101 protein-coding genes, 1 tRNA gene, 1 pseudogene and 1 riboswitch (2 of these 104 running past the window's edge) are annotated in these 115,041 nt (G+C 67.8%); of the genes and pseudogenes, 53 read left to right on the forward strand and 50 right to left on the reverse strand.

Features of this window, described 5'->3' with window-relative positions:
• The 3 genes from EP7_RS11545 to EP7_RS11555 all read right to left on the reverse strand — a co-directional run.
• Nucleotides 1-102: the 5' end (the start) of a mandelate racemase/muconate lactonizing enzyme family protein gene (locus tag EP7_RS11545; RefSeq protein ID WP_463528000.1), read on the reverse strand. Its footprint begins 1,155 nt before the window's first position; the window shows 102 of its 1,257 coding nt (coding positions 1-102); the start codon lies at nt 100-102; the stop codon falls past the left edge of the window.
• 121 nt (nt 103-223) lie between these two features.
• Nucleotides 224-1,576, reverse strand: coding sequence for a sigma-54-dependent transcriptional regulator (locus EP7_RS11550; RefSeq protein WP_463528001.1), 1,353 nt, complete (start codon nt 1,574-1,576; stop codon nt 224-226).
• The gene (locus EP7_RS11555) at nt 1,573-2,949 is read right to left on the reverse strand and encodes a two-component system sensor histidine kinase NtrB (protein ID WP_463528002.1); all 1,377 of its coding nucleotides are present in this window, start codon (nt 2,947-2,949) and stop codon (nt 1,573-1,575) included. Before EP7_RS11555 ends, EP7_RS11550 begins: the two co-directional genes overlap by 4 nt.
• A 494-nt stretch (nt 2,950-3,443) precedes the next feature.
• On the opposite strand from EP7_RS11555, the gene EP7_RS11560 reads away from it, so the two are divergent.
• A complete protein-coding gene (locus EP7_RS11560) occupies nt 3,444-5,621 on the forward strand; it encodes a SulP family inorganic anion transporter (RefSeq protein ID WP_463528003.1) in 2,178 nt (725 codons plus the stop codon).
• Between the two features lie 74 nt (nt 5,622-5,695).
• Here the strand turns inward: EP7_RS11560 and EP7_RS11565 are convergent, their stop codons facing one another.
• The 6 genes from EP7_RS11565 to EP7_RS11590 form a co-directional block, all read right to left on the reverse strand.
• Nucleotides 5,696-9,862 (reverse strand): serine/threonine-protein kinase, encoded by a 4,167-nt coding sequence (locus EP7_RS11565; protein WP_463528004.1) that lies wholly within the window; start codon nt 9,860-9,862, stop codon nt 5,696-5,698.
• 151 nt (nt 9,863-10,013) lie between these two features.
• Complete coding sequence (locus tag EP7_RS11570) at nt 10,014-10,508, reverse strand: hypothetical protein (protein WP_463528005.1); 495 nt, start codon at nt 10,506-10,508, stop codon at nt 10,014-10,016.
• A gap of 158 nt (nt 10,509-10,666) precedes the next feature.
• Nucleotides 10,667-11,662 (reverse strand): bifunctional heptose 7-phosphate kinase/heptose 1-phosphate adenyltransferase, encoded by a 996-nt coding sequence (locus tag EP7_RS11575; RefSeq protein ID WP_463528006.1) that lies wholly within the window; start codon nt 11,660-11,662, stop codon nt 10,667-10,669.
• 20 nt (nt 11,663-11,682) lie between these two features.
• The gene (locus tag EP7_RS11580) at nt 11,683-12,882 is read right to left on the reverse strand and encodes a GSU2086 family protein (protein ID WP_463528007.1); all 1,200 of its coding nucleotides are present in this window, start codon (nt 12,880-12,882) and stop codon (nt 11,683-11,685) included.
• A 310-nt stretch (nt 12,883-13,192) separates the two neighbouring features.
• A complete protein-coding gene (locus EP7_RS11585; protein ID WP_463528008.1) occupies nt 13,193-14,029 on the reverse strand; it encodes an HAD family hydrolase in 837 nt (278 codons plus the stop codon).
• Nucleotides 14,026-14,613: a D-sedoheptulose-7-phosphate isomerase gene (locus tag EP7_RS11590; protein WP_463528009.1), complete on the reverse strand. Its 588-nt coding sequence runs from the start codon at nt 14,611-14,613 to the stop codon at nt 14,026-14,028. The genes EP7_RS11585 and EP7_RS11590 overlap by 4 nt, the downstream gene beginning before the upstream one ends.
• A 238-nt stretch (nt 14,614-14,851) precedes the next feature.
• On the opposite strand from EP7_RS11590, the gene EP7_RS11595 reads away from it, so the two are divergent.
• Nucleotides 14,852-15,601, forward strand: coding sequence for an SDR family NAD(P)-dependent oxidoreductase (locus EP7_RS11595; RefSeq protein WP_463528010.1), 750 nt, complete (start codon nt 14,852-14,854; stop codon nt 15,599-15,601).
• A 24-nt stretch (nt 15,602-15,625) separates the two neighbouring features.
• Here the strand turns inward: EP7_RS11595 and EP7_RS11600 are convergent, their stop codons facing one another.
• Together EP7_RS11600 and EP7_RS11605 are read right to left on the reverse strand one after the other, a co-directional pair.
• On the reverse strand, nt 15,626-16,780 hold the full coding sequence (locus tag EP7_RS11600) for a cystathionine gamma-synthase (RefSeq protein WP_463528011.1): 1,155 nt from the start codon (nt 16,778-16,780) through the stop codon (nt 15,626-15,628).
• A gap of 32 nt (nt 16,781-16,812) precedes the next feature.
• Entirely contained in the window at nt 16,813-18,234 is a 1,422-nt protein-coding gene (locus tag EP7_RS11605; protein WP_463528012.1) for a pyridoxal-phosphate dependent enzyme, read from the reverse strand.
• A gap of 482 nt (nt 18,235-18,716) precedes the next feature.
• On the opposite strand from EP7_RS11605, the gene EP7_RS11610 reads away from it, so the two are divergent.
• The 9 genes from EP7_RS11610 to EP7_RS11650 all read left to right on the forward strand — a co-directional run bounded on the left by EP7_RS11610 (nt 18,717) and on the right by EP7_RS11650 (nt 25,678).
• Nucleotides 18,717-18,893, forward strand: a complete 177-nt coding sequence (locus tag EP7_RS11610) for a Flp family type IVb pilin (protein WP_463528013.1) — start codon at nt 18,717-18,719, stop codon at nt 18,891-18,893.
• A 146-nt stretch (nt 18,894-19,039) separates the two neighbouring features.
• Nucleotides 19,040-19,216, forward strand: coding sequence for a Flp family type IVb pilin (locus EP7_RS11615; protein WP_463528014.1), 177 nt, complete (start codon nt 19,040-19,042; stop codon nt 19,214-19,216).
• A gap of 149 nt (nt 19,217-19,365) precedes the next feature.
• Entirely contained in the window at nt 19,366-19,557 is a 192-nt protein-coding gene (locus EP7_RS11620; protein ID WP_463528015.1) for a Flp family type IVb pilin, read from the forward strand.
• Between the two features lie 85 nt (nt 19,558-19,642).
• Nucleotides 19,643-20,260 carry an A24 family peptidase gene (locus EP7_RS11625; protein ID WP_463528016.1) on the forward strand — a complete coding sequence of 206 codons (618 nt, stop codon included), beginning with the start codon at nt 19,643-19,645 and terminating at the stop codon, nt 20,258-20,260.
• Nucleotides 20,257-21,183, forward strand: a complete 927-nt coding sequence (gene cpaB / locus EP7_RS11630) for a Flp pilus assembly protein CpaB (RefSeq protein WP_463528017.1) — start codon at nt 20,257-20,259, stop codon at nt 21,181-21,183. Before EP7_RS11625 ends, cpaB begins: the two co-directional genes overlap by 4 nt.
• A gap of 64 nt (nt 21,184-21,247) precedes the next feature.
• Entirely contained in the window at nt 21,248-22,363 is a 1,116-nt protein-coding gene (locus tag EP7_RS11635; RefSeq protein ID WP_463528018.1) for an AAA family ATPase, read from the forward strand.
• A 60-nt stretch (nt 22,364-22,423) separates the two neighbouring features.
• Nucleotides 22,424-23,770, forward strand: coding sequence for a CpaF family protein (locus EP7_RS11640; protein ID WP_463528409.1), 1,347 nt, complete (start codon nt 22,424-22,426; stop codon nt 23,768-23,770).
• Complete coding sequence (locus EP7_RS11645) at nt 23,767-24,729, forward strand: type II secretion system F family protein (protein ID WP_463528019.1); 963 nt, start codon at nt 23,767-23,769, stop codon at nt 24,727-24,729. The genes EP7_RS11640 and EP7_RS11645 overlap by 4 nt, the downstream gene beginning before the upstream one ends.
• Nucleotides 24,730-24,745: 16 nt before the next feature.
• Nucleotides 24,746-25,678 (forward strand): type II secretion system F family protein, encoded by a 933-nt coding sequence (locus EP7_RS11650; protein WP_463528020.1) that lies wholly within the window; start codon nt 24,746-24,748, stop codon nt 25,676-25,678.
• A gap of 12 nt (nt 25,679-25,690) precedes the next feature.
• Here EP7_RS11650 and EP7_RS11655 read toward each other — a convergent pair whose 3' ends face one another.
• The 7 genes from EP7_RS11655 to EP7_RS11685 form a co-directional block, all read right to left on the reverse strand.
• On the reverse strand, nt 25,691-26,929 hold the full coding sequence (locus EP7_RS11655; RefSeq protein ID WP_463528021.1) for a pilus assembly protein TadG-related protein: 1,239 nt from the start codon (nt 26,927-26,929) through the stop codon (nt 25,691-25,693).
• A gap of 14 nt (nt 26,930-26,943) precedes the next feature.
• Nucleotides 26,944-27,363, reverse strand: a complete 420-nt coding sequence (locus EP7_RS11660) for a TadE/TadG family type IV pilus assembly protein (RefSeq protein ID WP_463528022.1) — start codon at nt 27,361-27,363, stop codon at nt 26,944-26,946.
• A gap of 21 nt (nt 27,364-27,384) precedes the next feature.
• Nucleotides 27,385-27,789 (reverse strand): TadE/TadG family type IV pilus assembly protein, encoded by a 405-nt coding sequence (locus EP7_RS11665; protein WP_463528023.1) that lies wholly within the window; start codon nt 27,787-27,789, stop codon nt 27,385-27,387.
• Nucleotides 27,790-27,888: 99 nt separating this feature from the next.
• Complete coding sequence (locus tag EP7_RS11670) at nt 27,889-28,692, reverse strand: tetratricopeptide repeat protein (protein ID WP_463528024.1); 804 nt, start codon at nt 28,690-28,692, stop codon at nt 27,889-27,891.
• 22 nt (nt 28,693-28,714) lie between these two features.
• Entirely contained in the window at nt 28,715-29,470 is a 756-nt protein-coding gene (locus EP7_RS11675) for a hypothetical protein (protein ID WP_463528025.1), read from the reverse strand.
• A gap of 38 nt (nt 29,471-29,508) precedes the next feature.
• Complete coding sequence (locus tag EP7_RS11680; protein ID WP_463528026.1) at nt 29,509-31,371, reverse strand: type II and III secretion system protein family protein; 1,863 nt, start codon at nt 31,369-31,371, stop codon at nt 29,509-29,511.
• 149 nt (nt 31,372-31,520) lie between these two features.
• Nucleotides 31,521-32,615: a sialidase family protein gene (locus EP7_RS11685; RefSeq protein ID WP_463528027.1), complete on the reverse strand. Its 1,095-nt coding sequence runs from the start codon at nt 32,613-32,615 to the stop codon at nt 31,521-31,523.
• 196 nt (nt 32,616-32,811) lie between these two features.
• Between EP7_RS11685 and EP7_RS11690 the strand changes: the two genes are divergently transcribed.
• Nucleotides 32,812-33,183, forward strand: a complete 372-nt coding sequence (locus EP7_RS11690; RefSeq protein WP_463528028.1) for an Hpt domain-containing protein — start codon at nt 32,812-32,814, stop codon at nt 33,181-33,183.
• 33 nt (nt 33,184-33,216) lie between these two features.
• On the opposite strand, the gene EP7_RS11695 is transcribed toward EP7_RS11690, so the two are convergent.
• The 7 genes from EP7_RS11695 to metG form a co-directional block, all read right to left on the reverse strand.
• Nucleotides 33,217-37,194 carry an FtsK/SpoIIIE domain-containing protein gene (locus tag EP7_RS11695; RefSeq protein ID WP_463528029.1) on the reverse strand — a complete coding sequence of 1,326 codons (3,978 nt, stop codon included), beginning with the start codon at nt 37,192-37,194 and terminating at the stop codon, nt 33,217-33,219.
• A 199-nt stretch (nt 37,195-37,393) separates the two neighbouring features.
• Nucleotides 37,394-37,621 (reverse strand): hypothetical protein, encoded by a 228-nt coding sequence (locus EP7_RS11700; RefSeq protein WP_463528030.1) that lies wholly within the window; start codon nt 37,619-37,621, stop codon nt 37,394-37,396.
• Nucleotides 37,618-38,157, reverse strand: a complete 540-nt coding sequence (locus tag EP7_RS11705; protein WP_463528031.1) for a hypothetical protein — start codon at nt 38,155-38,157, stop codon at nt 37,618-37,620. The genes EP7_RS11700 and EP7_RS11705 overlap by 4 nt, the downstream gene beginning before the upstream one ends.
• Before the next feature lie 49 nt (nt 38,158-38,206).
• Nucleotides 38,207-38,479 carry a WXG100 family type VII secretion target gene (locus EP7_RS11710; RefSeq protein WP_463528032.1) on the reverse strand — a complete coding sequence of 91 codons (273 nt, stop codon included), beginning with the start codon at nt 38,477-38,479 and terminating at the stop codon, nt 38,207-38,209.
• 117 nt (nt 38,480-38,596) lie between these two features.
• Nucleotides 38,597-40,744 carry a glycogen debranching protein gene (locus EP7_RS11715; protein ID WP_463528033.1) on the reverse strand — a complete coding sequence of 716 codons (2,148 nt, stop codon included), beginning with the start codon at nt 40,742-40,744 and terminating at the stop codon, nt 38,597-38,599.
• A 456-nt stretch (nt 40,745-41,200) separates the two neighbouring features.
• Nucleotides 41,201-41,380: a hypothetical protein gene (locus EP7_RS11720; protein ID WP_463528034.1), complete on the reverse strand. Its 180-nt coding sequence runs from the start codon at nt 41,378-41,380 to the stop codon at nt 41,201-41,203.
• A 253-nt stretch (nt 41,381-41,633) separates the two neighbouring features.
• A complete protein-coding gene (gene metG, locus EP7_RS11725) occupies nt 41,634-43,214 on the reverse strand; it encodes a methionine--tRNA ligase (RefSeq protein ID WP_463528035.1) in 1,581 nt (526 codons plus the stop codon).
• A 253-nt stretch (nt 43,215-43,467) separates the two neighbouring features.
• On the opposite strand from metG, the gene EP7_RS11730 reads away from it, so the two are divergent.
• Entirely contained in the window at nt 43,468-44,727 is a 1,260-nt protein-coding gene (locus tag EP7_RS11730) for a hypothetical protein (protein ID WP_463528036.1), read from the forward strand.
• A gap of 140 nt (nt 44,728-44,867) precedes the next feature.
• Nucleotides 44,868-45,281: a hypothetical protein gene (locus EP7_RS11735; protein WP_463528037.1), complete on the forward strand. Its 414-nt coding sequence runs from the start codon at nt 44,868-44,870 to the stop codon at nt 45,279-45,281.
• Between the two features lie 310 nt (nt 45,282-45,591).
• On the opposite strand, the gene EP7_RS11740 is transcribed toward EP7_RS11735, so the two are convergent.
• Both EP7_RS11740 and EP7_RS11745 read right to left on the reverse strand, forming a co-directional pair.
• Complete coding sequence (locus EP7_RS11740) at nt 45,592-45,936, reverse strand: DUF6572 domain-containing protein (RefSeq protein ID WP_463528038.1); 345 nt, start codon at nt 45,934-45,936, stop codon at nt 45,592-45,594.
• 114 nt (nt 45,937-46,050) lie between these two features.
• Nucleotides 46,051-46,980: a hydroxypyruvate isomerase family protein gene (locus EP7_RS11745; RefSeq protein ID WP_463528039.1), complete on the reverse strand. Its 930-nt coding sequence runs from the start codon at nt 46,978-46,980 to the stop codon at nt 46,051-46,053.
• Nucleotides 46,981-47,241: 261 nt separating this feature from the next.
• On the opposite strand from EP7_RS11745, the gene EP7_RS11750 reads away from it, so the two are divergent.
• On the forward strand, nt 47,242-48,708 hold the full coding sequence (locus EP7_RS11750; protein WP_463528040.1) for an NAD-dependent succinate-semialdehyde dehydrogenase: 1,467 nt from the start codon (nt 47,242-47,244) through the stop codon (nt 48,706-48,708).
• 137 nt (nt 48,709-48,845) lie between these two features.
• Here EP7_RS11750 and EP7_RS11755 read toward each other — a convergent pair whose 3' ends face one another.
• Nucleotides 48,846-49,769 (reverse strand): sulfurtransferase, encoded by a 924-nt coding sequence (locus EP7_RS11755; protein WP_463528041.1) that lies wholly within the window; start codon nt 49,767-49,769, stop codon nt 48,846-48,848.
• Between the two features lie 726 nt (nt 49,770-50,495).
• On the opposite strand from EP7_RS11755, the gene EP7_RS11760 reads away from it, so the two are divergent.
• On the forward strand, nt 50,496-50,900 hold the full coding sequence (locus EP7_RS11760; protein ID WP_463528042.1) for a hypothetical protein: 405 nt from the start codon (nt 50,496-50,498) through the stop codon (nt 50,898-50,900).
• Nucleotides 50,901-50,910: 10 nt separating this feature from the next.
• Nucleotides 50,911-53,463, forward strand: a complete 2,553-nt coding sequence (locus tag EP7_RS11765) for a DUF4132 domain-containing protein (protein ID WP_463528043.1) — start codon at nt 50,911-50,913, stop codon at nt 53,461-53,463.
• Nucleotides 53,464-53,484: 21 nt separating this feature from the next.
• On the opposite strand, the gene EP7_RS11770 is transcribed toward EP7_RS11765, so the two are convergent.
• Nucleotides 53,485-53,967 carry a type VI secretion system amidase effector protein Tae4 gene (locus EP7_RS11770; protein ID WP_463528044.1) on the reverse strand — a complete coding sequence of 161 codons (483 nt, stop codon included), beginning with the start codon at nt 53,965-53,967 and terminating at the stop codon, nt 53,485-53,487.
• Between the two features lie 148 nt (nt 53,968-54,115).
• A riboswitch (cobalamin riboswitch) is annotated at nt 54,116-54,314 on the forward strand.
• A gap of 341 nt (nt 54,315-54,655) precedes the next feature.
• On the opposite strand from EP7_RS11770, the gene EP7_RS11775 reads away from it, so the two are divergent.
• Nucleotides 54,656-55,501 carry a DUF4465 domain-containing protein gene (locus EP7_RS11775; RefSeq protein WP_463528045.1) on the forward strand — a complete coding sequence of 282 codons (846 nt, stop codon included), beginning with the start codon at nt 54,656-54,658 and terminating at the stop codon, nt 55,499-55,501.
• A 156-nt stretch (nt 55,502-55,657) separates the two neighbouring features.
• Entirely contained in the window at nt 55,658-56,578 is a 921-nt protein-coding gene (locus tag EP7_RS11780; RefSeq protein WP_463528046.1) for a DUF4465 domain-containing protein, read from the forward strand.
• 71 nt (nt 56,579-56,649) lie between these two features.
• Here EP7_RS11780 and ispG read toward each other — a convergent pair whose 3' ends face one another.
• Nucleotides 56,650-57,816 (reverse strand): flavodoxin-dependent (E)-4-hydroxy-3-methylbut-2-enyl-diphosphate synthase, encoded by a 1,167-nt coding sequence (gene ispG, locus EP7_RS11785; RefSeq protein WP_463528047.1) that lies wholly within the window; start codon nt 57,814-57,816, stop codon nt 56,650-56,652.
• A gap of 162 nt (nt 57,817-57,978) precedes the next feature.
• Between ispG and EP7_RS11790 the strand changes: the two genes are divergently transcribed.
• From EP7_RS11790 to EP7_RS11815, 6 genes are all read left to right on the forward strand, one after another.
• Entirely contained in the window at nt 57,979-58,908 is a 930-nt protein-coding gene (locus EP7_RS11790) for a class I SAM-dependent methyltransferase (protein ID WP_463528048.1), read from the forward strand.
• A 300-nt stretch (nt 58,909-59,208) separates the two neighbouring features.
• A complete protein-coding gene (locus tag EP7_RS11795) occupies nt 59,209-59,844 on the forward strand; it encodes a PEP-CTERM sorting domain-containing protein (RefSeq protein WP_463528049.1) in 636 nt (211 codons plus the stop codon).
• Nucleotides 59,845-60,599: 755 nt separating this feature from the next.
• Nucleotides 60,600-61,241, forward strand: a complete 642-nt coding sequence (locus EP7_RS11800; protein WP_463528050.1) for a PEP-CTERM sorting domain-containing protein — start codon at nt 60,600-60,602, stop codon at nt 61,239-61,241.
• A gap of 889 nt (nt 61,242-62,130) precedes the next feature.
• Nucleotides 62,131-63,006: an HD domain-containing protein gene (locus tag EP7_RS11805; protein WP_463528051.1), complete on the forward strand. Its 876-nt coding sequence runs from the start codon at nt 62,131-62,133 to the stop codon at nt 63,004-63,006.
• A 22-nt stretch (nt 63,007-63,028) separates the two neighbouring features.
• On the forward strand, nt 63,029-63,649 hold the full coding sequence (locus EP7_RS11810; protein ID WP_463528052.1) for an HAD family hydrolase: 621 nt from the start codon (nt 63,029-63,031) through the stop codon (nt 63,647-63,649).
• 67 nt (nt 63,650-63,716) lie between these two features.
• Nucleotides 63,717-64,205, forward strand: coding sequence for a hypothetical protein (locus EP7_RS11815; RefSeq protein ID WP_463528053.1), 489 nt, complete (start codon nt 63,717-63,719; stop codon nt 64,203-64,205).
• Between the two features lie 13 nt (nt 64,206-64,218).
• Here the strand turns inward: EP7_RS11815 and EP7_RS11820 are convergent, their stop codons facing one another.
• Together EP7_RS11820 and EP7_RS11825 are read right to left on the reverse strand one after the other, a co-directional pair.
• A complete protein-coding gene (locus tag EP7_RS11820) occupies nt 64,219-65,610 on the reverse strand; it encodes a BNR-4 repeat-containing protein (RefSeq protein WP_463528054.1) in 1,392 nt (463 codons plus the stop codon).
• A gap of 83 nt (nt 65,611-65,693) precedes the next feature.
• Nucleotides 65,694-66,296: a DUF4177 domain-containing protein gene (locus EP7_RS11825; RefSeq protein ID WP_463528055.1), complete on the reverse strand. Its 603-nt coding sequence runs from the start codon at nt 66,294-66,296 to the stop codon at nt 65,694-65,696.
• A 490-nt stretch (nt 66,297-66,786) separates the two neighbouring features.
• On the opposite strand from EP7_RS11825, the gene EP7_RS11830 reads away from it, so the two are divergent.
• From EP7_RS11830 to EP7_RS11840, 3 genes are all read left to right on the forward strand, one after another.
• A complete protein-coding gene (locus EP7_RS11830) occupies nt 66,787-67,302 on the forward strand; it encodes a BON domain-containing protein (RefSeq protein ID WP_463528056.1) in 516 nt (171 codons plus the stop codon).
• Between the two features lie 268 nt (nt 67,303-67,570).
• The gene (locus tag EP7_RS11835; protein ID WP_463528057.1) at nt 67,571-67,834 is read left to right on the forward strand and encodes a type II toxin-antitoxin system RelB/DinJ family antitoxin; all 264 of its coding nucleotides are present in this window, start codon (nt 67,571-67,573) and stop codon (nt 67,832-67,834) included.
• Nucleotides 67,794-68,147 carry a type II toxin-antitoxin system YafQ family toxin gene (locus EP7_RS11840; protein WP_463528058.1) on the forward strand — a complete coding sequence of 118 codons (354 nt, stop codon included), beginning with the start codon at nt 67,794-67,796 and terminating at the stop codon, nt 68,145-68,147. The genes EP7_RS11835 and EP7_RS11840 overlap by 41 nt, the downstream gene beginning before the upstream one ends.
• Nucleotides 68,148-68,249: 102 nt before the next feature.
• On the opposite strand, the gene EP7_RS11845 is transcribed toward EP7_RS11840, so the two are convergent.
• Nucleotides 68,250-68,909: a DUF6928 family protein gene (locus EP7_RS11845; RefSeq protein ID WP_463528059.1), complete on the reverse strand. Its 660-nt coding sequence runs from the start codon at nt 68,907-68,909 to the stop codon at nt 68,250-68,252.
• A 544-nt stretch (nt 68,910-69,453) separates the two neighbouring features.
• Nucleotides 69,454-69,966, reverse strand: a complete 513-nt coding sequence (locus EP7_RS11850; RefSeq protein WP_463528060.1) for a DUF3592 domain-containing protein — start codon at nt 69,964-69,966, stop codon at nt 69,454-69,456.
• Between the two features lie 356 nt (nt 69,967-70,322).
• Here EP7_RS11850 and EP7_RS11855 point away from each other — a divergent pair, with 356 nt between their 5' ends.
• The 16 genes from EP7_RS11855 (at nt 70,323) to EP7_RS11930 (ending at nt 89,409) form a co-directional block, all read left to right on the forward strand.
• A complete protein-coding gene (locus tag EP7_RS11855) occupies nt 70,323-70,571 on the forward strand; it encodes a nucleoside triphosphate pyrophosphohydrolase family protein (RefSeq protein WP_463528061.1) in 249 nt (82 codons plus the stop codon).
• A 2-nt stretch (nt 70,572-70,573) separates the two neighbouring features.
• Nucleotides 70,574-71,143 (forward strand): 3'-5' exoribonuclease domain-containing protein, encoded by a 570-nt coding sequence (locus EP7_RS11860; protein ID WP_463528062.1) that lies wholly within the window; start codon nt 70,574-70,576, stop codon nt 71,141-71,143.
• A 147-nt stretch (nt 71,144-71,290) separates the two neighbouring features.
• Nucleotides 71,291-71,875, forward strand: coding sequence for a YdeI/OmpD-associated family protein (locus EP7_RS11865; RefSeq protein WP_463528063.1), 585 nt, complete (start codon nt 71,291-71,293; stop codon nt 71,873-71,875).
• A gap of 342 nt (nt 71,876-72,217) precedes the next feature.
• A complete protein-coding gene (locus EP7_RS11870) occupies nt 72,218-72,670 on the forward strand; it encodes a hypothetical protein (RefSeq protein WP_463528064.1) in 453 nt (150 codons plus the stop codon).
• Nucleotides 72,667-74,232 carry a DNA polymerase III subunit gamma/tau domain-containing protein gene (locus tag EP7_RS11875; RefSeq protein WP_463528065.1) on the forward strand — a complete coding sequence of 522 codons (1,566 nt, stop codon included), beginning with the start codon at nt 72,667-72,669 and terminating at the stop codon, nt 74,230-74,232. Before EP7_RS11870 ends, EP7_RS11875 begins: the two co-directional genes overlap by 4 nt.
• Before the next feature lie 89 nt (nt 74,233-74,321).
• Complete coding sequence (gene larC, locus EP7_RS11880) at nt 74,322-75,626, forward strand: nickel pincer cofactor biosynthesis protein LarC (RefSeq protein ID WP_463528066.1); 1,305 nt, start codon at nt 74,322-74,324, stop codon at nt 75,624-75,626.
• A 118-nt stretch (nt 75,627-75,744) separates the two neighbouring features.
• Entirely contained in the window at nt 75,745-76,254 is a 510-nt protein-coding gene (locus EP7_RS11885; protein WP_463528067.1) for a hypothetical protein, read from the forward strand.
• Nucleotides 76,242-77,474 (forward strand): glycosyltransferase family 2 protein, encoded by a 1,233-nt coding sequence (locus EP7_RS11890; protein ID WP_463528068.1) that lies wholly within the window; start codon nt 76,242-76,244, stop codon nt 77,472-77,474. The genes EP7_RS11885 and EP7_RS11890 overlap by 13 nt, the downstream gene beginning before the upstream one ends.
• Nucleotides 77,475-77,503: 29 nt before the next feature.
• A complete protein-coding gene (locus EP7_RS11895; protein WP_463528069.1) occupies nt 77,504-79,039 on the forward strand; it encodes an aldehyde dehydrogenase family protein in 1,536 nt (511 codons plus the stop codon).
• A gap of 124 nt (nt 79,040-79,163) precedes the next feature.
• Entirely contained in the window at nt 79,164-79,601 is a 438-nt protein-coding gene (locus EP7_RS11900) for a chemotaxis protein CheW (protein WP_463528070.1), read from the forward strand.
• 46 nt (nt 79,602-79,647) lie between these two features.
• A complete protein-coding gene (locus tag EP7_RS11905) occupies nt 79,648-81,132 on the forward strand; it encodes a CheR family methyltransferase (protein WP_463528071.1) in 1,485 nt (494 codons plus the stop codon).
• Nucleotides 81,132-81,704, forward strand: a complete 573-nt coding sequence (locus EP7_RS11910; RefSeq protein WP_463528072.1) for a chemotaxis protein CheW — start codon at nt 81,132-81,134, stop codon at nt 81,702-81,704. Before EP7_RS11905 ends, EP7_RS11910 begins: the two co-directional genes overlap by 1 nt.
• Before the next feature lie 91 nt (nt 81,705-81,795).
• Nucleotides 81,796-83,448, forward strand: a complete 1,653-nt coding sequence (locus EP7_RS11915; RefSeq protein ID WP_463528073.1) for a methyl-accepting chemotaxis protein — start codon at nt 81,796-81,798, stop codon at nt 83,446-83,448.
• Between the two features lie 78 nt (nt 83,449-83,526).
• Nucleotides 83,527-86,643, forward strand: a complete 3,117-nt coding sequence (locus tag EP7_RS11920; protein WP_463528074.1) for a hybrid sensor histidine kinase/response regulator — start codon at nt 83,527-83,529, stop codon at nt 86,641-86,643.
• A 79-nt stretch (nt 86,644-86,722) separates the two neighbouring features.
• Nucleotides 86,723-87,796 (forward strand): chemotaxis-specific protein-glutamate methyltransferase CheB, encoded by a 1,074-nt coding sequence (gene cheB, locus EP7_RS11925; RefSeq protein ID WP_463528075.1) that lies wholly within the window; start codon nt 86,723-86,725, stop codon nt 87,794-87,796.
• Nucleotides 87,793-89,409 (forward strand): response regulator, encoded by a 1,617-nt coding sequence (locus tag EP7_RS11930; RefSeq protein ID WP_463528076.1) that lies wholly within the window; start codon nt 87,793-87,795, stop codon nt 89,407-89,409. Before cheB ends, EP7_RS11930 begins: the two co-directional genes overlap by 4 nt.
• Nucleotides 89,410-89,446: 37 nt before the next feature.
• Here EP7_RS11930 and EP7_RS11935 read toward each other — a convergent pair whose 3' ends face one another.
• Nucleotides 89,447-90,934 (reverse strand): serine hydrolase domain-containing protein, encoded by a 1,488-nt coding sequence (locus EP7_RS11935; protein WP_463528077.1) that lies wholly within the window; start codon nt 90,932-90,934, stop codon nt 89,447-89,449.
• Between EP7_RS11935 and EP7_RS11940 the strand changes: the two genes are divergently transcribed.
• Entirely contained in the window at nt 90,933-91,112 is a 180-nt protein-coding gene (locus EP7_RS11940) for a hypothetical protein (RefSeq protein WP_463528078.1), read from the forward strand. The two genes, EP7_RS11935 and EP7_RS11940, sit on opposite strands and share 2 nt — an antisense overlap.
• Before the next feature lie 42 nt (nt 91,113-91,154).
• Here EP7_RS11940 and EP7_RS11945 read toward each other — a convergent pair whose 3' ends face one another.
• Nucleotides 91,155-91,544, reverse strand: a complete 390-nt coding sequence (locus tag EP7_RS11945) for an ammonium transporter (protein WP_463528079.1) — start codon at nt 91,542-91,544, stop codon at nt 91,155-91,157.
• A complete protein-coding gene (locus EP7_RS11950; RefSeq protein WP_463528080.1) occupies nt 91,541-91,837 on the reverse strand; it encodes an autorepressor SdpR family transcription factor in 297 nt (98 codons plus the stop codon). Before EP7_RS11950 ends, EP7_RS11945 begins: the two co-directional genes overlap by 4 nt.
• Nucleotides 91,838-92,152: 315 nt before the next feature.
• On the opposite strand from EP7_RS11950, the gene EP7_RS11955 reads away from it, so the two are divergent.
• The 6 genes from EP7_RS11955 to EP7_RS11980 all read left to right on the forward strand — a co-directional run bounded on the left by EP7_RS11955 (nt 92,153) and on the right by EP7_RS11980 (nt 103,971).
• Nucleotides 92,153-93,757 (forward strand): TolC family protein, encoded by a 1,605-nt coding sequence (locus EP7_RS11955; RefSeq protein WP_463528081.1) that lies wholly within the window; start codon nt 92,153-92,155, stop codon nt 93,755-93,757.
• Nucleotides 93,758-93,829: 72 nt separating this feature from the next.
• Nucleotides 93,830-94,453, forward strand: coding sequence for a hypothetical protein (locus EP7_RS11960; RefSeq protein ID WP_463528082.1), 624 nt, complete (start codon nt 93,830-93,832; stop codon nt 94,451-94,453).
• A gap of 113 nt (nt 94,454-94,566) precedes the next feature.
• On the forward strand, nt 94,567-95,223 hold the full coding sequence (locus EP7_RS11965; RefSeq protein WP_463528083.1) for a TetR/AcrR family transcriptional regulator: 657 nt from the start codon (nt 94,567-94,569) through the stop codon (nt 95,221-95,223).
• A 178-nt stretch (nt 95,224-95,401) separates the two neighbouring features.
• On the forward strand, nt 95,402-96,778 hold the full coding sequence (locus EP7_RS11970; protein ID WP_463528084.1) for an efflux RND transporter periplasmic adaptor subunit: 1,377 nt from the start codon (nt 95,402-95,404) through the stop codon (nt 96,776-96,778).
• A 44-nt stretch (nt 96,779-96,822) separates the two neighbouring features.
• Nucleotides 96,823-100,539 carry an efflux RND transporter permease subunit gene (locus EP7_RS11975; protein ID WP_463528085.1) on the forward strand — a complete coding sequence of 1,239 codons (3,717 nt, stop codon included), beginning with the start codon at nt 96,823-96,825 and terminating at the stop codon, nt 100,537-100,539.
• Between the two features lie 9 nt (nt 100,540-100,548).
• Nucleotides 100,549-103,971, forward strand: coding sequence for an efflux RND transporter permease subunit (locus EP7_RS11980; protein WP_463528086.1), 3,423 nt, complete (start codon nt 100,549-100,551; stop codon nt 103,969-103,971).
• 21 nt (nt 103,972-103,992) lie between these two features.
• Here the strand turns inward: EP7_RS11980 and EP7_RS11985 are convergent, their stop codons facing one another.
• Nucleotides 103,993-104,757: a tyrosine-protein phosphatase gene (locus tag EP7_RS11985; protein WP_463528087.1), complete on the reverse strand. Its 765-nt coding sequence runs from the start codon at nt 104,755-104,757 to the stop codon at nt 103,993-103,995.
• Nucleotides 104,758-104,991: 234 nt separating this feature from the next.
• Between EP7_RS11985 and EP7_RS11990 the strand changes: the two genes are divergently transcribed.
• Nucleotides 104,992-105,080: transfer RNA gene (locus EP7_RS11990), tRNA-Ser, on the forward strand.
• 343 nt (nt 105,081-105,423) lie between these two features.
• Here the strand turns inward: EP7_RS11990 and EP7_RS11995 are convergent.
• The 10 genes and pseudogenes from EP7_RS11995 to EP7_RS12040 form a co-directional block, all read right to left on the reverse strand.
• A pseudogene (locus EP7_RS11995) lies at nt 105,424-105,549 on the reverse strand (hypothetical protein); the annotation flags it as partial.
• A complete protein-coding gene (locus tag EP7_RS12000) occupies nt 105,546-105,929 on the reverse strand; it encodes a tyrosine-type recombinase/integrase (protein WP_463528088.1) in 384 nt (127 codons plus the stop codon). The pseudogene EP7_RS11995 and the gene EP7_RS12000, both read right to left, overlap by 4 nt.
• 135 nt (nt 105,930-106,064) lie before the next feature.
• Nucleotides 106,065-106,400 (reverse strand): hypothetical protein, encoded by a 336-nt coding sequence (locus EP7_RS12005; protein ID WP_463528089.1) that lies wholly within the window; start codon nt 106,398-106,400, stop codon nt 106,065-106,067.
• A 3-nt stretch (nt 106,401-106,403) separates the two neighbouring features.
• Nucleotides 106,404-106,628 carry a helix-turn-helix domain-containing protein gene (locus EP7_RS12010; protein ID WP_463528090.1) on the reverse strand — a complete coding sequence of 75 codons (225 nt, stop codon included), beginning with the start codon at nt 106,626-106,628 and terminating at the stop codon, nt 106,404-106,406.
• Nucleotides 106,629-106,835: 207 nt separating this feature from the next.
• The gene (locus EP7_RS12015) at nt 106,836-107,468 is read right to left on the reverse strand and encodes a hypothetical protein (RefSeq protein WP_463528091.1); all 633 of its coding nucleotides are present in this window, start codon (nt 107,466-107,468) and stop codon (nt 106,836-106,838) included.
• A 19-nt stretch (nt 107,469-107,487) separates the two neighbouring features.
• A protein-coding gene (locus tag EP7_RS12020) for an IS5 family transposase (RefSeq protein WP_463528092.1) occupies nt 107,488-108,281 on the reverse strand; the annotation gives its coding sequence in 2 pieces (ribosomal slippage) (nt 107,488-107,933 and nt 107,933-108,281; 795 coding nt in all).
• Between the two features lie 387 nt (nt 108,282-108,668).
• Nucleotides 108,669-110,303 carry an exosortase E/protease, VPEID-CTERM system gene (xrtE, locus tag EP7_RS12025; RefSeq protein WP_463528093.1) on the reverse strand — a complete coding sequence of 545 codons (1,635 nt, stop codon included), beginning with the start codon at nt 110,301-110,303 and terminating at the stop codon, nt 108,669-108,671.
• Nucleotides 110,300-110,512, reverse strand: a complete 213-nt coding sequence (locus EP7_RS12030) for a hypothetical protein (protein WP_463528094.1) — start codon at nt 110,510-110,512, stop codon at nt 110,300-110,302. Before EP7_RS12030 ends, xrtE begins: the two co-directional genes overlap by 4 nt.
• Nucleotides 110,513-110,869: 357 nt before the next feature.
• Nucleotides 110,870-111,382 carry a transposase gene (locus EP7_RS12035; protein ID WP_463527636.1) on the reverse strand — a complete coding sequence of 171 codons (513 nt, stop codon included), beginning with the start codon at nt 111,380-111,382 and terminating at the stop codon, nt 110,870-110,872.
• 32 nt (nt 111,383-111,414) lie between these two features.
• A complete protein-coding gene (locus EP7_RS12040; RefSeq protein ID WP_463528095.1) occupies nt 111,415-111,912 on the reverse strand; it encodes a helix-turn-helix domain-containing protein in 498 nt (165 codons plus the stop codon).
• A gap of 76 nt (nt 111,913-111,988) precedes the next feature.
• Between EP7_RS12040 and EP7_RS12045 the strand changes: the two genes are divergently transcribed.
• Nucleotides 111,989-113,992 carry a DNA methyltransferase gene (locus tag EP7_RS12045; RefSeq protein ID WP_463528410.1) on the forward strand — a complete coding sequence of 668 codons (2,004 nt, stop codon included), beginning with the start codon at nt 111,989-111,991 and terminating at the stop codon, nt 113,990-113,992.
• Between the two features lie 244 nt (nt 113,993-114,236).
• On the opposite strand, the gene EP7_RS12050 is transcribed toward EP7_RS12045, so the two are convergent.
• Nucleotides 114,237-114,866, reverse strand: coding sequence for a PDZ domain-containing protein (locus tag EP7_RS12050; protein WP_463528096.1), 630 nt, complete (start codon nt 114,864-114,866; stop codon nt 114,237-114,239).
• 121 nt (nt 114,867-114,987) lie between these two features.
• Nucleotides 114,988-115,041, reverse strand: partial view of a DUF1559 family PulG-like putative transporter gene (locus tag EP7_RS12055; protein ID WP_463528097.1) — the 3' portion only. Its footprint extends 963 nt past the window's final position; only the last 54 of its 1,017 coding nucleotides appear in the window; its start codon lies beyond the right edge, outside the window — the gene reads right to left on this strand; its stop codon occupies nt 114,988-114,990.

Below are 115,041 nucleotides of genomic sequence, written 5' to 3' on the forward strand. Positions count from 1 at the left end.
GTTGTCGAGGCGAGGTTCGTCGGCCTTGCCGGTCAGCGGAGAACACGCGAGCATTCCGGCGGCGAGGCCTGTGCCGAGGAACCGGCGTCGGGGGAGGTCCATGGTGGAATCCCTTTGGTCGGGTTGGTCGCGGGACGTGGTGGTGTCGATCCTTGTGATGGTCGTGGGGGAGGCGGCTGTGTGCAAGGCCTTGCCCCTCCGATGGCCGACCGCCCAGGGGGGCTTACTGGAGGGAGTAGCGATTCATCTTGTAGCGCAGGGTGCGGACACTGACTCCGAGGAGTTGCGCCGTGCGCTCGCGGTGGTTGTCGCACTGGGCCAGGGCGGCGAGGATGGCGACCTTCTCGGCCTCCTGGGCCACGGCGTCGAGGGTGAGCAGGCCGGGCGCCGGCCTCGCGTGCATCTCCTTGGGCAGGTCTCCGGCGTGGATCACGGGGCCTTCGACGGTGACGACGAGGCGCTCGATGCAGTTGCGGAGCTGGCGGATGTTGCCGGGCCATGAGTAGTCGCAGAGCACGCGCATGGCGGCGCCTGCGACCTGCTTGGGCTCGCGGCGATACCTGGCGCAGGCCCGTTGCATGAAGTGATCGAAGAGCAGGGGGATGTCGTCGGACCGCTCGCGGAGGGGGGGAAGGCGGAGGGGGATCACGTCGAGGCGATAGTAGAGGTCCTCGCGGAGCTTGCCCTCGGCGACCAGCTCGTGGACGTCGCGGTGGGTCGCCGCGACGAGCCGGACGTCGAGCGCGATCAACTCCTCGCCGCCGAGCCGTCGGAGCTCTCGTTGCTCCAGGACGCGGAGGAGGTCGACCTGGGTCTTGGGGGCCATCTCGCCGATTTCGTCGAGGAAGAGGGTGCCGCGCTGGGCCATCTCGAACCAGCCGGCCTTCTGGCGTAGGGCGCCGCTGAAGGCCCCTTTCTCGTAACCGAAGAGCTCGCTCTCGATGAGCGACTCGGGCATGGCGCCGACGTTGACGGCGACGTAGGGGCCGTCGCGCCGGGGGCTCAGGCCATGGATCGCGCGGGCGATCAGCTCCTTGCCGGTGCCGCTTTCTCCCTGGATGAGGACCATCAGGTCGGTGTCGGCCACCTGGCGAATGCAGGAGAAGACCTCGCGGATGGCGGCGCTCTGGCCGATCATCTCGGGGAACTCGCTGGCGGCGGCGAGCTGCACCCTGAGTTGTCGGTTCTCCTCGCGCAGTCGGTGGTGCTCGAAGGCGTTCCGGACGAGATGGCCGAGCATTTCCAGGTCGACGGGCTTGGCGAGGTAGTCGTGGGCCCCAAGGCGCATCGCCTCGACGGCGGTCTCGACCGTCCCGTGCGCGGTGATGACGAGGATGAGTGTCTCGGGCCAGCCGTGCTTGATGTCGCGGACCAGGCCCAGGCCCGAGAGGGGGCCGGGCATCTTCAGGTCGGTGATGACGAGCTGATGGGGCTGGCGCTTGAAGAGGGCCCAGGCCTCGGACGCATCGGCGGCCGTCGAGACCTCGTACGACTGCTCCTCGAGCGCGAGCCTGAGCCCGGAGCGGATGTTCGGCTCGTCGTCGACGACCAGGATGCGGAAGGGCGAGTTGCTCATGAATCGGCTTCGGTCCCGGAGGCCGGGTCGAGGGGGACTGCGATGCAGAAGGTGGTGCCGTGCGGGCCGGTCCGATATTCGATCCGGCCGCCGTGCTGGCTGACGACCTTCTCGGAGAGGGGCAGGCCCATGCCGGTGCCCCTGTCCTTGGTCGAAGCATAAGGCTTGAACAAGTCTTGCTGGATCTCGGGCGCGATGCCGGGGCCGGTGTCGGAGACCTCGACGCGGAGTTCTCGGCCGTATGCCGATGCGTCAAGTCGCAATTTCCCGCCGTCGGGCATGGCCTCCAGGGCGTTGAGCACCAGGTTCAGGACGGCCTGCTTGAACTTGTCGGCGTCCATGCTCACCGGCCCGATCGCGGGATCGGGGAGGCTCGACGCGACATCGACATTCTGCTGGAGGGCCTGCGGGCCGATCAGCCGCAGGGTGTCCCGCAGGAGGCATGAGATGTCGGTCGGCCGGAGGGTCAGGCGGTGGAGGCTGGCGAAGTCTCGGAAGCCGTCGAGGACGCCGTTGAGCCGTTGGATCTCGGACTTGACCACGCCCAGCAGCTCGTCGACGGGCTTCGCCGGGCCGGGGCCTCCGAGCCGCTTCTCCATGAGCTGGACGTGGATGCTCAGCGCCGTCAGGGGGTTCTTGATCTCGTGGTGCAGGCCGGCGGCCAGGGTGCCCAGGCTGACGAACTTCTCAAGGAGCTGGACCCGTTCTTCCATCAGGACCCGGTCGCTCACGTCGCGCAGGAGGATGATGCAGCCGACGGACTTGCCCGCGGAGTCCTTCAACACGTGGGCGTCCGCCCTGATGCGTCGGACGCGCCCGTTGCGGTCGACGGCGAAGTCCTGGTCCCAGACCGCCGCGTTGCGGTCGGCGACCCGGCCTGCCAGCTCGGCCAGCGGCGCGCCTCCCGTGGAGATGCTGGGCAGGAGGCCGCCGATGCAGTCGGACTTGACCCCCAGGAGGCCGACCGCGGCCGAGTTGATGCCCGTGATGACGTGGTGGCGGTCGGTGGTAATGACCCCTTGATCCATGCTGGCCAGGATCTCGAGCGAGAGGAGCTTCACCTGGAACAGGACGCGCAGGAGAGCAAGCTGGCGGCGCTGCGTCCAGACCAGGGCCAGCGTGCAGAGGACCAGGAGCGAGGAGGCGACCGCGCGGACGATGATCCGCGAGCCGATATCACGGCGCAAGGATCCGATCACGGCCGGCGTGACCGCCACCGCACCCGACTCCCAGCGGTCGAGCAGGCGATATTCGCTGTAGACCTGGATCACGGCGGCGAAGTTCAGCGCGAAGGAGAACACGAGCATGGCGAGGACGAGCGTCGCCGACCTGGGGATCCGGATCTGAATTTCGGACGACCTGATGCGGAACATCGCGGCGAAATGCCCCCTCGTACTTTCAGTCTACCCGTGACCTGCCCCCGGGGCACGGAGCGAATGCCCATCGAGGTCAACCGGTGCGACGGGCGGGTACCGCTCAGACGAAGTCTCTCGGGCGTCGGACCGGCAAGAACCTGCCAACCCTGCAAGTTCTTGCCGGTCCGACGGGCGATCCGCACCGGGCATGGGTCGGGCGATCTCAACGAACCCAGATCCCTAAGTCTCGATTTCACTAAGGGTTGCAGACCCTTTGCGCGGCGGCTTTTCGTCGCGGTACGGGACGTGCTTTGCCTGAAATTCGAACGTCGTGGCCTCGCGTCCCATCGGGGACCGCGACGAACCGCGGCGGTCATTCCAGTCCGACAGTTCCCGACCTCAGATCCAGACCCGGCCCCGGCCGGGGTCGGGGTCGGTTGTGGCCCGTCCCCCCCGGGCTTCGATCCGGCGATCGGTCGTTTCATTCGCTCCGCGACGGAGGGGGTAGTTACGTGCAAGACGATTCGAAAGAAATCGAGAAGCCGGAGAATGGGATCGCCGGGCTGAAGCACTGGCGGCATGACCTTGGGGCGGGGCTGGTGGTCTCGCTGATCTCGGTCCCATTCTCGCTGGGCATCGCCGTGGCGTCGGGCGCGCCGCCGATCTGCGGGCTGGTTTCGGCGATCATCGCCGGGCTGGTCGTGCCATTCCTTGGCGGCTCTTACGTGACGATCAGTGGCCCCGCCGCGGGGCTGGCACCGGTGCTGTTCGCCTCGATGATCCTGCTGGGCAGGGGCGACCGCGCGGTCGGCTATCCGCTCTTGCTGGGTGCCATCTGCCTGACGGGGGTGACGCAGGTGATCCTTGCCAGGATGAAGCTGGCACGGTTCTGCTCGGTGTTCCCGGCGTCGGTGGTCGAGGGGATGCTCGCGGCGATCGGGCTCTTGATCATCGCCAAGCAACTCCCGCTGATCCTGGGCCGTCACTTCGAGGAGCATGAGTTCTGGGGGATCGTGCGGGAGGCTCCGTCGCAGTTCTTGCGGATGGACGCGAAGGTCTTCTTCGTGGGGATCTTCTGCCTGATCCTGATCTTCGGGCTCTCTTCGCTGAAGACGCGCTGGGTGAAGATCGTGCCGCCGCAGGTTATCGCGGCGGTGGTCGGGCTGCTGCTCGGCTGGTCGCTGGGCCTGACCGGGGATCACCTGATCCACATCCCCGACCGCCTGTTCGGCTCGCCCCCCTATGATCGTGGGTACATGCTACCGAACTTCCACGAGCTCTTCACGAACCGGACGCTCTGGTGGGCGCTGTTCACGACGGTCCTGACACTGACCCTGATCGACGGGGTGGAGTCGCTGGCGACGATCGCGGCGATCGACAAGATCGACCCGTTCCGCCGCAAGTCGGACCCGAACAGGACGCTCAACGCGATGGGCGTCGCGAACCTGATCTCGGGCCTGGGCGGCGGCCTGACGATCATCCCCGGCGGCGTGAAGAGCACGGCCGCCATCATGGGGGGAGCGCGCACCCAGTGGGCGAACTTCTACAACGCCGTGTTCCTGGTCCTTTACCTGGTCCTGGGCCGAGGGGTGATCAACATGATCCCCTACAGCGCCCTGGGCGCCATCGTGCTGTTCACCGGCTACAAGCTGTGCGCCCCGAAGGTCTGGAGACACGTCGCGCACATCGGCACCGAGCAATTGCTGGTGTTCACGACCACGGTGCTGGTCACGGTGTCGACCGACCTGCTCTGGGGCATCTTCGCGGGCATCGCGACGAAGTTCCTCCTGGAGGTCGCGATCATGGCGAGGGTGGAGCGCGGCTACCCGGGCGGCCGCGAGTCGACCGGCATGGTGCTGAGGCGCTGGCTGAGCGAGACGGGAGAGCTGTTCCGCGACCCGGTCATCAAGAGCGTGGCCGACGGCCCCACCTATCATCTGTACTTCGGCAGGCCGATGGTCTGCTTCAACTCGCTGCACCTGGACCGCGAGCTGGCCGCGATCCCGGCTGGATCAACATCGGTCATCATGCATATCACCGACCTGGTGACGCTGATCGACCACACGACGGCCACCACGCTCCTGGAGTTCGTCGACAACTTCAAGCGGTCGGGCCGAGGGGTCGCCAGCTTCGTCGGCCTCGAAAAGCTGCGGCAACGCTCCGGGTCGGCCAAGGCGATGCGGATCTGCGAGCCGGTCCTGGCGGGCGAGCGGGCCAGGTCGATGACCGAGCTGGACCGGATCAGCCTGAATCCGGACGGCCTGAACATTTCCGATCCGATCGCCTTCCTCGACCAGATCAGCCTGACCCGCGCCCTGCCGGATTCGGACGCGATTGGTCTGCATGTCGCCCGGGCGTTGGTCCGCGCCTGGAAGGACGTCGTCCGCAACGCCAGGGCCACGCTCGCCTACTTCCGCACGATGGTCTTCGGCCTTCGAGAGGAGGAGAAAATGTCCGATCACGACCTGGTCTGGCTGAGCCTCGGCAACGACGACGAGAATGCGGAGGACACCGAAGAGGGGCTGTCCTGGATGAGTCTCAGGGTCAGGAAGGATGGCACCGTCCTGAACGAACTCGATGAGCTCAGCCTCTCCCTGCCGCCCCATCACGACGAAGCGACGGAATCGCACCTGGACCAACCGGCGTCCCCCCTCGCCCGAGATGGGGGGCAGGTCCTCAGGGCGGTCTGATCGGTCCGATTGCGGGGGCCGCGGCCGATAGGGGCCGCGGCCCATGCGTCGATTCGAAGCAGCAAGCGGGCCCGTTACCCGGCGGGGAATCCGGGGGCAAAGAGGTCGGCGATGCGGTCGGGCCGGCGGATGGATTCGGCGGCCATCAGGGCGTCGGCGGCGTTCAGGCGAGCCTGGCCCTGCGAGCCGCCCAGGAGCTCGCCGGTGCGGCGGACCGCGACGGCCTCGGCGTGCAGGGACATGCCGCAGGCCCGGAAGGAGTCGGCGGCCAGCCCGAGGTCGCGGAGGGCGCCGGCCGGATCGCCCCCCGAGGCGGCCAGGCCGGCCAGGATCATCCGGGACTGGGCGTCGGCCCAGGGGTGGCGCTCGCGCGCCAGGCGGCGGGCGCCCCGATCGGCGGATTTCCGCAGCGAGGCGTCCGATCGGGATGCGGCCAGGGCGCAGCGCGCACGCAGCCCGAGCATGGCGATGCGGATGAACTGGACACGCATCAGGAGCGAGCCGGACAGGGTGGGCCAGTGGGTTTGCAGGCGGGCCCAGGCGGCGGGCCCGTTGCCCAGGTAGAGGTCGACCTGGGTGAGCGCCCAGACCTGATCATTGTGCTGGACGTGGTAGCCCTCGCCGGTCCAGAGCGACATGACACGTTCGAGTTCGCCGCGCGCAAGCTCGGGCTCGTCGGCGGCGAGCCGCACGATCGAGAGGGTGTAGGTGCTCAGGTTCATCGCGGCGTAGAGGTCGCCCCGGTCGCGAGCCTCGGCGATGAGCACGGGGAAGCGGCGGTTCAGCTCGGCCCATTCCCCGAGGTGCGAGAGGGCCCACATCGCATAGGCGTGCGCCGTGTCAAGCTCCCAGGTGACGCCCGTGCAATGGTCGCGGAAGAGCCCCTCGGCGCGGTCGCAGCCGTCGAGGCCGTCGCGCCAGCGTCCTTCCAGGTAGCCGGAGACGCCGTGCGCCAGCGCCACCATGCCATTGGCATAAGGCTGGCCCGACTCGGCGGCCAGGGACTCGGCCCGCGACAGGATCTGGGCCGTTCGCTTGCGTGCGGGGAGTCCGGCGGTGGCGGTCTGGGCGGCCTCGACGGCGAGCGCCCGGGCGATCCGGTCGGGCTCGCCGGCGCGGAGGGCCAGCAGCAGGCCCCTGGCCTGGAAGTCGGCCCCTCGGATCCAGTCCACATTGCTGAGCCCGATCCCCGCCGACCAGCAGACGTCGATGCGTGTGAGCTGGCCCGGGGCGATCTGATTGGCGTCGCGAGGCCGGAAGTTGAGCCCGCGGATTCGGAGCATCGCGCGGCGGAGCAGCAGCGACGCGAGGGCCCGGCGCGGGGTACGGGGCAGGGCCATGCCGATGTCGGCCAGGACGTCGCGGAGTTCCTTCAGGCCCTGCTCGATGTGGCCGCTGATGAGGAATTGCATCGCGGCCTTGCGGCGGAATTCGAGCGATTGCGCGACGGTGAGGCCGTCGCATGCGGCCAGGTAGCCGCGTGCCGCGTCGGCGCCCCGGCCGTCGTTGGCGAGGGCGTCGGCGAGGGCGGCCCTCAGCGGCGAGGGCTGGCCGACCGGTGGCGGGTTCAGGTCGAGGGCGAGGCGGTAGAGGGACGACGCGCGACCGAAGGCGAGCGCCTGGGCGGCCTGGGCGGCGGCCCTGGCGAAGTGCTCGCCGGCCCTGCGGGGCTCGTCGGCGCCCCGGAAGTGGATGCCCAGGGTCTCGTGGTCGGCGGCCTGCGCGGCCTCCAGCGTGAGGGCCAGGCGGCGATGCTGCCCCTTCAAGGTGGCCGGGTCCAGGTGGGCCACGACGGTTTCGCGGACGCGATCGTGATAGGTCTCGACCCACTCGCCGTCGGACTGGCCGCGAGCCCCGCGAACCAGGCGGCCCACGCGCAGGGAGGTGAGCGTGGCACGCTCGTCGCCCTCGCCCCCAAGGCACTCCCAGGCGAGCGCGGGGCGCATGGGGCCGCCGGCGACGGCGATGACTTCCAGTAGGCTCTTTGCCTCGGCGGGGAGCCGCGCGATGCGCGTCCAGAGCACCTCGTCGAGCGTAATTGGTCCGTCGGCCGGGGCGGACTCGCCGGCCGCGGCGGAGCGGGCCAGCTCGGCGACGAACAGGGGGCTGCCGCCCGACTCCATGGCGACCGCCCCGGCGCGTTCGTCCAGGTGCGTGCCGCCCGCGGCGAGAAGCTGGCGGGCGAGGGATTGCGCCTCGTCGGCGGAGAGAGGCCCCAGGGCGAGTGTCCGGGCCGCGAGGCCGGAAGCGGCGGGGATTTCCAGGGCTGAACGCAGGAACGAATTCTCGCCCACCTCTTCGTTGCGGTAGCAGGCGATGAGCAGCAGGACGGGGGGGTCGGGGGGCCGGAAGATCTCGGCCAGGACGTTCAGGCTGTCGGGGTCGCCCCACTGGAGATCGTCGATGGACAGGACCAGGGTGGTGCGATCGCCCAACCGCGCGAGCAGCTCGCGCAAGGCTGAATAAGCCCGACGGCGGAGTTCCTGGGGGTCGGGCACCTCGGCCGTCCGGCGTGGGCTGGTCGCCACGGCGTCCACCCGGCGCAGGACCGGGAAGACCTGGGCCAGGGGGCCGACGTCGCGGGGCAGCAGCGCCGCCACCTCATGCGCGGGCAGGCGACGCAGGTGGCGGGCGAGCGAGTCGATCAGGCCGTCGAGCGCCTTGTAGGGGACTGCCTCGCGCTCATAGCATCGGCCGGTCAGGACGACCGCGCCATCGTGGCCCCGAACCTCCAACCCATCGACGAACCGGCGTACGAGCGCGCTCTTGCCCAGGCCCGAGCGGCCCTGGATGAAGACGACCTCGGTGCGGCCGGCGGCCACGCGGGCGAGGGCCTCGGCCAGCTCGGCCAGGTACGATTCCCGGCCGACGAACGGATTCTCGCCGGGCTGGCCCGGGCTCGGGGTGAAGTCGGCGCGGATGACGGCCTCGGGCACGCCGAGGCGGGCGAGCACGTCGGGGCCGGTCGGCCGATCGGCGGGGTCCCGCCGCAGCAGGTCGACGCAGAGGGTCTCCAGGTCGTCCGGCAGGCCCGGCGAGAGCACGCCCGGTGGCGGGGGCTCGTCGGTCTGCTTGTCCATCAGGATCTTGAGCGGATGGCCGGAAAATGGCCGCATGCCGGTGAGAGCCTCGTAGAGCATGACGCCGACACTGTACCAGTCGCAGGGCGGGGCAACGCGCCCGTTGGCGGCCTGCTCGGGGGCCATGTAAGCCGCGGTGCCCACGACCTCGGCGGCCGAGCTCGCGTCGCGGACTTCGTCGGAGGACGTCACCAGGCCGAAGTCCATCAGCACCAGGCGCCCCTGGCGCGTGACCAGCACGTTGGACGGCTTGATATCGCGATGCAGCTTGCCCACGCCATGGAGCGCGACGAGCCCCTCGGCCAGTTGCCGCAGCACGCCCCGCAGCCGAGCCTGGCCGGCCGGGCTGAGCGCGTCATCGATGGTCGCTGGGTCGGCGGACTGCGGGTTCGGCCCGTCGCGCACATAGTCCAGGAAATTGATCCCGTCGACCAGCTCCATGACGATGAACCAGGCCTGGCCGTCGGAGATCAGCTCGTGGAGCGTGACGAGATTGGTGTGCGAGACGTCGAGCAGGGCGCGGAATTCCTGCTTGAAGCGGGCGATCGCATGCGGGTCCGTCTCGCGCATCGTCTTGATGGCGACGAGCACCCCCCGGCGATGGTCGCGGGCCCGATAGACGACGCCCATCCCCCCACGGCCCAGCACGCCGAGGATCTCGTAACCTTCGAGGGCCGGATAGATCGAGGATGGTGCGATTCGGGGAGCTGGCGAGGAGGGCGCGACCGACGGCGGCGCCACGTTGGTCGCGGGATCATTCGCATCCATCGACGGCGGGGCGACGTTGGTCTTGAGATCGGCGTCCATCGAGGGGGGCGAGACGTTCGTCCTCGAATCGTCGAGGTCCGGGTCGGTTTCAGCCTGCTCGTCGAGGAGGCCGCCGAGTTGATCGGCCAGGTCGGGGAAGCGGGCGAGGTATTCGTCGGGGCTGGGCGTGTCGCCTCGCGCCTTGCGGAGAGTCCTCTCGTTGTCGATGAGATCGACGACCCAGGCGGGGTTGTTCACGAGGATCGGGTGTCGGTCGAGGTAGTCTTCGACGGGCAGGGGAATGCCGGAATGGGACCGAAGTCGCTGATCGGCCAGCAGGGTTTCGATGAGCGACGTCTCGTCGTCTTGCTGGCCCGGAAGGGCGGGGGGCTCGGTCATTGTCGACGTGCTCACCGAGCGAACTCGACTGCGTTGCGGAGCCCGCACATGCTGATGATGGCCTGGAACGCGCGTGGGGGCAAGTCCTCCGCAAGCTTAGCGCGGGCAATTGGAGGCCAACCGAGGACGATGCTGGACCAAGGCGAGTGCTGACACCTGCATCCGATCACGTCTCCGCCTGAGAGTACAGGTGCGGGGTTTCCAAGTCGTCGAGGCGAATCTCCCCGAGGTCATCGGCGATCGAAACGCGGATTTTCCAGCCGCCACGAGGTGCGGAAATCACAAGCTCAGTGATTCCAGGAGTTTCCCAATGAGCAGCGCCTGCGTAGATGCTCTCGATCCATAATTTGCGTCCGAGGCACGCAGGGTCATTGGTTTCCCAATGCACTGTTGAGATCGGCCCGATGGTAAGGCGTGCCTTCGCGACGTAAAGCTCGGATGCTTCTGGCCGCTCGACCTTGCCTAGCTCCCAGCAGTCACGCTCGATGGTAATTCGCATCGTTTTCCCGCGAATGATCGCCGATTCCACCGAGAAGCGTCCATCGTGCAAGTAACTCGATAAGAACTGAATGTCGTGGACGAAATTCGATCCTCCACGCACTCGGAAATGCAGCGGGCGGACTTTCTCGCGGTGAAAGAGGGCCGAGTAGTCGGGCAGCATCGGCTCAGTTCCTCCACGGCCTCGAAACATCCCATGCTCGCAACATGCGGATCGTCAGGGAGATCTGACATCGGCAACCGGTGAGATGCAGGCCTAAGAGACAAATCATCAGGATGTGAGGGGCTCTTCTCAAGGACGTTCTCCGGCCGCATCCCGGATCACGCGAATCTCAACAGGCCGGCGATCTGTGCCACCGAGGCGGTTCCGGTGGTCCCTAGCTGGTGGATGACCAGCGAAGCGGCGGCCATGGCGAGCTGCATGGCTTCTCGGGGGGTGGCCCCCGCGGCGAGGGCGGCGGCGAGGTTGGCCGTGACGGAATCCCCGGCTCCGACGATGTCGATCTCGCCCCGGACGGGGTGGGAGGGGACGGCCTCGGCGGGGCGGTCGGGCTGGGCCCCGACCATCCCCTGATCGGCGAGGGTCACGAAGACGGGGCGGTTGTTGCGGGCGGCGAGGGTGGCGGCCTGGTCTCGAGCGGCCTCGACGTCGGTGGCGACCCCTCCGGTCATGTGGGCCAGCTCGGCGGCGTTCATCTTGAAGGTGACGGGGGGGAAGTGGCCCAGGCCCTGGCGGCTGTCGGCCAGGACGACCAGGCCGGGACGCTCGAGCTGGGCGGCGTGCGCGGCGGCGGCCACGGGGGGGGTGACGACTCCGGTGGCGGGCAGGTCGACCTGTTCGAGGAGGAGGATGACGTCGACCTGGCGGGCGAGGATCGCAACCCGGCGGGCGAGGTCGGCCTGGAGGTCGGGAGGCGTGGGCGTCCAGTTCTTGGAGTCGAGGCGGCTCAGCTCGACGGGGGGCTTGCCGGGCTCGATGATGAGCGGCTTGCAGTAGACGGGGGTCCGGCGCGCGGTGGTGGTGATGAAGTGGTCGAGGCGGACCCCGGGCTGTTGTTCCAGGGCCCGGCGCAGCTCGTAGCCCTCGCCGTCGTCCCCGCAGTAGCCGACGGCGTGGATCTGGCCGATGCCGAGGGCGACGAGATTGTTGAGGATGGTGCCTGCGGCGCCCGGCTGGCTGCGGACCTCGACGACGTTGTGCACCGGCAGGCCGGTCTCGATCGAGGTCTCGGCCCTGGCGGGGTCGATGTGGAGGTAGCGATCGAGGAAGAAGTCGCCCACCACGGCGACCCGCAGGGCCGGGTAGCGGCCGGTCAAGTCAGCGAATCGTTGCGCGTTCATTGGTCGGCCAGCCGGCGATAGAGGTGGTGGATGAAGGCCAGGTTGTCGGACTGGACGTAGTTGAGCGCACCGCCCATGCGCGAATAGCTCTTGCAGAAGCGGAGATAATACGCGGGATTGGTCTTGGGGGGCTCGCCCTGGGTCCAGTCCCAGCCGCCTCCGTCCTGGAGGTCGACCACGTAGAAGGAGTGGTCGCGGACGACCGGCTTCTCCTCCTGGAGGCGGAGGTTATTGACGCAGCTAAGGGCCTTCTCGAAGACCTGAGGGCCCATGATGGCCGAGCCGACGGAGAGGACCACGCCACCGTCGAGGGCTTGCATCGCGCCGGTGAAGAGTCGGAAATCGAGCCCGCCGGCGCGGCCGATGGCCGAGCCGCTGAAGACGGGGTGGTTGGCGATGATGTCGTAGCCGATGCCCGGGTGCACGGTCATCGCGATGCCGTGACGATACGCTTGCGCAAGGATCGAGGCATGCTTCCAGCGATGCTCGATCGCGTTGCGGCCCGAGGGCCAGCCCTGCGCGGTCATGCTGGTCAGGAGATCGGCGCGGGCCGCGGTGAGGGGGTGCGACGGCTGGTCGGCGATGAGGTCGGACAGGTCGGTTGCGGAGGGCAAGTTCACGCCGTCTTCGTGGATCAGGCGGCCGAGGGACTGGCCATATCCGAAGTTTTCGAGGGCGCCCGCCATGAGGGCCAGGTGGATGGCGTTGGAGGTTTCTTGCCAGGTGCCGAAGAGGCCGTTGGCCACGCCATGCTCGACGCTCTCGGTGGAGGCGCCCAGCCAGGCATATTCCCAGTCGTGGATGGTCCCGGCGCCATTCGTGGCCAGGTGCGTCAGCCAGCCGCCGGCCATCAGCCGTTCCAGGATGGGGGCCGCGCCGTTGCGCAGAAGATGGGCGCCATAGATGAGAGAGACCGTCGCGCCCCGTTGCTTCGCGGCCTTGATCGCGGCGGCGCAAGCGTCGACCTGGGCCTCGACCGCGGCGGTGCAGGGGGCGGGGGTCGAGTCGGGATCGACGAGGATGGCGTCGACGCGGGTCAGACTCCGGCGCTCGGCGAGTGGGTAAGTCTTCAGCCTGGTGAGATCGAACGGGGTGACGGACAAGGGCGGGGCTCCAGGTTCGTACTTGGCTCGGATCCTCTTCCCGCGTGGCTTGAGCTTGCGGGGAGAGTCACGGGCGAGGTCGGCCCTCTTCATGCTTGTGCGGCTCGGACGCATGGCACCCGACAGAAATCACGTTCTCGCCTCATCCCGCCCTGCTCGAGGTGCAATCCCATCAATGAAACACGGCGGCGATCGCCGGCATGCCGGAAAAGGGGGACAGGCCCCGGCGCTTCGCTGCGGAGCCAGTCCCCTTTTCCTCAACCGCACCGAGCTAGCCGGAACCGCTCTAAAAACCCCGAGAGTGGCCAGGAGCAAGGGCGAGTCCGGGCGATCCGGGTCACTGGCGAACCCGTCGATCTCATGCGACACAACGGCTTCGCTCCGTGAGACAATCACTCACCCGTCAGCGACCCATGAGATGGTCGACGAGCGGGATGGCATCGCGGAAGTCTGGGATGACGGCGTCTGCTCCCACGCCGAGGAGGCGTTCTCGCTTCCAGGGGTCGACGTTTCCCGACCCGTTGTTGGCCTCGTCGCTGGCGACGGCGACGGCGAATCCGCCGACCTGCTTGGTGTTCTCGATCTCGACGTAGCCGTCGCCGAAGGCGAGGAGCTGACGGCCGGGGATGCCATGCTCGGCGAGGATCCGGTCGATGATGATCTTCTTGGAGAAGGTCTTGAAGTCGTCCTGGGCCCCGTAAATATGGGGGCCGAAGAACTCGGTGATGCCCAGGAGCTTGGCCTCGTCCTTGACGGCCTGCTCGTCGGTGCCGCTGGCAAGGTAGAGGGTCAGGCCCAGGCTGCGGAGGTGTTCGAGCAGCGGTCGGGCTCCGTGGACGAGGTAGGTCTCGGGGTCCACGGACCCGGCGGCCATGCCGGAGGTGCGGGCGCCGATGTGGTCGCCCAGACGCCTCAGGTAATCATGCTTGTACCAGAGGGGCTCTTGCGGGCTCCCCCCGCGTTCCTTGATGCGGTCGGCCAGCTGCATCATCTGATAGATGGTCTGCTTGCCGTTGAGCCGCATGATGTCGTCGAGGACGAGGGCGCGGGCCTGCTCGATGCTCTCGCCGTCGATGCGGGGGAGGGCCTCGACGAACATGGGGACCATGACCTCGGGCCACCCCTGACGGATCAGAGAGAGGGTGCCGTCGAAGTCGAACAGGACGTGGCTGATCTCGGGGCGGGGCTCGGCCGGGGCGGGCAGCTCGACGCTGGCCCAGCGGGGTGAGTTGGCGCTCATGAACGGGCCCCTTCGGCGTGCGCCGCTTCCATGAAGGCGTAGGCGAGCATGTGGCAGACGGTCATCTGGGCGTCCTCGACGCGGCCATAATGGCCGTCGGGGATCACCAGGACGTGCTCGGCGACTTCCGCCAGGGCCCCGCGCTTCTCGCCCACCAGGGCGACGGTGGCCAGGCCGTTGTCGCGGGCCCAGCGCATCGCTTTGACCAGGTTGGGCGAGTTTCCGCTGACGCTCATGCAGAGGGCCAGGTCGCCCTTGTTGCCGTAATTCTGGAGCTGGCGGAGGAAGACGTCTTCATAGGCATAATCATTGCCCAGGGCGGTCATCCAGGCGGTGTTGTCGTTCAGCGAGAGGATGCGGAACCGCCGGTGGGTGACGTCTGACGCCCCCTTGCCCACGTCGGTGACGAAGTGCGACGCGTTGGCCGCGCTGCCGCCGTTGCCGAAGACGAAGACCTGCGTGTCGGCGTCGAGGGCCGCCTTGAGCAGGCCGACGATGTCCTCGACCTGGGAGAGGGGCAGGGCGGAGAGCAATTCCTGCTGGCGGTCGCGGTACGCCGTCAGCCAGCCACCGAGGTTCGACATGGGTCGATTCCGATCCGGGAGAGACGAAGACCTGGCCGACGTCGGCCAGGGGGACGCCGATCGACGCTCGGGGGGTCCCGCGCCGCGGCGATCGGCCTAGAGTTTACCCGAAACGAGTCGCGGACGCGTGGGGCGACAAGTCGGGCCGATACTTACCGGAAGGTGCGTACTTCCCCCGCCGAAAGCCCGCCCTATGATAGCCCCGTCAAGCCAAGTTCACCGAATGGGAGCCGCTCCGATGCCGAAGCTTGCCGGGAAAGTCGCGGTTGTCACGGGCGCATCCAAGGGGATCGGCGCCTCGATCGCCAAGCATCTGGCCGCAGAAGGTGCCTCGGTGGTTGTGAACTACTCCTCCAGCAAGGAGGGGGCGGACCGGGTCGTCGCCGTGATCGAGAAGGCCGGCGGGAAGGCGATCGCCGTGGGGGCCAACGTCTCCAAGAAGGCGGAGATCGACGCGCTCTTCGCGGCGACGACCAAGGCCTATGGGCGGCTTGACGTGCTGGTGAACAATGCCGGCATCTTCGAGTTCTCGCCGCTGGAGACGATCACCGAGGAGCACTTCCACAAGCAGTTCAACCTGAACGTGCTGGGGCTGGTCCTGGTCACGCAGAAGGCCGCCGAACTATTCGGCCCCGAGGGGGGGAGCGTCATCAACATCAGCTCGGTCGTCGGGACGTCGCCGAGGCCGGGCGTGTCGATCTACAGCGCGACGAAGGGCGCGGTCGACGCGATTACCAAGTCGCTCTCGAAGGAGCTTGGCGCGAAGAAGATCCGCGTGAACTCGCTCAGCCCGGGGATGGTCGAGACGGAAGGGGTCCACGCGGCCGGCTTCCTGGGGACGGACTTCCACACGCAGGCGATCGAGCAGACCCCGCTCGGCCGGATCGGCCAGCCGGAGGATATCGGCAAGGTCGCCGTGTTCCTGGCCTCCGACGACTCGGGCTGGGTCACGGGCGTGACTCTGACGGCCAGCGGCGGGTCGGACTGAGCATTCCGACGTCCCTCGGGGGCTTCAGGACAGGCCCCGTTCCAGGTCGGCGCGAAGGTCGTTGACGTCCTCGACGCCGACGCTGAGGCGGACCAGGCCGTCGTCGACGCCCCTGGCGGCGCGGATCTCGGCCGGGATGCTGGCATGGGTCATCGTCGCCGGGTGGCCGATGAGGGATTCGACGCCGCCGAGGCTCTCGGCCAGGCTGAAGAGCTTGGTCGAAGCGAGCAGATGCTTCGCGGCCTCGGCGCCGCCGTGGAGGCGGAGGCTGATCATGCCACCGAAGTCGCTCATCTGGCGGCGCGCGACGGCGTGGTTGGGGTGGTCGGGAAGGCCTGGATAATAGACGCGGGCGACCTTGGGGTGCTTCGAGAGCCAGTCCGCCAGCGACCGGGCGTTGGCGCAGTGCCTCTCCATGCGGAGGGCCAGGGTCTTGATCCCGCGCAGGGTCAGCCAGGCGTCGAAGGGGCCGGGGACCGCGCCTGCGGCGTTCTGATAGAAGGCGATCGGCTCGAGCAGGTCAATCGGGCCGATGACCGCGCCGCCGATGACGTCGGAGTGGCCGCCCAGATACTTCGTCGTGCTGTGGACGACGAGGTCGGCGCCGTGCTCCAGGGGACGCTGGAGGTAGGGCGACGCGAACGTATTGTCGACCGCCAGGAGGGCGCCCCGGCCGTGGGCAAGCTCGGCGAGCGCGGCGATGTCAAGGACCTGGAGCAGGGGGTTGGTGGGCGTCTCGATCCAGACGAGCTTCGTCTTCGGGCCGATGATCTGGCCGAAGCCTTCCGGGCTGGCATCCTCGGTGTAGCGAGGGATGAGCCCCCAGGGGCGGAAGACTCGCTCCAGCAGGCGAAAGGTGCCGCCGTACAGGTCGGCGGCGGCGGCGATCTCGTCGCCGGGCCTCAAGGTCGAGAGGACGGCCGTGGTCGCGGCCAGCCCCGAGGCGAAGGTGAGCCCCCGCGCGCCCCCTTCCAGGGAGGCCAGGCAGGTTTCCAGGGCGGTGCGGGTCGGGTTGCCGCTGCGCGAGTAGTCGTAACCCTTGTGCTGCCCAGGGGCGTCCTGGGTATAGGTGGACGTCGCGTAGATGGGCACGATCGTCGCGCCGGTGGTGGGGTCGGGCCCCTGGCCGGCGTGGATGGCGCGCGTCGAGAAGCCGGCCTCGCTGAGATCATCGCCCATGACTGAATCAACTCCAGGGGCGTCGCGCGGCGTCAGGCCTCGCGACGTCGGTTCCAGTACTGGATCAGGTCGATCCGGGTGACGATGTCGACGACCGACTCGCCGGCGATGGCCAGGACGCCCGAGTTGCCCGCGAGCAGCAGGCGGTAGGCCTCGTCGAGCTGGACGTTGACGTCGACCATGGGCAGGGGCCTGGCCATCACGTCGCCCACCCGCACGCTCGGGAGGTCGGAATGGTCGTGCAGCAGTCGGGCCAGGGTCACTTCCTGGATGCTGCCCACCGACTTGCCGTCTCGCATGACGGGAAGCTGCGAGATCCCGCGCTCCTGCATCAGCTCGGCGGCGCGCCCGGCGGTCGCGTCGTCGGCCACGATGACGAGATCCCTGGGGCCCCTGGAACGCAGCAGGTCGCCGACGGTCTCGGCGACCGGGCCGGCCTCGTCGAGCTTGTTCTCGGCGAGCCAGGCGTCGTCGAAGAACTTGCTCAGGTAATTGCGCCCGGTGTCCGGGCAGAGCACCACCACCACGTCGTCGGCCGTCAGCCGCCTGGCGTACCTTAGGGCGGCGCCGACAGCGGTGCCGGATGATCCGCCGACGAGCAGGCCCTCCTGGCGGGCCATCGCCCGGGCGGTGCGGAAGCTCTCGGCGTCGCCGACGCGGACCCACTCGTCGACGACCTGGCCGTTGAGGGTCTTGGGGACGAAGTCTTCGCCGATCCCCTCGACCTTCCAGGGCTTGGGGACGTCGCCCGAGAGGATCGACCCTTCGGGGTCGGCGCCGATGACCTTGACGTCGGGGTTGCGTTCCTTGAGGTAGCGGCCGACTCCCGAGATCGTCCCCCCTGTGCCGGCCCCCGAGACGAAGACGGTGACGGCGCCGCCGGTCTGCTCCCAGATCTCAGGGCCGGTGGTCCGGTAATGGACCTCGGGGTTGGCCAGGTTGGTGAACTGGTTGGGCCGCCAGGCGCCCGGGATCTCGCGGGCGAGGCGGTCGGCCACGCCGTTGTAGCTCTCGGGGGCGTCCGGCGGGACCGACGTGGGGGTGATGACGATCTCGGCGCCATAGGCCTTCAGCAGGCGTACCTTCTCGCCGCTCATCTTGTCGGGCAGGACGAAGATGCAGCGGTAGCCGCGGACGGCGGCGGCCAGGGCCAGGCCCACGCCGGTGTTGCCCGCGGTGGCCTCGATGATCGTGCCGCCGGGCTTCAGCCAGCCGTGGCGCTCGGCCTCGTCGACCATGGCCACGCCCACGCGGTCCTTGATGCTGCCGCCGGGGTTGACGCTCTCAAGCTTGACCAGCACGCGGGCGGGCACCCCCTCGGCCAGGCACCTGAGCGGGATGAGCGGCGTGCGGCCGATGGCCTCCAGGATGGTCGGGGTGACGCCCGGGAGCGTCCTGCGGAGGGGCTCGGGCACGTGAGCCTGGCCCGGTCGATTCGCAGTGCTGCTTTCCATCCCTGCCTCCTCGCGTGCCTCCCGGCGACCGGCCTGGAGACCCGCACCGAGATTGACTCGATGGAAACATCCTTCATCCCCGAGAACTATCGGCTTTCCCCGCCGCGGTCAAGGCGTCACGCCCGCCGCCCTGAAATTGGGCCCTGCAACTCGCCCAGGGATCCCAGCCGGCTCATCTCCCGACTTCTCGGGCACGGCCGCCTCTCGTTGGGCGAAGAAATCGGCCTCTTTTCCCGCCGAATTGACAGCACCCCAAACATGACCCAAGCTTCTCTCGTCGCAACCAACCGCCGAGGCGAAGGGCCGAGACGGGCTGGGACGCGACGATGGCCGGCGGCGGGCGATGCAGCCCGTGTGCCCGCTCCGCGAGTCGGGTCGCGGATCATTCAACCCGGCAAATCCACGTTCAGACGGATACGGAAATGGGACTGACGGGCTTGAACCCGGCGGCCGAAATCCGCCCACAACCAGGAGCGACCGCGATGAGCAAGTTCTTCAAGCGACTGATGACCGAACAAGACGGCGCCACCATGGTCGAGTACGCCCTGATGATCGCACTCATCGGCGCCGCGGCCGTCGCGGCCATCACCACGCTCTCCACCGCCATCAGCGGCAAGTTCACCTCGGTCGGCACCGCGGTCACCTCCGCCGGCAGCTGAGCCTCGCGTCGGCGGAAGGCCCGATCGACGGGCCTGATCCGCCGGGCTTCGGCGGATGACACCTCGCCATAAAAACCCAATGATCAACGCGTATCTCAATTAGCGCCCGTTGCGACCATTTCCGCCAGGATCCAGGAGCGACCGCGATGAGCAAGTTCTTCAAGCGACTGATGACCGAACAAGACGGCGCCACCATGGTCGAGTACGCCCTGATGATCGCACTCATCGGCGCCGCGGCCGTCGCGGCCATCACCACGCTCTCCACCGCCATCAGCGGCAAGTTCACCGACGTGGGCACCGCGGTCACCTCCGCCGGCAGCTGAGGCTCGCGGAGCCGGCAATCCCGGTTGTCGGGCCTGTTCCGCCGAGCGAGACGGATGACGCAACTCGAACTCTGGATCGATGTGTGCGTCGATCAACCCCCGTGAAGCTCCCCGTGGCCGAAATCCGCCCGCAACCAGGACCGACAACGATGAGCATGTTTTTCAGGCGACTGATGACCGAACAAGACGGCGCCACCATGGTCGAGTACGCCCTGATGATCGCACTCATCGGCGCCGCGGCCGTCGCGGCCATCAGGATTCTCTCCACGTCCATCAGCGGCCAGTACACCGATGTGGGCTCGTCCGTGAATTTCGCCGGGTCGGCCTCCGTCATCGACTGATCGACCCGGCCAGGACAGGCCCGCACGCCGGGCCTGCGCCGCGAGGCATCGGCCTTGCGGCCTTTTTTCATGAGGGACCGGAGCAATGCCCGGACCGGAACAACTCCCGCTCGTCGTCGCCGCAGCCATCACCCTGGTGGCCGCGGCGACCGACTTGCGCCAATTCAAGGTCTACAACTGGCTCACCTTCCCGGCCTTGCTGGGCGGCCTGCTCGCCTCGACCTGGTTCGGCGGGCTGGCCGGGCTGGGCCAGAGCATGGCGGGCGCGACGGTCGGATTCTGCGCGCTCGTCGTGTTCTTCGCCGCGGGGGGCGTCGGCGCGGGGGATGTCAAGCTGCTGACGGCCCTGGGCGCCTGGCTGGGTCCCCGGCTCACGCTCGAAGTCTGCCTCGCCTCGGCGCTGGCCGCGGGGCTCTACGCGCTCGTCCTGGTGGTGCGAAGGGGGGGGACCATGATGGCTTTCATCGAGATCTGCGAGCTGGGGCGCGGGATGCTCAGGCCCGGGGAGTGGGCCCGGCCCGCGGCTTCGATCGAGGCCGAGACCAGCCGCGATGATCGCCGGCACAGGCTCGTCCCGTTCGCGGCCATGACCTGCGTCGGCTTCTTCGCCGCGCTGGCCTGGCACCGGGCCGAGCTGGACGGGGTCCGGCCGACCGCCGCGATGCAGGGCCCCTCGGTCGCCTCGACGGGAGGCCCGCGATGAGCCCGCGAACAATCCTCGTGGTGGTGCTGGCGCTGGCCTGCGGCCTCTGCGCCGCGGCGGGCATCCAGCTCATGAGGTCGGGCGAGCCCGGCGGGAAGGTCGAGACGTTCCCGGTCCTTTACGCCGCCGCGGACATCCAGCGGGGCGAGACGATCAAGAAGGCGTCGCTGTCCGTCCGCAGGGTCCCCAAGGAGCAAGTCCCCGAGGGGTGCCTGACGAAGGAGGCCGACGCCGTCGAGCGCGTGGCCCATTTCCCGATGCTCAAGGGGGACGTCCTGAGCGACCTGAAGCTGGCCCCCAAGGGCTCGGGCTCGGGGATGGCCGCCCTGATCCGGCCGGGGATGCGTGCCTTCACGATCCAGACGGCCAGCCTATCGTCGTCGATGGCCGGGTTCTTGCTGCCCGGCAACAAGGTGGACGTGCTCCTGACCGTCGCCAGCCAGGGGGCCGCCGACGACCCGTCGGGCGGCGGTTCGGCGACCACGATCCTCCAGAATATCGAGATCCTCGCGGTCCACACGAGCGTGGATGCGCCCTCGGCCAACAAGATGGACCCCGACCAGGCCCGGTCGGTCACGCTGCTGGTCACGCCCAAGCAGGCCGCCCGCCTGGACCTGGGGCAGAACAAGGGGACGCTGCACCTGACGATGCGGAACCCGCTGGACGAGGGGATGGTCGACGAGCCGCCGGCGACCTCGACCGACCTGCCTCTGCACAGGCCGGCCCCGCCTCCGCCCGTGGAGGTGGCCGCCGCGCCGATCCCGGCACCGCCACCACCGCCGCCGCCCGAGCCGGTCCACAGAGACTGGGTGATGACCACGAGAACGCTGCGCGGGACGAGTGTCGGCCAGGACCGGGTCACCGTCCGGACGCCCCTCACGCCTCGGCGGTCGCGCACCCAGGTCGCCTCGGATTCCCCCTGATTCTCGACCGCGAGACGCCTCACCGAACCGCCCCGAGGCCGGACCCCAAGGACCAGGCTGCACGATGACGGCCTTTATCGTGACCGACCACGAGCCGACCGGCTCACGCATCCGCGACGTGCTGAACTTCGGCGGGGTCGAGTGCCCGTCGTCGCACATCGTCACGATCGACGACGCGACGCTGCGACTGGGCCGCGAGACGAAGGTCGACCTGATCGTGGCGGCGCTGCCGGCCGACCGCGAGCGGGCCATCGGCATGCTGCCCGGGCTGGCGCGCACGGCCTCGGGCAGGCTGCTCGCCGTCGGCCCGACGACTGACGCGAAGCTGGTGCTGCACGCCCTGCGCGCGGGGGCCTCGGATTACGTGGACGCGGGCGATCTGGAGACGGAGTTGGAGGCCGCCATCAAGCGAATGGCCGCCGACGCCGCCGCCCCGTCCGAACCCGGCCGCCTGATCGTATTTCTGTCCCCCAACGGCGGAAGCGGGTCGAGCACGCTGGCGGCGAGCCTCGCCGTGGTCCTGGCCAAGGCGCACGGCCATGTCGGGCTACTGGACCTCAAGCTGGAGACCGGCGACCTGGCCTCCCTGCTCGACGTCCGGCCGACATTCACCCTGGCCGACCTCTGCCAGAACGCGTCGAGGCTGGACAGGGTGATGTTCGAGCGCTCGCTCGTCAAGCACGAGTCGGGCGTGCATGTGCTGGCCCCTCCGCAGAAGCTGGCCGACGTGGCGAGCGTGCGGATCGACGGCGTGGGCCTGGCCGTGGCGCTGGCCCGCGCGAGCTTCCCCTACGTCGTCGCCGACCTCGACCACTCGTTCCGCGAGGAGCAGCTCCTGCTGCTGCGCCAGGCCGACGTGGTCCTCATCGTCCTGAGGCTCGACTTCACCTCGCTGCGCAACGTCCGCCGCACGCTGGAGCATATGGACGCGCTGGGCCTGACCCGCGAGAAGGTCCGGCTGGTGGTCAATCGCTACGGCCAGCCTCAGGAGGTGCCCTACGCCAAGGCCGAGGAGGCGATCGGCATGAAGATCGGCTCCTACATCCCTGAGGACGCCAAGGCGGTCAACCGGGCGAACAACCAGGGGGTGCCCGTGGTGATCTCGGCGCCCACGGCCAAAGTTTCCCGCGGAATCATCCAGCTCGCACGGGACGTCGATGGGCCGGCCAGGAAAGCGTGACCTAGGCTCATCGGGGGGACGCACGCCCGAGAGCCCCCGGCCCCGGAGACGCGACCCATGATGAGCCAGATTGCCACCGACTCGCTCGCGACCACGATGGCGGCGGGCGACGACCGGATGCTGCGGATCAAGCAGACCCTGCACCAGAAGCTCATCTCGGAGCTTGACCTCTCCGCGATCGCGTCGATGAGCCAGGAAGAGCTGCGCGAGGAGGTCCGGCGGGGGGCCGAGCACCTCTGCCGCCAGAGCAACGACCTGCTGAGCTTCGCCGAGCGCGAGCGGCTCATCGGCGAGGTGCTCGACGAGACCTTCGGCATCGGCCCGCTCGAGCCCTTGATGCGCGACCCGACCATCTCGGACATCCTGGTCAACGGGCCGAAGTGCGTCTACGTCGAGCGCCGGGGGCGGCTCACCCGCTCCGACGTCGTCTTCAACGACGAGAAGCACCTCATCGAGATCGTCCGGCGCATCGTCAGCCGGGTCGGCCGTCGCATCGACGAGACGTCGCCCCTGTGCGACGCACGCATGGCCGACGGCTCGCGCGTCAACGCGGTCATCCCACCCCTGGCCCTGGACGGCACCCTGCTGTCGATCCGCCGATCGAGCAAGACGCCGCTCCAGTTCAAGGACCTGGTGGAGAAGAAGGCGATCACCAGCGAGATGGTCGACTTCCTGTCGGCCGCCACGCGGGCCCGCGTCAACATGATCGTCTCGGGGGGGACGGGATCGGGCAAGACGACCCTGATGAATGCGCTCTCGTCGTTCATCCCCGACGACGAGCGGGTGGCGACCATCGAGGACGCCGCCGAGCTGAAGCTCCAGCAGTCGCACGTCGTCCGGATGGAGACCAGGCCCGCCAACCTCGAGGGCAACGGCGCGATCCTCACGCGCGACCTGGTCAAGAACGCGCTACGCATGCGGCCCGACCGGATCATCGTCGGCGAGTGCCGCGGCGGCGAGACGCTGGACATGCTCCAGGCGATGAACACCGGCCACGACGGCAGCATGACGACGATCCACGCCAACGACACCCGCGACGCCGTCGGCCGCATTGAGATGATGGTGGGCATGGCCGGATTCGACCTGCCCATCTGGATCATCCGCCGGCAGATCGCCTCGGCCGTGCAGATCATCGTCCAGGCGGCCAGGCTCACGGGCGGGGCGCGCAAGATCATCAAGATCTCGGAGATCACCGGCATGGAGGAGGACGTCGTCAGCATGCAGGACCTGTTCGTCTTCAAGCAGACGGGGGTCGACGAAGACCGGGTCGCGCAAGGCTACTTCTACTGCACGGGCATCCGGCCGAAGTGCCTGGAGATGTTCGAGGCGTGCGGCGTGAAGCTCCCGGGCGACATGTTCGAGCGGCGCATCTTGTCGGGCCAGGCCAAGGGAGACATGCCGCGATGAACCCGGGGATGGTCACGGGCTTGGCCGCGGCGACGGCCATCCTGGGCGTGCTGGCCGCCTATCAGGTCGCCACCGACCTCTTCCTGCGCGACCGCTCTCGCGTCAACGATCGCGTCGACGAGGAGTTCCTCCGCAAGCGGAAAGACCAGGCGAAGCGATCGCCCCTGTTCAAGAACCTGGAGCAGGTGACCGCCGGGCTGGGCCACGACGAGGAGGCACCCACGGCCCGCCAGCGGTTCACCTCGATGGTCGATCAGTCGGGGGTGGACGTCACCCCCGGCCGGCTGCTGGCCATTTCCGCCGCCGTCGCGGTGGGCCTGGGCCTGCTGGGCCTGGTCGCGCGGGGCAACCCGTTCGACGCCTCGGTGGCCGCCTTCGTCGGCGGCTGGCTGCCGATCCGGGTCGTCAAAGGGAAGCGAGACGCGCGGATCGAGAAGCTCCGGTCGCAGCTACCCGAGGCCTTCGACCTGATGGCGCGCGTCGTCCGCGCGGGGCAGACCCTGGGGCAGGCGATGCTGGCCGTGGCCGAGGAGTTCCCCCAGCCGATCTCCACCGAATTCTCCTTCTGCTACGAGCAGCAGAACATGGGGCTCTCCCCCGAGGCCACCTTCCGCGACCTCAACCGCCGCACCGGCATCATCGAGCTGAAGATCTTCGTCATGGCCGTGCTCGTCCAGCAGCAGACCGGCGGCAACCTGGCCGAGCTCCTCATCAAGCTGGCCGGCGTGGTGCGCGAGCGCTACATGATCCGCGGGACCATCCAGACGCTGACCTCCGAGGGGCGGATGCAGGGCTGGATCCTGGCCGGGCTCCCCCCGTGCATGTTCCTCCTGATCCTGGCCGTCAACCCGAAATATGGGGGCGTGATGTTCGATCACCCCAACATCCTGCTGGGCACCTTCGGCTTCGAGATGGTGGGCGTCCTCTGGATCCGCAAGATCGTGAACTTCGACTTCTGAGGGGGCACGCGCCGTCATGTCTCGAGAACTGATGCTGATGATGATGGCCGGCGGCGTGATCACCATGCTGGCGCTCATCGTCGGCCTGCTGGCCACCGGCCGCAAGGGCAAGCTGGACCGGCGGATCGACGCGATGTCGGGGCGGGAACGGCCCGAGGCGAGGCCCGAGACGGTCGCCTCGATGGCGAGGTCGGCGTTGCCCAAGATGGGCAAGGTGATCGTGCCCGACGACGAGGCCGAGCGGACCAGGCTGCGGGCCCGGATGGTGCACGCGGGGCTCTACCAGCGGCAGGCGATGCACGCGTTCCTGGGCGTGAAGCTCGTCCTGCTCGTCCTGGCGACGGTCGTCGGCGGCGGCCTGACGCTGGCCAACGTCATCCCCACGACCCGGGCCTTGCCGCTGTCCATCCTGCTGTTCCTGGTGGGGATGTTCGGGCCTGGCGCCTGGCTCAACCGCCGCAAGGCCCAGCGTCAGCAGGCGCTGAGGCGAGCCCTCCCCGACGCGATCGACGTGCTGATCATCTGCCTGGAGGGGGGCCTGAGCTTCCAGGCCTCGCTCAAGAAGATCGCCGACGAGCTGAGGTCGGCGCACCCGGTGCTCGGCAGCGAGTTGCGCATCGTCGACCGCGAGATCCAGCTCGGCCGCGGCCCCGGCGAGGCCCTGACCAACTTCGCCCGGCGCAGCGACATGGAGGAGATCCTCAGCCTGGCGTCGGTCATCGGCCAGTCGGAGCGGTTCGGGGCCAGCCTGGTCAAGAGCATGCGCAACCACTCGGAGAGCCTGAGGCACAAGCGCAAGCAGGCGGCCGAGGAGAGGGCCCAGAAGGCGGCGACCCTGATCATGATCCCCACACTGCTGTTCATCTTCCCGGCCGTCTTCGTGATCCTGCTCGCCCCGGCCGCCTTCCAGGTCTCGGCCATGTTCGAGTCCACCCCCGGGGGGAAGTGACCCGGGCGGGGCTCACTCCATCAGGTACGGGGCGGAGGTGCTCGAGCTGGACGCGGACGTGTTGATCGCGATGTTCGCATTATTGGAGAGGTACAGCGACTTGACGATGAACTGCGAGCCGTACTGCGAGCCCGTCGCCCCGCCGGCGATCGTCAGCGCGGCGTTGGGGGCGTAAAGCGTGCCGGACATCTTCACGTTGGAGCCGTTGGCGATGTTGTTCAGGTTCGACGTGTTGCCGCGGTCCTGGAAGTAGACGATCCCCTTGGTGGCACCCGTCGTGGGCGCGGTGAGATTGACGGTCGTCCCCCCCTGGAGGCTGATCGCTCCGCCGCCCGAATCGATGTAGATCGTCACGCCGGTGCCGTTGAGCGTGACGCCATTGGCCACGTTGAATCCGCCGTTCTTCATGTAATAGACGCCCGGATTCATGGTGATCGTCATGCCCCCGCCCAGCGTCAGGCCGCCGGTGTAGACGCCCGGATTCATGGTGGCGGTGCCGTAGGGGGGATTGGGGGCGCTTCGCGGGTCGAGGCCCGCGGTGGTGGGCGTGGCCAATGACGCGTAGGGATCGGCGGCCGCCGCCTGGCCGGTCGTCGGCGCCTTGGAAAAGAACGTGGTCGGGGTGGCCCAGTTGGGGATGCCCACGCCACCGACGACGCTCAGGCCCCCGTTGTTAGTGGCATACGCGCCGTTCGATGCATTGACGGCGCCCGGGCTGCTGGAGTTGACCTGGATGGAGCCGTTGGCGGTGAGCTTGGCCCCGCCGGTCAGGGTCAACGCCCCGGCGGCCGAGGGATCGGTCAGCAGGATCGATGGCGGGGCGGTGTTGTCGACGCGGCCCAAGGCCCGGGCGGAGACCGGTATGGTGCCGCTGCTTATGACGGAGCTGAAGTAGCGCGGCTGATAGTAGGTCACGAGTGCCTGGACGCGGCCGGCCTGGCCCCCGTATCCGAACGTGAGGACGACCGAGGTGGTCGTGCCGTCGTTGGCATAGCCGTTGTCGGCGGCGATCGACAGGGCGGCGGCCCGCGCCAGTCCGCGCGGATCAAGGCCCGCGTCGGTCGCGTAGTTCTTGGCCAGGGCGCAGGCGGCCGCATGCGCGGTCGCGTCGGCCACCGCCTGGGCCTGGCGGCGCTGGCTCATCAGCATCCCGCCGTCGATGACCAGGGCCATGGTCAGCACGATCGGCAGCAGGCAGAGCGCCACGAAGACGGCCACGGCCCCGCGGCGCCGGGGTGGGTGCTTCATCATCGGATCGGGGCCTTCTAGTAGGTAATCGGCTGGGTCGCCGAGCTACTGAAGGTCAGCGGCGCGAGGACCAGCTCGGGGGTCCATTGATAGCTCAGCTTGAAGGTCAGCGTCGGCGGCGTCGACGCCTTATCCCAGGTGAGGGTAGCCGTGAGCTTGATCGGATCCAACGCCGCCATCCGGGGCGTGACGGCGCCGGCCACCACGTCGGCCGCCGTCGGCTCCGCCTTCGACTGCTCCGTCTGGTACTTGCTCGTCCCTCGCACCGATGCCCAGCGTGCCCCTTCGCGAGCCAGCCAGGCGATTTGCTGGTAGCGGAAGATGCCCAGGCCGACCACGATCGTGCCCATGACGAGCGTGATCGTCACCGAATAGACGATCGCCGCCTCGGCCATCACGGCCCCGCGGCGCCTCCGTCGTCCGTCCTTCGTTTTCATCTTGCCCTCTGCATCGGGTCGTCACGGCGGGTTGGGCATCATCACGACCTTGCGGCTCAGCGTGGTCGAGGTCGGAATCCCCGGGAAGCTCGACAAGGAAGAGAAGTGGTAGGTGACGGTGACTTGCACATAAGCATTGCCCGCCACGTTCGTCCCGCTGGCCACGTCGACCGTCGGCTGGGGAATCAGGTCGGTGGCGCCGGCCAGGGCCGCATGCTGCACGCTCGACACCGCGGCCGACGGCGTCATGGCGTAATAGACCGCCCCGGCGCGGGCGCAATCGCTGAGGGTCGTCAGCGCGTAGAAGACCCGCGAATAGTCGGCGGTGATCAGGCAGAGCAGGCAGAGGACCGGCAGGACCAACGCCAGCTCAATGGCCGCCGCGCCCCGACGCCTCACCCGCCCCCGCATCGCGTCGTGAGTCATGCCATGTCCCGCCGTATCGCCCCTTCTCCGGGCGCGACAGCGCATCGGCACCCGACTCAAGGCTAGGTCACGGCTGGCGGGCTGGGAAATGCCGGCCGACTATTGCCCGGGGAGTTCGGGCAGCTCGACCGAGGCGGGGCGGACCTCGGCGTCGAGATGGCCCGGCGCGGCGGCGAGGGTCCTGACCGGGTCGGGACGGGCCCCGGTGCGTGCGGCCAGGATGGCGTCCAGGCCAACCCGGGCTTCAGAGGATTTGGGCTTGGCCGCAAGGGCCGCGGCGTAGGCTTTCTCGGCCTCGGGCATGTGGCCTTCCATCGCCAGGATCAGGCCGAGGTTGGCCTGCGCATCGGCGGTGTCGCAGCCGGCGCGACGGAACTCGGCCAGGGCCGCGTCGGCGTCGCCCTGCCGGGCCAGCACCAGGCCCAGGTTGTTGTGGCTCCGCGAGTGGGCCGGCTCCAGCTTGATCGCCTTGCGGAAGCAGGACTCGGACTCGGCCCAGCGGCGCTGGAGGTAGTAGCCGTAGCCCTGGTCGCACAGCAGATTGGGGTTCTTGGGGTCGAGCTTCACCGCCCGTGCGAACTGCTTCGACGACTCGTCGAACTTGCCGGCCATGCCTACCAGCACCGCCAGCCGCGCGTGGGCGTCGGCCCGTTTGGGATCGCTCTCGATGGCCTTGCGGTAGGCCGCCTCGGCCTCGGTCGGATTGCCCGACTCCTCGAGCGACCGGCCCATGGCCACCTGCATGTCGGCGGCCTGCCGGTGCGTCACCTTCGACGCCCGGCCGGTGTCCAGCAGGCCGGAAGAGGCATGCGCGGGGGCCTTCCGGCCGTTGTGAGAGCAGCCGACGAGCAGGAGGACCAGGGAGACAACGGCGGTCGGATGGGCCAGGCGGCGCGAATTCATCGGCGGGCTCCTGAGCGGGGCGTCATCGGGAGGTGACGCCCGAAGGGCTGTTCACGCCGTTGCTGTCGATGGGGATCGGAGGCCCGAAGTCCTTCGTCCGATCCAGCGCATTGGCCCCGATGATCTGGGCGTCGATCCCCGAGATGCCCCTCGACATCGGCTGGCCCACGAGCACCCGTTCAATGGGGGCCGGGTAGGGGCTCGATGCCAGGGCCGCCAGCACCGACGCACGCCGGGCCTCGGCCAGCCCGGGGTTCTCGGGCGTGCGCTCGATGATCAGCGGGAAGGGGCTGGCGGCCAACTGCGCCGCGAGCTTGAAGACCTGGTCGCGGCCCCGGGCGTTTAGCTCGACGGTATCGTCGACGAAGTCGTACCGGAACAGGGTCAGGCGGGCCGCCGCGCCATTGGCGACCATGGCCCGGCCGTGGTCGTGCAGGGCCGAGCCCAGCGGGCGGGGCTCGTAATTCTCGGGGTAGCCGCCGAGCTTCCCCTGATAGCGTCTCCAGTGCCACCAGCGCCGCTTGTGGGCCACGAACTTCGGGCTGTGTCGCTCGGTGGCCACAGGATCGAGGGGATCGGGCCTCCAGCTGGGCAAGACGCCCGTCGGCGGCACCTCGATGACCGACGGCCGGGGCATCAGCGGGGCGGCGACGGCCACGGGCTCGGGGGATAACTCGGGCAGGGGATCGGGAAGGCCTTGCGCCCGTGCGGTCGTGGCCGAGAGGCCCAGGCCCAGCATCAGGCCGGCGGCCTGGCGCCGGCGGTTCGTCTTGGACATCGCCAATCCTCTGGCCGCGCCGGCGGCGTTGGGGGTCGTCACTTGGAAAAGCCCGAGGGGCCGATCAGGTGCCGCTTCTCGACGAGCGAGCTTCGCACCAGGTGCAGAGGGTCGTCGTACGAGGTGCTCGACCGGCCGTCGATGCCGGTGCGTCCCTCGATCCGATTGAGGAAGAAGAACTCCAGGTCGTTGGGTTCCGACACCTCATCACCGGGAACGGGCGGGACCTGCCCGGGGGGCATCGGCTCGATGATGTAGGGGGTCACCAGCACGATCAGCTCCTTCTCCACGCGATTGCTGCTCGTGTTGCTGAAGAAGGTGCCGATGTAGGGAAGGTCGCCCAACAGGGGGATCTTCTGGGTGTTGCCGGCCAGGTCGAGCTGCATCAGGCCGGCGATCGCTAGCGTGTCGCCCTGCCGCAACTCGACGGTCGTGTGCGACTTGCGAACATTCAGGCCCGGCACCGGGCTGCCACCGGGCACCAGCGTGGTGGCCAGCGTGGTGTCGACCGTGCTGACCTCGGGGTCGACCGTCAGCCGGACGGTGTCGCCGTCGACGATGATGGGCAGGAACGCGAGCCGAACGCCGAACTCCTTGAACTGGGTCGTCGAGGCCCCGCCGCCGCCCGGCGCCCCCGCCCCGACCCCCGAGAACGAAGGGACGGGGAACTCGCCGCCGGCCAGGAAGTTCGCCTGATGGCCATTGAGGGCCACCAGGTTCGGCTCGGCCAAAATCTTGACCAGGCTGTTCCTCCGCAGGGCCGTCAGGATCACGTTGAACTGGCCGTGGGAGAACGTGCCGAAGGCGGTCGCCTGCGAGCCCAGGGCCAGGTTGGCGAGGGGCCGCCCGGCGGTCGTTGCCTGCTGGAACGTGCTGGCGCCAATCTGCCCGGGGGTCAACGCGTTGCCGGCGATCTGGGTGCCCAGCAGCGTGCTGAATTGCGGGATGATCCCCAGCAAGTCGGCACCGATCTGGCGGAACCCGGTCCGGTTCAGCTCGGCCACGCGCACCTTCAGCAGGACCTGCTGAGAGGAGGGGACGCGGATCAGGTTGATAACCTGGGGCTGGTTCGTGACGATCTGCCCGACCGTATAAGTGGCTGCCAGGCCGGCCTGGCCCGAAGCTCCCCCACCTTGCGCGGCCGGCGTATTGAGCAACGCGCCCCCCGACAGGCCGGACGGGATAGGCTCCACCGGCAGAGGAGGGACGGCCACTCCCTCCGGATTCGGCGCCAGAACTTTCTCGTCCTTGTTGGCCACCTGACCGGGGATTTGCACCTGGCGGACCGACTTGAAGAAGGTCTCGATCGTCGCGATGATCCGGCCCACCTGCGTCGCGTCGCGGGCCTGCCCCTCGACGACAATCTTCTCGCGTAGTTGAAGCAAGTTCAGGCTCGCGTCGGGGAAGCTCTGGCGGAGCATGGCCCGCAGCGGGTCGAGGTCAGCGACAACCCTGACCTCGAAGTCGTAGGAACGACCCGTGCTGTCGGTGACCGTCAGGTCGGTCGAGCCCAACGACTTGCCGATCAGCCGCAGCTGCCTCGGCCCGACCTGGAAGAAGTCGACCACGCTCGGGTCGCCAACGGCCAGGAACGGCGCCGGCTTGTCTTCCTGGGCCAGGTCATCCTTGAACGTGAGAAACCGACCCTGGCCCAGCTTCACCTCGATGGCCGACCCCGACCTGGGGGAAAGCTCGACGCCCTCGATCGGCGAAGGAGAAGACGAAGGACGCGAGATCGGAGTCGGCTCGATCAGGGGCGAGGGGAGGGGAGGCGGGGTCGGGGACGGCATGATGAGCCCGTCGCCCGCAACCTGTCCGGCAGCCGGCCCCACGCCGAGGCACAGGGCCCAGATCGCCGCGAGAACGCGTGCGAAATGGACGAGCCCGATGCCAGTCGGCAAGTCGCGGCATTCCGGCATGAACTCGCCCCCGCGTCCATAAATCGAGACAACCCCTACAATCCTATCGGCCGAGTCTCGCCAGATCTGGAGCCGAAGGGCGGGGCAAATCCGATTGCGCGGACATTAAGGGCTTCGGATTCATCCGGGCGTCAACGCCCTTCGAGGAGCCAGGCCTCGCTGAACGTGGCATGGTTGACCACAGTCCGCTTCTCCGAGGTGTAGACGAGATGGATCAGGCCGTCGCTGGCCTGGAGCACGATCGGGTAGCCGAAGTCTCCCGGCCCTTCCACGAGATTCCGTCGAACCGGATAGGTCTTATCGCCGTCGGACGAGACGGCCGCGGCCAGCGGTGTTCGTTTGGTCATGCTGTCGTTAAACACGAGGAGCAGCCGGCCTGACTTCAACTTGAGGAAGTCAACCGCCGCGTTCGGGTTCGGGAACACCGAGTCGGTCCCCTCCGCCCACGTCCTGCCGCCATCGAGCGACTCGGACCTGACGATGTAGCCGATCGTCTTGGGGCCGTAATCGCCGCCCCGGCGGCAATAAGCGACCAGGTGGTCGGCGGAGAGCTGCACCACGGCGGGCTGGATGTTCCCCTTCTTCGACCGGATCGGTCCCGAGAGGGTCCAGGCCCGAGTCTTGGGGCTGTAGCGGAAAAACAGCGAGACACTCTCGGGGCCCACCGACTCGGGGTCGGCCCCCGTCTCTCGGTAGACCGGAAGCAGGTAGTCGCCGTCGTCGAGCACGATCGGGCGGTTACGCACCATCATCCCCTCGTCGAGCGAGAGCACCGAGGAGTCGGACCAGGTCTTCGCACCGTCGGCCGAGACTTTCACCTGGATACGCGAGGTCGACCACGTCTCGCCGTACCGGACGACGTAAAACAGCCAGACCAGGCCATCGGGCGCCTGCCAGATCACACCGTTGCCCACGGATCGGAATGGGTCGTGCGCGACGACCACCGGCTCCGACCATTTCGTCTGGCCCTTGACCAGCCGGGATCCGAAAACGTTCGTGTCCGTGGCATACTCGCCAGCTCCGCCATAGTAAACTAGATACAAGTCACCGTTGGACAGCTCGGTCAGGCAGGCCGGATGCTTGTAAGGCCCGGTCGGGACTTCGGGGCCGAAGACGCGTTCGATCTTCGGGCCCGCCGCCCCAGCCCGTTGCGCTGCCGCGGCGGGAACCGGCTCGGGCGAGGCCGCGAGGGTCAACAGGGCACACACCAGCGTCGTTGCAATCATCGGAGCACCTCGGAGCTGAGATGTTGTCGGTCATCGATCCACCGGGCGGGGGGCGAATGCCCGGCCGGATTCGTCGCCATGGTGGCGAGAAGTGCGGCGCCGGGTTGCAAGGGCGGCCCCGGCACCGGACCATAGCAGCACACAGGCGTGGACGGGGCAATTCAATGGGATCGCTCACTCCAGCGGAGACTTGACCATGGCCGATCAAACCCGCCCCTCGTTCGACCGGGCGGATCTCATGGAACGGCTGGATAGCGACATCGAGCTCATCTCCGAGCTCGTCCAGATCTTCCTGGAAGATGCTCCTCAACTCGTCGAGGAGCTGGGCGCCGCCCTCGCTCGCGGCGACACCGCCCAGGTCCACCGGTCGGCCCACAGCCTCAAAGGGTCCGCGAGTAACTTCTCCGCCGGACCCGTCGTCGAGTCGGCCTTACGGCTGGAGCTGATGGGTAAGTCGGGCAATCTCGCCGACGCGCCGAGCGAGTTCAGGGCCCTGGAGGCCAACCTCCTGGACCTTGAGCGAGACCTCAAGGTGCTGGTGACCGAGGGCAATCGTGAGGCGAGCTGACCCCCCGACCGGCGCCCGTTCGGGGTCAATCCGTCATTCGGCGCGTTCGGCCAGCGCCCTTCGATAGTCGGCCAGGAACTCGGCGGTGGGGAGCCCGAAGGGACGGAACTTCTCCAGACGGCCCTGCTCCTCTTCGTGCAGGTAGGCCCGGTTCGTCCCCAGGCGGCTGGCGGCCGGCCCGTCGACGAGATTGCTCGAATCCGCGGGGCTCATCTGGAAGAGCACCCTCGAGGAGAACTCGCGCATCGCGGGGCGGTCGAACGACCGGTTAGCGTTGTTCAGCGAGTCGGCCCAGGCCAGGACGTGAATCCCCAGCGGCGGCCCCTCGCGCAGGAGCGTGGCCAGCCGCTCGGCGGGGCTGACCACCTTCTCGGCGCCGTAGCTGCCAAACCCGCCGTAGCTGTCCTCGGCCCGCCGCAAGTCGCGGAACCGCTGGAGGTCGTGGATCAGGACGAAGACCGCCTGGGCCTCGGCCGATGCGTCTCCCTGACGCCGCTCCAACTCTTCGCCCAACGCATTGAAGGCCGTGCCGACGTCGCGCGTGCCGACCATGTCAACCCGATGGGGCAGCCCCTCGGTCATCGACGCCAGCACGCCCGCGGTCGACGCATCGACGGGCGTGCCGTCGATCAGGATGAACCTCACCTGGCTGGGCGGAAGCTGCGCGGCGAGGCTCAGCAAGCACGACGCCATCACGGCCGTGGCCATCTCGTCCTGCTGGCCGATCAGGAGGAGGTTGGCACCCCCCTGGCGGCGGAACGTCGCGGCCGTCGGGTCCTTGATCGCGATCGCGTCGCCCAGCCAGGCATGCGGCACCTTGGGAGGTTCGGGCCAGCGCCCGGGGGTCGGCTCCAGCCAGCGGGCCAGCAGCGGATTCTGCTCGATCCGGGCCGGGATGTTCCCCTCGAAGACCAGCGGCGGCCGGCGCGGGACGGCCGAGGGCCGCTCGCGGTCGAGCCGCTTGACCTCGTCCAGGTAGACGTCCCGGCGCTCGTCGGAGAGCCAGACCACCTGGAAGATGTGGTTCCCCTCGATCATCCCGTTGGCATCGTTGTAGATCGCCTCGCCGGGGCGGGACAGCAGCCGGGCGGCCGAGTTGTCCTCGCTCAGGATCAGATGGGCGTCCGCCTCGCTGCACTGCAAGGCGATGCGCACGGCCATCTGGCCCAGGGTGCTGCGGGCCAGCGAATAGGCACCGCTCAGGGTCTGCGAGCCCAGGTGGACGTGAATGCCGAAGGCACGGCCCTGGCGCACCAGTCGGTCGAGCAGCAAGGCCGCCTCCTGGCCGAGCTTATCGTCCTCGACGAAGAACTCCTGGAACTCGTCGACGATCAGGAGAAGACGGGGCATCGGCCGGTCGGGCACCGCCTTGCGGTAGGCGGCCAGATCCTGCGCGCCGGCGTCGCGGAATTGGTCCCCGCGCTGCTTCAGCTCCTCGTCCAGCCGCTGGAGGACGCTCAGGCCGAACTCGCGCTCGCTCTCGATGGCGACCACCCGGGCATGCGGCAGGCCGTGCACCGCGTAGGTCTTGAACTCGACCCCCTTCTTGAAGTCGATCAGGAACATCTCGACCTGGTCGGGCGAATAACGCAGCGCCAGGTTCGTGATCAACGCATGAAGCAGTGTGCTCTTGCCCGAACCCGTACGCCCGGCGATCAGGACGTGCTGCGCCGTGCCCCGGCCCAGGGTCAGGTGCTGGAGCCTGGTGGCCCCTGCGCGGCCCAACGGCACGTCGATCCCCTTGGCGCTGTCGGACATCCAGTAATCGGCCGGGTCGGGCGCGATCACGTGGAAGGGGACCTCGACGCGCCCCGCCTCCTTGGCGCGGGCGCCGGCCGACTGAACCATCGCCGTGAACACCTCGGCCGGCGGCGGGGCGTCGAGCGTCAGCGGATACAGGCCGCCGAAGGGGCTCCCCCTCCAGGTGAATTTCCCCTCGCGCCAGGCCAGCACGGTGGCGTACGCCTCCAGGTCCTTCAGCGCGAAGCCCTGCGGCAGCGGCAGCCGCTCGTCCACCGAGATCAGGGTCGTCACCCCGCAGCGTGCCCCCCCCGCGGCGACGCTCAGCAGCCGCCGCGCCGCCTGGTCGCTGAACCCCGCGGGGAAGTTGGCCACCACCAGCACGCGGAACGGCTCGGCCACCTCGCCGGCGTGTTCGTTGTAGTCGCGGATCGACGTGTACTCGTTGCGCAAGTACTTCTGGATCACGTTCTCCATGTGCTCGGTCAGGTCGACCAGCCGCTGCTCGATGTGGCGCTCCTCGGTCCAGATCCTGCTGGTGACCATCGACTCGTCGAAGTCGACTAGGTGCATGAACGCGGCGAAGTTGCGGCCCAGGCCCACCGGGTCGATGATGGTGAACTTCACCTTGCTCGCCGGCAGCGAGGTTAGCCGCCTGAGCATCGCCGCCTGGATCGCATCGACCGCCCGGTTGCGCCCCTCGCCGTAGGCCCTAAGCAGCAGGGAGCCTTCCTCGGGGAACGGGATGAGGGCCGGGGTCGAGAACGCCGAGGGGCCCATGACACGCAGGGCCTCGTCGTGCGAGATCGCGTCGGGAACCTCCGCCGGGTCCACCGCGAGCGACCCGAACCGCATCGTCGCGGGCACCAGCGTGTTGGGCCTCCACTCGTCCGCGGGGCGGCGGGCCCAGTCGAAGAAGAGCCGGCCCGCCACGGAGTCGATCGCGGCGATCTCGGCGTCGACCCGGCCCAGGCCGTCGCGCCATCGGTCGGCCATCTCGGCCCACTCCGCCTCGTGGCGAGCTCGGTTCGCCACGATCCGCCGCTCGTGCTCGCGGTCCAGGCGCCGGCCATCCTTCTCGTAGCCCAGATCAGCCTCGTCGCGGAGCCTGGCGGCGTCGATCTCGATCCTTCCCAGGCCATCCAGGCGTTGAGACTCGGCGTCGGCGATCAGCGGCTTGAGCATCGCATCGGCCGCCTTCAGCTCCGAATCTCGCCTGAACGTGACCTGCGCCAGCTTCGCGTCGTGAGCCTCGTCGCCCGCCCGCTGCTCGGCCTCGTGGCGGCTCTTCGCCGCGGCCAGGTCCCGCTTCGCCTCGTCTTCATGGCGCAGCTTGACGGCCGGGAACAGCCCGGCCAGTAGCCCGATCGTCGACGAGAGCTTCGCATGCGGACCGGAGACCTTCCGCCTGGCCAGCCCGACCAGCCAGGGTCGCAGGCCCACCCCCAGGGCCAACCCGACCGCCGCGCCCGCCGCCGCGCCGATCGTTTCGGCCGCGAACCACCCGGCCCCCGCAAGGGCGGCGATCAGCGCCGCGACCGCCCACGGATACGTCTTCCAGGCCAGCAGCTTCGGCAGGAGGAGCCCTTCCAACCGCTCCAGGTCGGCGGTCGCCTCGGCCACCAGGCCCCTCACACGGGCGAACAACTCCGAGGCCGTCTCCCCCTCGGGTGCCGCGGCGGGGGCGTCAACGGCCGTGCCCGGGAGACCCGAGAAACGCCCGGTGCGAGAGAGCGTCTCCAGGGCATCCTGCTCGATCGGCCCATAGGCTTCCTTCTCGTCGGCCTGGTCCTTTCCCGCCTGGTCGAGCCGCTTCCGGATCCCATCGCGGCTCGCCTCGGCCACGGCGCCGGCCTGCCATCGTGCATCGTCGCGGGTCTTGACCGCCTCGTCCCGGTCGCGGCTGAAGATCGACCTGGCACGTCGCGTCGCCTGCTCATACGCCGCCTGCGCTGCCGCCTGCGCTGCCTCGGACTTGCGGATGAGCGAGGCCCGCCTGTCCCCGGTCTCGCGTTCGAGCACCTCGATTTGCTTCTCGTAACGCCGCCGGAGCCCGTCGCGCACCCCCTCATATTCCTGCGTCGCCGACAGCTTCTCGTCCTCGAACCTCCGCTCGACCCGAACCTCGGCCGCCGCCCGTTCCTTCGAGAGTCTCCCAAGCAGCTCCAAGGCCTCGCGCTGGCGGTCGACCAGGTCGCGGCCGTCCCGGGGCGTCGCGGATGCGTCCGATCCGGCGGCCGACGGCGTGCGTCCCAAGGTGCTGCTCGCCATGGCTCGGTCGTCCTTTCAGGTGGGGCAGGGGCGGGGACCCGGGGCCCGTCACGTGACCGGGCTCTCGCATGGTGCGTTCGATACTCAGGAATGACGGCGGCGACACGGCCGAGTGGCCCCTGTCCTGTTCCCGTCATTGTAAACAACGCGACGTGGACGAAGCGGCGAATCGAGCACGCGGAACCCGAATCGCCGCAGCTCAGTCCAACGAGGCCGCGTCGCCGCACTCGCGCTTCATCCTGGCCAGGATCTCGCCCAGCTGGTCCATCGCCCGAATGGTCGTCTCAGTCTGAATCTCGAGCGGCGCGATCTGCCGCTGCTCGAAGTCACGCCTGACCTGGTCGGACCAGCCTTCCTTGGCCGTCTCCCATTGAGCATTCAGGGTCTTCATCGCATACCGCAACCTGCTCGCGCCGGCGCTGCTCATGGCGTGGTCCCCCCCGGTTCCGGCGCCATCGGGGGCGCCGTGGGCATCATCGGCGGAGCGATCGCCGCGTAGGCATCGATGGCCGTCATCATCCGGTCGAGCATCGCCACGCCGTTCTGCACGCGGCCGTTGACCGTGTCGTCCAGGCCCCGGCCGTGGGACTGGTATTCGGCCACGGCCTGCTGGAAAGTCGCCACCCAGCGCTTGACCAGCTCCAGCTTCTCCTCGGCCTCGCGCAGCCGACGGGTCGCCATCCGCACGATCTCCTGCTGCTCGGTGTCGTTGACCGAGTCCATCGACATCTTCATCAGCTTTTTGCGGTGCAGCTCGGTCCGCGCCATCGAGAGCTCGCCGGCGCGACGCTTGATCTGCTCCTGCCAGTACATCCTCTGGCGATTGACCAGCCAGTCCGTCGCCCGGGTGATCTCCATCTGCGTGGCGCCGATCGCCTGGCGAGCCTCCTCGGCGAAGAGCGCCAGCGCCTCGCGCGCCAGCCTGATCGACTCGATCGACTGCACATTCGCCGACTGGCTCATGGCGGTCCGTCCCCCCCCGTCCGTTGGCACCGGCCCACGCCCGTTCGCATCAACGCTGCTGCAAGTACTCGTCGATGCGGTCGGCCTTGCGCATCAGGAACGGGATATGCTGGTTGGAAACCTCGAGGAATCGCGCGATGGCCTGGATGGTCGCGTCGAACTCCTCGGCGAACTTCTCATGCTCCTTGTCGCGCCAGGTCTGGCTCAGGCCCTGGAACTGGCCGCGGAGGGTCCCCATCTGGGTCCCCACCTCGTCGCCGAATCGCTTCAGGCTCTGGGCGAACCGGCGCATCTCGGCCGGATCGACGACTGCTTGAGACATGTCCGTCGCCCCCTTCGGATCGGGTCGTGCTGCGAATCGGCCCGGAATTCCAGCCTAACCGCCTGCCTACGTTGAGTAAAGCGCCCGACGACCCCGCCGGGCGCGCGCCCGGCGGCCTCAGTGCTCCTCGGAAACCAGGATGAGCATCGACCTCGCCTCGACCCGGTAGGGGTGCAGCACCTCGATGCGCGGGCCCTGGTCCAGCCCGACCGCGTCGTCGGGCGACGGCAGCGACGTGTCCACCGCACGACGCCAGGCCCGGCCCGACGGCGAGGCCGGCACCTTGTACGTCACCGGCTCCGAGTCCGAGTTGAACACGACGTAGATGTCGCGGTCGACCACCCCGGGGCGGTCGCAGCGCCGGCCGTCGAGGATCATCGCCAGGCCTCGGCTCTCCGGGCCGAAATTGGGCCGGCAGGGCTCAGTCCCGTGCCAGGTCACCTCCGGCGGCGACTGCCCGCTCATGAACGTCTTACGCCTCAGCACCGGGTGCCGCTTGCGCAGGGCGATCATCTCGCGGGTGAAGCGCAGGAAGTCGGCGTTCTCCTCGACCAGGCCCCAGTCCAGCCAGCTGATCGCGTTGTCCTGGCACCAGGCGTTGTTGTTCCCCTCCTGGGTGCGCAGCAGCTCGTCGCCCCCCAGCAGCATCGGCACGCCCTGCGAGACCATCAGCGTGGCCATCAGGTTGCGCACCTGCCTGCGGCGGATCGCCAGGACCTCGGGGGCGTTCGTCGGCCCCTCGACGCCGCAATTCCAGCTCATGTTGGCGTCCGCCCCGTCGCGGTTCCCCTCGCCGTTGGCCTCGTTGTGCTTGGCGTTGTAGGAGACCAAGTCGTTCAGCGTGAACCCATCGTGGCAAGTCACGAAGTTGATCGAGTGCAGCGGGCCGCCGCCGTGGTGCAGGTCGTCGGAGCCGCAGAGCCGGGTGGCCAGTGCCGAGGTCTGGCCCGGCTCGCCGGTCCAGAATCGGCGGACGTCGTCGCGATACCGCCCGTTCCAGACCCCCCAGCGAGACCCGCCGGGGAAGCTCCCCACCTGGTACAGGCCGGCGGCGTCCCAGGGCTCGGCGATCATCTGCGTGTCGGCCAGCAGCGAGTCCTCGGAGATCATCTCGATCACTGGCGGCTCGAGCAGCACATTCCCCTTGTTGTCGCGCCCCAGCACGCTCGCCAGATCGAACCGGAACCCGTCGACACCCGCCTCCACCACCAGGCTGCGCAGGCACGACAGGATGAGGCCGCGGACCACCGGGTGATTGCTGTTGACGGTGTTGCCGCAGCCGCTGAAATTCATGTAACGACCGTGGTCGTCCATCATGTAATACAGCAGGTTATCCAGGCCCCTGAAGCTGTACGTCGGCCCGTGCTCGCCCCCCTCGCCGGTGTGGTTGAAGACCACGTCGAGCACCACCTCGATCCCCTGATCGTGGAACGCGCGCACCATCCACCGGAACTCATCCCAGGCGCCCACCCCCTCGGGCTGGCTCGAATAGGCCGCCTTGGGCGCCGCGTAAGCGATCGGGTTGTAGCCCCAGTAGTCGCGCAGCCGCCTGCCCGTCATCGGGTTGAAGAACGGGCACGCGTCCTCGTCGAACTCGTCGATCGGCAGCAGCTCGACCGCCGTGATCCCCAGTTCCTTCAGGTAGCCGAGCTTCTCCGTCAGCCCCGCGAACGTCCCCGGATTCCGGACGGCCGACGACGGGTCGATGGTGTACCCGCGCACGTGCATCTCATACAGGATCGTGTCCTCGCGCGCAACCCGAGGCCCGATCGCCGACTCCTCGTCGCCCATGTGCCGGTTCAGTAGGCTCCGACGCGACGAGTGGACGTTCTTGCCCCAGGGTCGCCCGCACGACAGGGCCCTCGACGCCGGGTCGATCAGCACGTTCGCGGGGTTGAACCGGTGCCCGAGGCCCTTCGGGCCGTCCACCCGGTAGCCGTAGCAGAACTCGTCGGGCAGCCCTTTGACCCGCACATGCCAGTGCTCGCCCGTCCGGTTCAGCTCCGGATCCAGGAGAATCTCGGCGGCGATCTCCGGGCTGCAAGGCTCCGAGACCACCAGCGTCACGCTCGTCCCCTCGCGGCAGACCAGGGCGAAGTTCACCCCCTCCTGCGTGTTCGTCGCCCCCAGCGGCAGCGGCCGCCCCCGGCTGACCCGCAAGGGTTGATCATGGAACAAGTGCTGGACGACCACATGCCCGTTCTCCACCTCGGTCGGCGGCGCAGAACCTCCTTGAGCGGCGGGCGGGGCGATTTGTGCCGACATGAAGACCTCGACAATTAAAACCAAACTCGCGGCCGACGCGGCCGGTGAATCCGGCCTCGACGATCAACTTCCCCAGGTTACCCGGCCCGCCCGAGGAGGGGCGGCGGCATGCGTCCATCATCGGTCCCTTCGGCCACCCGCACCACCGGGACAAAACCACACCAAGACCGACTGACCAACGCTTGACTCGATTCGTCCGCAAGCCCCTCGTCTGCCGAATCGACTAACGCAGGCAAATTGATTCACGCACCCACGTCGCGACGATTCCCGTTTTCGCGAGCCCGCGCCACGATATTCCCCGACCGGCGACCGCCTGCCCAGCAACGCAAAAACCCGACTCTCCCCTGGAACTGGGGAGAGCCGGGCGGGTTGGGCGTGACGGGGCTGCTGGGCGTGGCTCATGGGTGTGTGGGGATTCATCGCCCCGTCACTTTGTCTCGTCGGGAGGGGGCCAGGTCAGGCTCCCGCCATCCCTACGTTGCAATCCCTCGGCTCGTGACTCTCGGGCTCGACGGCGTCGACAAGCAGCGACGCCACCAGCAGCTCGACCGACACGTTGATCCGACGGGCCTGGGTTTTCAGCTTCCGATACAACGAGCTCGACATCCGCACCGCAAGTTCCGGATCGGTAATCATCGGTTGAGTCCCTTCCCCTTTGATGAGACGAGGCGAATCGCGTCGAGTCGGATCCGGCGGCCTCATATCAGCAACCTAAGTCGCCGACCTGCCGGGGAGCGGGCCTTTTTCCGGCAATTTTTCGCCGCGTTTGGCGACACCTGAACTTGCCGTGCAAAACCCTACAATCGATCGACAAAGCAATCCGCATGCCGACATCAAAAGACTCGCCGAACGTCCCTCCCTGGCCGATCTCGATTCACCCACGGACGACTCATCCTTCGGCCGGCTTCACCTCGATCTTGGGGAATAGCGGGGCCGGTTTACCCCCCACCAGCTCGGCCGTCACACGCAGCGAGCCGATCGCCGGCCGCACCAGCGCATCGGCATAGCCCACGCCCTCCCAGGGGGCCGCCCCTTCGAAGTCGAACGCCTTGTAGAAGGTCGAGGCCGTCCCGGGCAGGAACGGCTTGAGCAGGATCGCGATCACCCGAAGCGCCTCGGCCAGGTTCAACAGCACGACCTTACACGCCTCGGGGTCGGTCTTGATCAGCTTGAACGGCTCGGTCGTCTGCACGTACCGGTTCGCCGCGTCCAGCACCTCGAGCCAGGTCTTCTGCAGCGCCGTGCTGTACTGGAACCCCTCGACTAGCTCACGCAGCTCGCCCACCAGCGCCGGCAGGTTGAGCCCCGCCTGCCAGTCGGTCGTGTCCACCGCATCGGCCCCGTCCAGTGTCCCGTTGAAGTACCTCATGCACATCGAGAGCGTCCGGCTGTACAGGTTCCCCAGGTTGTTGGCCAGGTCGGAGTTGTAAAGCTCGGCGAACCGCTCGTCGCTGAAGTTGCCGTCGCCGCCGAACGGGCATTCACGCAGGAAGTAGTACCGGAACGCGTCGGCCCCGTGGGCCTTGTAGACCTGCATCGGGTCGATCGCCGTGCCGGCCGACTTGCTGATCTTCGCCCCCTTGTTGTAGACGAACCCGTGGGCGAACACCTTCCGAGGCAGCGGCAGCCCCGCCGACATCAGCATCGCCGGCCAGAGTGCGCAGTGAAACCGCGTGATGTCCTTGCCGATCACGTGCACGTCCGCCGGCCAGATCCGCTCGAACCGCTCCTGGTCCGTGCCGTACCCGATCGCCGTGATGTAGTTCAGGAGCGCGTCGAACCAGACATAAATCGTCTGCTCCGGGTCGAACGGAACCCGGATCCCCCAGCTGAACCCTTTCCGGGTGATCGAGACGTCCTGCAAGCCCCCATGAACCAGACTGAGCACCTCGTTGCGCTTCCCCTCGGGCTGGATGAAGTCGGGGTTGGCGGCATAGTGCGCCTGCAACCGCTCGCCGAACGCCGAGAGCCGGAAGAAGTAATTCTCCTCCTCGACCTTGCGCAACGTGAGGTGGGGATGGTCGGGGCACTTCCCGCCATTCTCGCTGATTTCCTTCTCGGTCTTGAACGACTCGCAGCCGTCGCAATAGAGCCCCGTGTACGACTTGCTGTAGATGTCCCCGGCGTCATAGACCGCCTGGATGAACTTCCGGCAGCCGACGTGATGTCGCTCCTCGGACGTCTGGATGAAGTCGTCGAACGAGACCTCCAGCGCCCTCCAGACTTCCTTGAACTGCCCGGCCATGTCGTCGACATAAGGCTTGGGCTCAACCCCCAGCTCCGCGGCGCGCTGGAGCACCTTGATGGTGTTCTCGTCATTTCCCATCAAGAAGTGGACGTTCATCCCCTCCATCCGGCGAAACCGGGCCTGCACGTCCGCCCCGATCTTCTCGAACGCGGTGCCGATGTGCGGCCTGCTGTTCGGATAATCAATCGCCGTGGTCAGATAGAACGTCGTCTCGTCGCGCATCACTGTTCCCCGGCCCCGAAAGGCCATTCCGCGCAGAGTCCTGCGCCCATCGCTGGCTCTCAACCCACCAGACACACAGCCCATCGCCGCCGTTCACCTATCCTACGAAATCCGCCCCGGCGGCGAGAAGCCAATCGCCCCCGGACGCAAGCCAGGCGGGCCGGGGTCGGCAGGCTTGCACGTTGACTCGGGCGAACTCGACGGCCAACATCATGCGTTGCATTCATGACTTCGGCGCCTCGGAGATTCACCGATGCGACTCCTGCCGGCTCGGCCACTTGCCGTCGCCCTGGTCCTCCTCCTCCCGAAATCCGGCCCCGCCCAGGTCCCTCCCGCGGCACCCCCTGGCGCCGGGATCTTGCAGTTCGACCCAATCGGCCCGATCGATGAGGCACGGATCGCCGGCCTCGCGGAGGGGAGCAACCCCAGGGTCATGACCTGGCCACGGGCCATGACACTGGCATTGATCCGGACACGCGACGCGAAACCGCCGCGGTTCGAGTCGCTCGACCTGGACCGGATGAATGAACTGGCCAAGGCCCTCGGAACCGACGACTTCGCACGCTTCAAGGCCGACTTCCTCTCGACCAAGGCGTTCTCCGACCCGTCCGCCGACCTGATGAACCTTCAGGCCCGCATCCTGGTGATTGACAACACCCGTCGGAAGGTCGACTTTTTCAATCATCTGGAGAGAGTGATCACCGAACTCGCCCGGGTCGATGCGTCGGGATTGAGGCAAAGCGATCTCGACCGATTCGACACCACGCTCATCGAAGCCCGACGGGACCTCGACCGGGAGATCAACCGTTACCGAGACGGCCTGGATGCCTTGAAGGTCTCGCTCGGCCTGTCGGCGCACGCCCCCTTGATCGTCGACACGTCGCCCCTCGCGGGGTTCCGCGAGGTCTTTGCGGCCACCGACCGATGGTTCCAGGACCCTCGCCGCAACATCAACGATCTGGACCGGTTCGCGGAACGGCTCCCTTCGATCGGCGAAATCTCGATCGAAGGCCAATCGATCCTTGGCGTGATCGAGAGGGAGCCCGATCGGCTGGAGAAAATGCTGTCGTTAGCGACCCGGATCGCATTGAAGAATCGGCGCGAGGGCGAAGATTCCGATGCGCTCGAACTGCGGATTCGCCGGCAACTCCGCCACCTGGCCGAGATCCGGGCCGACTACGAGGGAAAACGTCGCATATCGGTGCGATTAGCCAGGCAGTTGGACGCCGCCCAAGAACAGTTGATCGCGCCGCCGGGCGGAGAGGATGGCCAGACGACGTTGAAAATGGCCGGAATCACGCAGCAGATCGCGGAGAATCGAGACCGGCTCGTCCTCCTTTGGACCGCGTTCCGCGCCGAACGCCTGGCCCTCTACCGAGACCTGGGCCTCTTCCCCTTCGAGGATTGGTCCGCGTTCTACGGTCAATTCACCGCCCATCCCAACATCCCCGCCACACCGCCCCCAGTTCAGCCCGAAGACCCGACCCCGCGGGCGAACCCCGTGGACAATTGATTTCGCCGAAGACGGATCCTGCCGACATCCTTTTGCCGCCCCCCGCATTCAGGCGAGCACCCTTCCGGCTTACCTGGACGGCGGTACAATAACGTCGTCGACGCGGGCATTTCACGTCGCGATATAGGAGCGGCCTCATGATGTCCCTCGCCCGGGCCTACACCCTCCGTCAGATCCGAAGTCACGCCGACGACGCGGCCTGGTTCGCCTCAGAGCCTCGGGCGGATCGAGCCAGCATCGTCGAGGAGTTCGTCCGCCGCAGCAATGAACTCTTCGACCACGTCTCCGCCTGGGACACCCACTGGCACGGCCAAGTCTTCCGCGACGAGATCCCATTCACCCCTGAAGGCGAAGAGGAGGTTGCCCACCTCTCTCGTCTCTGGCTCGCCGCTTGCGCCCGCACCCTGGAGATGGCCGAGGACCAGAGTGGAAAGACAATCGAAGGACTCGACCGCCTCCGCCTCAATGCGGACGACGCCCGAGGCGCCTTGATGGATGCCGGCGAGTCTTCGGTGACGGGGAGAAACTGTCCCGAATGGAATCGGAAGCGATGACAACCTATCGCCGGGGCGAGACCGACCCCATGGAGGGCGTGGGCATTGACGAACCGCAGGACCCGTGAGTTCCGTGCTCAGTTCGCGGATATCCCCGACCCCATCCCGGTTCTCGCCCGTGCCGCCTTCGCCAAATTCATGGCCAATCCGATACACCCAGGCCTGAATAACGAACGGCTCGCCAAGGTGAAACCCTCAACGACAGGCGACCTTTTCCACTACGGAGAAGAGTCGGAAACCGACGCAAAAAACATTAATAAGCCGCGATATATTAGTTTATAATCTAAATTATTTAACCAATACAAAATTTCTACAGTTCCGAGCCAGGATTCATCTCATAAATACTGAATCGAATTATCACCTCTAATTGCGACGCAACTTCCGATGCTATTTCTAGCAATTTTCTGCCCGACGTTGGCATCGGAAAACGAGCAACAACATCGATCACGAGCTGACGTCCTTTGGCAGAAGGATAGACATCCCAAATCTGGCCACTCTCGATAAACTCGAAGTAAAAGTTCAATTTGGCCTGCAATGCGGAGAGGTGGGCATGCACATCGATCCAATCCCATGAGTCGGCAATAGTCAGGACTACAGATTCAGTACTAATCTCAACACCAATGGCATCGACTATGTTTTGGTTTTGAAGAGACATATATTATCGTATTCCTCCAACCCGCCAAGAACCCAAATCGTGTCGCCAGGTGTGGAATGATCCTTCTCGCCCCGCCGGACTTCAGCGGGGCGAGGGGATCGTCTCGACCTCGAATCAGACGTCACAAAGCGTCACCGCCTGCTCCAAGCCCGCCAGCGTATTCCGGGTCGGGATGAACTCCTGGCCGACGAAGCCGTCGTAGCCGATTTCCAGCAGGGCGTGCATCAGGGCCGGGTAGCTGATTTCCTGCTTCTCATCCAGCTCGCCGCGGCCGGGGTTGCCGGCGGTGTGGATGTGGCCGATGACGTCCTTGTGCTGGTGCAGGCGGCGGATCAGGTCTCCGTTCATGATCTGAACGTGGTAGAAGTCGAACAGGAGCTTCAGGTTGGGCGAGCCCACCCGGTTGATGATGTCGACGCAGTATTCGGTGTCGTTGCCCTGGTAGCCGGGATGGCCCTTCATCGGGTGGTCGGTGGCCCGGGTGTTGAGCATCTCAAGGCAGAGCGTCACGTTCTTGGCGGCGGCGTAGGGGACGATTTCCTTGTAGGCCTCGACGCAGTTGGCCGCCCCCTGCTCGCGGGAGATGCCGTCGGCCATGCCGGTGAACGTGATCACGTTCTTGCATCCGAACGCCGAGCAGGCGTCGATTGCTTCCTTGGTCGCCTTCATGACCTTGTCGCGGTGCTTCGGGTTGTTGAAGCCCTGGGTGAAGGGGGGCTCGGGCGCCATGTCGATGGTGCCGATGGCGCAGGTCAGGCCGTGCTCTTTCAGCACGGGGAAGTACTTGGGGTCGATCAGCTCGATGCTGCCGCAGCCCAGGTCCTTGGCCACCTTGCACATCTCCGGCACGTCCCAGGTCTCGGCGTAGCACCAGTGCACCAATGATTGCTTGATGCGCCCGTTGCGCGGCTTCTTGGTCTCGGCGGCCGACGCGGCCTGCGTGGCCAGGCTGCCCAGCAGGGTGGCCCCGGCGGCGGCCCCCAGCATCTGGCGGCGGCTTGTGCCTTGTCGGTCGTCGCGGGGCAGGGGGCTGATCTCGCTCATCGGGAAGGTTCCTTCGGTTTGGCTGGCGCCGGTGATGTTCACGGGCGGGCCGTCGACCCCTCGACGCCACGTCGCCCGCCCGCTCGCCCGGGCCGATCCCGATAGCCTAGCCGCACCGGGCCCGCACGCCAGTCCCCCGGAGACGGAATCGGGCCGGCTCGCGCGTTCGGTTGTCGAGCCGCCGGCCCGCCGGTATCGTGGAGCCGTGCGAGGCCCGCGTCACCCGCGAGCCCCTTCGTCCCGTCGCAGGAGTTCCGCCCCATGCCCGCCGCCACCGCCGCAGACGTCGTGACCAAGCAGATGTACATCGACGGCCGCTGGTGCGACGCGCGCGACGGCAAGACCCTCGACGTCGTCAACCCCGCAGACGAGTCGGTCGTCGGCCGGGTCGCCTACGGCGGCAAGGCCGAGGCCTGGACCGCCATCGACGCCGCCGCCAAAGCCTTGCCCGACTGGCGTGCACGCACCCCCTATGACCGCGCCAAGATCCTGAAGGCCACCGCCGACCTGCTCCGCCAGCGGCTCGACGCCATTGCCCGGATCCTCACCACCGAGCAGGGCAAGCCCCTGCCCGAGGCCAAGGGCGAGGTCAACCACACCGCCGACACCTTCGAGTGGTTCGCCGAGGAGGGTAAGCGCGCCTACGGCCGGATCATCCCAACCTCCAACCCCGCCAAGCGCCTGTCCGTCATCCGCCACCCCGTGGGCGTCGTCGGCACCATCACCCCCTGGAACTTCCCCGTCACCCTGGCCGCCCGCAAGATCGCCGCGTCGATGGCGGCCGGCTGCACCGTCGTCAGCCGCCCGGCCGACCAGACCCCGCTCACCCTCGTCGCGCTCTTCGAGTGCCTGGTCGAGGCGGGCGTCCCCGCGGGCGTGGCCAACCTCGTCATCGGCGAGGCCAAGCCGGTCGCCGACGCCTACTTCGAGCACACGGCCGTCCGCAAGATCAGCTTCACCGGCAGCACCGCCGTGGGCAAGGAATTGCTCCGCCGCTCGGCCGACCAGGTCAAGCGCCTCAGCCTGGAGCTCGGCGGCCACGCCCCCCTGATCGTCTTCCCCGACGCCGACGTCGCGCAGGTCGCCCAGGCCGCCGTGCTCGGCAAGTTCCGCAACAACGGCCAGGTCTGCATCGCCCCCTCGCGATTCTACATCCACGAGGACATCCGCGACGAGTTCACCGAGATCGCCGTCGAGCTGACCCGCAAGCTGAAGCTGGGCAACGGCCTGGAAGACGGCGTCCAGGTCGGCCCGATGATCGAGCCACGCGCCCTGGAGAAGACCGCCGGACTCATCGAAGACGCCCGGTCCAAGGGCGCCGACCTCCTCTCCGGTGGCGCCCGTTCCAACCGCTTCGACCGCGGCTACTTCTTCGAGCCCACCGTCCTCAGGGGCATCACCCCCTCGATGCGCATCCTCACCGAGGAGCCCTTCGCCCCGGTCATGCCGATCCTCGACTTCTCCAAGCTCGACGACGTGATCGCCCAGGCCAACAACACCCCCTACGGCCTGGCCGCCTACGTCTTCACCAACGACCTGACCGTCGCCGCCCGCATGGCCGAAGGCCTGGAAGCCGGCATCATCGGCATCAACGACCCCGTCCCGGCCACCCCCCAGGCCCCCTTCGGTGGCATGAAGGAATCGGGAGTCGGCCGAGAAATGGGCATCGAGGGCCTCGACGCCTACCTCGAGACCAAGTTCATCTCCACCGGCCTGCGGACCAGCTGAGTCCATCTCCCTCGGTCGGAAATCGAAGAGGCCCCGCCCGGGCGCGAGGGTGATGATAGGTCAGCCTCGACCTCATCACCCCCGCGCCCGATGAGGGGCCTCCGGTTCAAACTCGATCGCCGATGGCGACCGGGCGGTTACTTGCCGGCCAGTTTGCCGGGCTCGGCGCCGGCGACGACGGAGTCGGGCTCGGACTTGGCCCAGTCGGCGAAGCCGGGGACGTAGTGACGGCTGGGGATGTTCAGGCGTCCCAACGCGAAGGAGACCAGGGCCGAGCGATTGCCCCCCTGGGAGTAGACGATCACCGGGCGGTCGGACGAGATGCCGGCCTCGGAGACTTTCGCCTTCAGGCCGGCCTCGTCGAGGAACCGGCCGTCGGCGTCGACCAGCGAGTAGGCGTCGAGGTCGATCGCGCCCGGGATGTGGCCCGCGGGAGCGGTGCTGTTCTGGGCCTTCTTCTCGCCCCGGTACTCCTCGGCAGACCGGGAGTCGAGCAGCTGGGCCTCGCCTTTCGACAGGGCCTGACGCAGCTCGGACCGATCGATGATTTTCGATGCCTGGAAGTTCGGCCGGTGTTCGTAGGGGTCGATGGCAGCCTGCTCAGTGCTCACCGGTCGCTTCTCGCGCTCCCAGAGGGGGAAGCCGCCGTTGACCAGGCCGACCCTGGGCACGCCGGCATAGGAAAGCGACCACCAGATGCGCGACGAGTCGTGCTGGCGGTTGGCGTCATAGATGTAGATGGACTTCGTCTCGCTGTTGATCCCGAGCGCCGCCAGCGCCTTGCCCCAGGCCGCCTGGTCCTTGATCGTCGCCGGCTTGCTGAGCGCCGAGACGGCCTTGAAGTCGACCCAGACGGCGCCGGGGATGTGCCCCTTGTCGTAGTCGGCCCGAGATCGGGCGTCGAGCAGGCGAATGCTCGGGTCCTTCAGCTTCTCCTCGAGCTTCGCCTGGCCGATCAGATGCGGCCGGTCGTGCTTCGGTGCATCGGCCGCGAAGGCCTGCGTCGAGGTCGCCACCAGGGCCAGGGCGGACAGACCGCTGCGGAAGGTGCGGAGGCTCATCGAATTCTCTCCCGGGGACGCATCGTCCCCGTCGTTCATGGATGGAATTGAACAGGTGAATTCGCACGCGGCGACGGCGCCCCGAGGGCCTGCCATGTCCCCGGTCGCGAGGCGTGGCGGCACAAGTTCGGGGCGGGGCAGGGCCCGGCCGATCGTGCTTCAACTGGAATTTGGTTGGGCCGCGATTCACCGGTCGGGGCGACGGGTCGCGGCAGGGCTTCGCCCGACGTCAACGTCGGTTCGGGCGACTCACCCGGGGAGGGATCGCATCAACAACAGCAAAAACGATGAGCGTGGCTCATGTCGGCACCCGGTCATGGAACGGCGTCTCGATCGCCCGGACTTCTCGGGCCTGCATCGCGTCGTTCGAGCCTATCATCGACCCGACGCGGGCTCCGGTCAAGCGAAATTTATCATGTCGATCGAAATTATAGAGAATGGAATTTGAGACCACGGAGGCGTGCCACACAGCACGGCGCTGCGCAGCCGGCCCCCGATGTCCCGCGTCATGCCAGCTTCCAGAGCGTCACCAGGGTCCAGTCGTCCCTGGAGTTCTCCTGAAACCTACGGGGTTTGGCGGACCGATCAGGACCCTGCGGGTTGCAAAATCACATCGTCGCCCACCGTAGAGTGGCCCGCCCATTCCTCATCTCGTAGTTTGATCCATGAACACAATTCCGCCTGATCCGATCCCGGTCGATCCGTCCCGCAACCCGGGGGCCGCCGATGTCCGTGACCCTGACTGTCCGCGATGAGACGCCGGCCGGGGGCGTTACGAATGAGTGGTCGCTCGAGTTCCTGAGCGAGACGATCACCGTTCGCGAGCTGATCCGCGAACGCGTCTATCAGGAAGTGCAGGACTACAACGTCCGGCAGGGCACCGGCGGGCCCTACCGCGGCCTGGTGCAGCCCGAAGGCTACGAGGTCGCCCTGAACGGCCCTCGATCGACGGCCAAGGCCCGGCCGATCGACTGGCACAAGCAATTCGAGAAGGCCCTGGAAGCCTTCGAAACGAATCGGGTGCTCATCCTGATCGACGACCGCCAGGCCGAGTCGCTCGAACAGACCTTCGCGATCGGCCCCGGCGTCGCCGTGACCTTCCTCCGGCTGACTCTGCTGGTGGGGGGCTGACGCGATCCCCATGCTCTATCGCGACGTCATCCCCGCCGAATCCGGCCGAGACCTGGAGCGGGAATTCCAGGCCCTGGAAACGTTCCGCGCCGAAATCCTGGCGATGGAGCGACCGGACGCCCTCATCAAGCCCGCCAAGTTGGCCTCCGGCGCGGAGATCCTCGCGGGCGAGCCCGACTTCCAGATCGGCATCATCCTAGCCTCGTTGACCTTGTGGGCCGAGGATCGGATCAGCCCATGGAGCATTGATGGGTCACTTGTGGGGAAACTGCGGTCCCAGATCCTCAAGCGCGATCTCCCCTATCAAGGCCGAGACCTCCGGGCGCTGGCCGCGGCGATCGACATCCTGACCGCTCGCCATAAGGGGGTCGACCTGCTCGCCTTGTCCGCCCTCGAGCGATGCGCGCAGGACGCTGCCCTGCCCGAAGAGGCGATCGAACGGCTGAAGAAGGTCCAGCATCGGCTGCGGCACGGGCGACCGACCCCGTCCGATCTGAAGGCCGCCGCGCGAATCGGCAAGCTCGTCGGCGCCGTCGTGGAGTTCTCGCTCGATCCGGGCGAGGCCTGGTCCGATGCGGCCCTCGGCGATCTCGAGGCGATGGAGCCGGCCCAGCGGGAGCGCTGGTCGGCGCTGCTCGCCGCTTGCCAGGCGGCCGACGGGGCCAAGATGACGGCCGCCCGGCTGAGCGCGATGAAATCGCTGGTCGAGGCCGTCGGCCGCGGCGAGTTCAAGGCCCACTTGCTCCGCTGGCTACCGCTGGTCGACAGGCCGCGGACACAGCCGAAGGTCCGCGTTAGCGATTGGATGCCGGACGAGAACGACCTGATCGAGCCGCACCATGCCGAGCTCCTCAAGTGCCTGGCCGTGTGCGCCGGCCTGGAGGCCGACCGCGAGCTGGCCCGGGCGCTGGCGGCGCTGGTCCTGAGCGCCTATCGCAAGATCCCGGGGAAGGGGCCGAGGCTCGTCTCGCTGGGCAATGCGGCGGTCGGGGCGCTGGGGATGATGCCCGGCATGGATGCCGTCGGGCAGCTCGCCCTGCTCAAGGTGAAGGTCAAGTTCATCCCGGCGCAGAAGGAGATCGAGAAGGCCCTGACCGCCGCGGCCACCCGCGAGGGCCTGCCGCGCGAGGAGATCGACGAGCTGGCCGTGCCCGCCTACGGCATGCACGAGGTCGGCCTCCGCCGCGAGGTCCTGGGCGAGTACGTGGCCGAATTGATCGTCGACGGGCCCGACGCCGCACTCCGCTGGAGCAAGGCCGCCGACGGCAAGCCGATCAAGACCGTGCCGGCCGCGGCCAAGAAGGGCCACGCCGACGAGGTGAAGGAGTTGCAGGCGGCCGTCAAGGACGTCGGCAAGATGCTCACCGCCCAGCGCGAGCGCATCGACGGCCTATTCCTGGCCCGCAAACGCTGGCCGCTGGAGGCCTGGAGAGCCCGCTACCTCGATCACCCGCTCGTCGGGGCCATCGCCCGCCGGCTCATCTGGCGGTTCCAGGCCGAAGGACAGGCCGCCGACGGCGCCTGGCTCGACGGCAGGCTCGTGGGCGTCGACGACACCCCCCTGGCCGAGTTCGGCGAGGGGGCGACCGTCGAGCTCTGGCACCCGATCGGCCGGCCGATCGACGAGATCACGGCCTGGCGCGACTGGCTCGACCGGCATCGCGTCCGCCAGCCGTTCAAGCAGGCGCATCGCGAGGTCTACGTCCTGACCGACGCCGAGCGCAACACGCGCGTCTACTCGAACCGGTTCGCGGCGCACGTCCTGCGGCAGCACCAGTACAACGCCCTCTGCGCCGCCCGCGGCTGGCGGAACAAGCTCCGCCTGATGGTCGATGACACCTACCCGCCGACCAGCAAGGACCTGCCCGACTGGGGCCTGCGGGCCGAGTTCTGGGTCGAGGGGATCGGCGACGAATACGGGGTCAGCACCACCGAATCCGGCACCTATCTGCACCTGGCCACCGACCAGGTCCGCTTCTACGAGATCGACGCCGCCCAGCGACTCGCCCACGCCGGCGGAGGCGGCTACTCGCCGGGATGGGGCGGACGCGACGACGAGCCACTGCCGCTAGACCGGGTCCCGCCCCTGGTCCTTTCGGAGATCCTCCGCGACGTTGACCTGTTCGTCGGAGTCGGAAGTGTTGGCAACGACCCGGCCTGGGCCGACGGCGGGCCCGAGGGGCGGCACGTCAACTACTGGCAGAGTTACAGCTTCGGAGACCTCTCGGCCAACGGGCAGACGCGCAAGGCCGTGCTCGAGCGGCTGATCCCACGCCTGGCGATCGCGCCTCGATGCTCGTTCAACGAGAAATTCCTGGTCGTCCGCGGCGACCTGCGCACCTACAAGATCCACCTGGGCAGCGGCAACATCCTGATGGAGCCGAACGACCAGTACCTCTGCATCGTCCCCAAGCGAGGCGCCGGGGATGCGATCGAGCAGGGCGGGGTCTTCCTCCCGTTCGAGGGTGACGCCACCCTCTCGATCGTCCTGAGCAAGGCCATGCTTCTGGCCGCCGACACGAAGATCCAGGATCCGACCATCATCAGCCAGATCGGGCGTTGACCGGACACCGCGCGAGCGACGTCAGGCCAGCTTCCAGAGCGTCACCCGCGTGGCCAGGGTCCAGTAGTCCTTGGTGTTCTTGTATTCGCTGGAGAAGCTGCTGCCGTCCCAGGCGTCGAGATGGCCGGTGGCGTCGGCGAACTGGATGTCGAAGGCGATGATCCCCTTCATCGCGGCGATCTGAGTCTTGTCGAAGGCCTCGCCCGCCTTCTTCGTCAGGTTGAAGCTGGCCGCGCCAAGCGAAGTCGGCAGCCACTTGCGCATCTCGGCCACGCGCAGGGCGTAGCGCTTGCCGTCGGCCCCTTTGAGGGTCAGCAGGCCGGCGAATTTCGACGGTAGCGGCACTCCGCCGTAGTTCAGGCCGCGGCTCATACGGACAGCGCAGGTATTCACGATCCAGGCGGCGTCGACCTCGCCGCCGATCTCCGCTTTCACGGCCGCCGAGTCGGGGCTCGTGCCGTAATCGGGATATTCCGCCCAGAACTTCGCCCAGGTCATTGCCATCGAACCGACTCCGGGGGGGGAGGGTGGGCCGCATCGGCCCCATGATGCTTTCTACCGCCGATCAGGCCAAACGTGACCCGATGGCCGGGGCGTCTCCGAGGGCAGGGGGCCGATTCCTTGAATTCTCGGGGGCTCCCCGCTAAGCTCGGTGACTGAACACCCGTCGGGCGCCCGGCCAACCGATCCTAGGCCGGGCAGGAAGCCGGTGAAATTCCGGCGCGGGACCGCCGCTGTAAGCGAGGAGGTCCCCGGGCAATTCGCCACTGCGGCCATCAACTGGCCGTGGGAAGGCGCCCGGGAACCGATCGACTCGCGAGCCAGAATACGGCCCGATGGGAGACCCAGGCGATGCTTCGGCCTCAAGCATCCGGGGGCAAGTCCGTGCGCGCCGCGCTCAACGCGCGGTCCCAACGCGCGGGACCTTGCCTTTCCGTGGGGCCGTCGAATCGCCGACGCCCAGGAAAGGTCCGCCCGGTTGCCAGCCCAACCCACCTGTAGCCCCGTCCCCGACGGGCAACGGACTCGCGACCGCCGCACCCCGGCCGGGAGTGCGCATCGCGTCGAAATACCCCACGTTCGCACGGCGCATGCCGATGCGCGGGATGCCCCGCGCCCCGCGCCCACCGCAGCCCAACCCCCGGGCATGAACCCATCCCGCTCGAACCACCCGCAAACGGAGCCGCTCCCGATGAATCGCCCCTTCGCGCCCCTGCTGGCCGCCCTCGGCCTGGCCCTTTTTGGCGCAGGACGCTCGGCCGCAGATAGCGTCGTTGACTTCAATGACGTGCCCCTCGCGCCCAACTCGGCCAGCTACGGCTACGACCCCAGCATCCCCGTCGGCGGGTCGGCGACCACCCACTTCCAGAGCGGCGGGGCCTCGTTCTCGCACACCTTCACCAACTACGGCGGCGGGTTCACCGGCTGGGACGGCACCGCCGTCTCCAACGTGAATGACCCCACCACCGCCGGCTTCACCAACCAGTTCGCCGCCGTCACCGGCACCGGCTACAACCCCGCCTCGGGCGGCCTGGTCGACAACTACGCCGTCGTCACCCCCTCCGTCAGCATCGGCGTGGCCCCCGGGCAGTCCATCGCCGGCCTGTACGTCACCAACACCACCTATGCTGCGCTGTCGATGACGAACGGCGACGGCTTCGCCAAGCAATTCGGCGGAATCTCGGGAAGCGACGCCGACTGGTTCAAGCTCACCGCCAGCGGCAAGGACGCCAACGGAAACGCCCTGGCCAGCACGGTCGACTTCTACCTGGCCGACTTCCGTTTCGTCGACAACTCGAAGGATTACATCGTCAACGACTGGCGCTTCATGGACCTCTCCGCGCTCGCAGACGCCTCGTCCATCTCCTTCCGATTCAGCTCTTCCGACGTCGGCGCCTACGGCATGAACACCCCCGCCTACGCCGCCATCGACAACCTCGTCTTCCGCTCGGCCGTCGCCGTGCCCGAGCCCGCCACGCTCGTGATGTCCGCCACCGCCGGGCTCATCCTCGCCGCCGCCGGCGCCCGCCGACGCTGAGTCGAATCGCGGGGTGAGGCCACGGACGGCCGACCTCGCTTAATCAACATTGATTCATGCAACTGACGAGGTCCGCTCCCCCGCGAGCGGCCCCCTCGGTTGCCGCTGCGCGTCTCGAAAACTCGGCCTCCTCCCCGCTCCCAGGGCAATCGACCCATGAATCGCATGCTCCTCGGCTCGCTCGTCGCCCTCGCCCTCGCGGTGCGCCCGGCAGCCGCAGACTCCGTCGTCGACTTCAATGACCTGACGCTCGCCCCCGACTCCGCCTTCAACGGCCCGGTCCCCGGCGGCACCACCGTCGACGGCCCCTACGGCCCCGTGGTCGTCGGCTCGTTCCAGAGCGGCGGCGCGAGCTTCGGCAATGCCTATGACACGACCTACGGCAGCTGGAACGGATTCGCCTACTCCAACGTCAACGACACCACCACGCCCGGCTTCACCAACCAGTTCGCCGCCGTCACCGGCACCGGCCACACCCCCGTCGCCCCCGGCCAGGTCGACAACTACGGCGTCGCCTTCGGTTATCGCGACATCGCGGCCAGTAGCTCGGGCAACGCCGCATTCGACCCCTCGAATGCCGGCCAGCTCCGCGGCCTCCCCACCATCGGCCTCCCCGCAGGCCAGGGCCTCGCCGGCCTGTACGTCACCAACACGACATATGCCGCCAAGTCAATGCTCAACGGCGACGGCTTCGCCAAGAAGTTCGGCGGAGACTCGGGCAACGACGCCGACTTCTTCAGGCTCTCCGCCTACGGCATCGACGCCAACGGCAATGCCCTGGCCGCCCACGTCGACTTCGACCTGGCCGACTTCCGCTTCGCCGACAACTCGATGGACTACATCGTCGACGACTGGCGCTTCATGGACCTCTCCGCGCTCGCCGGCGCCGTCAGCGTCTCGTTCAATCTCTCGTCGTCGGATGTCGGGAGCTATGGCATGAACACGCCCGCGTATTTCGCCTTCGACGACCTCGTCTTCCGCTCGTCGGTCGCCGTCCCCGAGCCCGCCACGCTGGTGATGTCCGCCATCGCCGGGCTGGCCATCGCCCCCCTGGCCCTGCGCCGCAAGGCGGCCTGAGCCGCGCGCGGACGCGGCCGGCGCATCGGACGCCGGCCGCGTTCAGTCGATCGCATCAGAGACCGCTGAGATCAGCTCAGCACGGTCAGGGCGTTGGCGGCCTTCTTCGCCTGCTTGTCCTGGAACGACTTCAGGGCGGGCGTGTCCTCCTCGAACCGCTCGACCTCGTCGAGGAGGGCCTGGACCATGTCCGCCTCCAGGACGTGGCGGATCGGCACGCCCCTCTTGAAGATGATCCCCTTGCCGGCGCCCGCGGCAATCCCGATGTCGGCTTCCTTGGCCTCGCCGAAGCCGTTGACCAGGCATCCCAGGATGCTGATCCGGAGCGGGTTCTTCAGGTGCCTCATCTTGTCCTCGACCTCGGCGACGATCCGCTCCAGGTCGATGTCCAGGCGCCCGCAGGTCGGGCAGGCCACCACCTCGGGACGCGTCACCCGGCGGTCGCAGGCGCGCAGAATGTCGAACCCCGCCGCGATCTCGGGCACCGGGTCGCCCAGCAAGGAGACCCGGATCGTGTCGCCGATCCCCCGCAGCACGATCGCGCCGATGCCCGCCGCGCTCTTCAGGGTGCCGTACTCGCGCGAGCCCGCTTCGGTGATGCCGACGTGGGTCGGGTAGTCGCTCTGGGTCGCATACTGCGAGTAGCATTCCACGGCCGTCGGCACGTGGCTGGCCTTCAGGCTCACGATCATCTTGTGGTAGCCGAGCGCCTCGGCCATCTCGATGTAGCGCAGGGCGCTCTCGACCATCGCCTCGGGGCAGGGGAAGCCGTACTTCTCGATCAGGTCTTCTTCCAGGCTGCCGCTGTTGACCCCGATCCGCATCGGCACGCCGCGGTCGTGCGCCTTGCGCACCACTTCCTTGAAGCGTTCGTATCCGCCGATGTTCCCGGGGTTGATCCGGATCTTGTCGACCGCGCGCTTGCCGGTCGGCGTCACCGCGTCCAGACAGGCCAGGGCCATCCGATAGTCATAATGAATGTCGGCGATCAGGGGGATCTTGATCTGGTCGCGGATAGCGGCGCAGGCCTCGACGTCCTCCTTCTTGGGGACCGTCACCCGCACCACCTCGCAGCCCGCCTCTTCCAGGGCCCTGATCTGGGCCACCGTCTCGGCGACGTCGAACGTGTTCGTCGTGGTCATCGACTGCACGCAGATCGGGTGCTGGCCGCCGACGATCACGTCGCCGACCGCCACTTCGCGGGTCTTGTGCCGAGCCACCGTCGTCGAGTACGCCATGGCCGTCCCATCTTATCTCGTTGGAAGGACAGCGCGTTACGTCCACGTAAACGCGTGCCTTCGGCTTCGCTCATGGTATCCTTCGTGGGTCAGGGGGTCAAGGTTCAGCGACGCCCGCGGGGGAGCCGCGGGGCCGCCCCCGAGCGCCGGCCAGACTCCACGATGCCCACCTTGCCCAGCCCCCTGAAACGGGCCCTGCTGCCGATCTGGAATCGCGGCCATCAGCTCGCCCGACGCCTGGCCGAATACGCCGACGCCTTCCGCCACCGGCGGATTCAGCGCTGCGAGGTCTGCGGCCGGCTGGCCCCCATGCTGCTCCGCCCGCGCGCCATCCCCGACGAGCTCAGGCGGCGATGGGGCCTCACCCCAGGCCTGGCCGACGCCCTGGTGCGCAAAGAAACGCTCGACTGCGCCGCCTGCGGCGCCAAGCTCCGCGCACGCCGGATCGCCCGCGTGCTGCTGGAGTTGTATCCGACGGGCTCCCCCCCCGGGCCCGCCCCGTCGCTGGCCGTGTGGGCTGCCTCGCCCGAGGCACGCCGCCTCCGGATCGCCGAGATCAACACCATCGACGGGCTGCACGCGGTCCTCTCGGGCCTCCCCGGCCTCGTCGCCAGCGACTTTCACGAGCCGGGGCAGCCCCAGACCACCGGCGTCCGCCACGAAGACCTGGCCGCGCTCTCCTACCAGGACGCCTCGTTCGACCTAGTCCTCACCTCCGAGACCCTCGAGCACGTCCCCGACCTCCCCCGCGCCCTGGCCGAGATCCGCCGCATCCTCACGCCGGAGGGCCGGCACGTCTTCACCATCCCCGTGCTCCCCTCGACCCCCTCCACCTTCGCACGCGCGAGGCTCGGGCCCGATGGCTCCTTCCTCCCGCTCGCACCGTTCATCGCCCACCCCGGCGGCGACCGCGGCTATCCCGTCTTCACCGAGTTCGGCGCCGACCTGCCCGACCTCATGCGCGCCGCGGGCTTCGACCTGGACGTCCACCACGGGCCCAACTCCCCCGATGACCTGGCCCAGGTCTACGTCGCCACACCCATCCACCGGTCCAATGTCCGAAGATCCGACGAAACCCCCGCCTCAATATGAGAACTCAATCCGAAGCATAAGCCATACAAATCCACCCAAATCCACCCAAATCCACCCACTCATTGGATCGTGAATCATTTCATTGGAACGTTTTGTTGTTTTTTCTCAACGAAATTCCTTGGCAATTGGATTTATTTTCGTTAATTTGGCGTCCCGATCTCGTCTTCGTGGTGATGCCGCCGTACCGGGCAGGGGGCGGGCATCCGGGCGCGACCACGTCTCAGGATGAGAACGGGGCCTATTCCCACTCCCGATCTGGGAGCCACATCCATTTCCTCGCCCGGCAGGAAGGCACCGCAGATGCAAATCGCAGAGAAGCTCAAGGCGATCACCGCCGTCGCCGCCGTCGCCCTCGCCATCGCCGCACCGGCCAAGGCCGATCAGGTCGGCCAGTTCATCCAGCTCGCCCCCACCCCCACGTTCACCTTCACGAACCTGGGCACCGTCGGCGGCTCCATCATCGGTGCCGACATCAAGCCCGGCCTGTATGTCGACGCCGTCGGCGGCGGCTCCTACAGCGCCAGCACCAGCCTCAACCTCCAATACGTCAGCGACGATACCTACAAGGGCTCCTTCAGCATCATCGCCACCGCCGCCAGCGGGACGATCGCCGTCGGCGACGTCCTCTTCTCGGCCACCTACACCGCCATCCTCTCCGGCGGCATCGGCTCGCTGAGCCTGAACAATGTCTCGACCGACAACGTGGTCTCCGCGCTCTACACGAACACGTTCAGCGACCTGGTCACCGGCTTCACGTTCACGAATATCCAGGGGAACGTCTCGACGGCCTCCTCGCCGATCACCGGCTCCGCCACCGGTAACGGCCTGATCGCCATTTCCGGAACGATTGCCGCCGTGCCCGAGCCCGGCTCGATGGTCATGTTCGGCCTGGGCATGCTCGCGCCGTTCGCCCTCCTCGCCCGTCGTAGTTCCTGAACACCCCCGCCCCGATCCTCCGAGGGCCGCGGCCGTCCCCTCCCCGGGACGCCCCCGGCGCCGGGCCAGCCCCGAAGCTGACCGGGCCGTTTTCGCCCGGATGAGGCGAGGAGACGAGTCCTGACTCCGGAGCGACGCCAGGGTCCCTGACCCCCGGTGTCCCGGAGTCGATCCCAGCCTCCTGGCGTGCCCCCAGCAGACGAACGGATCGGGACAAGCCCGCACGCCCGAAGACCCGAGTCGCCCTCGAAGGCGATTCGACCGGTACGACCCCGTTGTCAAGAATCGCGACGGCGACCCATTCACGCCATAATCTCCGAGCCTTTTCTCCCCGAGCCGAGACGCCCGCGACCCCTGGCCAGGCTGCACGCCGACGACCGCATCGATCGCATTTCACGCGAAGAAATCGCCGAAATCGGGGCTCTATCGACGCAGGCTCTGGCCGGAACCATGGCGAGGGCCAGCCAACCATCTTAAAAGAGCTCGTTGATGATGGGTTCTCGAGCGTCGCTGGACGCGCCTGAGAACGACCAAATTAAGAATTGTCGCAGGAATTTTTTCGTGCTCTGGGTCTGGCAAATCCAATTTGACTGAGCTACCCTCGGTGCTCGATTTCGGACAGTGGTGATGCCGCCGTATCGGGCACGACGGATGGCATCCGGGAGCAGACCCCTCCAGGGACGATGGCGGGGCGGCTTCTACTCCCATCCAGGGAGCCACTCCTCCATCCACCGCCCGAGAGGAAGGCAGCACAGATGCAAATCACAGCGAAGCTCAAGGCGATCACCGCCGTCGCCGCCGTCGCCCTCGCCATCGCCGCACCGGCCAAGGCCGATCAGGTCGGCCAGTTCATCCAGCTCGCCCCCACCCCCACGTTCACCTTCACGAACCTGGGCACCGTCGGCGGCTCCATCATCGGCGCCGACATCAAGCCCGGCCTGTATGTCGACGCCATCGGCGGCGGCTCCTACAGCGCCAGCACCAACCTCAACCTCCAGTACGTCGGCGGCGACACCTACAGCGGCTCCTACAGCATCGTCGCCACCGCCGCCAGCGGATCGATCGCCATCGGCGACGTCCTCTTCTCGGCCGCCTACACCGCCACCCTCACCGGCGGCAACGGCTCGCTGAGCCTGAACAACGTCCTGACGACCGGCATCTTCTCCGCCCTCTACACCCAGCCCCTCTTCGACGCCGTCACCGGCTTCACGATGACCAACGTCAAGGGTAGCGTCAACACCACCAGCTCGCCCATCACGGGCAGCGGCACCGGCAACGGCGTGATCTCGATCTCGGCCAACCTGGCCGCCGTGCCCGAGCCCGCCTCGATGGTCATGCTCGGCCTGGGCATGCTCGCGCCGATCGCCCTCGGCGTCCGCCGCGCCTCCAAGGTCTGAGCCACGGCAACGGTCTGAGCCGGGCAACGCCCCTCTTCCGCGTCGTCGTCCGCAATCGAAAAAATGGCGCCGTGGTCTCTCCTCAAAAGGTGGGGCCACGGCGTCGTCGCGCGCCCCTCGATCGACCCCGCTCTCACTGGCATGGCCCCCGCCGACACATCCTTCCCGGCCCCTCGCCCGCGATCCCGCCCGACGTCGCCCCGCATCGAACCTCGGCCCGACCTCGCCTCACCCCGCAATCCTCTCGGCCTGCCGACGCCGAAGCATTGCGGATTTGCCCGGATGTCCTGCGGCAACTCCACCTAGAACCAGTCTAGTACGTAAATCGCGGGCAATGACCCGCTTTTAGCACGAATTCAGGGCACCTTGCCGCCTCCATACGAGGATGTCCACCCCGTCAATCGGCCGGAAAACGCCACAAATCACAGCAGCAATGCCCACATTTCTCGCAATCCGAACCCTTCCGGCCACCCTCTCTCGCCATTCAAACGCCACGTCATCCAGTCATATCGGTCCAAAATCAAATCTGTCATCTTCATGGAATCTGCATAATTAAACCGGCCGACCCCTGGCCGCTCCCCCGTTTCCCCTGGCTGCCCCACTCAAGGGGAGTCGCTGGCCTCCGATCGATTGTTTGGCGAGATCGAGCCTCTTGCCGCCCCCGGTCAATTCGCGGGCCACGCCGGTCGCCGGGATGCCGTCCGCCCCCGTCCTGAAGAGGTCGTCTTGACCACGGGCGGCATCATCTGCGACGATTTCCCTTTCGAACACAGGCCGCCCGCGATCGGGCGGGGGTCGCCCGCGCGCCAACCCTCGCCCGAACTCCGATTGAGGGGCGAGCTCGCCCCTCCTCCCCCGATGCCCGGCGCTCCCGTCCCGGGCGACATCCATGCACGATCAATTCAAGAAACGCTTCCGCGATGGCGCCAAGGGGGCCAGCGGGGACAGGCTCCGCCTCCAGATCGCCGTCGAGGCCGCCAAGCGGCTCTATCCCGTCATCGGCCCCGCCGAGGGGGCCGACCCTGGCGTCCTGCGCGACGCCACCGAGGCCGAATACTACGCGGCCAAGCGCAAGGCCGCCGCCGTCCTCGGCCATCGCGTCAGGCCCGGTGATCTCCCCTCCGACTCCGAGGTCCGCCAGCAGGTCCTCGCCCTTGCCCGCGGCGGCCACGACGACGAGACCGCGGACGACGACGCCGAGGGCGACTCGGACGAAGACGCCCCCGAGGCCTCCTTCGACCGCCTGGCCGACGTCATCGACCGCTTCGCCGTCTACAAGCTCAGGCTCCTCCCCCTCGAATCGGTGAAGCAGGATCCGCGCAGGCATCCCGAAGGCGACGCCCTCTACCACAGCCTCCAGGCCTACGAGCAGGCCCGCGCCGTGCGCCCCTACGACGAGGAATTCCTGCTGGCGGCCCTACTGCACGACGTCGGCAAGGCCGTCGACCCCCGCGACCACATCGCCGCCGGGGTCGACGCCCTCCGCGGCTCAGTCACCCCCCGCACCCTCTGGCTCGTCGGGCACCAGAAGGACGCGGCCGGTCGCGGCGTCGCGCGGGCCTCGGCCCCCGAGTCGGCCGACTGGCTCGAAGACCTGGCACTGCTCCGCGAGGTCGACGAGGCCGCACGCGTCCCCGGTGTGTCCGTCCCCACCGTCGAGGAGGCCCTGGACGCCCTGCGCGCCCTCGAGGCCGAGAACGACGAGGGTGCGGACGAGCCGCCCGCCGAGGCAGAAATCCAGGCCCCAGACGACGACACCCCTTGATCCCGCCGGGGAGATGCCCGCGATGCCCCTCGACACCGACGCGCCCACGCTCTTCTTCGACATCGGCGGCGTCCTGCTCACCAACGGCTGGGACACCGCCGCCAGGCGAGCCGCCGCCGAGCTGTTCGGCCTCGATTACAGCGAGTTCCAGGCCCGCCACGAGATGCTCAAGACCGCCATGGAGACCGGCCGCATCAGCCTGGACGACTACGTCGCCCGCGCCGTCTTCCACAAGTCGAGGCCCTTCACCCCCGACGCATTCAAGCAGGTCATGTTCGACGCCTCGGTCCCCCTGGGTGACACCCTCGACTTCGTCAGGGCCCTGGCCGCCACCGGCCGCTACCGGCTCTTCACCCTCAACAATGAGAGCCGCGACCTGCACGAGCACCGGGTGCGTACCTACAACCTCGCCCCCATCTTTCGCGGCTTCCTCGCCTCCTGCTACCTCGGCCAGGCCAAGCCCGACGCATCGATCTATGCCAACGCCCTGGGCATCGCGGGCTGCCCTCCGTCGCAGGCCGTCTTCATCGACGACCGCGCCCTGAACGTCGAGAGCGCCCAGGCCTCGGGTCTCGACGCCTACCAGTTCACCGACCTGGACGCCCTCAGGGCCTATCTGGCCGCCCGCGGCGTCACCGCCTGAAATTGGGCCCGACCTGGTCTCCGCGAAGAAAAGAGAAGCGAAGAGAAGCGAGAGGAGTCGTATCCCGTTGAAACCCCCATCACCACGCCGCAGGCCGGGACCGCGGCCAGACCCGATCGAGACCGACCCTCGCTTCCCCTCGGGGCCCTGGACCGGCTTCTTCCAGCAGAAGGGGGTCCCCGGCGCCCCCGACAAGAGCTGGATGGACCTCCGCCTCACCTTCCAGAACGGGTCGATCACCGGGACCGGCCGCGACCGAGTCGGCGAGTTCACTCTCAACGGCAAGTATGACCTCGACGACGGCCGCTGCTACTTCCACAAGCGCTACAAGGGCATGCACGACGTCTACTACAAGGGCTTCAACGAGGGCCGGGGCATCTGGGGCACCTGGGAAATTCCCCCCGTCTACACCGGCGGCTTCCACATCTGGCCCGAGGCCATGGGCGACCCCCGCCTCGACCGACTGAAGGAGTCGAGGGACCTTCCCGCCGAGGCCGAGGCCCCCGCCCGGTCCAAGTCCAAATCCAGGCCGAGAAAGGCCCTGGCCGGCTGCTGACGCGTCGACCGCCTCACTTCACCACCTCAGGTCGCGCGGAGTCGCCCTCGACGCGGGCGGGGAGCCGCCAGACGTGGCTCCCCTCGCGGTCGGTGAAGTACAGGCTCGACTCCGACTTTGCCCGGGCATCGCCGTCGGCCCAGAGCGCGTAGAAGTCGGGTCGCGCGTCCAGCGGCCGCCTCGCGTACGTCTGGTTCCGGCCATTGCCGACGGTCAGTTGCTTCCCCTTGAGCCAGGTCGCCCCCTCGTCGGCGCTCGTCCAGATCACCATCTCCCCGCCCGTGCCGTACGGCTGGGGCCCGGGTTCCGTCGGCGCGATCACCCGCCAGAGGCCGCCGGCCTCGATGGAGAGCGATCCGTGATCGTAGTTATGATCCGACGTCGTGAACGGCCGGAACCGCCAACCTTCGCCCGTCCAGTGCGCCGTCTGCCACTGGTGCGGGCCCTGCTTCGGGCCGGGCAGGTGCCCTTTGCTGGTCAGGAACAGAACCACCGGCCGCCCCTCGGCGTCGAAGTTCAGGTCCTTCAGGTAGACCAGCTTCCCCTCGGCCGCGAAGTCGCGCACCAGGGCCGCGTTGGCCGGCTCGGCCAGCGGCAGTGTCACGGCGTGCCCGCCGGCCGTCGTCCAGGTGGCCCCGGCGTCGGGCGTCTGCAAATAGTACAGATTCGTCCGCGCGTCGAGCCCAAGCGGCCTCGGGTGATAGTCGAAGGCCGTCCCCACCGTCCCGCCGCGCCGCCAGCTGACCTGATAGTCCCCCTGGTCGATCTTGGCCAGCGGGGTCGGCCCCGACCACTCGCGGCCGTCCGGGCTCGTCATGAACCTCAGCCCGCGCCCCGCGGCATACTTGGTGTGCAGGAACAGGAACCCGTGGCCCGGCACCACCCACGCATTGCCATACGAGAAGTTCGACTTCAGGATCCGCTCGAACCCGTCGATCGACCGAGGCTTCAGGCTCCGGTGGATGAACGACGGCCGGCCCGCCCCGTGCGAGTTCGAGAACACCCAGAGGTACCCCGCCTCGTCGACCTGGAGCACCGGATTGTCGTGCGCATCGGTCGTCTTCTTGTCCAGCAAGACGACCGGCCGAGGCACCGTCCCCGTCGCGTGGTCGAAGTACGAGACCATGTGCAGGATCGACGTCCGCGCCTCGTTCGCGCCGCCGTAGACGAAGTAGGTCCGATTCGACGGCCCGTCGTAAACGGCGATCGGCGCGTGCTGCTGCGGGTAGGTGGCCATCCCGCCGCTGTACTTGAACTTGAATTCGTCCTTCGTCGCCCCGATCGAGTACCAGCACCCGACATACCCTGCGACGCGGGTCGACCCCGGGGGCTCCTCGGCCCCCGCCGTCGACGCAACCAACACCACCGCCGCCAACGCCACCACCCCCCCGAATCCGTGCGTCAACGCTCGATCCCCCGCGATCGGCCCCGGGTCCTCGACCTGCGCCGATCTTCGCACGAATTCGGGGCCGGCGAAACCTCTCCGCGTCAACGCTCCAGGATCACCACCAGCTCGTCGTGATGCCCGCCGTGACCCGGCATGTTCATCGCGAAAGCGGCCTTCAGGCACCAGCCTCGGCTCGCGTGGTCGTTGAGCACCTCCTCCAGCCTCAACCCGTTGAACTTGCCCGTCAGCCCCGGGTCCTTCTGCGTCAGGACCCGGTACTGCCGCGATCCGTCCTCGGGCGCGGGGACCTCCGGGTGCGCCAGCTCGGTGGGCGCCGAGTCCACCTTGATGGCGCCGCCGCTGATGATCGGCCGCGCCTGCTCCATCTCCTGGGCCGGGACGTGCGGGGCCGCCTTCAGCGACGCCCAATCCAGCTCCATCGCGAACGGGTCCTGATCCAGCGCGGGCCCCGTGGCCACCATCGTCGCATGGCCCCCCGACGTCGGCGCGTGCCCATGCGCGGTCGCGTGTCCATGCGCCGGCGTGGGGGCATGCGCCGGAGTGGGTCCATGCGCCCCGACGGCCGCCGGCTTGGCCGGGATCGTCAGCACCTGGTTGCACGCCGGGCACCGCGTCTTCTTGCCCGCCGAGTCGTCCTGCGTTCGCAGCGCGTGCCCGCACGTACAATGGAAGACGATGGCCATGACCGCCCCCTTTCGCGGAACGGAAACCCCGCGCCCTCTCGCATGGGTGCGGAGCCATCCAGACATCGGATTGAAGAAGGGATAAGAGGAAGTCTCCACATCGTACCCCTTCCGGCCGTCCAGTCCACCCAAATTTCCGCAACTCTCATCTCGATACGATGAATTCTTTAAGACAAATCCATCAAGGAACAAAGACTTGAAATCCAATCCGGACGGGCCCGAGCCCGCGCCGTATGCACCCGGCTGAGGTCGAGGACACGAACCCCGATCGCGACAAAACCGAAACCATTTGAATCATGAATGATGATTAAGCAACTACATAAACAAGTTAACCGACCAACCCAGGGATCGGCCCCGCCGCGACCCCAAGAATCGGCGGCGACGCCCCGCGAATCGGCACGCCGTGTGCAGATAGATGGCCCGTCGTGGCCGGTTCGCGCACCGAATTGGCACACCCAGATCCCCCAGGTTCTCAGAGCAAGGATGTCCCATGAAGTCCGCCCACTCCATCAAGCTTCTCGCCGCCCTGGTAGCCGTCGCCGCTATCGCACCGCTGGCCTGGGGCCAGCAGGGGGCCGCGCAGCGGGCCGGCCAGGCGCTCGACAATGCCGGCAAGAACGTCCGTAGGGGCGTGGAGAACGCCGTCGCCCGCGGCAGGGCGGCCGTGCAGGAGCAGGACCTCCTCGACCGCGTCTATAGCCGGATCCACTGGGACAAGGCCCTCGTCGGCTCCGCCATCGAGCTGGAAGTCCGGGCCGACGGCACCGCCATCCTCCGCGGCCCGGTTACCAGCGCCGCCGCCAAGGAGCGGGCCCTTGACCTCGTCGAGTCCACCGTCGGCGTGACCACCATCGTCAACGAGCTCGTCATCGGCAAGGAAGTCCAGGTCATCGAGACCGCCCCGGCCACCACGACCACCACGACCACCACCGTCAAGCCGAAACGGGTCATCATCACCCCGCCCGTCGCCGAGCCCCGCGGCGCCAAGGTCATCGTCAAGCCCTGACCTCGCCCGCCGGCACACCGCGTGAAATCAACCAGGGCCGCCGATCGTCCAACCCGGACGATCGGCGGCCCAACTCGCTTCCGGACATTCGCGGACATCGCAGGCGGTGCCCCGCCCCAGGACGAAGAGGTCTCGCGGAGGAACCAGGGATCAATCCGTGGCTTCGTGCATTCGGATGGCAAGCGATCGAAGTTGGCGAAGTGCCGCCCCTTGATGCTGTATCACGCCCGTGATACAAATAGAGAGACTAAAGCAACGGGGATCGAGCATGGGAACCGCGAAGACCGAAGTCATCCACGCGCGAATCGACTCCACCTTGAAGGCTCGGGCCGAGGCGATCTTCGAGACGCTGGGCCTGAATGCCAGCGACGCGATCCGCCTCTTCTATGCCCAAGTGACGCTGGCAAACGGGTTGCCATTTCCCGTCAAGATCCCCAACGCGGAAACCCGCGAGGCGATCCAGGATGCCGAGGCCGGCAACCTCAAGCGTTATGGCAGCAGCCAGGAAATGTTCGACGAATTGGGCCTCTGACGTGGCGAAGAAAAAGCCACGGATCCCGCCGCCCGCCTTGCCACCCCTCACACCGTCCCTGACGACCCGCTTCACGCGCGATCTCGAGCGGATGCGAAAGCGCGGCGAAGACCTGGGGCGATTGAGGCAGGTGATCGCGATCCTCTGCTCGCGCGAACCGCTCGCCCAGGAATACAGGGACCACCCCCTCAAGGGAGAATACAAGGGGTGGCGCGATTGCCACGTCTCCCCAGACTGTCTGGTCATTTACCGCATGACAGAGACAGAACTCGTACTTGCACGCACCGGAACACACTCCGACTTGTTTGAATGATCGCCTGGAACGTCCGGCTCCCCTGCAGGTCGGTGAAGCCAACCTCGTTGTCGACCTGCGACCCCGGTTGCAAACGCAAACGGGGCCACCCGTAATTTGGACTTATCGCCACCAGAGCTTGAACATTGATGCCCTCCGTTTGAAGCGAGCGAGAGGCACCGATTCGGGATCAAGGAGCGACGGGTCGATGACACCCTCGAGTTGAAATCCGAAGAGCTCTCTCAGCGCCGCATCTCCAAGCTCCAGCGGATGAAACGGGAACGGGTACGGAGGTTCGACTTCATCGTCGTCTTCGGGGTCCACCGCCGGATGCTCTCCGGACCAGTACGGTCCTTCGAAGGCCATCCGTGGGCCGATGTCCTCGATGACTCCGCTGTCGGGTGACAGACTCAACGAACGCTCGAGCTTGCCAGCACGCCAGACGGCGAAGGCAAACCAGTCGACCACGCTGTGCATCGCATGCAGATAGATTGTCCGCGACCCTGCGCATTCGAGGAAGCGTGGCGACAGCCTGGAAGGGTAGTCGATCCCGATCTCCTTGGCGGCAACGACGGAGAGCCCCGGAAAGCAGCCGATGTCGATCTCGCCGTCCGGCGGACAGGTCTGCGACAACGTCCCATCCGCGAGCGGTGCGAGCCGGTCCTTCGGGAACAACTCGGCGGCTAGCCTCGATGTCGCGTTGCGATCCAGCCTGGGCCGTCCAGCCAGCAAGTCACGAGGGCTTCCGTCCGCGTAGACGAGCATCCACGTTTTCGCTCCCATAGATCCCCCAGTGGGTTCAACAAGATCATGAAGTCACCCCCCGTCGCCGAGCCCCGCGGCGTCGAGGTCATCATCAAGCCCTGACCTCGCCACCGACACACCGCCCGAAATCAACCAGGGCCGCCGATCGTCCAACTCGGATGTTCGGAGGCCCAACTCGCTTCGAGACCTTCGCGGCGATCACGATCAACCTTTGAACCGATATTGTTCCAAAAGCAGGGCCCTGCCGACCAACCATGAGGGATCGGGAGCGACGTTGCCGTGATCATTTTGTCGAGCGTCATGGAAACGAACGTCACGCGGTCGCCTGACTTCAGCTTCCCCTGGGGCTCGTCGAGCCGGACTCGAGGTTGGAACTTCAGAAGATCGGGATCGCCGGCCTTCGGGGCGAAGGTGTCGAGGGCCGAAGAATCCTCTCGTTGAAGGCAGTGCAAAGGGCGATCCGTTCGCCCGACCTTGATGCGAACCGTTGATGTTTGAGCGGCAGGGACGTGGATTGCCGGGCGCGGAGAAGGCGACTGACAGGTCGTCGTGAGCGAGTTCGTCAACCGATCGACAGGTTCCGAAGGAGCACGTCTTCGCCCCAGAAACACAGCCAATAGAGGCAAGTTGCCCCGGCGGATAACGCGAGCCAGATTCCCGAGAAGATAAAATTCGAAAGTATCGATTTACTGATTCCATAGGAGAGGCACGATTCGGCGGGATTGGCGGGATTGTAGCGAGCGGAGACGAGATTGGCCCCTTTCAGTTTCCGGTAAATTTCCTCGTGCGCGGCCACGCCGATGCTGGGTGCATACCCGAAGGCGAGCACCGTCCCCTCGTATTCGACGCCCCCGACGTCGTAAGTGAAGCGGACCTCGACACCGTGGGTCGTGGCGCCGTCGCCGTCGCCGCGATGCTCTTTCAAGGCGAGTTCAGAGAACTGGCACGGAGTCACCGGCCAATAGCTCGCACGCCTTGATTGCCATGCGTTCCACAGACCCAGGCCGAGAATGACGAATCCAATTGAGGAGAAAATGCTCATAAACACGATGAAACCGCCGACGCCTTCTTTCATTGCATGCACTCCGCCGTCGGCTCACGATTCGTTTCGCGACAAGTCAATCTAACATAGCCAGATAAATGAGATGCATCAAATTCATTAATCAATCCTGGACCGAGGGGGCTGGATTTCGACAAGCCCTGACCTCGCCGCCGACACTCCGCTCGATCTCTAACAGGGCCGCCGATCGTCCAACTCGGATGTTCGGCGGACCGTCCCGCATCCTGACGTCCACGGCCATCGCGACCAACCCTTGAACCGATTTTGCTCAGATCGCATCGCTCTGCCGATCAACAATCGAGGGATAGGGATAACGCAAATGGCTGAGCATTTCAACGGACTAACCCCAGCAGAAGCGGAGCGTCTAGCTTTTGATCGCCGAAGAAATGGGCGAGGCGATAAAGGCTATCGGAAAGGTGCTGCGCCACAGCTACGAGAGTAAGCATCCTGATGGTGGCCCTACTTACCGCGAGTCGCTAGATAAGGAGCTGGGCGATGTTCGGCACGTGATGATTCGCCTTTGCCACGCGGGAGACTTGCATAAGATCGCCATCCACGACCGCGCCGACGCCAAGGCGGTAATCGTAGGTCCATACCTACACCACCAGACCGAGGAGTGATTATGTCGGAAATTTACGTCAGCACCGATGTCGAGACGGACGGCCCGATCCCTGGCCCCCACTCCATACTCAGCTTCGGCTCGGCCGCCTACACCGCCGACAAGCAGCTCGTCGCCACCTTCGAGGCGAACCTGAACACGCTCCCTGGGGCCCAGGGACACCCCGAGACAATGGCCTGGTGGCAAACACAACCCGAAGCGTGGGCAGAATGCCGCCGAGATCCTCGCGATCCACAAGAGGCGATGAAGGCTTACGTCGCCTGGCTCAAGGGTCTACCGGGCAAGCCCGTCTTCGTCGGGTACCCCGCCGGTTTCGACTTCCTCTTCGTTTACTGGTACCTGATTCGGTTCGCGGGCGAGTCGCCATTCTCCTTCTCGGCTCTGGACATCAAGACTTTCGCGATGGCCTCACTGGGCACCAGCTACCGCGAGACGGCCAAACGGCGGATGCCGAAGCATTGGTTCGACGATCCACCACACACCCACAAGGCGTTGGACGACGCCATCGAACAAGGCGCGTTGTTCTGCAACATTCTGGCGGACAACCGAAAACTACACCAGACAAAGGGTTGAGCAACCTCCGGCAAAGAGATTGTCTCAGAACGTGAAGTTCTCGTTTTTCAATCGATGCGTTCGGTTCCCAGCATGACTCGAAGTTCACGCGACCCGGCGACTCGGCTACGATTGGCGGCTCCGGATTTAGCCGCGTTCGAGGCACTCATGACCCCCATCTTCTTCGAGACTCCCGCCGACTTCCAGGCATGGCTCGCCACGAATCACGATGCGACCGATCACGTCTGGGTCGGCTTTTACAAGAAGGGTTCGGGCCGTCGGAGCATGACCTGGCCCGAAGCGGTCGACGAGGCCCTGTGCTATGGATGGATCGACAGCATCCGCAAGGGCGTCGATGCCGAGAGCTATGCGAACCGCTTCACGCCTCGCAAGAAAGGCAGCGTCTGGAGCAACGTCAACGTCGAGCGGGTCCGGATGATGACCGAACTCGGCCGCATGCAGCCCACCGGGCTCGCGGCGTTTGCAGCCCGCAAGGAGAACCGATCGGGGATTTACTCGCACGAACAAGGCGAAGTAGACCTGCCCGAGCCGTATCAGGGGCTGCTGCGAGAAAACCCGACGGCGTGGGAGTTCTATCAACAGCAACCGCCGTCTTACCGGAAAGCGGCCAGCTGGTGGGTCGCGAGTGCCAAGCGAGAAGAGACCCGTCAGAACCGATTGAACTCGCTGATCGCCCACTCGACTCGGTCAGAGCGGATCCCGCAGTTCACCTGGAAGAAGCCATCAAGTTGAAAATCCGTCGCCCCAACGTCTGAAGGCCAGGCTCCCCCAGGGACGCGACCTTCCAATTGGCCTGATTTTTCGATGGCTGCGGCGTAATCATCGAAGTCTTGCGATTGAAATCGACCAAAGAAATCCAGATTGGTCCAAGCCGACCTCGATCCTCTCGGCCAACGCGTTGACAAAAATCAACACGGCCACAGAATTCGCAAATTGTAGGGAGGAAATCGGCGTTTCGAACGACTGTTTCAGAAGGGGGCACTGCGTTTCGATGCCGATGCGTCGGTTACCCCTTAAATCTGGCAGCACCCTGGAATTTGCACCGAAGACCAACGTGACGAAGGGGTCACATACATGCCCGCCACGCCCGCCCAGATACGCGCCAACCGCGAGAATGCGACGAAGTCGACGGGGCCGAAGAGTTCGGCGGGGAAGGAGGTGGCCAGGCGCAATGCGCTCAAACATGGGCTGGCGGGGCGCGGGACGGTGATGGTGCCGGATGACGAGTTCGAGAAGAGTAGACGGCTCGCGAGCTGGAGTGTCGACCTGATTCCGCAGGGGGACATGCAGCGGCACATGGCCGAGCGGGCCGTTGCCTGCTCGGTCCAGTTCGACCGCGCGGTCGCCCAGGATGAGGCGATGCGCGCCGAGCGGACGCGGAGGGCCTCCGAGGTCTGGGACGAACGGGCCAGGGAACAGGCTCGGGCGGATATCATCAAGGTGCGCAAGCAGATCGATTATCTGATGCTGGGGCTTCGGAGCGGGCCAAGGTCCACGGCGACCCGTTCGACGCCGGGGCCGGCATGAGGCTGCGCGGGACCGTGATCGGCATCGACTGGATCCTCGGCCAGTATGACCAGCTGGCCCGGCGACTTGACGACCAGGGGTGGGGCGCCCGCGATGCGTTGCGGCTCATCGCGCTGCTCGATGACGTCGACTGCGTCGACACGACCCGGATCCAGACCCTCGCCGGCCAGAGCGCCCCGCCGCTCCCCCCGTGCAGCCGGGTGCCCAGCTACTGGCAGCCCCAGAACAACCCGCCGCAACCGGAACGCGAGGCCGCCGACCACGCCGCCAAGCTCGAGCGCCGGGCGGCGGTCGTCGCCGAGCTCTCGCAGATCATCCGGGACGACCGCGAACGCCTGACCGCCCGGCGCGCCCGCTGCGAACGGCTCGACGACCTGGACCGCGACGAGGCCCCCTGGCGCACGCTCGTCGACACCACACACGGCGGCGAGGCCCTGCGCCGCTACCAGGTCGCCGCCGAAGGGGGCATCCAGCGCTCGCTCACCCTGCTGCTCAAGATCCGCAAGCAGACGGGCGAAGAGCAGGGGGCCGGCCAACCGCCCGCCCACGACGAGGCCCCACGCCCGCGAATCCTCCGCGCCGACGGAGCCCTGCAACCCGCGTCCGCCGAGCAGGACAGCAACTCCGATCCCGATCCGTCGACCACCCCGCCCGACGGCCCAGGCCGGGCCGTCTCGCTCGACATCCAGGCCGCCGAGAAGCCGGGGCACGCGGGAGCACGCCGGGCCCCTGGCGGCGCCCGAACGAAGGAGAAGGCGGTCAGCAATGCGGCCGCCCCCACCGAGGCTCCCGCGATCGTTCGCCCCGCCACGGCCCAGCACGCGAAGGCGCGCGGGCCCGAAGTCGACCTGAGCACCGACGACCCCAACCGACGACCCGACAAACTCCGCGAGATGGAAGCCTACCTCCGCATGCACGCGGAAGGGGCCTTCGACACCCACCGAGACGAGGCAACGGGCGGTCTGCAATCGCACCGCATCGGCATGATGAACGACGATCCCGCAGGCCCCTCAATCGCTCAGCATCGAGACGCCGGTCCGACCGAACGCCCACCGGCGACCGTTAAAGGAAAATCCGGCGTAAAACCTGAATCGGTCGACCGAACCCCCGTTCACGCGTTGACAACACGCCCCACCCGGAACCCCCATTCCGTGGCCGATGTGGGCCTGGACGACGGCCAGGCGGCCGGAAACGTGTCGAAACCGCCCTCAACGCACACGCCCGCCTCGCACCTCCGCAGGACCGATCCTCGCCAGCGTCCGGATCGCGTAACCAATGCGAATCACAGCACAGCGTACGTCCAACGTAAGCAAGACGCCCGAACCTTCCAGCCCGCCTCGGGTCGCACGGAAGCCTCGACGGTCTCCGCCGGCCCGACACGGGTCGCCGGCCGCGAGGCCGGATCCGTCGCGCGAAACGAACCCAATGACGCAACCCATTTGAAACAAAGGAGTTTCAACCAAAACGAGCGGGCCCAGCCCGTCGCCGGTCCGCGCGTCCCGGATCCCATCGGCGACGGCCACGCCCCCGACCTCCCGCGGGCCATCCCGCCGCCGAGCTGACGCCCGTGAGCCCCGTTCGGACTGTCCGGGGGCCGGAAATCCGGCTAGAATGACGGTCAGATGCTTCGACAATGGCGGGGAGGTTCGGCGTGCGCATCGCATACTTCGAGTGCTTCAGCGGCATCTCCGGCGACATGACCCTGGGGGCCCTCGTCGACGCCGGTGTCGACCCGGTGGCCATCCAGAAGGCCGTCGGCAGCCTGGGGCTCGACTGCGAGGTCACCTTCGAGACCGTCCGCCGCTGCGGCTTCCGCGCCACCTACGCCCGGGTCATCGCCCAGCCCGAGCGTATCAATCGCCACATGCACCACATCGACGCCCTTATCGAGAAGGGGGCGCTGTCCCCCGCCCAGAAGGACCTCGCCCGCCGGATCTTCCTCAAGGTCGGCCATGCCGAGGCCGTCGCCCACGGGATCGACGTCTCCAGGATCCACTTCCACGAGGTCGGGGCCGTCGACTCGATCGCCGACATCGTCGGCGCCGCCGTCGGGCTCGACCTGCTCGGCGTCGATCGGTTCGAGGCCAGCCCCGTCCCCACCGGCCAGGGCTCCGTCCGGGCCGCCCATGGCGTGATGCCGCTGCCCGCCCCCGGCACCGCCGAGATCCTCAAGGGGATTCCGCTGGCCGAATCCGACGTCCGGATGGAGTTGACCACCCCCACCGGCGCCGCGATCCTGGCCACCGTCACCGAGCGGTTCGGCCCGCTGCCGGCCATGACCATCGGGGCCATCGGCATGGGTGCGGGGACGAAAGACCTGCCCGGCCAGGCCAATATCCTGCGGCTGTTCGTCGGCGAGATCGCGGCCTCCACCGGGTCCGACCGCGTCTGGGTACTCGAGACCAACCTCGACGACCTGCCCGGCGAGGTGGTCGGCCACGCCACCAACATGCTGATGGCCGCCGGCGCGCTTGATGCCTTCGTGACCCCGGTCGTCATGAAGAAGAACCGGCCCGGCGTGATGATCACGGTGCTCTGCGACCACCGCATGATCGCCGAGATGGAGGAGATCCTATTCCGCGAGACCACCACCCTGGGCATCCGCCGGCATGAAGTGAGCCGCCACAAGTTGAATCGCCAGGCCGCGGAAGTCTCCACCGAGTACGGCCCCGTCAAGGGAAAGCTCGGGTGGGTCGACGGCCGGCCCCCGTCCTTCAGCCCCGAATATGACGACTGCGTCCGGGTCGCCCAAGCCGGGAACCTCCCGCTCCGCGAGGTCTACCGGGCCGCGCAGAACGCCTACGCTACCGCCAATCCGACCGCCCCGAGCCAGGGGCACAGCCACACCCACCGGCACACCCACGGCGGCATCGCCCACAGCCACGAACACACGCATGAGCATCCCCACACCTCCGACAGCACACACGCCCACGAACATGAACACAAAACGCCTTGATTCGAGATGATGCGTCGAATGACCGAGCCCGCCGGGAGCTTTCCCGGATGGCCGGCCCCGCCCGAGGAGCGGCGGGGCCGATCGAGCCGAGTCGGAGGAGCCACGGAGGGCCCGCCGCATGTTGATGGTCTGGATCGTTCAAGCCGCCCTGATCGCCGCCGTCATCGGCCTGGCCGTCGCCCAGGTCCTGGCCCGGTCGAAGGTCCGCGAACTCTCGCATCAAGTCCTATCACTGAAACGACTTCCGGCACCCCCCCCGGTCGCTCCGGGCCGCCCCGGGCATCGGCCGAGGCGTCGCCGGGACGATGCCGAAGCCTCGTTCCCGGCCGGGCCCAGGCTGATCGCCGTGCCCCGATTGGCCCCGCCCCCGGGACGCCGTGAGACGATGAGGCGGGACGCCGCCGACCAGATGGCCGGCCGCTACGGGCCAATCTGGGCGCTGGCCGAGGCGGGCACTCCGCTCGCCGAGATCGCCCGGGAGTCTGGCCTGCCCATCGGCCAGGTCGAGTTGATCCTGGGCCTGAGAGGCCGCCCCGCCCGCCGCAAATCCGCCGTCGCGCACGGCGACGCATCCACCAACACCACCTCGAAAAGGTTCGCCGACGAGCCGCCGACATGGACCCGATGACCCCACTCCAGCGCACCATCCTCTGGATTTACGCGGCGATCGTGGCCCTCTGGCCCATCCGCCACATCGCATTATTTTATATCCTTAGACATGTGCCGTTGCTCAAGCGAGACTCGCCCCGGTACGACCAGCCCGCCTTCCCGCGGGTCACGGCCATCATCCCGGCCAAGGACGAGCAGGACGCGCTGGCGGGATGCCTGGCGTCGGTCGCCGCGCAGGACTACCCCGACCTGGAGATCCTGGTCGTCGACGACCGGAGCACCGACGGCACCCCCGCGGTCGCCGCCGCGTTCGCCGCCGCCGAGCCCCGCGCCCGGGTCGTGACCATCGTCGACCTTCCCCCCGGCTGGACCGGCAAGACCCATGCCCTTCACGCCGCGACCAAGCAGGCCACCGGCACCTGGCTCTGGTACGTCGACGCCGACACCCGCCACGAGCCGATGAGCCTGTCCGTCTGCCTTGAGGACGCCCGCCGCCACGGGGCGTCGCTGATGAGCCTGATCCCACGGATGCGGTGCGAGACCTTCTGGGAAAAGGTGGTCCAACCGCTCGCCGGAATCGTCCTGATGCAGTCCTATCCGCTGACATCAGTGAATAGCCAACGTAAGAAGACCGCATTCGCAAACGGCCAGTACATCCTGATCGAGAAGGCCGCGTATGACGCCGTCGGCGGCCACGAGTCGGTCAAGCACTGGTTCGTCGAGGACATCCACCTGGCCCGCCTGGTCAAGGGGCACGGCTATCCGATCCGGACCTCGCTGTCCAACGAGATCAGCTCGACGAGGATGTACACCAGCCTGCCGCAGATCGTGAAGGGTTGGAGCCGCATCCTCTATGATGCCCTCGACCGGAGCATCCCAACGCTGCTCTGGAAAATCGTCGAGCCGCTCATCTGGAGCCAGACCGCCCACGTCGCCCTGGTCGTCGCCTTGCTTCTCGTCATCTTCGGCCAGAACAGCCCCTGGGGTGGCCCGTTCGCCGCCTGGCTTCTGGCCCTGGCCGTGGCGCATCAGGTGCTCGCCTTCACCGTCCTCTGGCGGATGTACCGGTTCTCGGCATCGACGATCGGGGCTGTCGCCTGGTATCCGCTGGCCGGATTGGTCATGGACTGGATCCTGTTCAAGGCGATCGCCAGTTGCCTGACCGGCCGGGTAACCTGGCGGGGCACCGCCTACGGCCCGGCCGTCGCCGCCCAACCCGAGACCTCGACCACACGCTGATCCGACCGATGCACGGCGAGCCCGCACCCATGGACACATCCAAAATCATCACCGATCCAGCCGCCGATCCGAGAGGGTCCAGGCCCGTCCACAACCCGGCCAACGGCACTGTCATCGGCCACGTCGTCGAGGCCGATCCCGCCGAGATCGCCCACGCCGTCGCCCGCAGTCGGGCCGCCCAGGGGGACTGGGACCGGACCCCGTGGGCCCGGCGCAAAATCGCCCTGACTCAATTCAGCAAACTCCTCTCCGCCGATGCCGACAGTTGGGCCGACGCCATCCGGGCCGAGGTCGGCAAGCCCCGCGGCGAGGCCCTCGGCGAGGTTCTAACCACGCTCGACGCCATCCGCTGGACCCTCAAGAACGCCGGGAAAGTCCTCGCCGATCGGACCATCGGGCCCGGATGGCAGCGGCTCATGCTGATTCCAAACGCGCGTCTGAGGTGGCGGCCCAGGGGGGTCGTCGGGGTCGTTGGCACCTGGAATTATCCGCTCTTCCTCAACGCGCCCGCCATCGTCCAGGCCCTCGCCGCGGGCAACGGGGTGGTCTGGAAACCCTCCGAGAATGCGGCCCTCTGCGGCCAGAAACTCCAGAACACCATCGAGGCCTGCGGCCTGCCCGTCGGCCTGGTCTCGGCGGTCCAGGGGGGCGCCGAGGTCGGCCGGGCCCTGGCCAGTTCCAAGGTCGACCTGGGGATGTTCACCGGCGGCCTGGCCGCGGGCCGGTCGGCGCTCGGGGCGTGGGGGGCCAACGGGGTTCCGACACTTGCCGAACTCTCCGGTTTCGACCCCGCCATCGTGATGCCCGATGCCACGGTCAAATCGGCCGGCGGCCCCCTGACATGGGGGGCATTTGTCGGCAGCGGCCAGACATGTGTTTCCATCAAACGCATTTATGTCATCGGAGATTCGGGGCCCTGGGCGATCGACCTCGCCCGCCGCGCCGAGGCCCTGAGGGTCGGAGATCCGGGCTCCGGCGACGTCGATCTTGGTCCGCTCATCTCCGAATCCGGCCGCCGCAAATTCGACGAGACCATCGCCCGTGCCGTCCAGAAAGGAGGCACCCTGATCACCTCCGTAAATCCTTCCAATCAAACGGGTTGCTTCGTCCGTCCGGCGGTGATTCTGGCCACCACCGACGCGCCCGAACGGGAGCTAGAAGGTGTCTTCGGCCCGGTCGTCGTGATCCGCGGCGTGGCCGACGAGGACGAGGCGGTGGCCGCGGCCAACTCGTCCGGGTTCGCCCTGGGGGCCAGCGTCTGGGGCCGGGACAAAGCCCGCCTCAGGGCCGTGGCCGACCGACTCGAGGCGGGGATGGTGGCCTTGAATGATGCGGTGACGACCTCGGCGCACTCGGCGGCCCCCTTCGGCGGGGTCAAGTCGAGCGGCCACGGTCGGATCAAGGGGGAGTTCGGCCTGCGTGAATTCAGCACCAGCCAGGTCGTCCACGCCCTCTCGCCGGGCGGATTCAGGCCCCAGATCTTTCCTTACAGCGCTCGCCTCGACCGTCTGATGCACCTCTATCGGCGCCTGTTGCACCCCGCCGCCAATCGCCCCAAACACTGAATCCGGCCCCTCCCATTTGACCGGCCGACTTCATGGATTAGACTGACTAGGCAAGATCCGCAAACGGGGCCCACTTCTCCGACTCGGCACCCTGAGACACTAAACCCCTCTACTTGGCCAGGTTATGTCATTAACCCGCGACGCGACGCTGTCCTGGGTGGTGCTCCGGCTCTCCGAGCGTGAGTGCGCCTTGCCCGTTTCGGACGTCGTCGAGGTGTTGCGGATGGTGGCCCTGACTCCGGTCCCTGAGTCTCCTCCCTGGGTGGTGGGGCTCTTGAACCTGCGGGGGCGGGGCGTGGTGGTGACCGACCTGAAGGGGCGATTGGGCCTGGCCGTCCAGGAGCCCGACCTCAGCTCGGTGATCGTGGTGGTCCGTTCGGGGGGGCGTGAGGTGGGGCTGATCGCCGACGAGGTGATCGACGTCCTGGACGTGCCGGTCGACCGGATCGAGCGGCCCGACGCCCTGATCGCGGGCTCTCACCTGATCACGTCGGTGGCCCATCTCGGGGACCGGACGATCTTGGCCATTGATTTGCCTAAGCTTCTTGGCGACGACCACTGACCTGACTTGCCCGAGCGAACGACCGGCCCAAGGACCAGCCCCCGCCATGCCCCAGCCCGATGTGGCCAACAGCCTCAGCCCGGCGGACTTCGAGCGGTTCCGGGACCTGGTCCGGGCCTCCAGCGGCTTCGAGCTGCCGGAGATCCGCCGGGCCGACCTGGCCAGGATGCTCGACGTCGCCGCGGCCGAGGCCCGCGTCCTGGGCCGCGACGCCCTCTATCGGTTCCTGGCCGACCCCGCCAGGGGCGCCCAGGCCCTCCGTAAGGTGGTCGCGGGCCTGACCGTCGGCGAGAGCTACTTCTTCCGCGACAAGGCCCAGATCGAGGCCATCGAGGCGAAGATCCTGCCCGACCTGATCGAGCGGCGGTCGGCCCAGAGGCGGCTGAGGATCTGGAGCGCCGGGTGCTCGACCGGCGAGGAGCCGTACACCCTGGCGATCCTGCTCGACCGGATGTCGACGAGGCTGGCCGGCTGGGACGTCGAGATTCTGGCCACCGACATCAACCCCGATGCGATCGAGGCGGCCCGCCGCGGAGTCTACTCGGCCTGGTCGTTCCGGCAGACGCCCGACGCGGTCCGCGACCAGTACTTCAGGCCGGCGGGCAACCGGTTCGAGATCCTCGATCGGCTCAGGTCGCGGGTGAAGTTCGCCGACCTGAATCTCGGCTCCGACGGGCCATGGGACGCCAGGACCCGGGGGGTCGACCTGATCCTCTGCCGGAACGTCCTGATCTACCTGTCCAGGCCGGTCACCGAGCGGCTTGCGGTGCGATTCTCGGGCTCCCTGCATGAGGGGGGCTGGCTCATCGTGGGGGCCTCCGAGTGGTCCCAGGCGGTCTTCCACCAGTTCGTCGCCGAGAACCTCCCCGGCACGGTGGTCTACCGCAAGCCCGACGAGGGCGAGTCGTCCGCGGGGATGCCGCTCGACGCCCGGTCGCTGACCCGGGCGCACACATCGCCGCCGAGCCCGCCCGCCTTCGAGTCGGTCTCGTTCCTGGTGGCCGCGCCCCCCGCCGAGCCCAGGATGGAGACCGCCCCGGCCGCCGGCGCGCATTCGGCGGCCGAGGTCCGGGCGATTCTCCTGGCCGAGCCGCTGGCCGAGGGGCCCGCGCGGCTCGAGCGGGCCTGGGGGGCGGGGGCCGACGAGTCGTTCGCCGAGTGGGCGGCCGCCGCGCTCATCGACCGGATGAACTGGCCGCTCGCCCTGACGTGGGCCGAACGGGCGGTGGCCCGCGGCCCGGTCTCGGCCAAGGCCCACTTCCTGCACGGCCTGATCCTGCGCGAGACGGGCGACCCGGCCGGCGCGGCGGAAGACTTCCGCCGCTGCCTGTTCCTCGACCCCTCGCATGTGCTCGGCCACGTGGCCCTGGCGACGATCCTGGCCGGCTCGGGGCAGGTCAAGCGGGCCAGGGCGGCCCGGGCCAGCGTCCTCCGGCTGCTCGAAGGGCGGCCGCGTGACGAGCCGCTCGACGATGCCGACGGGCTGACCGTGGGCCGAATTCTCGACCTCCTGACCGCCGGAGGCCCCTGATGATCGACCCGACGAAGGCCGCCAAGGCCCTGTCCAAGGCGTTCGACCCCAAGGACCCCAAGGCGGTCCGCAAGATCCTGGAGGCCCGGGCCCGCCAGCTTGCCCGCGACGTCCACGACGAGCCGACCGGCGAGTCGACCGACCTGATCGTCCTGGCCGTCGGGCCCGAGCAGTATGGGGTGCCCCTGTCCTTCGTCCAGGAGATCCAGCCCCTTCGCGGCGTGGCCGCCGTGCCCGGCACCCCCGCGTTCTGGGCGGGCGTGGTGAACCTCCGTGGCCGGCTCTTCCCGGTGCTCGACCTGGCGGCCTACCTGGGCCTGCCCGTGCCTCAGGCCGACGCCAGGCCCGCCGGCCAGATCGTGCTGGTGGAGGCCTCGGGCCTGACCGTGGCGCTCTGGGCCGACGAGGTGGCCGAGGCCCGCCAGGTGCTCGTCGAGTCGATCGGCCCCCCGCTGGGCGACGTCGGCGTGGCCAACCGAGAAGTCATCCGGGGCGTTACCCCCGACCTGCTCACCGTGCTCGACCTAGTAGCCCTGCTGGCCGATCCGAGGCTGGAAGTTCGCGACCTCTAGCGAGCACCGCGACCGGCCCTGGCATGCGAATGATCCCGTTTTCATCCGATTCATCCCCATCGATGCCGCGAACCGACTGAGGCCGGGACCAATGAGAAATCTCTCGCTCCGCATGAAGCTCGCGTTGAGCTTCGCCGCGATCCTGGCCCTCAGCGCCCTGACCGCGGCGATCGGCCTGACCAACGCGCGCTCCAACCAGGATGCTGTCCGCCAGCTTTACTCGGCCAACGTGCTGGGCCTGATGCGCATCAACAAGCTGCTGGCCATCGCCAACGACCTCCGGTCGTCCACCTTCCTTCACGTCGTCGCCATCGACCCGACGCGGATGAAGATGCTGGATGAGAAGATCGCCGGCCTGGACGTGGTCGTCCGCAAGACGATCGACGAGATTCACGCCGAGCGAAGCATCACCGAGGCCGAACGCGACCTGGCCGCGGACATGAGGTCCGACTGGGACGCCTACGCCCAGGCACGCGACTCCGGGCCCCTGAAGCTCTCCAGGGAGAGCCCCGCCGGGGAGCTGAGCACGAATGCGGTCCGGGCCATCGAGACCGACACCGCGCCCCGGTTCCTCAAGTTCAATGAGAACCTGACGAAGCTGACCGCGCTGAACGATGCCAACGCCAAGGCCCAGGTGAGCGAGATCGAGGCTGGCTTCACCCGCAACACGATGATCATCGTGTCGTTCGTCGTCGGGTCGATCCTCATCGGCGTCGCAATCGCCACGATCATCTCGCGTCGGGTCTCCCGAGACGTCTCGCTCATCGCGGGCGCCGCCCGCGGGCTGGCCGAGGGCGACCTGAAGCGGCGTGTCGACCTGAAAGGCGGCGACGAGCTGTCCACGCTGGCGCATGACTTCAATCTGATGGCCGAGCGGCTGGAGAATTCGTCGGTCAAGGAGAAGCAGACGCTCGCATCCCTGGAGGAAGGGGTCCAGGGCCTCGGGTCGGCCAGCAGCGAGATCCTGGCCACCGTCACCCAGTTCACCGGCAGCGCCAACCAGCAGGCCGCCGCGATCAGCCAGGCCACCGCCACGGTCGACGAGCTTCGGGCCATCGCCGAGCAGACCACCCGCAAGGCCAACGACGTGGCCCAGATGGCCAACGCCTCGGTGGCCGTCGGAGTCGACGGCGCCCAGTCGGTCGACGCTATCCTGACGGGCATGCAGTCGATTCGCGACAAGGTCGAGGCCATCGCGCAAGATATCCTGTCGCTGTCGGAGCAGACCCAGCAGATCGGCGAGATCACTGCGGCCGTCAACGACATCGCCGACCAGTCGAAGCTGCTGGCCCTCAACGCGACGATCGAGGCGGCCAAGGCGGGCGACCAGGGGAAGGGATTCGCCGTGGTGGCCGCCGAGGTGCGCAACCTCGCCGAGCAGTCCAAGCAGTCGACCGCCAAGGTCAGGGCGATCCTGGGCGACATCCAGAAGGCCACCCACGCGGCGGTGCTGGCCACCGAGCAGGGGAGCAAGGGGGTCGAGGCCGGAATGGCCCTGGCCGAGCGGGCCGGCGGCGTCATCCGCAAGCTCTCCGACAGCATCCGATCGGCCAGCCAGGCGGTCCAGCAGATCGTCGCCAGCGCCGCCCAGCAGAGCACCGGCATGGACCAGATCGCCCAAGCGATGCGCGAGATCAACCAGTCCACCCAGCAGTTCGTCGCCGGGGCGCGGCAGTCGCAGTCGGCCGCCGAGAGCCTCAACGTCCTGGCCGATCAGCTCAAGGAGCTGGCCGACCAGGACTGACCGGGACCGGCCCGGTCGCCCGAGTTGTCGACGTGCTCGCATACGCCTCCCCGTCCCCAAGCCGAACCGCGTGGTGCCATGGCCGAGGGCCTGTCCGACAGCCTGATGCGGCAGCTGATCGAGGGCTTCGAGGTCGAGGCCCGCGAGCGGCTCCAGGCGCTCAATGAGCATCTGCTCGCGCTGGAGCAGGGGCCCGACTCGCCCGAGGCACCCGCCTTGCTGAAGGCCATCTTCCGCGAGGCGCACACCCTGAAGGGGACCGCCGCGGGACTGGGCCTGCACGACGTCGAGTCGATCGGCCACCGGCTGGAGACCCTCTTCGGCCGGTTCCAGTCGGGCGAGCTCGCCCCTCGGATCGAGGTCTTCGACCGGATCTATCAGAGCCTCGACGACATCGGCATGCTCGTGCGCGAGGCCGCGCTGTCGGAGCCCAGGCCCGCCGGCTTCGACCTGGCCGGGATCAACGCCGACCTCGACGCCATCGCCGAGGGCCGTGTCCCCTCGAAGTCGGCGGCCGCCAGTCCACCTGCGTCCTCGGCGAGCGAGCCCGAGCTGGCGACGATGCTCCGGGCCGAGGACGACGAACCGGAGGCGACGCCCCGCTCGACCGATCTCGAGGCCTCGACGGGCGTCTGGCCAGCCCCCGATCAAGCAGACACCGGGCCCATCGCCGAGCCTACGCCCGGGCCGACATCGGCGGACACGGACGAGACGACCGAGGAGGATGCCCCTTCGCACGGGCTGACGAGCGACGACCAGGCGTTGATGCGCAGGCTCCTGGACAGCTTCGACGTGGAGGCCCGCGAGCGGCTCCGCGCCATGGACGACCACCTGCTGGCGATCGAGCGGGGGGGCGACGATGCCTCGGGGCTCGACGCGGGGGCCCGGCTCGACGCCATGCGGCGCGAGGCGCACACGCTGAAGGGGACCGCCCGCGGCCTGGGGCTCGACGCGATCGAGGGGCTGGCCCACGGCCTCGAGGGGGCGCTCGGCCGGCTGCCCGCCGCGATCCGCCCCGAGGCTCCGGCCGACGTCCGCGCCGCCTGCTTCCAGGCGCTCTACGAGGGGGTCGACGCACTGGGCGCCCTGACCCGCGAGGCCGTCGAGGGGGTGCCCGCCTCGGCCGTCGACCTCCGGAAAGTCGCCTCGCGACTCGACGAGGCCGGGCACGCGCCCGCCACCCAGCCCGCGCCAACCCCGACCCCGACGCCCACGGCCCCCGCGATCTCGATCTCGACGGCCCCGGTGGCCCCCGCCGGCGTCGAGGGAGCGCCGGCGGCCGAGCCGCCGCACGAGCCGGCCTTCGACCGCCTGGCGGTGGCCGCCGCCGCGTCGCCCTCGTCGGAGCCGACCGCGGAGGTACCGGCCCCGACGTCGGCCCCGGCTCCCGCGCCCTCGAAGCCGGCCGAGGCCGCCAAGGCGGTCGAGGAGACGGTGCGGGTGGCGGTCTCGAAGCTCGACGCGCTGATGGCCCAGGTGGGCGAGCTTCAAGTCACACGGATCGCGGCCGAGCAGCGCCTTGCCGAGATCTCGGCGCTTGCCGAGGAGCTCGAAGGCTGGGAGGGGCTCTGGCGCAAGGCCAAGCCCGAGCTGCGGCGGGCCCAGGGGATCTTGAAGAAGCAGCCCGCCTCGGAGGGCCGGACCCTGGGAGCAGTCTCCGAGCTGCTGGGGGCCAACCACGAGCGGCTGGCGGCGGCGACCGTCGAGGTGGGCGAGCTGCGCCGGCGAGTACTGGCCGACGGCCGGCACATGACGCAGGCCCTGGCCGACCTCCAGGACGAGGTCCGGCGAGTGCGGATGCGGCCGATCTCAACCGTCTTCGAGGTCTTCCCCAGGATGGTCCGCGACATCGCGCGGTCGCTGGGAAAGGAGGTCTCCCTGGAGATCACGGGGGGGGAGAACGAGCTCGACCGATCGGTGATCGAGCAGGTGCACGGGCCGCTCGTCCACCTGATCCGCAACTGCGTCGACCACGGCTTGGAGACGCCCGAGAAGCGGGAGGCGGCGGGCAAGCCCCGGCGCGGGACGATCCGCCTGGGGGCGGCCCAGCGCGGGGCGAGCATCCTGGTCGAGATCGTCGACGACGGAGCAGGCATCGACGTGAACCGGGTGCGGGCCGCCGCGGTGCGGCACGGGGTCATCGCGCCGGAGAGCGCCCAGTCGATGAGCGACCACGACGCGCTCTGGCTGATCTTCCGGTCGGGCATGTCGACGAAGACCGAGGTCACCGACCTGTCGGGCCGGGGCGTGGGCCTGGACGTGGTGCGCGAGAACGTCGAGAAGCTCGGCGGCCTGATCGACGTCGAGACGAAGATGGGGCAGGGGACCCGGTTCTCGGTGAGCCTGCCGCTGACGGTGGCGACGACGCTCTGCCTGCTGGCGGAGTCGGCCGGCAAGGTCTTCGCGGTGCCGGTCCACAACGTGATCCGGCTGGTGCGCCTGCTGCCCGAGCACGTGGGCACGGCCGGCGGCCGCGAGGTGGTCCGGGTCGACGGCCGCCCCCTGCCGGTGGTCCGGATGTCCGACGCGCTGGGGATCCCCGACGTGCCCCGGCCCGACGGCCCGAGGCTGGCGATCATCCTGGGCTCGGCCGAGGTGCGCATTGCCTTCGAGGTCGACGCGGTGCAGGGGGCCCAGGAGGTGGTCATCAAGGGCCTGCCCAGGCCGTTGTCGCGGGTGAACCGGGTGGCCGGCGCGACGATCCTGGGCGACGGCCAGGTGGTGGTGATCCTGAATGCGTCGGACCTGATCCGCCACGCCTCGGGGGCCGGCGGCCGGCCGGGCGCCGGCGTCCGCGCCGTGGGCAAGGCCAAGGAGCCCGCGGCGAAGGCCAGGAGGCGCGTGATGGTGGCCGACGACTCGTTCACGACCCGGTCGATGATCGAGACGATCCTGGACTCGGCCGGGTTCGAGGTGAAGGTGGCGGCCGACGGCGAGGAGGCCTGGACCTTGCTCCAGGAGTTCCCCTGCGACCTGCTGGTCACCGACGTGGAGATGCCCCGGCTGGACGGCTTCGGCCTGACGGAGCGGGTGCGAGGCAATGCCACGTTCAAGGACCTGCCGGTGGTCCTGGTGACCTCGCTGGGCGCGGGCGAGGACCGCGAGCGCGGGATGCGCGCCGGGGCCGACGCGTACATCATCAAGGGGTCGTTCGACCAGGAGAGTCTGCTATCCACGATCCGTCGATTGATCTAAACTCGTCACCGCGGGGTCCCCGCCGGCGCGGCGATGTCCGCGGCGGCCCGACCCGGGCGACTCGCGCGAGGCGGCGGCCATGATCCGTGTCCTGATCGTCGACGACTCGGCCACCGCCCGGACGCTGATCGAGGCGGTGCTCCAGACCGACCCCCAGATCCGCGTGGTCGGCACCGCCGGCGACGGCGCGGAGGCGATCCGCCAGGCGCAGCTGCTCAAGCCCGACCTGATCACGATGGACGTCAACATGCCCGTGATGGACGGGCTGGAGGCCACCAGGCGCATCCTGGAGGTCTGCCCGACGCCGATCGTGGTCGTCAGCGCGGGGGTCGACTCCCCCGAGATGAAGATCTCGTTCAACGCCCTGAAGGTGGGCGCCCTGGACGTCGTCTCCAAGCCGGTGGGGCTGACGCATAAGGACTTCGAGGCGATCCGCGACCGGCTGGTGATGTCGGTCAAGCTGATGTCCGAGATCAAGGTGCTGCGCCGCCGGGCCAGCTCGCCCGACATGGCGTCGATCCCGCTGCCCTACCTCACCTCGACCCGCTCGGTGGAGCCCGACCCGGCGACGCCGACGCCCGCCGTGGTGGCCATCGGCTCGTCGACCGGGGGCCCTGGCGTGCTGAACACCCTGTTCCGCACCCTGCCGGCCGACTTCCCGCTGCCCATCGTGGTGGTCCAGCATATCACCGCCGGGTTCACCCAGGGCTTGGTCGACTGGCTGCGGGCGGAGAGCCGGCTGCCGGTCTGCATGATCGCGCCAGGGACCCGGCTGCGCCCCGGCGTGATCCACATGGCGCCCGACGACCAGCACGTCGAGTTCGCCAGCCGCAGCTCGTTCTACCTGAGCCAGGGGGAGCGGGTGAGCTTCGTCAGGCCGTCGGCCACGGTGCTCTTCGAGTCGGTGGCCCGGCACTTCGGCGCCGAGTCGGCAGGGGTTTTGCTGACGGGAATGGGCGACGACGGTGCCCTCGGCCTGAAGGCGATGCACGACGCAGGCGCGTTGACGATCGCGCAGGACGAGGCCTCGTGCGTCGTCTACGGCATGCCGCGCGTGGCCTTCGAGATGGGCGCCGCGAGACGCGTGCTCAACCCGCCGGCGATCGTCCGGGCGCTGGTGGAGATGGCCCGAGGCGGAGCCTTGATCCGATGACCGGACTGCCCGACGAGACAGACGAGCCACGCGAAGCCGCAGCCGGCTCGCGGATCCTGATCGTGGACGACTCGCCCACCAACCGGCTGCACCTGGAGCTGCTGGCCGGGCGGATGGGGCACGCCACGGCGGCGGTGGCCGATGGCCGGGCCGCGCTCGAGCAGGCGGCCTCGTCGCCGCCCGACCTGATCGTGCTGGACCTGAGCCTGGACGACCCGGGGCCGATCGAGGTAATCGAGGCCCTGCAACGAGACCCCGCCACCGCGGAGATCCCCCTGATCGTCGTGGCCAACCCCGACGACCTGGCGACCCTGGCCGAAGCCCTGCACCACCCCGGGACGCTGGCCCTCTCGCGGCCGTTCTGCGCCGCCTCGCTGGCCGGCCGGATCTCGGCCGCGCGGGAGGCGGCCCGGCCGATGACGTCGCGGGCGCAGCCGCGCGGGGACGGGCATTCGCAGGGTTCCATCCTTCAGTTGCTCTCTCACCTTGGCCACGACCTGAGGTCGCCGCTGAACGCGGTGCAGGGCTACAGCCAGCTCGTGCGCGACGAGCTGCGGGACATGGGGCATGAGGACCTGGCCGACGACCTGGTCAAGGTGCTCGACGGCGGCAAGCGGATGCTGGCGATGATCGACGACCTGACCGACCTGGCCAGGGTCGAGATCGGCTCGATCCGGTTCGAGCGCCGGGCGTTCGCCTTCCGCACGCTGCTCGAGTCGGACCTGGAGCGGCTGACGCGTGCCGCAGGCGGGCGAGGCGTCGAGCTCTCGGGCCGCTGGGTCTGCGACGGTCCGGCCGAGTTCATCGGCGACGCCGGTCGGATGCGCCAGATCGTGCTCGGGCTGCTCAACGCGGCGCTCTCGGCCACGCAGTCCGGCCGCATCGAGGTCTCCGCCGAGTGCCTCGGAGGGGGCCCGACCTGGGAGGTTTCCGTGGAGGCGCCCAGCTTCGGCGTCGCCCCGGCCGAGCTGGCACGCCTGCTTGCCGGCGACGACTGGGCCGGCTCCGACGCGGTCCAATCCGAAGGCGGCCGCGTCCTCCCCCTGATCCTATCGCGCCGGCTGGCCGAGGGCCTGGGCGGGCGATTCGCCGTCGAGCCGCGGGAAGACGGGGCGACGCGGGCGGTCCTGCGAGTCGACTCGGCCGCCGAGCCTTCCGCCGAATCTCCCTGCGCCGAGCCAGCCGCATGCCCCGCGCCGGAGGAGATCCCGGACCTGCCGCCGCTGTCGATCCTGCTGGCCGAGGACAGCCCGGTGAACCAGGGGCTCGTCCGCCTCTTCCTGGGGCGTCTCGGGCAGTCGGCCGACGTCGCGAGCAACGGCCTGGAAGTGATGGAGGCGGTCTCGAAGAACGCGTATGACGTCATTCTGATGGATGTGCAGATGCCCGAGCTGGATGGCCTCTCGGCCTCGCGCCGGCTCAGGGCCGAGCTGCCCGAGGACCGCCAGCCCTGGATCATCGGCCTGACGGCGATGGCCCCACCCGAGGGCCGCCAGGAATGCCTGGACGCGGGCATGGATGACTACCTGCCCAAGCCCATCCAGCTCAGCCAGCTCGCCGCGGCGCTGGCCAGGCAGACGCCCCGGGTCGCCATCGCGATTGCGCCGTTTTAGGCTGCTTGCCCTCGTCATTCGCCGCGTGCGAAACCAGTCACTTCCTGGGCTGTTCTTCGTTGACCGGTTTGTCCCGCGGCAGCTCATATGACTTTCCGGATTGGTGCAGGACCATCGCCAACACCTTGCCACCGCCGTCTTTCTTGAATGAGACTGCGACCGCGTCGTAGAGAACGAACCGCCAGCGCCCCTCCTTGTCGGGCTCCCTCAGCTCGAACACCAGTTGATTGGGATGATCCAGGGCCAGCTTCCCGCAGCGGAAGAGCACCCGGAACGGGGTGTTCTTGTGTCGCCCGAAGTTCGCGTAATAGGTGCCGATCAGCGGTTTCATCTCTTCCGGCACTTCGCCGGCGCCCTCGCGCCGGACCAGCGCATCCTGGATCGTCGTCTCCAACCGGATCGTGCTGACCTGGCCTCGCGACTGCGTGAAGTAACAGACGATCAGGTCCTCCGCGGGAAAGGCCCAGGCGCCCGTCCCATCCGATCCATCGTGGCCGATGGCCCTCACTTCCGCCCCGACGGGACTCTCGCCGGGCGCGTAGAGCATGGACATCTGGCCGTAATGCGACTTCATCCCAAAAAACCCGCATGGGTACGGCCCATCAACTCCGAGTGATTTCATCGGCGCCACGGGAGTCAGGATGCGGGCGATCGCCTCGTTGGAGAGCAGCCGTTTGCCACCGGCCATGCCGCCGTCCATCAATAGCGCGAGGAAGCGGGCATAATCGGCGGGGGTGGAATAGAGCGTCTGCGAGCCCCAAGCGAATGGATACAGGGGTGCTCCCTCCGGCGTCCAGAACCGCGTCCACTTCCCCGGGCTGCCGATGTAAAGGCTCGCAACGCGACTCTTGCGCGGGTCGTCGGCCTTCGAGAGATAGAACGAATCGGCCATACCCAGGGGCTGCAGGATCCGCTCCGCGACGAAGCGGTCGATCGTCGTGCCGCTGATCCGTTCGACGATGGCCGCCGCGGCATCGCTGCCGGCGTCCGAGTACCAGAACTTTTCGCCCGGCTTGAATTGCGGCCCATTTTCCCCGATGGCGTTCGCCTGGGCTTGCAGGTCGGAGTACTGATCGATCTTTACCGTCAGGATCGTCAGAGGCAATCCGCTCCGATGTTGCAGGAGTTGCTCGATCGTGATCGCCTTCGATTTCTCGTTGTCGAAACCGGGCAGATATTTCGCCACGGGGTCATCCAGGCGCAGTTTCCCCTCGTCGGCAAGCATCTGTACGGCGACCCTCGTCAGCGGTTTGGTCATCGAGCGGATGTTGAAGATCGTGCCGCGCTCCATGGCTCGTTTGTCTTCGCGATCGCGCTCTCCGTAGGCCTCGTGCAAAATTGTCTTGCGGTTCTTGATGATCAGCAGCTCGCCTCCGACGATCGTGCCTTTCTTCACGTACTCTTCGACCTCGTCGGCCAATCGGCGCACGGCCGCGGCCGAAACGCCCTGGCTTTCGGGTGTGGCGACCGGAAACGCGGCCTTCTCCTCGGCCACGGCCGAGACACTCATCGGGCCTAACCACATGACCGCGATCCAGATCGCAGTCCGCTGGCACAAGCGCGCTCGATTGTTTGTCATCGGTACTCTCGCCTGGGTGACTCTTGACTGGCGGATCCGGGACCTTCTGCCCTCGTGGATGGAACGCATTCCGGCCGGTGCGGACCGAAGCGTGCTCATTGCGTCGATCGTCGCCGATCGGTGACCTTCAAGCCGCGCGGCTGGCGAGCCTCGAAGAAAGCCTGGATCAGACGGCTTTTGCCCTGGTATGCAGCCAGAGGCTATAACCGAGCGTCACCGCGACTCCCGCCATGACCGCGCCGCTGCCGACCATCGCGGCCACCTGGATCGGAGCAAACACAAACAGCCCGGCAAAGACGAGCCCGCTCAGCGCCATGGACCAGCCTGCCGCCCGCCTGGCCCGCTGGGCGCAGGCGCTCGGGACCACAACCTTGGGCAGCCGGTTGCCGTTGGAGGCGATCATCAGCCCGTTCATGGCCATGACCAACCGCGTGACCGTGTCGCCGTCGAGGTAACCCAGCTTACGAGCGAACGTCGCGACGAGCGCCACAGCGACAATGCCGCCGCCCCAGGCGAGAGGAAGTATCACTTCATTCTTCATCGCGTCCTCGTTCATCGTGCCGTCTCCTTCTTGGGCACGGGCGCCTCCGCGCCCAGGCCGAACGAATGGACGAAGCCCAGCAGCGCTTCTTCGAGCACCGAGAGCTTCAGGTGATAGATGACGGACTTGCCGACCTTCTCGGCGTGCACCAGGTCGGCCTCCTTCAGCACCGCGAAGTGCGCCGACATCGTCGGCTTGGAGACGTCGAACTGGTCGCTCAGTTCGCCCGCGCTCATCGGCCCCTTGCGCAGGAGCAGCAGCACGCGGCGACGCGTCGGATCGGAAAGGGCTTTGAAGACCTGGTTCATAATTCGACGATAAGCTAATCATCGAAATGTCGCAAGGGGCGGCATTCGACCCTTGCGACAATGGCGCAGGGTGAATGGCGAAGGGTGAATCGTGGTCCCCCGCGCCGCCGGGCCCGTCTGAACGGGTACTTGACCGGCCGCGTCGCAACGATGATGAGGGCTGCGAGGGCTTCCCGCCCCGGATGGGGTCGGAAGGCGTGCGACGTCCAGGGCCCACCGTCCGATCCAAGACGTTGTGCGGGCGAGATCAAAGGCGAGCCGGAGGCCCGCCCCCGTTCCCGCTGCGCATCCGGATGGGCGAAGGAGGGCCCCGACATGACCACGACTCGAACCGGCAGGCCTCGATTCCCGACGTCGTGGCCCGCCCTGGCGCTGGCCGCAACCCTGGCGATCGCGGCTCCCGCGTGGGGCCAGGCCCCTCAAGTCGACGTGGACGGGCCGCCGGGGGTGGCGGACCATCCGGTGTCCAGGCTGGGCCGACCCCTGGGGTCGGCCGGGATGCAGACGAGCCAAGAATCCTCGCAGCCCATCGGCGGCCGGGCCGGCCCTTCGGTCAGCCGAGCCCCCATCGCGGCCCTGTCGCCGCCGTCGATGCGGACCGCGATGGAGCCCGCCAGGTTCCTGGTCCCGACCCGCGCCCCGATGCAGGGGGCATCCTACGGCGAGCTGGACCTGCCCGCAGACGCCATGAAAGCGGAGATTGGCCCGGCCGACGGCCTGACGCTCGACCAGTCCATCGACCTGCTGATGCGGGCGAACCTCGACCTGCTCGCGCTGAAGTACGAGATCCCGATGGCCGACGCCGACGTGCTGACGGCCAGCCTGCGGGCCAACCCGATCGTCTACGCGGACGCCCAGCTCGTCCCCTACGGCCGGTACTCCAACGCCAGGCCGGGGGGACAGACGCAGTATGACGTGAACATCACCGTACCCCTGGACGTCACCGGCAAGAGGCGATCCCGCACCGACGCGGCCATCCGCGCCCGGAGGGTCACCGAGGCCCAGTTCCAGGACGCCGTCCGGATGCAGGTCGACAACCTGTACACGGTCTATGTCGACGTGGTCTCGGCCTCGGAAACCCTGCGGTTCAGCGAGGCCTTCCTCACCGGGATCGGGCGGCTGCTGGAGATCAGGCGGTCCCAGCTGACGGCCGGCGAGATCGTCCCGGCCGAGGTCGATGAGCTGGCGGCCAGGCTTGAGCAGGCGCAGCTCCAGGTTCGCGAGTCTCGCGAGGCCCTCATCACCGCCAAGCGGGCGCTGGCGTTGATGCTGGACATCCCCCGGCAGCAGGCCGACTCGATCGAGGTGCGGGCCCTGATCCGCGACTTCCGCGAGGTGGGGCGATCCGACGACGAGCTGATCCGGTTGGGGCTCGAGAATCGGCCCGACGTGATCGCCCATCGACTGGGCGTGGAGCGGGCCGGAGCCGAGATCAAGTTGGCCCGCGCCAACCGCTACAGCGACGTCTACCTGCTGGTCCAGCCGTTCACGTTCCAGGACAACCGCCCCACCGGCTTCAAGAGCGCCTACTCCTATGCCGTGGGCGTGACGGCCAACCTGCCGGTGTCCAACCGCAACCAGGGGAACATCAAGCGGGCGCAGCTCAACCAGACGCAGACCCTGATCGAGCGCCAGGCGATCGAGCGCCAGGTAGAGCAGCAGGTCGACGCCGCGGCCCGCGAGTTCAGGCTCAGCCGCACCAGCGTCCTGGAGATCGAGCGCGAGATCCTCCCCGCCTACCGCCGCGTGCACGACACCGCCTTGCGCCGCTGGCAGGGGGGCGAGACCCCGCTTCAGGACTATCTCGAGGCCCAGGGGGAGTACAACAAGGTCGTCCGCGAGTATCGCGACACCCTGGTCCGCCACCGGCGGTCCATGCTCTCCCTGAACACGGCGGTCGGCGTGCGGGTCCTCCCCTGAGCCCGTCCGTCGGGCCACCACGGAACGTCCCACAGCCGCACGCACGCCGATCCACGGAAAGGAGCGAGACGTATGGACCGCACGGAATCGCGGAGAAAACGCCGGCTGGGCTGGTCGGCCGAGGGCCTTGAGCCCCGCAAGCTACTCTCGGCCTCGCCCCTCGGACGCAGGGCCGCGGCGCAGGTGGCCCTGCCGGGCGACCTGGGCGTGCCGACCAAGCACGAGGCGGCCCGCCGCACCTTCACCGCCAACTTCGTGGGGCCTTACACCGTCGGGCCCGGCCGGACCACCGGGCAGGCGTTGGTCGTCAGCGCAATCGGCGGCGGGACCAGCAACCGGTTCCTCCACGGCGACGTCCAACTGGCCACCTTCACCCCCGTGGACCCCGCACAGCCGGTGACCGGCACCGCGGCCCTGTACGACAAGAACGCGTCGAACACGGGCTCGATCCTGGTGCTGGATCTGACCGGCGAGCGGCCGGCGAACCCCGCCAGCCCGCCGACGAAGTTCACCTGGACCGTCGACAGCTCGTCTGGGGGTGCGTTCGGCGGGTCCAACGGCCAGGGGACGCTGGAGATCCGCTATGCCCGGGGGGGCAAGGTCCCCGCTCGTGCGACCCAGGCGGGCCGAGCCTTCATCATCTTCCGCGGTCAATTGAACACGAATGGCGTGCAAGATATCCTGCGGCTGGGCTAGGCGAGTGGCCGGAGCGAGGTCCGACAGTTGACGAATCGGGATTGGCCCCATACCATTTTCCACGGGTGGACTGACCGGTCAGTCCGCTCGACGGGCGTGATGTTGGGGACTTCATGACGATTGGGACGGGCGACGCGAAACTGGGGACGGCCTTCCCGACAGGCCCCGAAGCGTCTCGCAGGCAAGCCGAGATCCTCGACGCCGCCACCGAGCTCTTCGCCGCGCAGGGGTATTCCGACGCCGTGACGCAGGATCTGGCCCTCCGCCTCCAGGTGGGCAAGGGGACGATCTACCGGCACTACCCCAGCAAGCGTGACCTCTTCCTCGCGGCCGTCGACCGAGCCATGCTCCGGCTCAGGGAGCACATCGACGCGAGGATTGAGGGGACCTCCGACCCCCTGGAACGGATCGCCCTGGCGGTCCACGCGTTCCTCGGATTCTTCGAGGACCACCCCGACTACGTCGAGCTGCTGATCCTGGAACGGGCCCTGTTCAAGGACCGGACCAGGCCGACCTACCTCGAGCATCGCGACCGGATCGCGCACCGCTGGCAGGAGCTCCTGCGCGGCCTGATCGCCGAGGGCCGCGTGCGCGACATCCCGGCCGATCGGATCACGACGGTCCTCGGCGACCTCTGCTACGGAACGATCTTCACCAACCGCTACACGGGCCGCGACCGCCCCTCGGGCGAGCAGGCCCGCGACATCCTTGATATCCTGTTCCAGGGCATCCTCGGCGAGCGAGAGCGCCGACCGTCCCCGGCAGGCTGACCGGCGAGCAACGCGCGAGGCACCCCCCGCCGCGCCAGAAATTCGACCGTCCCGCCCCCCACACGGTCCAACCGACCGACTCAGGACGCCTACCTCTATATCGAATGGGCCGATTCTCCGGCACATCCAGGCCGGCCCGCCCGTCGCCGCGAGCCCCCAGACGAGAGGTTTCGCCCTCATGCACCGTGCGTCGCAGAAATTCTCCGCCTCCGCCGCTCTGACGGCCCTGGTCCTGGCGGCCGGTTGTCAGGGTGAGCCCCCCAAGGTCGAGGCGCCCAAGCCGCCGCTGGTCCTGTTCACCCAGCCGGTCAGCCGCGAGGTGAACGACTACGAGGAGTTCATCGGCACCACCGAGGCGGTCCGCACCGTCGAGATCAGGGCCCGGGTGTCGGGCTACCTCGAGAAGATCCACTTCGAGGACGGCAGCGAGGTGGCGCAGGGCACCCCCCTGGTCGACATCGACGACCGGATGTACAAGGCCGAGCTCGACCGGGCCAACGCCTCGATCGCCCAGGCCGTGGCCCACATGAAGCGGCTGGACGCCGACCGCAGGCGTGCCAACGGCCTGATGAGCAAGGGGGCGCTCAGCCGCGAGGAGTTCGACAAGACCGTCGGCGACTTCGAGGAGTCCGAGGCGGCCATCAGCATCACGCGGGCCGCGAAGGACCTTGCCGAGCTGAACCTGAGCTACACCCGCGTGGAGGCCCCCATCTCGGGCCGGCTCAGCCGCAGGATGGTCGACCCGGGCAACCTGGTGAAGGCCGACGAGACGGCGCTGACGACTATCGTCTCGCTCGACCCGATCTTCGCCAACTTCGACATCGACGAGCGTACCCTGCTGCGGATCAGGCGCCTGATCTCCGAGGGCAAAATCCAATCGCGCCAGGAACGGGCCCTGGTGGTGGACATCGGCCTGGCCGACGAGGACGGGTTCCCGCACAAGGGCACGATCGACTTCACCGACAACCGGCTAGACTCGGGCACCGGGACCTTGAGGGTGCGTGCGGTGGTGGCTAACCCCAAGCCGAGGATCTTCTCCCCCGGGCTGTTCGTCCGGATCCGCCTGCCGATCGGCACCCCCTACAAGGCGACGCTCATCACCGAGCAGGCGCTGGGGACCGATCAGGGGCGCAAATACGTCTATGTGGTCAACGACAAGGGCGAGGTCGAGTATCGCCCGGTGAAGATCGGCCTGCTCGACCAGGGCCTGCGCGTGGTCTCGGAGGGCCTGGCCATGGGCGACCGCGTGATCATTAGCGGCCTCCAGCGGGTGAAGCCCGGCCTGAAGGTCGAGGCCAAGGAGGCCCCCGCCGCCCAGGCCGGCGCCGTCGCTCAGGCCGACGGCAAGCACCCCCAGGTCGCCACCGTCAAGACCACGGCCCCCGCGACGGCCGAGACTCCAAAGCCGTCGCCGATCTTGCCGACGGCCGCCTCTGCCGACGAGGCCAAGGATCCGGGGCCCAAGGCCGACGCGGCGAAAACGCCGGTGGTCCCCCCCGCCGCCGGCCCGGCCGTGGCACGCGGGGCCGACGCCACCAAGCGGTCGGGCGAGTAACACGACCGCGATCGACGACCTGACGGTAATCGGGGGCCTGGACCGTGTTCTCTCGCTTCTTCATCGATCGGCCGATCTTCGCCTCGGTGCTGTCCATCGTCATCACGCTGGCCGGCGCCATCGCGCTGTTCACGCTGCCGGTGGCCATGTATCCGCAGATCGCCCCGCCGACGGTCTCCGTCACATGCAATTATCCGGGGGCCAATGCGCAGGTCGTCGCCGAGACCGTGGCCACGCCCATCGAGCAGCAGGTCAACGGCGTCGAGGACATGCTCTACATGTCCTCGCAGTGCACCAACGACGGCGGCTATACCCTGACCGTCACGTTCAAGCACGGGGTAGACCTGAACATGGCCCAGGTCCTGGTGCAGAACCGGGTGAACCTGGCCCTGCCCATGCTGCCCGACGTGATCAAGCAGACCGGGGTGACGACCAGGAAGCGGTCGCCCGACATCCTCATGTCGGTCGCCATCAACTCGCCCGGGGGGCGGTACGACCAGCTCTACCTGAGCAATTACGCCTTGATCCAGGTCAAGGACGAGCTCTCGAGGCTGCCGGGCGTCAGCGACGTGAGCATGCTGGGCCAGCGCGACTACAGTATGCGAATCTGGCTCGACCCCAACCGGATGGCCGCCCGCGACATGGCCGCATCCGACGTGGTGACGGCCATTCGCCGCCAGAATACGCAGGTGGCCACCGGCCAGATCGGTCAGCAACCCGCGCCCAACGGGCAGATGATCCAGATTCCCATCAGCACCCTGGGCCGCCTCTCCGAGGTCAGCGAATACGAGAAAATCATCGTCAAGGTCGGGCGACACGGCCACGTCGTCCGCCTGAAAGACGTCGCCCGCGTCGAGCTTGGCGCCAAGAACCAGGACATCAACTGCCAGGTCAACGGCAGGCCTTCGGTCAGTCTGGCCCTCTTCCAGCTCCCCGACGCCAACGCGCTGGACACCGCCGTCATCGCCAAGGCCAAGATGGCCGAGCTGGCGACCCGGTTCCCCGCCGGCCTCCAATACGAGATCCGCTACGACACGACGCCGTTCATCACCGAGAGCGTCAATGAGGTCTTCAAGACGCTCAGAGATGCGATCGCGCTCGTCGCGATCGTGGTGCTGCTGTTCCTCCAGAACTGGCGCTCCGCCATCATCCCCCTCGTCGCCGTCCCCGTCGCCATCATCGGTACCTTCGCCGTCATGGCCGCCGCAGGATTCTCGCTCAACAACCTCACACTCTTCGGGCTCGTCCTGGCCATCGGAATCGTCGTCGACGACGCCATCGTCGTCGTCGAGGCCGTCGAGCTCCACATCGCACGTGGACTCTCGCCCAGGGACGCCACCATCCAGGCCATGCAGGAGGTCTCCGGGCCCGTCGTCGCCATCGGCCTGGTCCTCACCGCCGTCTTCGTCCCATGCGCCTTCATCTCGGGCATCGTCGGCCAGTTCTTCAGACAGTTCGCCCTCACCATCGCCGCCTCAACCGTCATCTCCACCTTCAACTCACTGACACTCAGCCCGGCACTCGCCGCAATGCTACTCAAGCCACACCACGACCACGAGTCGTCGGTGCGAAAGCGTGCGTTGCCGCGTGTGGGCTACGGGCTCATCGGTGCCTGGACGGCCTATGAGTTCCTGGGAGAGCGGTACGGCGAGCGTCTGGAGCACCTGGCGGCGGGCTGGCCCGGAGAGGCCTGGTGGTACTCGTTGGGGGCAATCGTCGGCGGCGGGCTGCTTGTTGGCATCCTTCTGGGGAAACTCCTGGATCGTGCCCTGGTCGCCTTCTTCGGGGTCTTCAACCGGGGGTTCGAGGCCTCCACTCGCGGCTACATTCGCGGTATGAAGCTCCTGATCCGGGGAAGCCTGCCCGTCCTGCTCATCTACGTCGGGCTGCTGTACTCGACCTATCACGGGTTCGTCACGACGCCCAAAGGGTTCATCCCCTCGCAGGACATGGGTTACCTCCTGGTGAACGTGCAGCTGCCCGACTCGGCGTCGGCCGAGCGGACGCAAGCGGTGATGAACTCGATCGAGAAGATTGCCCTGTCCACCCCCGGCGTGAAGTTCACCCAGACGATGGGCGGCCAATCGCTGCTTCTGAGCGCCAATGGGTCGAACTTCGGGTCGATGTTCGCGGTGCTCGATTCGTTCGCCAATCGGAGGACCCCCGAACTCTATGGCGACGCGATCGCGGCCCGCTTGCGGAAGTCATTCGAGGCCGAGGTGCCCGATGGGGTCATGACGGTGCTGGGGCCACCCCCCCTGCGCGGGGTCGGCCGAGCCGGCGGCTTCAAGCTGATGATCGAGGACCGGGGCGACAACGGCTCTCAATTGCTCCAGGAGCAGACCGACAACCTGGTCGACGAGGCCCGCAAGCAGGCGATCAAGGCGACCAACGACGACTGGATGACCGTCCGATTCTGGAATGAGAAGTACGCGCGTTGGAGCGGCAAGCCCCCGGGCCCTGCCGGGGCGAAGGGGGCCGGGGCGGCCAAGGTGGCCTCGAAGGATGGGGGCAAGGACGCGACCAAGGGGGACGCCGCCAAGGCCGCGCCGGGCAAGGCGCAAGGCGGGCCGCCCCCGGGCATGAGGCCAGCCCTGGTGGGCCTGGCCTCGGTGTTCCGCGCCAACGTGCCGCAGATCTTCGTGGACGTCAACCGGGCCGAGTGCATGCGCAAGGAGGTGGCGCTGCGCGACCTGTTCGACACGATGCGAACTTATCTCGGATCGCTCTACGTCAACGACTTCAACAAATTCGGCCGGACCTGGCAGGTCGTGGTGCAGGCCGACCAGAAGTTCCGCGACACCCGAGAGGACGTGCGCAGGCTGAAAGTCCGCAACCTCAACGGGGGCATGGTGCCGCTGGGCGCCCTGGCCGACGTCCGCGAGGTGAACGGCCCCTTGATCCTCACCCGCTACAACATGAGCCCCGCCGCGCCCATCAACGGCAGCGCCGCGCCGGGCGTGAGCTCGGGCGAGGCCATCGCCATGATGGAGAAGCTGGCCAACGAGCAGCTCCTGCCGTCGATGTCCTTCGAGTGGACCGAGCTGGCCTACCTGGAACTGCAGGCGGGCAGCACGGCGATGATCGTCTTCGGGTTCGCGGTGGCCATGGTCTTCCTGGTCCTGGCGGCGCAGTATGAGAGCTGGTCGATGCCTCTGGCGATCATCCTGGTGCTGCCGATGTGCCTGCTCAGCAGCATCATCGGGGTGCGTTACGCCAGCCAGGACGTGAATATCTTCACGCAGATCGGCTTCGTGGTCCTCGTCGGCCTGGCCAGCAAGAACGCGATCCTGATCGTCGAGTTCGCCAAGTCGAGGCGCGACCAGGGGGCCAGCCGGACCGAGGCGGCCCTGGAGGCCTGCGAGCTGCGGCTCAGGCCGATCGTGATGACCTCGCTTGCGTTCATCCTTGGCGTGGTCCCGCTCCTGCTCGCCAAGGGGGCAGGGGCCGAGATGCGCAGGACCCTGGGCACGACGGTCTTCAGCGGCATGGTCGGCGTGACGATGTTCGGCCTGCTGCTGACGCCCGTCTTCTTCGTCGTGATCGATTACCTGGGCAGCAGCCGCGTCTTCTCCTCGCGGCTGGGCCGCATCGTCTTCGGCCTGCCGCTGGCCATCATCTCGCTCAGCCCGCTGCGCCACGGCTCGCGCGTCGTCTACAACGCCCTGAGCAAGAAGCCCGCCAGGCCGCCCGTCGTCGGCACCGCCGATGACGAACTGCCGACCGACCCAAGGCGAGCCGAACTCGTCGAGCAGGAGTGACTCCCGACCATGTTCTCTCGCTTCTTCATCGACCGGCCGATCTTCGCCTCGGTGCTGTCCATCATCATCACCCTGGGCGGCGCCATCGCCGTGTTCACGCTGCCGGTGGCGCAGTACCCCGACATCACACCGCCGACCGTCGAGGTCTCGGCCTTCTACCCCGGCGCCAACGCAAGGGTGATGGCCGACACCGTCGCCGCCCCGCTGGAGCAGCAGGTCAACGGCGTCGAGAACATGCTCTACATGTCCTCGCAATGCACCAATGACGGCGCCTATACACTGACCGTCACGTTCCGCCTGGGCGTCGACCTGAACATGGCCCAGGTCATGGTGCAGAACCGGGTCTCATTGGCCGAGCCAATCTTGCCGGAGCTGGTCAGGCGCCGCGGCGTAACCGTCAAGAAGAAGTCGCCCAGCATCCTGATGATCGTCAACCTGTTCTCGCCCGACGAGAGCCGGGACAGCCTCTACCTGAGCAACTACGCCACCATCCAGCTGCGCGACGAGCTGGCCAGGCTGCCGGGCGTGGGCGACATCACCTACATGGGCCAGCGCGACTACAGCATGCGCGTCTGGCTCGACCCCGGGAAGATGGGCTTTCGCGGCCTGACGGCCAACGATGTGGCCCGAGCCATCGAGCAGCAGAATATCCAGGTCGCCGCCGGCCAGATCGGCCAGCCGCCGGTGCCCAACGGCCAGGTCTTCCAGTACACGATGAGCACCCTCGGCCGACTGGCCGACCCCGAGCAATTCGCCGACATCATCGTCAAGGCCGACACCCGCGGTCGCATCGTCCGGCTGAAGGATGTCGCCCGGATCGAGCTGGGCGCCCAGGGCTACGACCAGACCTGCACCATGGACCGAAAGCCCTCGGTCGCGCTTTCCATCTACCAGCGTCCTGGCTCCAACGCCCTGGACACCGCCGGGCTCGTCAGGTCCAAGATGGACGAGCTGAAGTCACGCTTCCCGCAGGGGATCGACTACGCGATCGTCTATGACACGACGCCGTTCATCACCGAGAGCGTCTACGAGGTCGGCAAGACCCTGAGGGACGCCGTCATCCTGGTCGCGATCGTGGTGCTGCTGTTCCTCCAGAACTGGCGCTCCGCCATCATCCCCCTCGTCGCCGTCCCCGTCGCCATCATCGGTACCTTCGCCGTCATGGCCGCCGCAGGATTCTCGCTCAACAACCTCACACTCTTCGGGCTCGTCCTGGCCATCGGAATCGTCGTCGACGACGCCATCGTCGTCGTCGAGGCCGTCGAGCTCCACATCGCACGAGGACTCTCGCCCAGGGACGCCACCATCCAGGCCATGCAGGAGGTCTCAGGACCCGTCGTCGCCATCGGCCTGGTCCTCACCGCCGTCTTCGTCCCCTGCGCCTTCATCTCGGGCATCGTCGGCCAGTTCTTCAGACAGTTCGCCCTCACCATCGCCGCCTCAACCGTCATCTCCACCTTCAACTCGCTGACACTCAGCCCGGCACTCGCCGCAATGCTACTCAAGCCACACCACGACCACGGGCATGAAGGCGTCGGGAACCGCCAGGCCCTGCCCAGGGTGGCCTACGCGATCGCCGGCGGGTGGGCGGCCTGGAGCTGGCTGACCCCGCTGGTGCTGAGCCGGACAGGCGGGTTCGACCTCCGGCTCGCCTGGGGCGTCATCGTCCCGCTCTACACCACCTGCGTCGTCACCCTGAGCCTGATCGCGGGCTGGTTCATCGGCGTCCCGCTCGACCGGCTCCTGTTGGGCTGCTTCGGCCTCTTCAACCGGGGGTTCGATCTGGCGACGAACATCTACACCCGGATCGTGGGGATGATGCTCCGCGTCAGCCTGATTGTGCTGCTGGTCTACGGTGGCCTGCTGTACCTGACCTACTGGGGCTTCACCCAGACCCCTGCGGGGTTCATCCCGTCGCAGGACAAGGGATACCTGCTCGTCAACGTGCAGATGCCCGACTCGACCTCGGTGGAGCAGACCCAGAAGGTCATCCGCCGCGTCGAGGAGATCGCCCTGGCGCGGAAGGGGGTGGCTCACACGGTGGCCATCGCCGGGCAGTCCTTGCTGCTGGGGGCCAACGCGCCCAACTTCGGCTCGCTGTACGTGATGCTCGACGACTATCACCACCGGACCGGCCCCGGCCTGCACGGAGAGGCACTGGCCGCGGGACTTCAGGAGGAGCTCCAGCGGGAGATCAGCGACGGCCTGGTGGTCGTCTTCGGCGCCCCGCCGGTCGAGGGCCTGGGCACCGCGGGCGGCTTCAAGGTGGTCATCGAGGACCGCGGCGACAATGGCCTGGAGGCCCTCCAGGCGGTGGCCGAGAAGGTCGTCGCCGGCGGCGCCGAGACCGGCAAGCTCAGCGGGCTGTTCACCAGCTTCAGGGCCAACACCCCCTGGCTGTTCCTGGACATCAACCGCGACAAGGTCAACCAGATGGGCGTGACCATGGACGAGGTCTTCAGCACCCTCCAGGTCTATCTCGGCTCGCTGTATGTCAATGACTTCAACCGATTCGGCCGCACCTGGCAGGTGAACGTCCAGGGAGACTCCGACTACCGCAAGCAGCTCGAGGACCTCCAGCAGTTGAAGATCCGCAACACGCGCGGCGGGATGGCCCCGTTGGGGGCGATGGCCGGCATCCGCGACGTGACCGGGCCGGTGATGGTCGTGCGATACAATATGTATCCGGCGGCCACGATCAACGGCAACCCCGCGCCGGGGGTCAGCTCGGGCCAGGCAATCGACCGGATGCAGGAGCTCGTCCAGTCGGAGATCCCCCCGTCGATGCGCACCGAGTGGACCGAGCTGGCGCTGCTCCAGCTCCAGACCGGCAACACGGCCATGCTCGTCTTCGCCCTGGCCGTCGTCCTGGTCTTCCTGGTCCTGGCGGCGCAATACGAGAGCTGGTCGCTCCCCCTGGCCGTCATCCTGGTGGTGCCGATGTGCCTGCTCTGCTCGGTGGCGGGCATCGCGATGGCAAAGATGGACATCAACATCTTCAGCCAGGTCGGATTCATCGTCCTGGTGGGCCTGGCCTGCAAGAACGCGATCCTGATCGTCGAGTTCGCCAAGGCTAGGCGCGAGGCGGGCGAGACGGTGCGTCAGGCGACCTTGGACGCCTGCCAGCTCCGCCTCAGGCCCATCATGATGACATCCTTCGCCTTCATCCTCGGCGTGGTGCCGCTGGTCGTCTCCGAGGGGGCAGGGGCCGAGATGCGGCGAGCCCTGGGCACGGCCGTCTTCAGCGGCATGCTCGGCGTGACCCTCTTCGGCATCTTCCTGACGCCGGTCTTCTTCTTCGTCATCCAGAGCATGGGGCGGGACAAGGCGGAGACGCACCCCAAGAAGCCCGGCGGCGACGGGGAGGCCGAACTCGAAAGCCACCGCCGCGACGACCCGCGCGAGGCCCTGACCGTGCCCGCCTCGTCCTAGTCAAGCAGGAGAAGCCGCCCCTCAGCGGGCGAGCGCCCCGGACGACGTCGGGTCCGGGGTGCGGCGGGTCAGGCGATCCCACCTCGACCCCGGGTCGAGCGGCCGGAATAGGGGGCCAATCTCCTCCCCGGGCGAGCGGTACCCGGTGGTGATCCAATCCTTGAACCGTCCTGCGGAATGAGCCAGCCCGTTGCGTGCCAGCCACGCGGCATATTCGTCGATCGGCTCGTGCAGGCGCTGGGTCCCACCGAGCGGCACATGACCATACTTGACGGTGAAGCTTTCCGAGGCCAGCTCCGGGGGGACACCGCGGCGGACCATCAGATAGAGGGCGCTCGCGAGCCCCGTGCGGTCCGACCCCGACTTGCAGTGGATCAGGAGCGGGTATCGGCAACGCTCGAGCACGTCGACCATCGTCAGCAACTCTTCCCGACTCGGCCGCCTGGTGGCGCCCATCGGCAGGTCATACAAGTCGACCCCCGCGGCCCGAGTGGTGTCGACCTCGTCGACATACCAGGCGTCGCCCCGCGACCCCCCACGCAGGTTGAGCACCGAGGCGATCCCACGCTCGGCCACGAGCCCCTCCCACCGAGCCCGCCCCATCGGCTGCGCCGAACGATAGACGACCCCGGGGTCGACCACGCCGAAATTCCCCAGGAAGATCGGCCGATACCCGACCACCGTGACCGCCGCCGCGATGAGCAAGATGAGCCCACCGACGCCGGCCAACCACCGCCTGCGTCCCCCCGCCACCTTCAGGCCCGGCCTCGCCATTATCTCGCTCACGTCCGGGCATCCTTTCCCACAGGCCGCCCGTCGCGGGCAACCTCCAGTCAAACCCAACGTTCAGATCCAGGACACTCTATCGGCACCACAACCCCGGTCAACCCGAACCAATCTCGCCCGATCATCACCGACGACCCACGAACACTAAGAACCAACCAAGGATCGCATTGACCCCCGGCCCCCCAATCTGGTAATTTCGTCCCCTCGCCCAGGGTGCCCCGGCACCCACCGCCTGGAGAGGTGGCTGAGTGGTCGAAAGCGACGGTTTGCTAAACCGTTAAGGGTGTCAAAGCCCTTCGGGGGTTCGAATCCCCCCCTCTCCGCTGAATGTACGTCTGTGACCGACAGGACACGCCCAACCTCGCCAATGTCCTGGACTTGCGTCACGCCTTGGGTCGAACTCGGACCGCAGGCCTGAGACTCGAACCCGCCAGTATCCGACACCCGACGTCCCGCCCCGTCCCCCGCGGTGGGCAAATGGTGGGCAACGAGATCCTTGATGGGTCGCCCGTTGGTGCCCGTCATCGCCGCAGGCTCCGCGTCTGACGGCTTAGTCTTCGAGAGGTCGGGCAGCGACTGCACTGCGCCGACGACGTCGTGCAGGACGACGCGAGCGTAGCGGGCCAGGGTAAGGCTCGGGTTGCTGTGACGCGCCAGGGTCTGCACGGTCTTGATGCTGGCCCCCGACCGCACCAGCGACGAGATGTAGGCCCCCCGCAGGCTGTGGAAGTCCGCCACGCCGGCCTCCGTTCGGTAGGCGATTCCGGCGGCCTCCAAATCCCACCGGATCATCTTGGCCGTCTCGTGATGCAGCGGCAGGACGGATCCCCGCGCGGCTTGCTTGCGAGCCAGCCGCGGAGTTCCTCGGCCAGCGGGGCAGGCAGGGGCTGGTCGGCGCCTCGGCGATTTTTCGTCTCGGCCGGGCGCAGGACTACCCGCGGATGCGACCCGTCAAGGTGGAAGTTCTCGAGGGTCAGGGCCCTCAACTCGTTGACGCGATACCCGGTCCCGACCGCCAGGCGGTAGGCCATCGCCCGGTCGGTGCCGCAGAGGCCGTAGACCACCGGCCCACGTTCGGCCGCGCGGATCAACCGGCCGAGTTCCTCGTCGGTCAGCGAGCGGCGAGCGTGGCGAACATCCTCGCGGGCGTTGAATCCGGTGACGCCGAGCATCGGGTCATCCCGGAGCCGGCCGTCGGCCCTCGCCCAGCGGCAGAAGGCCCGGATGCAGGCCCGATGATGGTTGACCGTCTCCAGGCTGCGGCCCGAGTCCTTCAGGTCCCCGAGGGCCTTCTGGATCCGCGAGGGCTAGATCCCGCTCAGCCTGGCCGCACCGGCCAACTCGACCACGACGGAAACCCGCGCATGCGAGAGCCTCGCATGCGCCGCCGTGCGCCCCTTGGAGAGCATCGCCGCTTGCCAATCCTCGAGGTGCTCGGCCAGAGGGCGGGCGTCGTGTCGACGATAGGCCTCCTCCTTGGGGTCGATCAGGCCGGCCCGGGCCATGGCCGTGTGCGACTCCGCGGCGCGGGCCATCTCCTCGGTCGCCCGCTTGTCGGGGCAGCCCTTGCGTTCCTGCTTCACCCCGTCCGCATCGACATATCGGAAATACCAGACCCGGCCGCGTTTCCTAAGTGATGCCATCGGTCAGGCCTCCGCTTCGGGGTTGGGGTTTGTTGTAAGCGAGACGCTCAGCCCGATGACGGCACCGAGCCGGTCGAGCATCTCCATCGACAGGCCACCACGGCGATTCATGAACCGGGACATCGCCCCCTGGTTCATGCCGATGGCCTTGCAGATCGCGTAGCGCGACATGCCGGACCGATCGACCGCGGCCCGGATCTGATCGCTCAATGGCGGCTCGGTGTCCATGGGGTGATCCTCTCGAATGCTGGGCGCAAAAGCAAGTAGTCCTGTCGGTGATCTGCGACCGCCGGCCGATCCGGGCACGGGTTGCGTCGGGACGTTAGTCATCAGTCCCTCGTGTGTTTGAGGCGTCAGAAAGATCCGTACATTTGATGATTCGCCCGATAGTGAGGATCACGTGCGGCAAACCAGGGTGAACGTCTTGTATGCGGCTCACTCAACGACGATGCCGGGGGACGGGTCATCGAAGGACGGCCCCCACCGCAGTGCGGCCAGCTCCTCCCAGGCGAAGGTCGGGGGTGTCTCCACGCCCGCGAGGCGGTCGGCCCACCATCGGGCCAGATTGACGCCCGCCTGCTTCGCCTCGGTCCAGTCGTTGAACGGTGATGGGGGTCGAGCCCGGCGCGCTCGGGCGGGCCAGCCCTCGGAGGCTCGGTCCCCCGCGTCGTCGGCATCGGTCGCCACGTACCAGCGCGAGGCCGTGAGCATCCGCCCCTGGGCCTCGGCGGTCCGCGACGCCGAGGCGCTGCCAAGAGTGACGACCGAGGCCAAGTCGCCGAGGTCCTGACCGAGCAGCAGAGCATCGAGTTCTCCTTCTGCGATCGCCAGCGGTCGCCCGACGTGTACCGTCTCGGGTCGGGGGTAGAGGGACGGGCGGTCGCGGTAGGCCTCGGCATACTTCGGCGTCCGGCCGTCGGGCTGGCGGAGCTTGACCAGCGCCAGCCGTCCTCCGGCCCACCAGGGGATCACGATGCCGCTTGCAACATAGGTGCGGCCGTCCCTCGTCGGCAGGCGGACGCCGGGCGTCCAGCCGAGGCCGGCCTTGCGGATCGTCCCGGGGCTCAAAGCGTGTTGAGAAAGGCTATCATTCGAGCTTCTTGACCAGCCTTCGTGCCATCAGGTGGATCATCGCCAGCTTCACGAATGCCTCGCTGCTGGCGACCGTCCCCTCGTAGTCCTTGGACAAACGACGGCATCGGCCCAGCCATGCGAAGCTCCGCTCCACGACCCATCGTCGCTTGACGACCCGGAATCCCGGACCCTCGCGCTCGACGACCATCAGCCGGATCGGGTACGCCCGCCGCCAGGCGAAGACCCAGTCGGTCACACGCCTGTAGATCCCGTCGGCCCAGACCGACTTCAGCCGGCTGAAACGGCCTCGGATCGACGCGAAGACGAGCGTGGCCCCGTCCGGGTCCTGGACGTCGGCCGAGGTGACGACCACCGCCAGGATCAGGCCGAGCGTGTCGACGAGGATGTGCCGCTTGCGGCCATTGACCTTCTTCCATGCATCGATGCCGTGGGGCCCCCCCTTTCGGTGGTCTTGACCGACTGGCTGTCGAGGATGGCCCCCGAGGGCTGCCGACGCCGCCCCTCGGCCACGCGGAGGTCGCCCCGCAATTCGGCCATCAATCGGTCGAAGGTGCCGTCCTTCTTCCAGCACCGGAAGTACCAGTAGGCGATGGTCCAGGGGGGGAGGTCGTGCGGCATTGCCCGCCACTGGGACCCCGTGCGGGCGACGTACAGCAGGGCGTTGACGATCTCGCGGCGGTCGTATTTGGCGGGTCGGCCCCCGGGCTTGGGGGCCGGGATGAATCGGCAGACCTGGGCCCACTGGGGGTTGGTCAGGTCACTGGGATAGCGACGTCGTGTGTCCATGCTCCAAGCCTAGGACACCCTTTCTCAACTCGCTCTTAGAGCATATTTTCGCAGCAATCTGGGCGGTACCCTGGGATCGCCCGTGGGCCGACGTCCCCTGTCCACCATCCGCCGCCGCCGTCGCCGCCCTTCCCGTGATTCGTCATCGTCGGGGACCTCGCGATCGCCACGATCCTCGCAAACCCTCGCCGCATGCGGGAATCCCGCCCCCGGCCCGAGAGGATTGAGACCGGCAGTCCTCCCGACCGGCGAGGGCGTCAAGCTGTGCCGGTCGTGCCGGCTGCGACCGGACGTAATTGGGGACTACCGGCCATGCGTCGCGATGGGTCATAGGGATCGACAGGTGGGATGCGTTCGGGATCCCTTGATTCGTCCCGCGGCCGTCCCTCAGGACCAGGACGACCAATCCCCGCTGGCCAGGGCATGCGCGGCCAGCAGCCCGTTGGTCGTCGCGTGGGCCGCCACCGCGTCGGCCAGCTCTCCCCGACGACGCCAGGCCAGCGCGTAGATCGCGCCGGCCGCCGCACCGGCCAGCCAGCGATCGTGCAGGGCCCCGAAGAGTAGCGACGAGATCAGCAGCGAGGCCCACGTCAGTCGACCCGGCGTCACCCCCTCGAAGTCGGCCGAGATCAGCCGGCGTAGGAGGAAGCCCCGGAAGGCCAGCTCCTCAACCAGCGGCGCCACCAGGACCGAGCCGACCACCCGGGCGATCAGCCAGGGCCAGCCCCAGGCCGGCGGCAGGTCCGCCCACCTGGCGGGGGCGTCACCACCGGGCGCCGTCGCGGGGCCGAGGGCCCCCGAGGCCAGCCAGAGGGCGAAGACCAGCACCCCCAAGGCGACCGCCTCGCGGGAGGCCGCCCGTCGCAGCCCCGGGTAACGCCGGCGGAACCAGGCCAGCGCGGCCAACGCCGCCAGGACCCGGGCCGGGTAGAGCCGATCGAACCCGTCGCTGAAGGCCCCGGTGATCATGGCGGCCGCCACCATCGCCAGCATCGGCATCAGGTAGGGGGCCGAGGGCGTCGGCCGGACCGCGCGGGCCGATCCCGGCCCCCGGCGGAGGGCCCGAGTCCGCCGGGCCAATGCGACCAATCCCAAGGCCACGGCGTTGAACGCCAGCCAGCCGGCCTGGGCGTGGAAGCCCCGCCGGGCCGCGGCGGGCGAGACCCAGGCGCCGACGGCGACCAGGGCGGCCAGGCGGATGGCGTTGGCGAGCCAGATCGCGACGGCGCCGAGCGGCAGCAGCAGCAGGGCCCGGGGGAAGCGGAACCCCCGCCGGTCGACCCAGAGGACGACCCCGAGGTAGACCAGGACCAGGCCGATGCCCTCGTAGCCGGAGCAAGCCGGGGCAATCCAGACGGTGAACCCGTCGATGCCGAGGACCGACTCGGCCGGGCGGGAGACGACCTCGCCGGGGAGCGTGGCCAGGAGCCGGTGGACCAGCCAGAAGGTGGCATGGCCGAGGCCCGGCCAGGTCGCCTGCGCGGCCCATCCGGCGGCGACCGCAGCGGCCCCGAAGCCGAGCCCGGCCCCCAATGGCACCCATCCCGGCCATCGCCATGGCCGACGCGCCGGGGGCACGATCAGGGCGGCCACCCAGAGCGCCAACGAAGCCGCCCCCAGCAGGGCGGAGCCGGCGAGCCAGCAGGCCGCGGCGGGCGAGTCGTGGGGGTCCCCGTGGAGTCGGCCGATCAGGCGCGCATCGAGGTACGGGGAGCCGGCGAGGTCCTCGGTGAGCAGCCAGGCGACGGATCGGGCGTAGGCCAGGAAGGCGACCGGCTGCCCGAGCACGAAGGGCCAGCGGGGGAGCGGCCCTGCGGGTTCGTCGCCCCGACCTCGCCGCCTGAGGGCCGGGACGACGGCGATTGCCGAGGCCAGGGCGGCCGGGAAGGCCGGCTCGACCAGCCAACGAGCCTGCCCGATCCTCGGCTCGGGGATGGAGGTCCAGTGGTAGCGGGCGGAGAGGGCGCCCGCCTCCACCAGGAGCAGGGCGACCCAGGCGGCCCGGCCGGTCGCCCGGATCACTCGCGCCGGAGGCGGTCGAGGAGGACCGCGGTGCCCCCGGCGAGCAGGAGCAGGGCCCCGGGGATCGAGCCGGGGTCGAGTTCCGGGGCGGAAATCTGGCCCTTGTCCTTGTCCTTGCCCTTGCCCTCGTCCTTACCGCCGTCAGCCACGGCCGTACCGCCGATGGCGACCAGGGCTAGCAGCAGAGCGCCGGCCCGCCTCCAGATCACCCCACCCCCATCCGATGTCCGCTGGTCAATCATGACAACGCTCGCTTTCTAATGATTGAACCTGACTGATATTGGCACGGGATTGAGTCTAGCGGCCGCTCCGACGGCCGGCAACAAAAAATTTCGACGCCGATTTTCCCCGCATTGATTGCGCACCACGTCGGCCTGATGGGTGGGGCATCAGGTGGCGGTTGGAGAAGCGGCTTCGTGCGGCGGTACGAGGGGTGTGAGTAGCAATGGAACAGAAAACCGGCGTAATGACCTTGAAGCCGGCCAGTGACAGCAATCTTGCTATCAGTTGATGCCGGCTAGGAAGTGCATCAGTGGGAATCATTGCGACTTACCGTTTATTGACAATCAGGTGGCCAGGTTCTTGCCGAGGAGGGGGAGTTTCGATCCCCTCCACAGCGACCGGATCATCGCCGGCTGGCCACCGAGTCGCTCCAGATGGCCGTTGATGACTCGATCCAGGTCGTGCACGTCTGTGGGCACGAAGTTGGCCATCAGGCCGTGCTTCAGGTGCCCCCAGATGAACTCCACCGGGTTGAGGTCCGGGGCGTAGGCCGGCAGCCGCCCCTGATGCAGGCGAGGATAGCGGGACAGGAACGCCCGGATCAGCGGGCCCTTGTGATTGCTCCCACCATCCCAGACCACGATGACCCGCCCCCGAAGGTGTCGCAGCAGGCCCCCCAGGAATGCCACGACTGCCGCCGCGTCGATGGAATGCGCCGGGTCGGTCCGCCAGTAGAGCCCCACCCGCCGCCGGACCGGGGCGACGCTGATAGCGGCGATCGTCGAGACCTTGTCGCGGTGCCGGCCGAACCCGGTGAGCACCGGCGTCCGCCCCACCGGGGCCCAGGTCCGGCGCACCGTGGGGTTGATGAAGAACCCGCTCTCGTCGATCAGGACGAGGTGGGCGTGCTCGTCCCGGGCTTTTTTTCCAGGCGCGGCCAGTCCTCGGCGGCCCAGCGGGCGATGGCCGGGTTGTCGCGTTCGACCGCCACCACCGCGGGCTTCTGCGGTGACTGGCCGCGTGCCGTCAGCCACGCGGCCAGGTCGTTGGAGTTGAAGCGGACGCCGTACCGCTTGGCGATCACCTCGGCCAGCCTCCGCGTCGTCCAGAGCCGGGTCTTGAAGCCGAAGGCCTCGGGGCTGGCGGCCAGCCAGGAGAGGACCACCGCCTCCTGGCGGCCCGATCGCTTCGGCTTGGGCCCCGGGTGGGGTTTGCCCGCCAGGCCGCCGTCGCCGGAGGCGCGATAGGCGGCCATCCACTTGCCGACGGCCTTGAGCGAGACGCCCAGGAACGCGGCGACATCCTTCTGCTTCCAGCCCTCGTTGACGCGGGTGACGGCCAGTCGGCGTCGGGCTTCCAGTTCGGCGGCGGATCCCCGGGGTTTCATCCCCGAATGCGACAGTCGATCCGACGGGCGTGACAAGTACCGGGTTACCTGAACGTCAATAACAGAAAGCGGAAGCATTTTCGTCCAGATTGGCGATGAGAACGTGCATCTCATCCGCTGCCTGATGGACGAGGTGATAGGTAGCGAAAATTTTTGCGGGCAAATCGCATATTCAAAAACGACTGGTGCTACGGTTACAAAGTTGCCTGGAACATTGGATTACGTGCTTTGGTTTGCAAAATCTTCGAATCATGTAAAGTACAGACAGTTATTTACTGATAAAGCTATCGGCGGTGAAGGATCGGAGAAATATTATAATCTAGAATTGAGATCGGGTGAGAGTCGGCCTCTCACCAGCGAGGAAAAGCGAAATCCTTCAACCATACCTATCGACGCTCGTGTATATCGGCTTAGTGATTTAATGAGTCAGAGCATTGGGAGAGATAAAGGAGAGGGCGCAGCGTGTTGGTTCTCCGTTAGGATTGGAGATAGGGAATTTCTTCCCAGCATACGAAATCGTTGGAAGACCAACGAGGCCGGCATGGGTCGCCTGGTCGCGGCAAAACGAATTCAGGTTACTGGAAACACACTGGCTTACATTAGATTAATTAATGATTTTCCTGCTTACCCAATCACCAACAGCTGGAGCGATATTGGTGGGATACAGAGTAGATCTGACCCGAAAATTTACGTAGTACAAACTGCGACTACTGCCGTCGAACGCTGCATTCTCATGACCACCGACCCCGGCGACCTCATCCTAGACCCAACATGCGGCAGCGGCACAGCGGCCTACGTCGCCGAACAGTGGGGCCGGCGGTGGATCACGATCGATACGTCCCGCGTCGCGCTGGCGCTGGCTCGCACCCGGCTCATGGCCGCTCGCTTCCCCTATTACCTGCTCGCCGATTCGCCCGAAGGCCGCAAGAAGCAGGCGGATCTGACGGCCACGCCGACCGACATCGACGCACCCTCCACGCGACGCGACATGCACAAGGGGTTCGTCTACCGCACCGTACCGCACGTCACCCTCAAGAGCATCGCCAACAACCCCGACATCAGCGAGGGGATGACCCGCGACCAGATTGACAAGGCGATCACCCGGCACGCCGAGTCGGAGACGCTGTATGACCAGCCCTACGAAGACAAGGGGATCGTGCGGCTGACCGGGCCGTTCACCGTGGAAAGCCTGTCGCCCCACCGCAGCCTGCCCACCGGGACTACCGACGAAACCCCCGCGCCCACCACGCCCGCATCCGTGGCGTCGGCCGGCTTCGGCACGATGATCCTGGACAATCTGCGCAAGGCCGGCGTGAAGGGGACGGACAAGGCGCAGCGGATCACGCTCGCCCGGCTCGACCCGTTCCCGGGCGAATTCATCCACGCCGAAGGCGAGACCGACACCGGCACCGCCGTGCGCGTCTGCGTCGGCCCCGAGTTCGGCACGATCGGCGACGCGGAGATCAAGAAGGCCGCGATCGAGGCGATCAGGGGGAGCCGGTGCGAGCTGCTGCTCGTCTGCGCCTTCGCGTTCGAGGCCAGCGTCCACGAGCAGACGGCCGAGCTGACCAAGGAGATCAAGTTCGGCAAGCTGGCCATCCTGCCGGTGCGGATGAACCCGGACCTGGCGATGGGCGACGAGCTGCTGAAGAAGACCGGGGCCGGCAACCTATTCACCGTGTTCGGCGAGCCCGACCTGAAGCTGACCCAGGTCAACGGTCAGGTCACCGTCGAGATCCGCGGCGTCGACGTCTTCGACCCCAGCACAGGCGCCGTCCGCACCGGAGACACCGACGACATCGCCTGCTGGTTCATCGACACCGACTACGACGGCCAGAGCTTCTTCGTCCGCCACGCCTACTTCCTCTACGGCGGCAAGAACACGACCGAAGGCCCCTACGACAAGCTGAAGAAGGCCCTCCGCGCCGAGATCGACGAAGGCGAGTGGTCCAAGCTCTACAGCGCCACGAGCCAGCCGTTCGACCTCCCGACGACTGGCAAGATCGCCGTGAAGGTCATCAACCACTTCGGCGACGAGGTGCTGAAGGTCTACCCGGTGAATACACCTAAATCAAGTTGATCTGACCAATTTGCGGCACACTTGAACGACCGGCGTATCGGCCTTGGCCTGCCTCAGTGCGAAGACGATCGGCTCCTCGGTGAACTTGCTCTTCTTCATCGCTCGGGCCTCCGATCCGAGGCCGATTCTCCCATGACGGTTCTCAAATGCGATGGACTCGATTCCGGGGTCAAGCGCAGCTCAGGAAATTGAAGAGGCTGCGTCCGCGTGATACCGCGGGCCTGACGCCGCCGAACCCGGCGGCTCAGCGGCTCGCATCGGGGCCACCACCCCAGGCGGCCAGGGCGTCCTCTGTGCCGCGGCGCGGGATGCCGTTCTCCTCCAATAGCCCCGCAGTTGCGGCCTCCATCTCGCGCCGCGAGAAGACGAGGGTCTCGGACAGCTCCCCGAAGAAGCGGATGGTCAGATGTTCGCCGGTCACGTCGCGCAGCAGCCCGATCAGGTGGGCGAGATTCCTGACCGGGATCCCGTCGACGTCCTTGACCACCTGGCCGAACGGGTCCTGGTAGCCGCGAGCCATCGCGTGCGGGAGGATCGGTGAGGCGACCACGACGAGTTCCTCCCCCGGGAACGCGACCCGGTCGCCCGCGCAGGTCACCAGCGGGCTGCCCGGCATCGCGGGCGGGTTTCCCTCGGCATACGCCGGGATCGCATCGGCGGCCGCCGGCGAGAAGACCAGCGGGCCGTGCACGAAGTAGGCCGGATATCGGCCCGAGTATGGCCTGATCAGCCGATCGTCCTCCCGGGTCACCTCCATGCCGGCCTCCACCGGCCTGCCGCCGCGTTTCAGGGTGATGGGCACGGCGCCGCCCGTCGCGAGGGCGGGGACGAGGCTCGAGAACGGCAGCCGCAGGCCCCCCCGGGCGTCGACCATGCCCTCGTTGTCGACGATTGAGGGACCGACGTGAGTGAGGACGTCCCCCTTGCGAAGCGAGGTCAGGAGCATCCGCCGATGCGAGTACGCCGAGCCAGGAGGTTAATTCTTGGGAAGCGTATCAGTCCTCGGCGCCGATCACCTCGCCGCCGCTCCTCGTCGAGAGGGCCTGGAA

It is taken from the genome of Isosphaeraceae bacterium EP7 (genome assembly GCA_038400315.1).
Lineage (GTDB): Bacteria > Planctomycetota > Planctomycetia > Isosphaerales > Isosphaeraceae > EP7.

Coding starts and splice junctions, on each gene's coding strand:
- EP7_RS11730 (WP_463528036.1), top strand. CDS start 43,468: ATGCGACTCCTGCCGGCTCGGCCACTTGCCGTCGCCCTGGTCCTCCTC.
- EP7_RS11715 (WP_463528033.1), bottom strand. CDS start 40,744: ATGTCGGCACAAATCGCCCCGCCCGCCGCTCAAGGAGGTTCTGCGCCG.
- EP7_RS11860 (WP_463528062.1), top strand. CDS start 70,574: ATGTCGGAAATTTACGTCAGCACCGATGTCGAGACGGACGGCCCGATC.
- EP7_RS11640 (WP_463528409.1), top strand. CDS start 22,424: ATGAGCCAGATTGCCACCGACTCGCTCGCGACCACGATGGCGGCGGGC.
- EP7_RS11700 (WP_463528030.1), bottom strand. CDS start 37,621: ATGAGCAGCGCCGGCGCGAGCAGGTTGCGGTATGCGATGAAGACCCTG.
- EP7_RS11810 (WP_463528052.1), top strand. CDS start 63,029: ATGCCCCTCGACACCGACGCGCCCACGCTCTTCTTCGACATCGGCGGC.
- EP7_RS12040 (WP_463528095.1), bottom strand. CDS start 111,912: ATGAAACCCCGGGGATCCGCCGCCGAACTGGAAGCCCGACGCCGACTG.
- EP7_RS11585 (WP_463528008.1), bottom strand. CDS start 14,029: ATGAGCGCCAACTCACCCCGCTGGGCCAGCGTCGAGCTGCCCGCCCCG.
- EP7_RS11765 (WP_463528043.1), top strand. CDS start 50,911: ATGCTCTATCGCGACGTCATCCCCGCCGAATCCGGCCGAGACCTGGAG.
- EP7_RS11905 (WP_463528071.1), top strand. CDS start 79,648: ATGCCCCAGCCCGATGTGGCCAACAGCCTCAGCCCGGCGGACTTCGAG.
- EP7_RS11580 (WP_463528007.1), bottom strand. CDS start 12,882: ATGAAGAGGGCCGACCTCGCCCGTGACTCTCCCCGCAAGCTCAAGCCA.
- EP7_RS11550 (WP_463528001.1), bottom strand. CDS start 1,576: ATGAGCAACTCGCCCTTCCGCATCCTGGTCGTCGACGACGAGCCGAAC.
- EP7_RS11675 (WP_463528025.1), bottom strand. CDS start 29,470: ATGTCCAAGACGAACCGCCGGCGCCAGGCCGCCGGCCTGATGCTGGGC.
- EP7_RS11690 (WP_463528028.1), top strand. CDS start 32,812: ATGGCCGATCAAACCCGCCCCTCGTTCGACCGGGCGGATCTCATGGAA.
- EP7_RS11720 (WP_463528034.1), bottom strand. CDS start 41,380: ATGATTACCGATCCGGAACTTGCGGTGCGGATGTCGAGCTCGTTGTAT.
- EP7_RS11870 (WP_463528064.1), top strand. CDS start 72,218: ATGCCCGCCACGCCCGCCCAGATACGCGCCAACCGCGAGAATGCGACG.
- EP7_RS11570 (WP_463528005.1), bottom strand. CDS start 10,508: ATGCTGCCCGACTACTCGGCCCTCTTTCACCGCGAGAAAGTCCGCCCG.
- EP7_RS11890 (WP_463528068.1), top strand. CDS start 76,242: ATGGACCCGATGACCCCACTCCAGCGCACCATCCTCTGGATTTACGCG.
- EP7_RS11940 (WP_463528078.1), top strand. CDS start 90,933: ATGACCGCGATCCAGATCGCAGTCCGCTGGCACAAGCGCGCTCGATTG.
- EP7_RS11745 (WP_463528039.1), bottom strand. CDS start 46,980: ATGAGCGAGATCAGCCCCCTGCCCCGCGACGACCGACAAGGCACAAGC.
- EP7_RS11670 (WP_463528024.1), bottom strand. CDS start 28,692: ATGAATTCGCGCCGCCTGGCCCATCCGACCGCCGTTGTCTCCCTGGTC.
- EP7_RS11935 (WP_463528077.1), bottom strand. CDS start 90,934: ATGTGGTTAGGCCCGATGAGTGTCTCGGCCGTGGCCGAGGAGAAGGCC.
- EP7_RS11705 (WP_463528031.1), bottom strand. CDS start 38,157: ATGAGCCAGTCGGCGAATGTGCAGTCGATCGAGTCGATCAGGCTGGCG.
- EP7_RS11625 (WP_463528016.1), top strand. CDS start 19,643: ATGCCCGGACCGGAACAACTCCCGCTCGTCGTCGCCGCAGCCATCACC.
- cheB (WP_463528075.1), top strand. CDS start 86,723: ATGATCCGTGTCCTGATCGTCGACGACTCGGCCACCGCCCGGACGCTG.
- EP7_RS11645 (WP_463528019.1), top strand. CDS start 23,767: ATGAACCCGGGGATGGTCACGGGCTTGGCCGCGGCGACGGCCATCCTG.
- EP7_RS11980 (WP_463528086.1), top strand. CDS start 100,549: ATGTTCTCTCGCTTCTTCATCGACCGGCCGATCTTCGCCTCGGTGCTG.
- EP7_RS11850 (WP_463528060.1), bottom strand. CDS start 69,966: ATGAAAGAAGGCGTCGGCGGTTTCATCGTGTTTATGAGCATTTTCTCC.
- EP7_RS11660 (WP_463528022.1), bottom strand. CDS start 27,363: ATGAAAACGAAGGACGGACGACGGAGGCGCCGCGGGGCCGTGATGGCC.
- EP7_RS11895 (WP_463528069.1), top strand. CDS start 77,504: ATGGACACATCCAAAATCATCACCGATCCAGCCGCCGATCCGAGAGGG.
- EP7_RS11825 (WP_463528055.1), bottom strand. CDS start 66,296: ATGGCCATCGTCTTCCATTGTACGTGCGGGCACGCGCTGCGAACGCAG.
- EP7_RS12005 (WP_463528089.1), bottom strand. CDS start 106,400: ATGGCATCACTTAGGAAACGCGGCCGGGTCTGGTATTTCCGATATGTC.
- EP7_RS11945 (WP_463528079.1), bottom strand. CDS start 91,544: ATGAACGAGGACGCGATGAAGAATGAAGTGATACTTCCTCTCGCCTGG.
- EP7_RS11835 (WP_463528057.1), top strand. CDS start 67,571: ATGGGAACCGCGAAGACCGAAGTCATCCACGCGCGAATCGACTCCACC.
- EP7_RS11740 (WP_463528038.1), bottom strand. CDS start 45,936: ATGTCTCTTCAAAACCAAAACATAGTCGATGCCATTGGTGTTGAGATT.
- EP7_RS11685 (WP_463528027.1), bottom strand. CDS start 32,615: ATGATTGCAACGACGCTGGTGTGTGCCCTGTTGACCCTCGCGGCCTCG.
- EP7_RS11620 (WP_463528015.1), top strand. CDS start 19,366: ATGAGCATGTTTTTCAGGCGACTGATGACCGAACAAGACGGCGCCACC.
- EP7_RS11830 (WP_463528056.1), top strand. CDS start 66,787: ATGAAGTCCGCCCACTCCATCAAGCTTCTCGCCGCCCTGGTAGCCGTC.
- EP7_RS11970 (WP_463528084.1), top strand. CDS start 95,402: ATGCACCGTGCGTCGCAGAAATTCTCCGCCTCCGCCGCTCTGACGGCC.
- EP7_RS11595 (WP_463528010.1), top strand. CDS start 14,852: ATGCCGAAGCTTGCCGGGAAAGTCGCGGTTGTCACGGGCGCATCCAAG.
- EP7_RS11635 (WP_463528018.1), top strand. CDS start 21,248: ATGACGGCCTTTATCGTGACCGACCACGAGCCGACCGGCTCACGCATC.
- EP7_RS11780 (WP_463528046.1), top strand. CDS start 55,658: ATGAATCGCATGCTCCTCGGCTCGCTCGTCGCCCTCGCCCTCGCGGTG.
- EP7_RS12010 (WP_463528090.1), bottom strand. CDS start 106,628: ATGGACACCGAGCCGCCATTGAGCGATCAGATCCGGGCCGCGGTCGAT.
- EP7_RS11900 (WP_463528070.1), top strand. CDS start 79,164: ATGTCATTAACCCGCGACGCGACGCTGTCCTGGGTGGTGCTCCGGCTC.
- EP7_RS11955 (WP_463528081.1), top strand. CDS start 92,153: ATGACCACGACTCGAACCGGCAGGCCTCGATTCCCGACGTCGTGGCCC.
- EP7_RS11965 (WP_463528083.1), top strand. CDS start 94,567: ATGACGATTGGGACGGGCGACGCGAAACTGGGGACGGCCTTCCCGACA.
- EP7_RS11885 (WP_463528067.1), top strand. CDS start 75,745: ATGTTGATGGTCTGGATCGTTCAAGCCGCCCTGATCGCCGCCGTCATC.
- EP7_RS11755 (WP_463528041.1), bottom strand. CDS start 49,769: ATGAGCCTCCGCACCTTCCGCAGCGGTCTGTCCGCCCTGGCCCTGGTG.
- EP7_RS11795 (WP_463528049.1), top strand. CDS start 59,209: ATGCAAATCGCAGAGAAGCTCAAGGCGATCACCGCCGTCGCCGCCGTC.
- ispG (WP_463528047.1), bottom strand. CDS start 57,816: ATGGCGTACTCGACGACGGTGGCTCGGCACAAGACCCGCGAAGTGGCG.
- EP7_RS11840 (WP_463528058.1), top strand. CDS start 67,794: ATGGCAGCAGCCAGGAAATGTTCGACGAATTGGGCCTCTGACGTGGCG.
- EP7_RS11650 (WP_463528020.1), top strand. CDS start 24,746: ATGTCTCGAGAACTGATGCTGATGATGATGGCCGGCGGCGTGATCACC.
- EP7_RS11950 (WP_463528080.1), bottom strand. CDS start 91,837: ATGAACCAGGTCTTCAAAGCCCTTTCCGATCCGACGCGTCGCCGCGTG.
- EP7_RS11555 (WP_463528002.1), bottom strand. CDS start 2,949: ATGTTCCGCATCAGGTCGTCCGAAATTCAGATCCGGATCCCCAGGTCG.
- EP7_RS11805 (WP_463528051.1), top strand. CDS start 62,131: ATGCACGATCAATTCAAGAAACGCTTCCGCGATGGCGCCAAGGGGGCC.
- EP7_RS11600 (WP_463528011.1), bottom strand. CDS start 16,780: ATGGGCGATGATCTCAGCGAGGCCGGCTTCTCGACGCGCGCCATCCAC.
- EP7_RS12050 (WP_463528096.1), bottom strand. CDS start 114,866: ATGGTCGACGCCCGGGGGGGCCTGCGGCTGCCGTTCTCGAGCCTCGTC.
- EP7_RS12000 (WP_463528088.1), bottom strand. CDS start 105,929: ATGCTCGGCGTCACCGGATTCAACGCCCGCGAGGATGTTCGCCACGCT.
- EP7_RS11875 (WP_463528065.1), top strand. CDS start 72,667: ATGAGGCTGCGCGGGACCGTGATCGGCATCGACTGGATCCTCGGCCAG.
- EP7_RS11665 (WP_463528023.1), bottom strand. CDS start 27,789: ATGACTCACGACGCGATGCGGGGGCGGGTGAGGCGTCGGGGCGCGGCG.
- EP7_RS11915 (WP_463528073.1), top strand. CDS start 81,796: ATGAGAAATCTCTCGCTCCGCATGAAGCTCGCGTTGAGCTTCGCCGCG.
- EP7_RS11590 (WP_463528009.1), bottom strand. CDS start 14,613: ATGTCGAACCTCGGTGGCTGGCTGACGGCGTACCGCGACCGCCAGCAG.
- EP7_RS11695 (WP_463528029.1), bottom strand. CDS start 37,194: ATGGCGAGCAGCACCTTGGGACGCACGCCGTCGGCCGCCGGATCGGAC.
- cpaB (WP_463528017.1), top strand. CDS start 20,257: ATGAGCCCGCGAACAATCCTCGTGGTGGTGCTGGCGCTGGCCTGCGGC.
- EP7_RS11710 (WP_463528032.1), bottom strand. CDS start 38,479: ATGTCTCAAGCAGTCGTCGATCCGGCCGAGATGCGCCGGTTCGCCCAG.
- EP7_RS11605 (WP_463528012.1), bottom strand. CDS start 18,234: ATGGAAAGCAGCACTGCGAATCGACCGGGCCAGGCTCACGTGCCCGAG.
- EP7_RS11845 (WP_463528059.1), bottom strand. CDS start 68,909: ATGGGAGCGAAAACGTGGATGCTCGTCTACGCGGACGGAAGCCCTCGT.
- EP7_RS11960 (WP_463528082.1), top strand. CDS start 93,830: ATGGACCGCACGGAATCGCGGAGAAAACGCCGGCTGGGCTGGTCGGCC.
- EP7_RS11770 (WP_463528044.1), bottom strand. CDS start 53,967: ATGGCAATGACCTGGGCGAAGTTCTGGGCGGAATATCCCGATTACGGC.
- EP7_RS11775 (WP_463528045.1), top strand. CDS start 54,656: ATGAATCGCCCCTTCGCGCCCCTGCTGGCCGCCCTCGGCCTGGCCCTT.
- EP7_RS11760 (WP_463528042.1), top strand. CDS start 50,496: ATGTCCGTGACCCTGACTGTCCGCGATGAGACGCCGGCCGGGGGCGTT.
- EP7_RS11655 (WP_463528021.1), bottom strand. CDS start 26,929: ATGATGAAGCACCCACCCCGGCGCCGCGGGGCCGTGGCCGTCTTCGTG.
- EP7_RS11930 (WP_463528076.1), top strand. CDS start 87,793: ATGACCGGACTGCCCGACGAGACAGACGAGCCACGCGAAGCCGCAGCC.
- EP7_RS11800 (WP_463528050.1), top strand. CDS start 60,600: ATGCAAATCACAGCGAAGCTCAAGGCGATCACCGCCGTCGCCGCCGTC.
- EP7_RS11735 (WP_463528037.1), top strand. CDS start 44,868: ATGTCCCTCGCCCGGGCCTACACCCTCCGTCAGATCCGAAGTCACGCC.
- EP7_RS11910 (WP_463528072.1), top strand. CDS start 81,132: ATGATCGACCCGACGAAGGCCGCCAAGGCCCTGTCCAAGGCGTTCGAC.
- EP7_RS11920 (WP_463528074.1), top strand. CDS start 83,527: ATGGCCGAGGGCCTGTCCGACAGCCTGATGCGGCAGCTGATCGAGGGC.
- EP7_RS11615 (WP_463528014.1), top strand. CDS start 19,040: ATGAGCAAGTTCTTCAAGCGACTGATGACCGAACAAGACGGCGCCACC.
- metG (WP_463528035.1), bottom strand. CDS start 43,214: ATGCGCGACGAGACGACGTTCTATCTGACCACGGCGATTGATTATCCG.
- EP7_RS11610 (WP_463528013.1), top strand. CDS start 18,717: ATGAGCAAGTTCTTCAAGCGACTGATGACCGAACAAGACGGCGCCACC.
- EP7_RS11790 (WP_463528048.1), top strand. CDS start 57,979: ATGCCCACCTTGCCCAGCCCCCTGAAACGGGCCCTGCTGCCGATCTGG.
- EP7_RS11750 (WP_463528040.1), top strand. CDS start 47,242: ATGCCCGCCGCCACCGCCGCAGACGTCGTGACCAAGCAGATGTACATC.
- EP7_RS11865 (WP_463528063.1), top strand. CDS start 71,291: ATGACCCCCATCTTCTTCGAGACTCCCGCCGACTTCCAGGCATGGCTC.